Source organism: Algoriphagus winogradskyi, from assembly GCF_900182815.1.
GTDB lineage: Bacteria > Bacteroidota > Bacteroidia > Cytophagales > Cyclobacteriaceae > Algoriphagus > Algoriphagus winogradskyi.
Genome location: NZ_FXUA01000007.1, coordinates 1 through 115,343 on the forward strand (window position 1 = coordinate 1; position 115,343 = coordinate 115,343).

The following is a 115,343-nucleotide window of genomic DNA, read 5'->3' on the forward strand; positions in this document are numbered from 1 at the left end:
CAACCTTATTGAAACCACTTTCAATAAGGTTGTCACAAAAGACAGTAAATCAATAGTTTACACAGCTTTTACCAACTATTTTTGACCATTAAATCGCTATTTAATAAATCAAATTCTGACGTATTGAATTGGCCTACGAAATACTGGGTAAATTCCTTTTTAGAATTGACAATAAAATTAATTCTTTGAAAGGAACCTCTATAGCCTTCTAGATCTAAAAATGTAATGTGTTCTTTTTTACATTTCAACTTGGAAAAAGTGTTAAATATCTGATAAGTGACTTCAATATTACTCTTTAAATCTGAGATTCTTTGAACGGATATTTTGCTTACAAAAATAGATCTTATAAAAGCAACTAAGACAAGAGGTAAAATAAAATACAAAGAATAAACCGGCAATGATTTTTCTACCATTAGAATTGAGATTGTAGCCAAAATAGAAAGGAAGAAGAATTTATCTTGACTATAAGCCAGGATGCATCTCATTAGAAATGGCTTTGGTTCTTTTTCGAAAATAATCATATGTCTTAATTTCTGTTTCTATTTATAAAATACCTCATCTGATTCCCATTTCCCTTAGCCAAAATTAGATTTGATTCTACTGCTTTTTTTAGATCCCTGCTGGCAGTAGCAGAAGAAATAGATTTGAATACATCCATGTAAGCTTTACGAGTGAATTCATTTTTGCCCAAAGAAAGGAAATAAGTGATCCGTTGATCTGAAGTCAAGGTTTGACTATTGGTGTTTAATAGATTTCCAAGAGAACTGTCTATGATAGCTAGCATGTATTCGATGAAAAAAGTTGACTTTCCAGCCTTATCACATTTAGAGAGGACTTGGTAATACTCATCTTGAGTTTGGGTAATAAGCGTTTCAAAAGGAAGGAATTCAAAAAGGGGATACCTCTCTTTTAGAATTACTGTTTGCCATAGCCTTCCCATCCTCCCGTTTCCGTCAAGAAATGGATGGATAAATTCCATTTCGTAGTGAAAGACACAGCTTTTGATCAAAGCAAGTTCGTCGTCATTCTTTAGATACTGAAATAGTTCTTTCATGAGTCCAGGCACATTTGAAGCTGGCGGGGCTAAATGTGCAACTTGCGAACCTTTAACTACTCCTACTCCTCGAGTTCGGTAGCTGCCAGGTTGATCAATCAATTCTTTCATCAATGTCGCGTGCGCTGATAAGAATGATTTCTCAGATGAGGGTTTATAGAAACTTAGATTTTCATAAACTTCTATTGCATTAATCACTTCCGTAATGTCTTTTTGAGGGCCAATGATTCGTTTATTTTCAATCAAAGCCGTAATCTGCTCTTCAGAAAGTGTATTGCCTTCTATCTGGAGAGATGAGTGAATGGTTTTTATCTTGTTTTGCTTGCGAAGTTGAGGAGATTGCTTTTCTAGAAAAAGTGCGTTTGCCTCCCCAATTTTTTCTGAAATCGAACTGACCAATTGCAAGATGGTTGGCGTGATATCGTAAGGAGGTTTCATAGTGATAGTATCATTTGATACTATCAAAGATATTATTATTGAGATTACCTAAGGTATTATCGGATGATTAAAGCCGAGAAATAGTGATTATCCTACTTTGCGAATTCAACAAACAACATCAAACCTGCTTATTTGTAGGTGAAAACTAGCATTTGGGCTACTTCGGTCTCCCGTCTTCCCACTTCCTGCTTACCCTCTACTTCTTCCTCTCAATCGTATAACTCACCAGTCCTTCAAGTGAAGTTTTATATTCCGATTCAGGAAAGGTTTTCAGGATATCCAATGCTTCCTGATAAAATCTATCCATGATGGTTTTGGCGTATTCCAGTCCACCACTTTTCTTCACGAAATCGATTACCTGATTGACTGCTTTTTTATCTTCACTTCGATTTCGGATCAAATTAATGATCTTCTTTTTCTCAAACCAATCCGCCTTTTGCAACGCAAAAATTAAAGGCAGCGTCATTTTCTTTTCTTTGATATCTATTCCGACAGGCTTGCCGATTTCATCTTCACCGTAGTCAAAAAGATCGTCTTTGATCTGGAAGGCCATCCCAACTTTCTCTCCAAATTCCCGCATTTTGGAGATGGTTTCATCGCTGCTGTCTGTACTGGAAGCACCTACGGCGCAACAAGAGGCTAATAAACTGGCTGTCTTTTGACGAATAATGTCGTAATAAACTTCCTCGGTGATGTCGAGTTTTCTGGCTTTGGCGATTTGTAGCAATTCGCCTTCAGACATCTCTTTTACTGCGTTTGATACGATCTTAAGCAGTTTGAAATCATTGTTTTCTACACTCAAAAGTAGCCCTCGGGAAAGCAGGTAATCACCAACTAAAACTGAGATTTTGTTTTTCCAAAGTGCATTTACAGAGAAAAATCCACGACGGTAATTCGCATCATCTACCACATCATCGTGAACCAGCGTTGCAGTGTGCAGTAATTCAATTAGCGCAGCGCCTCTATGCGTAGAGTCATTTATTCCACCACAAACTCCCGCAGTCAAAAAAACGAACATTGGGCGCATCTGCTTGCCTTTGCGCTTGACAATGTAATTAGTGATGTGGTCGAGGAGCTTGACCTTAGATTTCATAGAGGCCCGAAATTTCAGCTCAAATTGAGCCATTTCATTCTCTATTGGTATCTGTATTTGCTTAAGGTCTGGTTTCATCCGGTCTTTGATGCCGTAAAAATAATACCCTTTCGCTCATGGACAAGGTTTTGATAGGCTAGGACCAGCAATCAATTGAAAATGACGTTGATTTTGATAAATTAGGTATTTTGTAACTACGTTTTTGCACCTAAAACCCTACAGACTATGAAAAATATTAAAATTGAAATCAAATGGGCATTGATATTTGTAGCCATGATGTTGGCCTGGATGTTTTTGGAAAAGTCTCTGGGATATCATGATGAGAAGATAGAAGACCATCCATTCTTCACAAATTTTGTGGCCATTCCTTCCATTGCGATTTACATTTTTGCTTTGCTTGATAAGCGAAGGAATTTTTATCATGGTGTGATGAGCTACAAGCAAGGCTTTATTTCAGGTCTTATTATTTCGGTGATTGTGGCGGCCCTTAGCCCACTTTCACAATACATTACCATTGAATTTATCACGCCTGAATATTTTCCGAACGTTATAAATTATGCTGTGAGTTCTGGTAATATGACACAAGCAGAAGCAGAAGGATATTTCAATTTGAAAAGTTATATATTCCAATCCGTAATAGGGGCGTTAGTGATGGGACTGCTCACTTCTGCTATTGTAGCTATTTTTGTTAAGTCAAAGTCTCAAACATGAGCATTACTTCACAGGGATCATTCATATAAGAAAGGGCTTTTCACTATCTTTGGATTGATTTTTAATAAAAACCAGCCACTTGGAGGAGAAATACATCAAGCATAAGTACGAGCCGATTCACCCTAGTAAAGAGGAATGGCCAGTAGTGAAATTGGCGAGAGAGCGGAAGGAATTTGTAAAAAAAGTTGCTGACCTGTCGGAGGATAGGATTCTCAATCTCACTGGCAACAATCCTGATATTCTCAAAGAAGAATTGGAAACGACATTATACCGGGAGAAACTTCGAATCAAGCAAAATCCTTGGGTTGTAGATCCTGATGATGATTCGTCTTTTTGGAGTGGAGTAAAGTCTTCTTTGGTACAAATAAGTACTGAAACAGTAAAAAGTAAGGTCAAAAAACTGCAGGCTTACAAGGTGGTTTTGAATCAAATCACAGCTCGCTACGCAGAGGAAATTGCCAGTAATTTCAAAACTACCCATTATAAGTTTACCCGATCAGTGGTTACTTATGGGTTTTCGAGATTGCTGAATGCAGCTCGTGTGAAGGGTTTCAAGTCTATTTTCAGCAATCAATACACCTTACAGGATAAAATACAGATCACTGGCGAAACTGATCAATTGCGTGACCTGGCTACTAAAGGCACCGTGGTGATGGTTCCCACTCACTTCAGTAATCTTGATAGTATCTTGATCGGATGGGTGATTTCTGTTTTAGGCTTACCGCCTTTTATTTATGGAGCAGGATTGAATCTTTTCAATATTTCCATTTTTGCCTACTTCATGAATTCTCTCGGAGCCTACAAGGTAGATAGAAGGAAAAAGAATCTGATGTATCTGGAGACGCTCAAAACCTATTCTAAGGAAGCTATTCAATTTGGATGTCATTCCTTGTTTTTTCCTGGAGGAACTAGATCCCGCAGTGGGATGATCGAGTCAAAGCTCAAGCTTGGCCTTTTAAGTACTGCGATCGAGGCACAGCGGGCAAATTTCGAAAATGGATTGAATGATATCTCAGGTAAGATTTTCATCGTTCCGGTTACGATTAATTATCACTTTGTATTGGAAGCGCCGAGTTTGATCCGAGATCACTTGAGCATCACCGGACAGGAGCGTTATTATAAGGAGAATGATGAGTTCTCCAATTCGTACAAGATATCCAAGTTCCTAATCAAGTTTTTCACCAAAGGATCTGATATCTCAGTGTCTGTAGGTAAGGCAATGGATGTGTTAGGGAACTACGTGGATGTGGATGGCAGAAGCTTGGATAAACATGGTCGGGTGATTGATACGAGGGATTATTTTATTTCTGACGGGAAAGTCTCAGTGGATAATCAGCGGGAGGAAGAATACACGAATATGCTTGGAAAGCGAATTGTGGAGGAATTTCACAAAATCAACCGGGTGTTTAATTCTCATTTGGTGGCTTTTGTGGCTTTTGAGCTGATCAAAAAGCAAAACAGAAAACTTGATTTGTTTGACTTACTAAGATTGCCAGAGGAAGATATCGCTATTCCTTATGAGGAGTTTAAGGCAAATTGTCAGCTTGTGCTAGACAAAATCAAGGAATTGAAGTCACAGGGATTGATCAATACTGCGCCCCATCTTTCGCTTGATTTGGATGAAATAATCAGTCGAGGGATGGAAAATGTGGGTATGTACCATGCTAAACGCCCTATTATCCGTGACAAAAATGGGAATATAGGAACTGATGACATGAGCCTACTTTATTTTTATCATAACAGATTAACCGGATATGGACTCGAAAAACTCTACTGAAGCTAAGTATATCGGAGTGGTAGGAGTGGGAAGCTTTGGCGCAGCCATCGCAAATATTCTAGCGGCTAAAAACCCTGTGATGGTCTATGCCCGAAAGCAGGAAGTAGTCGATGAAATTAATTCGTCTCATTCTGCTCAAGGAAAAGCATTGGCAAAAAATATAATTGCTTCTAATGATCCTGCACAACTTTGCAAAAGCTGTGATGTGCTTTTTTTTATGATTCCATCTTCAGGCTTTCAGGAAGTAGTGAAGACTTTTTCGCCCTATTTGTTTCCTTATCACTTGATTATTCATGGTACCAAAGGGCTCTGTTTGAATCTCAAGTCTGGAGAAACACTGGAAACAGTTAAGAAGATCAAACGTAGTCAAATACTGACGATGAGCGAAGTAATCCTGCAAGAAACTGTGGCTGTAAGAGTCGGATGTCTAGCAGGGCCAAATCTATCCAAGGAACTGGCTCAAGGTCAACCTGCAGCTACTGTGATAGCCAGTAAATACAATGAAGTGATCTTAGAAGGTCAGAGTTTGTTGAGGTCTGAGAAATTTCAGGTTTATGGAAATTCCGATATTATCGGCGTGGAGATAAGTGGAGTATTGAAAAATATTATTGCTATCGCCTCAGGTGCATTAGCAGGTCTAGGTTTAGGCGAAAATGCTAAAGGATTGCTGGTCAGCCGGGGTATGGTGGAAATGATTCACCTGGGAAATGCACTGGGAGGGAGTATTAAATCCGTGATGGGTTTGGCAGGAATTGGCGATTTGGTTACGACCTGCAATTCTATACATTCAAGGAATTTTACTGTAGGTTACCGACTTGCGAAAGGAGAGACCCTTGATTCGATTCTTGCAGATATGGAAGAAGTGGCAGAAGGTATAAATACGGTTAGAATAATTAAAGCATTCCTGGAAACTGCTGATCTCCGGGCGCCGATCACAGAAAATTTATATCGTGTGCTTTTTGATGATTTAGAAATAGAAGATGCGCTACAGTTTTTGATGAAATACCCATTCAATGTGGATGTAGATTTTGTGTAGACTTTTGGCTGCAATGGACACAGAGTTTTATACAGTGAGCACAGATTTAACTTGCTTCCCTTGAAGTAGGATTTCAAGCACTACTACATGCCAACTAGTGATCTGTCAGAATTTTTAGAGATGTGTGAGGTCTAGTAGAATTAGAAAAGCCACTTCTGAATGATCAAAAGTGGCTTTTCTAATTCTGTTATTATTTCTTATCTAATCGGAATCAACTTTACCATTAAGCCTGTACCTTCAGTAATAGCATAAATATAGCCATCTGGACTTTGAGAAACCTGTCGTACTCGTCCGATATCCTGAAGCATAATTTCTTGCTCTCCGGCGGTAGATCCATTCATGTCTACACGGTTGATGTGCATTTTCTTTAATGCACCGATAAGAATATCGCCTTTCCAAGCCGGATATTTATCTGAAGTGACCATTGTCATACCCGCAGTAGCGATGGATGGTACATAATAAGTTAATGGTTGTTCCATTCCTTCTTTTTCCTGAATGTCAGAAACTGGCTTGTCATCATATCCAATACCCCAAGTAATCACTGGCCAACCGTAATTTTTGCCTTTTTCCAACAAATTCAACTCGTCACCACCTTGAGGACCGTGCTCAGTTTCATAAAGTCTATTATTTTCTTTGTCGAAATACAAGCCTTGAGGGTTTCTGTTACCATAAGTCCAGATTGAAGCTACGGCACCTTCAGTGTCTACAAATGGATTGTCAGTCGGGATTCTGCCATCGTCATGAATTCGGTGAATTTTCCCATGAGAATTGGTCAAATCCTGTGCATTTGTAGGAGTGTTTTGACGTTCTCCGCTAGAATAGTAAAGGTATCCGTCGTTATCGAATACAATTCGGCTACCGTAATGCGCATTGCTTTTCCAAGCTGGAAGCGATTGAATCAGCTCTTCTTGATTGACGGCATTATTGCCTTCTAACTTAAATCTTGTGATCGTTGTAGCAGATGTGCTATCTGGCATTAGCTTGCCATAGGAAATATAGATCCAGCCATTCTCATCAAATTTTGGATGAGCTGTAACGTCCAACAAACCAGATTGACCTTTTGTCCAAAACTCAGGAAGTCCCTGTACTTTCTCTCCTGTGAATTTATCGTCTTTGAAAATAAGGATTTCTCCTTTTTTCTCAGTAACAAGCATTCTACCATCAGATAGCCATGTCATGCCCCAAGGATTTTCAAATCCAGTATAAAGGGTGTCAACATTGATTAATAGCTGTTCAGTTTGAACAGCGTAGGTCTCATCGATAGGTTCGACTACAGCTTCTTGCTCTTTAGGTGAGCAAGATGTTGCTAAGGCGATGCCAGATGCTACGAGAGCGATAGGCAGGTATAGTTTGTTTTTTGTCATGTGTTTATATTGTTTTCCAAAGGTCAGTTGGAATCTCGCATGCATTACAGTAAAACCTCTATGCAAGGGGTTCTTACTCATGCTCGATTTCATAGCGTTGTAAATAAGCTGCAAGATAAAATACATCTTTGAAATCTTGCAGCTTATTTACATGACCTGCTTAGGAAGTCGGCTTTTCTGCCGGGCAATTCATGAATGCTTCTGCTTCCTGTACCATTTCTGATGAACCAATCAGCAGTGGTGTTCTTTGATGAAGCGTGGTCGGTTGGATCTCCAAAATCCTGTTGCATCCATCTGTTGCCATTGCACCAGCTTGCTCCGCTATAAGTGCCAGGGCATTTGCTTCATATAACAATCGTAATTTCCCGGATGGGTTCTTATGTGTAGCAGGATAAAGGTAAATCCCACCTTTTAGCAAGTTTCTATGGAAGTCTGCTACCAAGGAGCCAATGTATCTGGCAGAGTATCTTCTATCCTTGCATTGGTCTACATAAGCCTTCATTCCTTCTTCCCATTCTTTCTGAGAGCCTTCATTTACGGAATAAATTTCTCCGTTTTTTGGAGCTTGAATATTGGGGTGGGAAAGGAAAAATTCACCCAAAGATTGTTCGTAAGTAAAGCCATTTACTCCGCATCCAGTGGTGTAAACTAACATTGTCGAAGAGCCATAGAGCACATAACCCGCAGCGACTTGCTCTGTACCTGCTTGCATGATATCTTCTCTTTGAATAGGGCTTCCAGCCGGAGTCTTTCTGCGGTAAATCGAAAATATTGTTCCTATGGAAATATTTACATCGATATTGGAGCTGCCATCGAGCGGATCTATAGCAACTACATACTTTCCAGAGCTATTTTGTAAATCAATCACAGAATCCTCTTCTTCAGAAACTATGGCACAGACTTCGCCACCTTTACTCAGGGCACGCATAAATCGGATATTAGCAATGACGTCCAGCTTTTGTTGCTCTTCTCCTTGTACATTGACTTGACCGAAGGCTCCACCGATATTTGATAGTCCGGCACGAGTGGTTTCGCGATTTACTATCTTGGCTGCAAGTGCGATATCTCGCAGAAGTTGAGAAAGTTCACCTGAAGCAAAAGGGAAATCGCTTTGCTTGAGTTTAATAAATCTGTCTAAGGTAGTGCCGACAGAGTAGGCTAGTCCGCTTTGGTCAGGTTGGTAAGGAAGAATTTTCATATATTGGAATAGTTCAATTGGTGGTTTAATCTTATTGAAAAGTAAGCAAATATTTTAATGACAAAAACTCAGATTTATAAATTTGGCGGAGCTTCTGTAAAAGATGCCCCTGCAGTTAAAAACTTGGCTAATATTCTCCGTAATCGATTGCGAAATAATTTTGTGATTGTGGTTTCAGCCATGGGAAAAACTACAAATCATCTTGAAACTATTCTCTCTCTTAAATTAACAAATCAGGATTATTCTTGGAATAGTTCAAATTTGAAGTCTTACCACCTGGATATTTGCACAGCGTTATTTCCCGAGGGACATGTAATTTTCCCTAAAATCGAGAACTACTTCATCCTGCTCCATCATGAACTCAACAAACCTGTTTCCAAGGAGAATTACGATGAATATTATGATCGGGTAATTGGTTTTGGAGAAATGCTTTCTTCCAGAATTGTCATGGAGTATTTATGCTCGCAGGCATTACTCGTCCTGTGGCAAGATGCACGGGAACTGATCTGTACAAATAGTGATTTTCGATTTGCTAAGGTAGATTGGGAGAAAACGCGCAGAAATTGCCAATCACAATTGAGACCGAAATTGGAGCAGTTTCCTGTTTTGACTCAAGGATTTATTGGTGCTGATTCATCTGGAAGACCGACAACGTTAGGTCGAGAAGGGTCTGATTTTACTGCGTCAATTCTAGCCACTAGCCTTGATGCCGGATCGGTCACGATCTGGAAGGATGTGCCTGGTGTGCTCAATGCTGATCCAAAATTATTCAAGGATACGAAGCTTTTTAGTGAGCTGGAATATCAGCAAGCAGCACAAATGACCTATTACGGAGCTTCTGTGATTCATCCTAAGACTATTAAGCCATTGGCGAATGCAGGAATTCCACTCTTCGTCAAATCTTTTCTCCATCCGGAAGAGAATGGGACAAAAATCCATAAGACAGCAAAGGTTGAAACAGTACCGACTATTATTTTGAAAAAGGATCAAATTCTAGTGTCTTTTAAAGTGACGGATTTCACTTTTATTGAAGAGAAGCACATCCATCAAGTTTATGAACAGTTGCAAATGTTAAAGCTCAGGGCAAACATGTTGCAAACCTCAGCGATAACTATCTCCATCGTGGTAGACTCCCAACTGTTCAAATTGGAGCAATTGTTGGCCAAACTTAAAAATGATTTTATAATACGATACAATGAAGGCTTAGACTTGTTGACGGTATTACATCCAAAGCCGGATTCAATCCCGTCTCTATTGGATGGGTACGAGGTACTGCTGGAGCAAAGCACCAGAAATATGGTGCAGGTAGTGAGACGGTTAAACTAGACTTTCGATAAAAGTCATTTCCTGAAACCACTGGTATTTCATCAAAAATCAATAGTTTCAGGATATAAACTCGATAACCTAACCTTACCCTATGAAAACTAGAAGAGTATTTTTACAAAGAGCCAGTCTTTCTGCTATGGCATTGACTGTGCCCGTTTTAAACCCATTTTCTGTTATGGCTGATCAAATTTCTGAATATGCTAAAGATTCAAAAACCTTGCGTGTTGCAATCATGGGCCTTGGTAGCTACGGCACCCGAGTTGCGGAAGCGATTCAAAGTTGCCAGCGAACCAAATTGGTTGGAGTAATCAGTGGAACTCCCTCAAAAGTGGTTGCTTGGAGAGAGAAGTATGGTATTCCTGAGAAAAATTGCTATAACTATGAGAATTTCGATGCAATCAAGGATAACCCTGACATTGACGCCGTCTATGTGATCACTCCAAATGCTCTACATAAGGATCAGGTAATCCGAGTAGCCAAAGCTGGAAAGCATGCTATCTGTGAAAAGCCGATGGCTGTGAATGCAGCTGATGGTCAAGCGATGGTTGAGGCCTGCAAAGCAGCAGGGGTTCATCTTTTGATTGGATACAGAATGCATTTTGAGCCAAATACATTAGAAGTGATTCGAATGAGAAAGGCAGGAGAATTTGGTGACATTCGATTTTTTCAGGGACTAAGTGGTTTTACCATTGGAGATCCAACTCAATGGAGACTAGATCCGAAACTTTCAGGCGGTGGCGCCATGATGGATATCGGTATTTATTCGATTAATGGTGCCCGGTATATGATTGGAGAGGAACCAATTTGGGTGACCGCTCAGGAGGTCAAAACCAATCCTGAAAAATTTAAAGAGGGAATTGATGAGACGATCACATTCCAACTTGGCTTCCCAAGTGGGGTAATTGCTTCTTGCTTATCTACCTACAATATGAATAATCTAGATAGGTTTTATCTGAATGGAAGCAAAGGCTGGGCAGAAATGCAGCCTTCGACAGGCTATGGTCCTATAAAAGGAGAAACCAATAAAGGACCTTTAACTGAGCCAATCGTCACGCATCAGACAGTTCAAATGGATGAAATGGCAGCTATAATTTTTGATGGGAAAAAGCCTGAAGTACCCGTAGATGGAGAAGAAGGAGTGAAGGATATGAAGATAATAGATGCTATTTTCAAAGCTGTAGAAACTGGAGAAAAAGTACTTCTGAATTTAAGTTGAAATCTTTACAATGGGGTAGCCTATTTAACAAATCGGTTGATGATCCGCTCGATCCCTGGAAGATAGGCTACGCCAAAAAGATTCAAATGAACCAGTAGTGGATACAGATTATATAATCCCATTCTGTCTTCAAAACCTGGCTCTAATGGTAAAACAGATTCATAAGAGGCATAAAATTTCGAGTCAAATCCCCCAAATAGGCGACTGAAGGCTATATCCATTTCTCGGTGTCCAAAATAGACGGCAGGATCTATAAAGCATGGCTCTCCATCAGGTGTGGCAATCACATTTCCAGACCATAAATCGCCATGCACCAAAGAAGGTTTTTCCTTGGGGAAATTGCTTTCCAGCTTAGGGTAGATTTCTTGAAATTTCTTTAAGAATTCCAAAGGAATCAGGCGATCAAAATAGGCTTTCCCAATTAGAGGTTCCAATCGCTGCTCAATGTAGAAGTCTACCCAATTGGATGTTTGTAGGTTTTTTTGATGAATAGATGCAATGTAATTGTCCTTTTCTAACCCGAATTCATTTCGAGATGTCAAATGAAGATGAGCTAAGCCAAGTCCCAAGTTTTCCCAATAGTCAAGTTTGGCCTTACCTTCAGGGATGAATTCAGACAGCAAAAAATTATAATCCTCCACTCTTCCACAACCATAAGTTTCTGGAACTTTGAGAAAAGTGGATTGACGTAGAAGATTTAGCCCTTCTTCCTCTTTGTGAAGAATATCCCTTTCATGATCGAAGTTTAGTTTTAGAAAAAATACGCCTGAATTGCTTTCTATTCGGATACCTTGATTATGATTTCCCGCTGCTACAAGAGATGCTGATTTTAATTCAGCCATAGTACCTAGGCTTTCAAAAAGTATTTGTTCGTAGATCTCGTGCTGGTCAAGCATAGAGATGATGGGTCGCTTTAACCTGTATTAGAAAACGATCAAGGGCCTCATCCAATATTTGGTATATTTCCTCAAAACCCTCTTCTCCTCCATAATATGGATCTGGAACTGACATTCCCTGCGTTTCAGCCACAAAGTCACGCATGAGGTAAATTCCTTTGTCCTTAAAACCATACCTTGCTTTTAAGTTATTAAGATTTCGAAGGTTGTTGTCATCCATTGCAAGGATGTAATCAAAATCCCTGAAATCTGTACGATTTACTTGTCTGCCGCGATGATTAAGAGGTAAATTATATTTATTGGCACATTTTATTGTTCTTTCATCAGGCAGTTCTCCAATGTGAAAATCTGAAGTACCGGCACTATCAGCTTTAAATTGTGATTTCATGCCGGCTTGCTCTACTTTATAATTAAAAATAGCTTCTGCAAGAGGTGATCTACATATATTACCTAAACAAACAAATAAAACTCTAATCATATTATTAGCTGAACTTAATTAGCTACTTGAAAAACAAAGGCTTTGAAAGTAGCTATTTTTAGGGGGAAATGCACGGCGAGATTCGTCTTTTTTGTATGAATATTCAAATCCATGCTTTCAAAGAGCCTTTTAGCCTGAATAAATCATTAATAATAGTATTTCATGTCAAATAACTACTTTTGATAAATGAAATGGATTTATCGAATCGGGATATTTTTTGCCAGAATACTTTTATTGATAAGCGGACTCTTTATACCCAAAATTAGACATTTCTCTTCTAGCAGAAAAAATCTATTTCAAAGACTGATAGTATTTAGGTCTAAAAACAAAGGTGAGCTAGCGTGGTTTCACGTAGCATCCTTAGGGGAATATGAACAGGCTAGGCCGGTTATTGCTGAGTTAAAACGCTTACAGCCAGATCAATTGGTTGTTGTTAGTTTCTTCAGCCCATCTGGCTATGACAATGTGATTAAAAAATCTCAGCCTAATGTAGATTTTATTACATATCTGCCGCTGGATAGTAAAAAGCTGGCAGATAATTTTGTGAATACCCTGAACCCTAGCATGGCATTTTTTGTCAAGTATGATCTTTGGTATCATCATATTGCTGCAGTAAAATCCCGCAATACCCCACTTTTTCTATTCTCAGCATCTTTTCGACCTAATCAAATCTATTTCAGAAGTGATGGATTTTTTAGAAAAATCTTGTTCCAATTCGATTACATTTTTACCCAAAATAAAAACACATTCGATCTACTTAAGTCTATAGGTTACCAACATACAAGCGTTACTGGGGATACTAGATTTGATAGAGTTGCGGAAACTGCACGTAATCAAAAGGACTATCCAGAGATGGCTAAATGGGTTGGGGATAAACCAACTTTAGTGGCTGGTTCTGTTTGGCAGGAGGATATGGATCTGCTAATTCCGCTGATGAATTCAAAGCCAGGTTATCGGTGGATAATAGCGCCGCATGATTTGAGTCCTGAGCCAATGAATCGTTGGTCGGATCAGTTATCTTTGTCTGCCGTCAGGTATTCCCTTTGGGATTCGGACGATTCTCCAGATGTGCTTTTTATAGATAATATTGGAATGCTAAGCTCTTTGTATCAATTTGCTAGGATAGCTTATGTAGGCGGTGCATTTGGAAAAGGGCTCCACAATATATTAGAGCCGATTGGATTCAAAGTCCCGGTGATATTCGGCAAATTGTCGAAGGTGGATAAATTTCCTGAAGCAGCAGAAAGCCAGGCCAAGGGGTGCGGATTTGAAGTAAGTGATGCAGAGAGTTTGAGTCTGGTATTTGAGAAATTGGAGCAACCTGAATTTTATCAGGAAAGTGTGAAATCTGCTCAGCAATGGCTTGATATGAATATTGGAGCAGCAGCAAAAATTATAGAAAAGGTGGAAAAACTAGTTTCAAAGAAATGAGGGGAAGAGTTATAAAATCTACAGGGAGCTGGTATCTTGTTCAGACTGAAAGAGAGGTGGTCGCTTCTAGATTAAAGGGGAAATTCAAACAGGACGAGCTAAAGTTGACTAATCCTATTGCAGTGGGAGACTGGGTAGAATTGGAAAAAGAAGACAATCAGGAGACGGCGGTGATTTCTGATATTTTGCCTCGAGAAAACTACGTAATTCGAAAGTCTACTCGGAAGCAACATTTTTCTCATATCATTGCGAGCAATCTCGACCAGGCAATTTTGGTCATCACCATGAAAAGCCCAAGAACATCTCTGGGTTTTATTGATAGGTTTTTGGTGAGTACAGAGAGCTTTAGGATTCCAGCAATTCTGGTAGTAAATAAGATGGATCAAATGTCCGGCGAAAAAGCAGAAGACTGGCTCTTGGATATTCATGAGATTTATGAGCCATTAGGCTATAAGGTACTTGAAGTTTCGGCTTTGAAAGAAGAAAATCTTAAAGAAAAGTTTGATTCAGTACTCTCAGGAAAATCAACTTTAATCTCAGGACATTCAGGTGTAGGGAAATCGACTTTGCTCAATGCTTTGGTGCCGGAAGCTACCCAGCATACAAAAGAAGTTTCTGGATTCACTTCTAAAGGTGTACATACGACTACTTTTGCGGAGCTTTTTAGGCTGGAAAATGGTGGGGATCTGATCGATACTCCGGGTATTAAGGAGTTTGGGATTCTGGATATCGAGGATAATGAGCTTTCACATTATTTTCCAGAAATGAGAAAGTATCTTGGGCAATGCAAGTACAATAACTGCCAACATGTGAATGAGCCAGGTTGTGTCGTGCTTGAGAAAGTGGAAGCGGGTCATATTCATCCTTACCGATACGAAAGCTATTTGAATATCCTGAATGAGAAGGATGACTATAGATAAGCTGCCTGCTTGATTTTGAATCCAAGTAGAATTGGCCTAATTTTCATTTTTATAAAATACCATGAGCGAAGTACTCAATCACCAACAGATAAAGAAGAAAATCACCCGAATGGCGTATGAGATTTATGAGCGAAATCTCAACTCAAAAGCCGTTGTGTTTGCTGGGATCTCTGGAATGGGAAGGTTTCTTTCTGATCTTCTAGCTACAGAACTTAAAGCGATTTCCCCGCTGATTATTGAAAAGACAGAAATCATTTTGGACAAGGCACATGTAGCTTCAGAGGAAGTTCAGCTTTCCAATGAGATAGATTTGCAGGGGAAAACATTGATTCTAGTAGATGATGTTCTCAATACAGGCAAAACATTAGTCTATGCAATGAAGCCTTTTTTGGATGAGGAATTGTATCGAATGGAAATCGCGGTACTTGTCAACCGAAGTCATGGACTTTTTCCGATTCGTCCTGATTACACAGGTTTCGAGCTTTCCACTACACTCAACGAACATATCAAAGTAGATTTCTCCGGAGAAAATTACTTCGTCTATCTACATTAAAATTATGTCAGTACACTCCTCCGCAAACGTAAAACGTATCACTACGCACATCCTTCAGGAAATGAAAGATCGTGGTGAGAAGATCTCCATGCTCACAGCCTACGATTATTCCATGGCAAAAATTGTGGATGCTGCTGGGATCGATATTATTCTTGTCGGTGACTCGGCCTCCAATGTGATGGCAGGTCATGAGACTACTTTGCCGATTACTTTGGATCAGATGATCTATCATGCTTCTTCAGTCGTAAGAGCAGTGAGCAGGTCTTTTGTGGTGGTGGATATTCCTTTTGGAAGTTATCAGGGAAATAGCTCTGAAGCATTGCGATCTACGATTCGGATCATGAAGGAATCCGGTGCTCATGCTGTGAAAGTAGAAGGTGGATCTGAAATCAAGGAATCTATTGCGAGAATATTAAGTGCTGGAGTTCCGGTAATGGGGCATTTGGGCCTTACTCCGCAGTCCATTTATAAATTCGGCACATATACAGTAAGAGCAAAAGAGGAAGCTGAGGCAAGAAAGCTAGTGGAGGATGCTAAGCTTCTGGAAGAGCTAGGCTGTTTTGCTATCGTTGTGGAAAAAATTCCTGCGGACCTTGCTAAGAAAGTGGCCGAGTCAGTTTCTATTCCAATTATCGGTATAGGTGCAGGTGGAGGAGTAGATGGGCAAGTTTTGGTTGTACACGATATGCTCGGGATCACTCAGGAGTTCAAACCAAGATTCTTGAGGCAATATGCAGACCTCGAGGGCATCATGATGGAGGCCTTCGGCCAATACATCAAAGACGTAAAGAGCCAGGACTTTCCGAATGAGAAGGAAAGTTATTAGAAATGCTAATTCATAAAAAAAGGGCATATCATCTTTAAATGATACGCCCTTTTTTAATGTGTAGTGGTTTATTTAATCTTTTACAAGCTCCTTGAAATTGCTAATTCCGCTTCCTATCATTTCCATAATGGAACCTTTTGCAGAGGCGATGTACTTTTCATGATCACATGCTACATAATGCGAAGCAAGAGTCATTTCCCCTCCAGATACCATGACCAATTGTGGATAAGCTGTTTTAGAAAAGGTAGCTACTTCAGCAGAAGTAACTTCTACCAATTTGTCTTCGGCAAAGATTTCTCCAAAGTATACATCTCTTTTCAGGGCAGTGGAAGAGTCAAAAAGTGGTGAGCTCGCCATATGGCCTGCTACAAATCGTACTTTGGATGCTAATAGAGACTGAGTAGGCGAGGTAGTAAACCCTTTTGCAAACTTACCTAAACTCATTTGCTCATTGTCCATAGATCCTACACTTGCGGCCATTCTCAAATTAATGTCAGCCTTTACTTTAGAAGAAGCATAGTTTGCAAAGCTGGTTGAGCTTGCATCCAAATTCACAAATGGGAATATGAAAGTGGCTTCCGCAACATAGGCGTCACCCAGATCTTTAGATAATTTGGAACTAGTATCTGTGAATGTTCCTTTCTCACGGCCGCTGCTAGAGACGTCTTTTACCCAGTAGTCATATCCTGTAGGAGTCACCATGACGTATCCTGTAGCTTGATCAGTAGAGGAGGCACCACCTTTCATTTTTGTATAACCTGAATAGTAATCAGTTTTTCCAGCCTCATCAGCAGAAATGATTTCATACCCTTCAGCTTCCAGCTGTGCTACAAAATCGGCATATGCCTCATCAACTATTTTCTGGAAATCAGGGATATCCACACCGCTCAATTGTACTCCCATTCTGGTTTTAGTGCCTGATACAGTGGTAGTACGATTCGCACGGTCATTTTTAGATGCTGCTGTACTTGCAGAAGCTTCCTCATACACTTCAAATAGGGCTCTGAATTTTTGGATATAAACCCGCTTTGGAGATTTTGATGATTGCTTGCCACGGTGAAAAGTACTGACATCATAATCCTTTGATGAAATATAAGGATCAGCTGGCTGTAGAATTCCTGTCAGAAACAGAAGAATTGTTAGTAGTGTAATTTTCATAATTAGAGTTATTAATGCGAGACGTTTTTGTGATTCTGATAACTCTAAATTAGATGATAGACGTGGGATTTTTAAATGCGAAGCGGCTTGTTAGTTTACTTGTTATTTGCTTAAAATGTTGTTAAACGTCTGTAAATCAGGTTAGTGAAAGGGGATCTCTCCATATACTAACAATTAGTTGATCTATTAAATAGGGCATTTGTCGTATGAAAAAGTATGCGTCACAAACCCTTTTGCTCATCAAAATCTATCAGAATCGTTAGATACTCTTACCTCTGGAATTGAAAATTTCAGGATTAATCAACCAGAAGATTAGTAAGCTATTTTATTCAAAACTTAGAAAGTGCCTTAAAAATTTGCCTAGGTTTGATGCAAATTTTGACATAAAAAAAGACCGAAGCTAATCGGTCTAATTGTTTTTATCTATACATCTGAAACCTTGGCTTCCTTTTCACTGAGTTTTTCTTTCACCCTTATCATAAAGTCACTGAGGACATTCATGTAATTAATAAATGCTTCATATGGCGAATCATATGGGCTGAAATATGCATGAATATCTCCGTCTGAAAAGAACTTAGTACACATGTAATAGAAGTGATCACTGGTTTGCAGATATGCCCAGTCGCGCTGAATATCATCGTCATCAATTCCTTTTACCAACTTCTCCATTTCAAAAAGTCGATCAAATGCCTCGTCTTGTAGGTCATTACCTAACCATGCTGTCAAATCACGCTCCTCATCTGCCCAAGAAATAGGAATTGGAACATGGATTTTACCAACTGGAGAAATCTTATCGGCAACTTCTGATGGGGTAGAAAATGTAAAGTTAGTCTTACTGAAAACTGCGTCTGGAAGAGCCCTCATGAATTCGAAAATTCCCGTTTCAGCCCATTGATGTTCCCCGAAAGTCTCATAATCCATGAATAGATTAATTGTCTCTTCTTCTTGAGGAACGTTGTTTATCCATTTTACGAACTTGTCCGTAGTTAGCGGATAGTCATCCCAGCCTTTGTTTCCAAATCTAAATGCGATATCATCCGAAAGCTGAAAGTTTTTCAGCAATACTTTTAGCTTAGGATCAATGCTGTTTACGTAAACATAATTTGGGCTTTTCCATCCAAGCACGTGCTTTGCTCCTTCCGTTAAAATGGCATCAAAACCCATTTCTGCGACCATAGCGCCGATTTGATCTGAGTAAATAAGCTCCGTATTTCTAAATACTTTTGGCTTGTACCCATTGAAAAGTTTCTTGATTTTTTCCTGATGCTTTTTCACCATACTTTGAAACTCATCCTTGCTTTTCAAAGCTGCTAATGTGTGGGCATAAGTTTCATTGAGCAATTCACAATGACCAGTTGCCACTAGTTTTTGAAAACTTTCCAAAACATCAGGGGCGTAAGTCTCTAACTGATCTAAAAATACGCCTGACATAGAGAAACTCACTTTGAATGCGCCATTATACTTGTTGATCATTTCCAACAATAAAGCATTCATAGGTAAATAGCATTTCTGAGCTACCTTTCGCATGACACTACGATTCAGGAAATCGTCCCAGTAATGATGATCGTCTCCGATGTCAAAAAAACGATAAGGCTTCAGACGGTATGGCTGATGAACCTGGAAGTAAAAGCAGATGGTTCTCATGATTTCTTCGATAATGTTTTTCGGTACACTGTGATCAATTTTTCAGCCACATGCTCCCATTTTAATTTTTTCAATTCTTCTGTTCCAAGCTCTTTGAACATTTTAGATATACCATCATAATGTAGCAAAGCAAAAATGGCATCTGCCATGGAGTCAATGTCCCAAAAGTCGATTTTGATGGCATTATTTAGGACCTCGGCCACACCAGATTGTTTGGAGATAATTACAGGAGTATTATGTCTAACTGCTTCTAAAGGAGAGATGCCAAAGGGCTCAGATACTGATGGCATTACATATACGTCTGAAATGGCATACATGTGGTCCACATCGTCACCTTTGAGAAATCCTGTAAAATGAAACTTTGTCCCCATTCGAAGTTCCGCCACTCGATCAATCATTCGATTGAGCAAATCCCCATTACCCGCCATTACAAAACGTACGTTAGGATCTCGCTCAATGACCTTTTTTGCTGCTTCTACAAAGTATTCAGGGCCTTTTTGGAAGGTGATTCTTCCAAGGAAAGTAACAATCTTTTCTGGTACCTTCTTTTGATAACTAGACTTGATAATACTGGCGTCAAGGACAGCATTATGAAGGACCGTTACTTTTTCAGCAGGGATGCCATATTTTTTTATGATAATGTTTTTGGTTAGCTGACTTACTGCAACCACATGGTCCGCAGCTTCCATGCCTGCGCGCTCTATATCATAAACCACCTGGTTTACAGATTCGCCTGATCGGTCAAATTCAGTCGCATGCACATGGGCTACCATAGGCTTTCCACTGATTTCTTTGGCAGCGATCCCGGCAGGAAAAGAAAGCCAGTCATGGGCATGAATGATATCGTGCTCCTTATTTTTGGAGATATGAGCTGCTACTAAAGCATAGCGTGAAACCTCCATCATTAAGTCCTTCCCATACTTTCCGCTGAATTCAAATTTGTTTGAGAATACACTTTCATCAACATCAGTCCTGTCATGGATGGCATAATCAGTATATTTCTTAAATTCATCAGGTCCTAAGTAGGGGACCAAAAAGCTACTTACTTCTAAATAAGTGAGGTTTTTCCAGAATTTTTTGAATCGTTTTTCACGGTAGTCTATCGTAACATCACTTGCATTGACAAAATCTGCCAATGGTTCCTCGTCTCCCCAAAGTTTAGGTACTACAAATATGATGTCTTGGTTATGGTGAGCCATCCCTTTCACCAAGCCATAACACGCCGTCCCAAGACCTCCAGAAATATGTGGTGGAAATTCCCACCCAAACATTAGCACCTTCATAAAAAGTCTATTATATCTTTTTGACCAAATCCATCATTCTAAGCAATTCTGATACGCTCCACGCTTGTGATATTGCGCCTTTAGGGCGATGCGGTGGATCACCATCATAAATTTCTGCCACAGCTCCCACTCCATATTGAGTCATTACGCCATCAAAACCCTTTACAATTTTTTGAATAAAATTCGCACCAGACTTACCATGTAGCCTAATGTATGCTTCTACAAAGTGACCTAGGGGCCAAACCCAAACTGTTCCATTGTGATAAGCTTCATCTCTACTAATTTGATCACCGAAATAGTAGCCTTTGTAAGCTGGGTCGTCAGGAGAAAGAGATCTCATGCCTCTGGTTGTGAGAAGTTTTGATTTGGCAGTTTCCAACACTTGATCACATTTTTCATCACTCAGCATGACATAAGGGAGAGAGGTAGCAAAAATCATATTTGGACGAATTGCCCAGTCTTTTTCTTCCCCGTCAATGTAATCTGCCAGATAACCATGCTCATCAGACCAAAACTCTTTTTCAAAGGTATGGCCGATTTTTGTTGCATGATCTGCTATTTCTTCATCTCCAGTTAATTCATGATAGAAACACAAAGCGTTATACCATAAGGCTTGGATTTCAACTGGGCACCCCATCCGTGGAGTAACAGGACCATCTGGGGTTACGGCGTCCATCCAGGTAAGTGCTTTACCCTCCTCTCCACCATACACTAGGCCATTCTCTAAAACGTGAATATTGAAATCAGTACCATTGAGGTACCCATCAATAATACCTTTCATTTTACCCAAATAGCGTTCTTTAACTGTTTTGCTATCGCCTGTATACTTGATGTATTGTTGTAGTGCCCAGAAGTACCATAATGGTGCGTCAATGGAATTCATATTAGTTGTGACTCCGCTTCCGACATTAGGAAAAAGTGGGCCTTTCAAATCGCGGGACATGGTGTCCATGATATCAAGAAAAGTCTTATTATCTCCTGTGGTGAGTGTAAGTCCTGGAGCGGCTACAAAAGTATCTCTACCCCACCAGCCAAACCATGGATACCCAGCAATTACCCTGGTGTCTCCGTCTCGCTGACGTAAAAATTGGCCTGCTGAATTCTTCAGGCAGTTTACAAAATTACTTCTAGGTATTCGCCTCGCGATTTCTTTCTCGAAGGCATTTTGACGTGTTTTTGGATCTGCTTCTGTCAGTCCTGCTGAAAATATGACAGACTCACCTTTTTCTATTTCAAATTCAAAATACCCGGGGACGTATAAGTCTTCCTGATAGTCATACCCTCGCTCGCGTTCTAAAATATACTCTACATTGTAATACCAATCAGGTGCAGGAACAAACTCTACCTTCTTTGATACCTGCAGATAAAGTGGGTCATACTTGTCATATAAGTGGAAAATTGCTCCATTTAGAGCTTTTTTATATTTTTTGTTTATGTATGTATTGGCCTTGCAGAGGTCGTGGTAACCTCTAAATGCCAAGAAGGGTTGTATACGTATTTTAGTCGGCGAATGTGCGTCTAGCAAGGTGTAGCGTATCATCAAGCGATCTCTGTTGGTGTCCAGTATCAACTCCTTTTGCAAAAGAACTCCACCTACACGATAGGTTAGTTTAGGGATGGGTTCAGAATCGAAATCCTCGAGGTATTTATGGCCTCGTGGGGAGTAATTTCCCGGGAATTTGCTTATCCCTAAATTAAAACTGGCTCCATGTTGGATTACCGTTTCATGAACGGTAGATAACATTACGTGGCTTTGTGAGTCGATTTTTGGTTGAGGCACTACGAGTAGCCCATGGTATTTACGGGTGTTGCAGCAAATTATTGAAGTGCTGGTATAGGCGCCGGAACGATTGGATCTGATGATCTCTCTCTCAAGAGAATAATTCAGATTGATTAGTTGTGTTTTATCGAAATGGATATAACTCATGCGGGGAAAATTCTATGTTGTTAAAAATAGAGTTTTGCACCGACAAGAAAAATGAAATGGTAAAAAATAAAGGTTATGTTTCCATAACCTTTTGTCTTTGTTGAAATAATTAAGAATGAATCGCCTCTTTTTGGACTTCTTCGAAATTTTTTAGCGATTCTTCGAATTTCATCAGGTAACTTTTTGCCATTCTGATATTGATAGGTTTTACCTGTGGGAATTTTGGCGAAGTTTTGAACAAAGTGAACATCTGAAGTTGGTTTAGTTCTGGCAGGATTTATCAAATGCTGTGCCAATAGAGGCTCTATTAATAAGAAAAGCCCCTCAAAATGAGGGGCTTTTGGGTGAAAGACCGGGTTCGAACCGGCGACCTCTGGATCCACAAACCAGCGCTCTAACCAGCTGAGCTACAATCACCATGTATACGTTTGAACTGGTTTCTTCCAAACGGTCTGCAAAAGTAATGATTAAGCTGAATCAGCGCAATAGGATTATCAAAAATTTATAGAAAAAATAAGTCTGTCACCTTTCTTCTCTTCATGAAATGTACCGTTTTCGTACGCTAAATGTCCAGAAACGACTGTGTGTGTGACTTTTGACTGAAATGTGTGTCCTTCGAATGGCGACCAGCCACACTTCGATAAAATGTTTTCTTTGGATACCTTCCATGGATTATTTAAGTCTACCAGTACCAAATCAGCATAATATCCTTCCCGGATGAATCCTCTTTCTTTAATATTAAATAGTGTGGCTACGTTGTGACACATTTTAAGAGCAATTTTCTCTAAGCTGATTTTACCCTGATGGTAGAAGTCAAGCATAGCGACTAAACTGTGCTGATTCAATGGGCCTCCGGAAGGAGCTTTGGTATACAGCAGTGCTTTTTCTTCTAAGGTATGAGGAGCGTGATCAGTGGCGATCACATCGATAGTTCCGTCAAGCATTGCATTGAAGATTGCATCTCTATCTTTTGCAGTCTTTACCGCTGGGTTCCATTTGATCAAGGTACCTTTTGAATCATAATCTTCCTCAGCAAACCACATGTGGTGGATACAAGCCTCCGCGGTTACTTTTTTCTGTTCCAAAGGAATTGTATTTGTGAATAACTCCAATTCCTTTGCTGTGCTAATATGTAATATGTGAAGTCGGGTTCCATGTTTTTTTGCCATGGCGACTGCCCGGCTCGAAGCATCATAGCAAGCTTCCTCTGATCTGATCTTTGGGTGAAATTTGACAGGGATATCATCCCCGTAGATAGCTTTGTATTTATCGAAATTTGCTTTGATGATGTCATCGTTTTCGCTGTGGATAGCGATTATTGCTTTACACTCCTTAAATATTCCTTCCAGAGACTCAATGTTATCCACGACCATATTTCCGGTAGACGAGCCCTGAAAAATCTTCAATCCGCAAACTTTTTCAAAATCCACTTTCATGATCTCATCCAAATTGCTGTTAGTAGCTCCCATGAAAAATGAATAGTTCGCTAATGAAACTTCTGCAGCTCTGGAGTATTTCTGTTCGAGCAATTCCACCGTCGTGGCTTGGGGAATGGTATTCGGCATTTCCATGTAGGAAGTGGTACCACCAGCGACTCCCGCCTTAGCTTCGGTATAGATCTCAGCTTTGTGTGTAAGTCCCGGCTCTCTGAAGTGTACCTGATCATCAATTAGCCCTGGGAAAAGATGTTTTCCAGTTCCGTCTATATGGATATCTGCCTGCTCAGCACTGAGGTTGTCACCCAGTTTTGAAATTCTTCCATTTTCTACTAACACATCGCCAAGACTTATCCGGCCTTCATTGACTATATTTGCACCGGTGATCAGAATACTTTTCATCTTTATTCCTTTTTGGATTTTACTATTTCAACCAAAATTAACGAATCATGAGCAATGAGGCCTCAACATTTGAAGCATTTAAGCTAAATAGACAGCTATTGAATGCCGTGGCGGACGCCGGATATGTTCATCCTACCCCAATTCAGGAAAAAGCAATTCCTCTTGCTCTTGCTGGTCACGATGTATTAGGTATCGCTCAGACAGGTACTGGTAAGACTGCTGCCTATGTGTTGCCGGTTCTAATGAAGGTGAAATATGCCCAAGGGGATCATGCCAGAGCAGTAATTTTGGCACCTACTCGTGAGCTAGTAATGCAGATCGAAGAAGTGGTGGTTCAAATGTCAGCGAATACGGACCTGAGAATGGTTGCGCTTTATGGCGGTTTGGGACCAAAAACTCAGATAGAAATCCTAGAAAAAGGCGTGGATATCATCGTTTCTACCCCGGGGAGATTTCTGGATATTTATAGAAAAGGAAAAATCCTGACCAAAGAAATAAAAACCATGGTGCTGGATGAGGCTGACAAAATGATGGACATGGGCTTTATGCCTCAGATCCGATCGATTTTGGAAATCATTCCTAGAAAGCGACAGAACCTACTTTTCTCCGCGACTTTTGGAGAACGAATCGATCGCTTTGCAGCGGAGTTTTTGGAATTTCCGGAAAGAGTAGAAGTTACTCCTCAGGCTACTACGGCTGAGACTATTGGTCAGGTGAAATACTTGGTTCCAAATATTAAGACCAAACTTAGTCTTCTTGCTCATCTCTTTAAAAATGAAGAGATCAATAGAGCCATCATTTTTACCAGATCAAGAAGAAATGCAGAAGAGGTTTTCGCCTTTTTGAGTCATAGAAGTTATGGCGAAGTTCGGGTGATCCATGCCAATAAAGGACAGAATACAAGAATCAATTCCATTGAGGATTTCAAAGGCGGAGATGTTCGGATTTTGGTGGCGACAGACGTTGCTTCCAGAGGATTGGATGTAACAATGGTATCTCACGTGGTAAATTTTGATGTGCCGTTGATCTATGAGGATTATGTGCATAGAATAGGGAGGACAGGAAGAGCGACGAATGAAGGAAAAGCAATCAGTTTCGTGAATCCTGCCGAGGAATATCACTTTGACAAGATCGAGGAGATCATCAGAATGAAAGTTGAAGAGGCTGAAATTCCTTCTGAAGTGGACATAACGCCGACTCCCTATGAAGAAAAACAAGCCTATGCGCGTGAATTGGATCGTTTACTCCAACGCGATAATCCTGATTACAAAGGAGCTTTTCATGAGAAAAAGGAACATAAAAAGCCGAACCCGCATCTAGAGGCACAGGAGAAAGAGAAAAAGCGTGGCAATAAAAATTCCAAAGCCAAGACCAATAGAAATCAGCTGAAGACCAAGCATCAGAAAAATAAGGGGAAATAGCCTATAACTAAGAAAGGTTAATTTTCTCTAAAACTAATCTCCATCTGTTTGAAGTTTTATTTGTAATGATAAAATTTGAGATGTGAGATTAGTTTTATTTTTTGTTTTTGTCAGTGCTTCCCTTCAGGCACAATCTTTTTTGGTTCCATACAACCATCAGCTACCCGATTCAAGGAAAATCGAAATTCAGGTTGAGTTCTTAAATGAGTTTGATGCAGAAAAGGAAACGGTATTTCTATTAGAGGATGCTTTCGATGAACTTTATATGCCTTTTCATGAATTGCTGGATTTCTCTGAGTCCAATAATTTTGTTTTGATCAAGGGGAGAAAGGATAATGAGGAGCTAAAAAGAGGCGTGATGCTTTCTGGAAGTCTAGATTATCAATTGGCTTACACCCTTTATAATCAAGATCAAGTAGCTCGTGATATAGAGGTAATTAGGCAGGAATTACTCGGGGAAGAGCAAGTGATTTTGTTGGGATATTCATCTTCAGCCATGGTGTTGCAGCATTACCTTTCCTTGTTTCCTCAGCATGTAAGCACAATGATCAGTGTTAATCCCTTGGTTTTTGACGTTCAAAAGAACATGAGTTTTCCTTCCTCAGGATTAACCTTTCAAGGTTTGACACTTAATGATGAGTAGAACTTTGATTTCAGTTATTATGCAAATTTCTACAATGTAAATTTGGGGCGAAAGGCCGCTGCGAAGCACAATCTGATTGAGTTTATGATTTTTCAGGATGTGCTGAAGGGGTTGGCTTCTACCCAAGATTCTGCAACAAATATCCCATTACTTGTGCGGGCATTTGAACATGCTATAGCCGTCTCGGGAATGCAAGATTCTTCTCAAAAGATCAATCCAAACTTAGAAGTACTGAAAACATTGAGTAATCCACTTTGGATCACCTATCAAAATGACAACTTCGATTTCTATGGAACCAACTACGATCGATTGTTGGGATTTGAGGGGAAGATGATTCTGATTGGAGGAGCTTTTGACCATTTGATTTACTCCAAATCATACGATGTGCTCGCAGAGTATTATACTAATTGCACGTTGCTCTTACTCAGAGATGGTCATGGATTTCAGCAAGCTTTAGGGCTTTCTGCCTTCAATGACTTAATAAATGCCTTCATTAGCAATGATACTTCAGGAAAGATTGCAGCTTATAAAAAGTTGTCTGATGATACCTTCATCTTCGAAAAATATTATGAGGGTGACTTTAAAGTGCCACCTCTTTTTTGATCTATAATATGATTTCCTAAAAAAGAAAAACCAGTTCAAATAGAACTGGTTTTTCTTGAAATTTGCCGGCTTTTATACAGTAATTTAAATCCTACTATCGCTATAATTAAACACAAAGGAGAAAAGAATAAGGTGTCTGTTTTCGCAAATTCTGATGATTTAATTTGCTTGAAAAAACCAATGTATTTGAAATCACCCAAAGCTCTCAACCCAAAAATTAGTGGGACAGCCCAAAGCCCAATTATTCTAACCCAAAACGGTAATTTGCGATTTGCCGAAATGAAGGTTATCCAGTAAAATGCTGCGAATAGAGTTAGTCCAGACCCAACAATTATGCTGTCAAATGTCTGCGGACTCAGCATTTGCTGCCCTTGTTCATTTGTAGGTATGACACTTTCAAATCCCCAAACCCCTCCACTTGCCCAGTAAAAATGAATTAAAGCAAGAATAGAAAAGATTACAATTAAAAGTATGGCTAGAGTTGATTTCATAATCATGAGCTATTATTCTACTCATTTATTCTTTTCCATATAATCCACAACGAAATAACTCAAGGTTCGCATTCCTAGCACAAATCCACCTTCGTCGATATAGAATCCAGGCGTATGATGCGAAGGTGTAGTCAATGGGTCACCACCTTTTTTCATGCCTCCTAGAAAGATAAACACACCCGGCTTTTCCCTCTGGAAAAAGCTAAAATCTTCTGCACCTGTCACCGGGTTCAAATAAATTAAATTCTCTGCTCCTGCTGCAGCTTCCAACGATGGAAGCATTTCCTTTGTCAAATCTGGATGATTGACCGTGGAAGGATATAGTTTCTCGAGCTTCAAGTCAACGGTAGCGCCTGCGCTTTCAGCAATATTAGTTACGATCTCATTGATCCGCTTATGTACCAGCTTTTGCTGCTCATCGCCAAATGTTCTTACGGTACCTATCAATTTGACTTCCTCTGGGATAATATTATGACGAATACCGCCGTGGATCGCTCCGATTGTGACTACAGCAGGATTTTGGGTGACGTTTACACTTCTGGAAAGTATAGTCTGAAGTCCCATGATGATCTGTGAACTAGTGACTATTGGATCCACACTTGACCAAGGATAAGCGCCATGTGCTTGTACACCTTTGACGGTGATTTCCAGATTGTCTACTGCTGCCATGATCGGTCCAGATCTATAACCGATTTTTCCTACTTCGGTTTGGGAATTGATATGCAAGCCGAAAACGGCATCCACGTCATCCATCACGCCTTCTTTTACCATTAGCTCAGCACCAGCTATATCTGCATCAAAAACTCCTTCTTCTGCTGGTTGGAAAAGAAATTTCACTGTGCCTTGTAGTTCGCCTTTCATGCTGGCCAACACTTCTGCCACTCCCATCAATATGGCGACGTGAGAATCATGGCCACAGGCATGCATTACTCCGGTTTCCTGACCATTGTAAGTTGCTGTATTTACAGATTTAAAAGGCAAATCATTGCGTTCGGTGACTGGGAGCCCATCCATATCTGCCCGAAGCGCGACTGTAGGTCCAGGCTTTCCACCTTCCAACACACCAACTACTCCAGTTACAGCTACATTTTCAGTCACCTCAATTCCAAGAGAGCGAAGATGGTCTGCTATTTTCTTTGCAGTGCGAAACTCCTGATTTCCCAGCTCAGGGTGCATGTGAATATCCCTGCGCCACTCGATCACTTTGGCTTCAATTGCGTTTGCTTTTGTGTCGATAGTTGAGCGGAGTGCTGTTTGTGCCAAAAGCGTTTCTGTTCCTACGAACATTGACACAAAAAACAGTGAGTATAAAAGGTATTTCATGGTTGGTGCTATGTATTGGTATTTATCAAATTTAGAAAAATGTGCTAATGCTCAAGCTTTTTCAAAGCCAAATGCTTAAAAGTCTTATTGAAAAGAACTATTTCAATTCAAATGACTTTGTATAGAACAATCATATAATAAGAATCTATGCAACTCAATAATCAAATAGCTGTAGTAACTGGCGTAAGTAAAGGTATAGGACTGGAGTTAGTAAAATTACTGCTTGAAAAAGGAACTGTAGTCGCTGGCTGGGGGAGAAATGCACCAGACTTTCAGCATGAAAATTTCCATTTTTTTAGCTGTGATGTGGCAAAAGAAGAGTCAGTCGAAAATGCGTTTCAAGCAACTACTGGAAAACTTGGAAAAGATATTAGAATCCTTGTAAACAATGCTGGATTTGGGGTAGCTGGGGATACAGAAACTTTCTCCTCAGAGGACTGGAAAGCCATGTTTGACACCAATGTTCACGGGATTTTCTATACCACCAAGCGCTTGATTCCTGGTATGAAAGCTGCAGATGAAGGACATATTTTGAATGTGGCATCTATCGCAGGATTGAATGGAGTGAATAAGTTTGCTGGATACGTAGGTACCAAGCATGCAGTGAGAGGGATTTCCCATTCACTTTATATGGAGCTAAGAGATTTTGGTATTAAAGTATCCACGATTTATCCTGGCTCAATTCAAACCAATTTTTTCGACGATATACAGGGTGTAGACGCTAATGAAAATATGATGAGGCCAATCGATGTGGCGACCACTATGGTACAGACTTTAGAAACTCATCCGAACTACTTTGTGGCTGATGTGGAATGCAGACCTTTGAGGCCAAAAGGCAAGAAATAAGAATATACTGTAAAAATAATTCAAACACCGATGAGTATTTTAAAGAGGCTCATCGGTGTTTTTTATGAGATTTATTGTGGTTTTAGAAGCCAGAAAATAGCCATTTGGCATGCTTTAAAATTGTTTTGAGCTAGTTATGTGTTTATTTTGAAAAATATCTTTTGAGCTATGAAAAAAACAAATCTGATAATTCTACTGATAGTCCTTTTAGGTGGTGCATCCTACATGGGGTATTTGTCTCAACTAGGAACTTCCGCTGAAGCTGCTATTCTCACTGCTCCAAGCGAACTGCCAGACTTTACCTTGAATGATATCAATGGAAAGGCTACCTCAATTCACGGAGTGGCGGGGGCAAAGCCGACACTATTCATTTACTACAACTCCACCTGCCATCTTTGCCAAGAGGAACTCGGGAATATTTCCAAAAGAATTGAAGAGTTTAAGGACTACAACTTAATTCTAACAACGGTGCAGCCTATGGAGGAAATGATAGGTTTTGCAGATGGTCTAGGAATTAAGGACAAGAGCAACGTTCATTTTTTACTTGATTCTGAAATGAAAGTAGCTAGTTTCTATCAAGTAAGAAGTGTGCCTTCAATTTACGTTTATGATGGTAAAAAGCAATTGGTTGCCGAATATGTAGGGATCACCAAGATTGAGCTTTTACTTGAGAAATTGAGCGCTGGTAAATAATTCGGGGTGGTAATTCTGATTTTGGCTAGATTATCAAAATCAGAATTGCCCCTTTTTTTCGTTAAGTAAGTCAATCAAGTCTTTGCAAATGAAAGCTACATTTTTTCCCTACTTTTGAATGACTAAAAAAGCCCAATGTCTCTAGAAGTACGCCAGCTCACCAAACTTTACGGAACACAAAAAGCACTTGATGAAGTGTCATTTTCGGCTACACCGGGAAGGATACTTGGTTTTTTGGGACCAAATGGAGCAGGGAAATCAACCACCATGAAGGTGATTACTGGTTACATTTCTGCCAACTCTGGCGGAGTTACTGTGATGGGAAAGGATGCTGTGAATTCACCGAAGGAAGTGAGTAGACTCATTGGCTACCTGCCTGAGCATAACCCCTTATATCTTGATATGTATGTGCGGGAATTTCTGGAATTCTCCGGAGGCTTATATGGAATGTCTGGTCAAATCTTAAAATCCCGAACCAAGGAATTGCTTCATCGCACCGGACTAGAGCCGGAGCAGCACAAGAAAATAGGACAACTTTCCAAAGGTTATCGGCAGCGGGTAGGACTTGCGCGAGCTTTGATCCATGATCCTCAAGTGATCATTTTGGATGAGCCGACGACTGGTCTCGATCCAAATCAATTGGTAGAAATAAGAAGTCTGATTCAAGAAGTGGCAAAGGACAAAACGCTTATTCTTTCCACGCACATCATGCAGGAAGTAGAAGCTATTTGCCATGATGTGGTGATCATTAATAAAGGGAAAATCCTTGCTTCAGATTCACTTAGTAGGTTGAAATCTGGAACGAATGAAGTTCAATTGATTCTGGAGACAGAGGAGGAGTTACAGCTGGAGTGGTTTGAGAATGTTGGCACTGTGATCTTTGGTTCCAAAGGAACCTCAGAGCTGATGATTTCTTGTCAAGATGCAGCTTTAGGAAGGAAAGCTGTGATGAACATCGTGCAGGAGCGCTCCTTGAACCTGATTAGTTTGAATCAGAGTAAAAAGAATTTGGAACAGATTTTTAGAGAGATCACTAGATGAGCAGCCTTTTTCTAAAAGAATTCAATTCATTTTTTGGTAGCCTGTTAGGTTACCTAGTGCTATCCTTATTCTTGGTGGCTTTAGGGTTGATCGTCTGGGTTTTTCCGGAAACAAGCGTATTGGAATATGGATATGCAGATCTTGAGGCACTTTTCACTTATACTCCCTATGTATTTACCTTTCTGGTTCCGGCCCTCTCTATGCGAGCTATCGCTGATGAGCTCAAAACCGGAACTTGGGAGCTTTTAAGAACTTCACCACTGTCGTTGGTGCAGATTATTTTGGCCAAATACCTAGCCTTGCTTTGTCTGGTTCTGGTAGCGCTTGTACCAACTTTGCTTTATTTCTATAGCATTATACAACTTGGTGATCCTGTAGGAAACCTTGATCAAGCTGGTTTTTTTGGCTCTTGGATAGGTTTGATTATGATAGGAGCGGTTTTCGCTGCAGTTGGCTTATTCGCGAGTGCTCTTACTTCACAGCAAGTAGTTGCTTTCGTGTTGGGTGTGTTTTTATGTTTTGTCTTGTATTTTGGATTCTCGGCATTGGCGGATATGCAGCTTGGAAATATTTCCTATTGGGCAGATGAAGTGAGCTTAAGTTTTCATTACATCAATTTGAGTAGAGGGGTGGTTGATTCGGCAGATCTATTCTTTTTGTTCGGGATGATCTGGTTGTTTTTGGGCGGTGCAGTATTGGCTTTGAGAAATAAATGAAAAACGCCGCTTTACATATTGCTAAGCCTTGGTTGATACTTTTCGGAGGTGTTTTGTTGTTTGTCTTATTGGCTCAATTCCTGAATTTCAGAATTGATCTTACTGAGGAAAACCGTTATTCTCTGCATCCTGCTACAGAAGAAGTGCTTTCGCAAATCACCGAACCGCTTCACGTGGATATTCTTTTGGTGAGTGAAGACCTTCCCGGCGGCATGCGGAGATTGCAAAAATCTATTGAGGAAACGGTTCGCACCTTTAATGCTTACAGTCCTGAGAAAATCACTTTTTCTTATTTTGATCCATTAAGCATAGAAGCTGATCTGCAGGAGGAATTTATACTTTCCTTAACTCAGTACGGAATTAACCCTACCAATCTCTCTGTCAATAAGCCTACTGGTTTGCAGACGCAACTTATTTTCCCGGGTATTCTTGTCAGCAATGAAGAATATGAAACGGGAGCATTAATTCTCAAAGGAGAGCGCGGAATGAGTCCAGATCAAACTCTAAATCAATCCATTGAGAATTTGGAGTTCGAGTTAAGCAATGCGATCCGGCAATTGATTTCCCCTGAGTCTTCCTCGATTGCCATGATTATGGGCCATGGAGAAATGGGTTCGGATGAAGGCTACGGCATGGTAGAGGCTTTGGATGGTGATTTTGAGTTATTCAAGGTGCCGCTTGAGCAAGCGAAAACACCAGCAGATTTAGCTGGGTTTGAGATGATTTTTATCCAAGGACCTAAGGAAGCATTTACCGAACGTGAGATTTACCTGCTTGATCAATACGTGATGGGAGGCGGAAATCTCGTGGTATTGCTAGACGGCGTGGCTGTCGATATTGAGAATGCTGGAGGTGAAGGCACATTAGGAATGCCTGTAGATGTAGGTTTGGATCAGCTTCTTTTCCGCTATGGAATACGTGTGAATAAAGATTTGATTCAGGACTTGAACTTTGGCTACATTCCTGTGATGGGAGGGAATTTCGGAGATCAGCAGCAGATGGTTTCTTTGCCTTGGCCATTTTATATTTTGGCTGGTAGGATGCAGGAGCATGCGATTACCAAAGGCTTGGATGTGGTTGAGTTTCGATTTGCTAGTAGCCTTGATACTGTGAAAGCTGATGGAGTAACTAAAACACCTTTGATCTTTAGTTCTGATTTGTCACGTATTTTGCAAGCGCCCGTGCGTGTGGCTTTTGCAGATATGGAGCAGGAGCCTGATGTGAAGCAATTTGGGCTAAGAAATTTACCACTTGCCTATTTATTGGAAGGGGAATTCACTTCCTTGTACAAAAACCGTTTCCTACCAGAAGGCTTTGCGAAAGCAGATTTTAAGGAAAGTGGTAAAGGAAAAGTGGTCGTAGTAGGTGATGGTGATGTTTTTCAAGCATTAACAAATCTGGAGGATGGAACGCCTTTGGCCTTGGGCGAAGATCCCTTTAGTCAGACGACTTTTGCAAATAAGCTTTTCCTGAAAAACCTAGCACAATATCTTGCTGATCCGGAAGGAATTATTGCCTCCCGTACCCGATCTTTTCAGATTCGTCCTTTGAATAAGGCTAAGATTGCGCAGCAAAAGGCATTCTGGCAAGGATTGAATGTGCTAGCACCGGTGATTGTTTTGGTGATTTTTGGAGGATTGGTGTGGTGGATTAGAAAGAATAAGTATAGCCGCAGAATAAACTGAGTCAAAAAAATAGGTTCTATTTCATTATTTTGTCAGAGATTCATTTATACGACGGTTCGAATTAGAATTTATTTATAAATTTACCCCCATTCAAAAGTAAAAATATATTAAGCCCTACGATATGAAATCGAGCATGACTAAACTTCTCAGATTGGGATGTTCATAATCTATGCGAGATTCCATATGACCTTCAATAGAAAAATTATAATCATATGAAATTTATTGTTTCCTCTTCTGCATTATTAAAGCAGCTTTCGGCTATCAATGGTGTGGTGACAACCAATCCCGTAGTGCCAATTTTGGAAAATTTTCTTTTTGAGATCAAAGAGAGTCTATTGACCATTACCGCATCTGATTTGCAGACTTCTATGATTACTGAAATCAACGTGGAGGCTAAGGAAGATGGAAATATCGCGGTGCCTGCAAAGATTTTGATCGAGACGTTGAAAAACCTACCAGAGCAGCCGGTTACTTTCAGCATTGATCATGATACTTACGCGGTTGAGATCAGTTCTGACAATGGTCGATATAGATTGGCTGGTGAGAATGCAACTGACTTCCCGAAAATCCCAACTGTAAGCAACGCTACTTCTGTAGACATGTCTACTGAGGTGCTTTCTTCAGCTGTTTCTAACACGATCTTCGCAACTAGTTCAGATGAACTTCGTCCTGCAATGACTGGTGTTTACATCAATCTAAGCCCAACAAATACTACCTTCGTAGCAACTGACGGACATAGACTGGTAAGATACAGAAGAGTAGATATCGCTTCACAGGATGCTGCTACGTTGATTATTCCTCGTAAAGCATTGAACCTTTTGAAGTCAACTTTGCCTTCAGAAAATCTTCCGGTAACTGTAGAGTTTAATCAGTCAAACGCCTATTTCAACTTCAATAACATCAAGATGATTTGTCGTTTGATCGACGAGCGTTTCCCTGATTACGAAAATGTAATTCCTGCGGAAAACCCGAACGTGATGACTATTGACCGTTCAGAATTGTTAAGTTCACTTCGTCGTATCGCGATTTATGCAAATAAAACAACCCATCAGGTAAGACTGAAATTGACGGGTAGCGAATTGATGATTTCTGCTGAAGATCTTGATTTCTCTAACGAGGCGAACGAAAGACTTTCCTGTGAGCACGATGGAGAGGATATCGAAATTGGATTCAACGCGAAATTCCTGGTGGAAATGTTGAATAACCTTTCTTGCAAAGAAGTTAGCTTGAAGTTCTCTGCGCCTAACCGTGCAGGTTTGATCCTTCCGGCTGAGCAGGATGAAAACGAAGACATCCTAATGCTAGTAATGCCTGTGATGTTGAATAACTACGTATAATAACCACAAACCATAAAACGAAAAGCCCGAAGATTCCTTCGGGTTTTTTTATGACCTTTGAGGTTTGGAATACCTCGAAGGTCTTGATTAGTTGAACCACAATGCGCAGGGAGGTTTTCGCAGAGAGCACAAATGCGATTCAATGATCCTTTCTGGCGCAATTCTTTAGCTTGTGCCCTATGAAATTTAGTATTCTGACCCTCCTATATGCTTCACTTAATAGAAGTCTGAAGACTTGATTTTGGTAGGTCCAAGTCATGAGATTTGAACCAATTTACTAAATCCACTATTCAATCAAAACCTTTGAGGTCTTGAAGACCTCAAAGGTTACAATTAACCTTTCTTCGCATCACGCAAAGACTTCAAATACAAACCTTCCACTCTCTCTCTAGCCCATGGAGTTTTGCGAAGAAATTTCAAACTAGAATTAACCGAGGGATCATGTGTGAAGCACCGAATAGTTATCCGCTCACCAAGTTCCTCCCATCCATAGAACTCTACCAGATGCTCGACCATATCTGCAAGCTTTACGCCGTGAAGTGGATTGTTGGGTTGTGACTCAGGAATAGGATTGTCAGACATTTATTTTCGAATTATTTCTTAAAAATAGTCTTTCCTTCCTTAATGGTCTCCATTACTTGAATGTCTTTCAATAACATTGGGTCAACCTTTAAGGGGTTCTGGTCCAAAATAACCAGGTCAGCTAATTTCCCCGACACCAGACTGCCCTTTCTATTTTCTTCAAAATGCTGGAAAGCGCCCCAGATCGTAATAGATTTTAAGGCCTCGTAAGGAGTTAATCGCTCTTCTTTACCAATAATTTCACCGCTTCGGGAAACCCGATTGACAGTGGTCCATAAGATCATCATCAAATTTGGAAATGCAACTGGAGCATCGGTGTGAGAAGTAACTTTCATCCCTCGATCCAAAGCCGAGCGAAGTGGAGAAATCTGATCAGCTTTTTCCTGACCTATGATTTCCCTATGCCAATCTCCCCAGTAAAAAGTATGCATTGGGAAAAGTGAAGCAATCACGTCCATATCAGCAAGGCTATCCAATTGATCCAGACGAATGTATTGACCATGGATTAGCACATTTCGACGATCCTGGTTTCCATATTTTGTAATAGCAGGTCGGAGAGTTCGAATCAATTGGTCCATTGCGGCATCCCCATTCGCGTGCGTAAGTAGTTGCCATTCATTTTCAAAAGCCATGTTGACTATTCGTTGTACTTCGGCGTCTTGAGCGATTGCAGGATATCCTTTATAGTCTTTATTTTGTCCATCTGGCGGGATTAAATAGGGTTCTGTCCGCCAAGCAGTTCTTCCTTGAGGTGATCCATCAAGCGTCATTTTTATTCCACCTATTCTGTAGCGATTGGTATAATCCTTTCCATACCATTTGGTGTCAAAATACTGAGGAGCTGTATAGTCGATGTAGGAAACTACGTCTAGATAAAATTTACCCTTCTCCGCATAGCTTGCCATCAACTCATGATTTGCCATTGCTCTTCCTTCTTGGGCAGTGGTGTAGCCAAATTTGGCTGCCATTTCCTGAGATTTATCTAAATAATAAAAAGCTAACTCAGGATCAGAAGGACCAATAATTGGAAAAAATAAAGGGATAGCTGCAAGTTCTTCGAGAACTCCATTCGGCTCTTGGCTTCCTTGCATTCTTCGGATTACTCCACCTGCAGGATCCTTTGATTCTGCAGTGATATTACTCATTTCGAGACCTTTTGAGTTCATCACGGCAAAGTGACCGGAAATATGAATGATACAAATTGGGACTTCAGTGGAAACCTGATCCAAATCTTCTTTGGTAGGGAAGCGATTTTCAACTAGAACAGCATCGTCAAATCCTAAACCAACGATCCATCCCTGAGTTTTATCAGTTCCATTTTCTGAGTGCCAAGACTTCAATTCGGCGACTAATTCGGGGATGGAATTGACCTCACCATCAGGGCTGGCCAATAAATTAGCTGCGATAGCCTGTGCTCCAAATCCTCCAAAATGTGCATGGCCATCTATAAATCCTGGCACCAAGGTCTTCCCTTCTAGATTTTTCAGCTGATGATCTTCCCCGGCGATTTCTTTGGCTTTGTTTATAGTGCCGACAAAAAGAATTTCCCCTTCTTTTTCTACCAAAGCTTCAGCGTACGCTGGTTCATCCCCTTCCATCGTGATGATATCTCCACCAACATAAATAGTGGTGGGTATATCAGAACCAACTTGAGTTTCGCAGGAGAAAAGAATCAAACAGAACCAACTAAGTAGGATGAGGTTTTTCATATTTCGTCTAGTTGAAAAATTAGAATTGTAACAAATTAGTGATTTTTTCAAAAGTATTGAAAATCACTTATTTACTGGGTTGGCTCTATGAAATCCCAAAGGTTTCCATACAAATCCTTAAAGACTGCCACTGTTCCAAAGGCTTCTTCGGAAGGTTCTCTGATGAACTCAACTCCTTTAGCAGTGTAATTATGATAATCCCGGTAGAAATTGTCAGTATATAAAAATAGAAATACCCTACCTCCAGACTGAAAGCCAATTTGATTTCTCTGAAGTTCGTTGGCAGCTTTCGCCAGTAGCAAATGGCAAGTAGATCCAGGAGGAGCAACCCTCACCCAGCGCTTTACATCACTGATATGGGTGTCTTCGATTAATTCAAAACCTAAAATATTTGTATAGTACTCTATTGCCTCATCGTAATCCCTTACCAAAATGGCTATTTGTCCTAGTTGTTGTTTCATTGGTGCAAGTAGTGAAAAGCAAAAGGTATTTGAAACCTTAGTCACTAATTCATGAAGTTTTTTCAGCAGAGGATTCAATGTCTTCGACAATGAAAATTGCATTATTATTCAAATCATACAAGCCAAATTCATGGGTTCCCCAAGCAGTATTTTTAATCAGTTTTTCAGATTTTAAAATGCCTTTGATCACCAAAGCTTCAAAATAGGGCTCAATGTTTTTTACGAAAATCCTCACCACCGAACCTCCCAAAAGAGGATCTTCAGGTGTATCTGCATGCCATTGTAAATGAAGCTCAATCTCTTCTAGGCGCATGCCAGCATACATATGGTCTCCGAAGGTTTTCACAAACCCTAAATTGTTAGAATACCAATCTAAATCTCTAGCAATGTCTTGAGAGGGTAGGACTGGAATAGTACATATGAAATCAGTTTTCATGGATGAAATAGTTGCGATTGCAGGACTGGTCGATTTCACATTAAGATACTAAAGCTGCAGATGACTCCAAAGAGCTATAATGTCAACGGCGAACATGTAAAATGTTCCTCGTCTTTATTTTGAGTGCATGATCATAAAATTTTAATTCCTATGCTAAATAGAATTGCCTGAAATGGATAAGCCCTCCAATCACCTCAAGGCCTAGTCTTGAAAGTTTCAACTTAGACAATTGAGATACTTTTAGTCTATCATACCACCTAAGCTCTACCTAGCTGGCGCAGCATGTAAACATGATCTCTAAGTGCACCTAGAAAGGTGGCTTTCACAAAGTAAGGAACATTAAACTCCTCAGCTGTTTTCGACACGATCCCTGAAAGCTCACGGTAGTGAATGTGTGAAATATTCGGAAATAAATGGTGCTCTACCTGAAAATTCAGACCGCCAATCAGCCAAGAAAAGAACCTGCTTTTTGGCGCATAATTGCTGGTAGTTGCCAGTTGGTGAACTGTCCAATTGCCTTCCATTTGACCTTCAGAATCTGGCTGGGGAAAAGAGGCATCTGATACAATATGAGCGGTCTGAAACACCGCGCTGATGCATATCCCAGTAACAAAATGCATACTCAAAAATGCTAGAATGATTATATAGGTTGGCAGAGGCACCATAAGTAGAGGAATTACTAAGGCGTAAGAGTAATAGAATATTTTCCATCCGAGAATCTTTAAGATCTCCTTTTTGAATTCTATTCCTTTTTTGAAAAAGCCCATTTCTTTATAGCGGTTGACCCGCACAAAATCTTTGGTGGTGATCCAGGAGATCGTAGAGAGTCCATAAAAAAACCAAATGTATAAGTATTGAAATCGGTGTATCCAATACAGCTTCGCATTAGGGGAAAATCTCAAGAAAAATGGCGCATTGATATCATCATCCGCATGCTCAATATTGGTGTACGTATGGTGAAGAACATTGTGCTGCACCTTCCAAACATTGGCATTTGCACCTATGAGATTCATAGTATAGCCCAAATATTTATTTACGGTTGGGTTTTTAGAATAAGACCCGTGAATGGCGTCATGCATTACTCCCATGCCAACTCCAGCCATTCCGAGCCCACTGGTAACATATAGCGCAAAAAGTAAATATGGACTAGCTACTATCCCTGTGCAAATAATGATGATGGGGATAAGAAAAACTGACAGCATAACAATAGTCTTGAAGACCATGTTTCCATTTCCATAAATATTCTTGTTGTTCTTTTTGAAGTGATCATTAACCCTAATTCGTAATATTTTTGAGAATTCAGCATTAACTGTTTTATCGAATTTTAATTTTTTCATTTTTATTTGTTGCTGTAGTATCTCTTTTCTTATTGTAAGAGTTTGGGTTTTGCTATCATTACATCTACCGAGGTGGATTTGTTTAGAACTAATTAGTGCTCTTTTAGGAGTTTTTTAGATGAAGATATTCCATCAAGTAAAGGATTTTTGATTCAATACACGTTATAAATCCAATACTATGAATTATTCATTTTTAGGTACGCTAGGAAAAGCTTACATATTAAGCCGTTAAGTCCTATATACTAGATACTTGAGTTGGGAGGGGACTATAAAGTTTATTTTTCAAATCCTTAGTATCAAAAGTTTACAATGCCAAGCTAGTATGTACTTGATTTGTAGTTTGATAGGTTTTAGGATATAAAATAAGAAGCATGAAAGTTCGGGGAATCTCAATTTTGTACCTGCCATTTCCAATTCGAAGATCCTATTCCTAATTTGAGAAAATCAATTTTGTGCAGGTTTAATAGCTTTTCTTTTTTTTACTTTCCAATAAATGGAGCCTGCTATGGCACCCAGTGCAATACCACCTGGACCCGTAATAAGAATACCAAGTAAAGGACCTTGGTTGGCTTCAGGGGTAAAAATCAAAGGGCCAAAAAATCCTAGTACGAAGCCTACTACACCTAGCCCGAGTGCTCCACCGAGTATGTAAGATCCTAGACGTGGCATCTTGTTGGTTTGTTTATTCCAAACACTATATGCTAGATAGCCTGCTGTAATAAAACTTGCAATGCTCGAAATTACCATTGCCCATTTCGGAGGATCTGAATCGAAAAAAATTGAGATAATAGCGCCGTAAATCCAAAAAGTAAAATAGAATACAGCGACAAATGTGGCAAAGGCGATAATAATCTGAGCTGCTTTTTTCATGTTCGTGAGGAACGGGTTGATTGAAAGTATTTAATATACTCAAGTTATATGGATTGCCGGCTTGAGGTCTGAGCTATTCATTTTACTAGGAGCTATGTTTCGCTTTTGAGGTATTTGTTTGGATCTGAGGTGCGGTCTTTTACACTAAGTATGGGATTTGGTTTAGCGTTGTTCTTTAAATTTAATTCCATTGAAATGCCAGATACCTCGTTTGCTCATTTCCAGTATTTCGAATCGCATGTGGCACGGATGAGCCTAGGAAATATACATCTCCAGCTTTTCCCAGGTATTTCTGATTACCAATTTCCATTTCTGTCTCGCCTTCTATCATGATGACTATTTCTGTGGCTAGGTGGGTATGAGGTTCATGGCTTTTTATACCAGGATTCAGATTTGTCATGTGCATTTCGTAGTACGGACACATGGAAGTTTCTCGGTGAAAGTAATCCCTAATTCCCCCGCGATCATGTTCTTTAAATTCTAGTTCGCTGTAATCAAATATCTCTGATCCGGCCTTTTTTCCACGCTTCATATCAATACCCTTTGAAGTATATGCCATCTGGAAATATGCCGCGCCTTCCGATGTGCTTGTAAACTTCGCTTGGTCGCCAGGCATAAGGACTACCACACTGTTTGCGCCGAGTGTTTTGGATTTGCCATCCAAAGTTGCTTTTACTTCTCCTTCCTTGATTATCAAAATTTGCTCTTTCTTGGCGTTTAAGAAGGTTTTCTGTGCTGATGGCTTAATGAAATTCACTGAAAAAACCATATCGTCAAGATGCATGGTTTCTCCTTCCATAAGAAGCGTGTCAGTATTCCCTGAAGGATAAGAATATACCTGAGAAACGACTCTTTTTGGCACCACATCACTCCAGAGCCAAGCTAGTGATTCCGGTAAAATCGAACCGGAATGATTCCCGTTATGACCTCCTGTGCCTCCAACGAACTCATACTCATAGTCTTTGAATTTTAGTGCTGATTCCATTTGTAGGTTGGCTAGCCACCAGTTTCCATAGTGATTGTTTAAATCGGATGAGCCGTCTTGCATGAAAACCTTTAGGTCTTTCTTATCGGTTTTGCGGATCATCGGCGGATAATTATGTCCTCCTCGGATGTCTGTGAAACTTCCATAGTGACTGAGTACCTTATGAAAAGATTCCGGATGAAACCAAGCTGCACTGAAGGCGCAGATTGCCCCAGAAGAAAGTCCCGCAATAGCTCGCATTTTTGGATCATCTGCGATATTATAACTCATCTTTAATTCAGGAATTATTTCGTTCAACAAGAAATCACTGTATGTCGAGGACATGTCATCGTACTCCAAACTCCTATTACTTGCTCTCCAAGGGTTTTCGGGTTCTGGTAGACTTTTATTGTGGCCAGGATTGATGAAAAGTCCAATGGTAACTGGCATCTTTCCTTGAGCAATGAGGTTGTCAAAAACGGTAGGAACTTTGAAATCTCCTTCTGAATTGACATAAGCATGTCCGTCCTGAAAAATCATCAACGCAGCGGGCTGGGAAGCTTCATATTGCGCCGGAATGTAGATGTAGTAATCCCGGATTGTGTTTGGAAATGTGGTGCTTTCCCAAGAATGTTTTGTTACAGTTCCTTTAGGAATAGTCTCATAGACTTCTGAGTTTGGGCCGTATTTATAGCCATCCTGAGCTTCTACTCTGAGGATAATTAGGAGTAAAAAAAGTAGTATAAATATTTTCGCCTTCATGGGTTATTGGGTTGGGATACTGTGTCTTGATATCTTGTAAAAAGTAATATAGCAAGAAAATACAAATACGTATTTGCTAAAGGTCAAGACATTAGGGAAGCAATTCCCCAAAAATGATTTGTATCTACAAGCCTGTTTTCCTACAAACTACCCATGTCAGATTAACTTTCCGGAAGGTAAATATCAAATGTAGCTCCCTGGTCAGGCTTGCCGTGTGCGGCTATGTATCCATTGTGATTTTCAACGATTTTTTTCACTATCGCCAAGCCTATTCCAGTTCCTTGGTATTTATCCTTTCCATTTAGTCTCTGAAACAATTCAAATATCCTCTCTTTATATTGATCTTCAAACCCAATTCCGTTATCGGATATACGGATGTGGCAATAGTTAATATCTGGCGAAAGAAATTCAGCTTCAATTTCTCTGCCTTTTCTTTTTTCGCTCTTGATGCTGATGATAGGGGCCCGATTCTTTACCGCAAACTTCAAGGAGTTGCTGATGAGGTTTTGAAGTAACTGCCGAAACTGAAAAGGGATGATATCCAGGGTACAAAGTTCATCTGACTCTACAGTGGCATTATGCGCAGCTAATTCCTCCTTCAAATCCATCTTAACCTCCACTATTAATTTGTTTAGATCCGTAGGTTCATACTTACGTTCGGAAATGCTCGTTCTGGAGTAGGCAAGTAAATCACTAATTAAGTTTTGCATTCGCTGAGCAGCGCTTTGCATTCGTTTGAAAAATTCTTTCCCTTGCTCAGTGAGGTTTTCATATTCTTGTTCAAGGAGGAGAGTAGAGAAAGTCTGGATTTTACGAAGCGGCTCCTGTAAATCATGACTAGAAATGTAGGCAAAAGATTGAAGCTCTTTATTCATACTTGCTAGATCTTTTACCTTCTTGGCGAGTTCGTCTGTGCGTTCGACAACTAGTTTTTCCAGTTCATTCATGAATTCTTTTTGATCATGAATATCAGTGCTTGAACCTACCCACATTTGAATTTCTCCATCTTCATTCAGTTGAGGTTTAGCTCTGCTAAGCTGCCATCTGTAAGTGCCGTCATATTTGCGGAACCTATGCTCAAATAAAAAGTCTTTTCCTGTGGATATTGAATCTGACCAAGCTTTTATATTTCCTGCTCTATCATCTGGATGCACGATAGCTATCCACCCTTCTTCCTCAAGTCGCTCGGGAGAATATCCTGAGAAATCATAAACAGATTTGTTAAAATAATTTATGTTGCCTTCGTTATCAGCAGTCCAAATATGCTGAGGAAGTGAGTTTGCCAAAAGCCTGAATTTCTGCTCACTCTCCTCGAGTTTTTGGATATTTAATTTTTCTGCAGTGATGTCTCTTACCGTTCCTATTACTTTTTCCGGGTTATTTTTTTTGTCGAAATGGACCCTTCCTTTTACCTCGATCCATTTAATTTGGTTTCCATTTGTGATGACCCGACTAGTATACTCTAAATTTCCACTAATGAATGCTCTTTCAAAAGCAGCTTGTCTAACCTTCAGATCCTTTGGGTGGATATTACTCACAAAGTCTTCATGGTGAATATTTGAACCAGGGGCGAGTCCAAAAATCTCATGAAGTCTGTCTGAACCATCCAGGATTTTATTTTTAACATTAAAGTCGAAGGTCCCGAGCTCTGAAGCATCAATGACCATAGTGAGTTTCTCTTCACTCGCTTCTATTTTCTTATGAGCAATGACTTGCTCAGTCACATCATGTCCAATACTGATGATCCCATTTATTTCACCACTTTCATCATAAAGGGCTTCATAGCTAAAGCTGATATAGCTAGTTTTTAATTCCCCATCCCGCAAAAGTTTAACTGGTAGTTCAGATGCAGCAAAACGATTTCCGGTTTTGTATACCTCATCCAATAGTCCCTTTATTCCCTGTTTTTCGAGTTCAGGTAAAATTTCAAGAATCGGCTTATTCATGACCTCTTCCGCTTTTCTTCCCCACATGTTAAGCGCGTTGGTATTAGCGATATCAGTATGGTATTCTGGCCCCATAAAAGTCGCAATGGATGCAGGTGCCTGCTGAATAATTAGCCTGAGTTTACGTTCACTACTTTCCAGTTTTCGTTTCAAAAAAACCTCTTGGGTAGTTTCAGCGCAGGTGACTATTACGCCACATATTATCCCACTATCATCCCACGCAGGGCTATAACTAAACGTCCAGTATGCATCTTCCATATGACCATTTCGATGAATCGGGACTAGTAGATTCTCAAAATATAGGGATTCTCCCCCTTCCAGCACTTGATCCATGAGTGGCTTGATAGTTTCCCAGATCTCCGGCCAGGCTTCTTCCCCAGGCATGCCAAGAATTGAAGGGTGCTTTCCATCTCTGCCTAAGCTTGGTCTGTAAGCATCGTTATAGAAACAAAGTAATTCTGGTCCCCACCAAAGAAACTTTGGGAATTTAGAATATAGGAGGATGTTAAGTGTCGTTTTTAAACTTTGTTGCCAAAAGCTGGAGTCACCTAGAGAGGTTTTACTCCAATCCTTTTCACGGATCAATTGACCCATTTCACCGCCTCCTATTGGAAATGAAGCGATAGCTGAACCTTGCTCAATCATAGCTTATTAATGAGATTGGATTACAAAATTGTCTTTGGTGGGTTTCTCGGATTTGTTAGCCAAAGAGGTAAGTCCCTTACATATCACATCTTTCAGTTTAGAATATTCGGCAGGTTTCCTGATATAACGAAATGCGCCAATATCATATAGAGAGTTCACTATTGGCTCATCCATTGAAGTGGAATATATTATAATAGGCAAATTTCGGAATTTTTCATCCGCCATTAGTTCGCCGAGGCATTCAAAACCTGATTTCAAGGGCATATTCAAATCAAGAAAAACCACATCAGGCAACTTGTCCTCGGAAGTCATAAGCAGGGTCATTAACTCTACGCCGTTTGTGACTGTAGTAAGATTCGTTTCGATAGGTAACCTTGAGAGAGAATCTTCAAAAAAGAATCGATCATCTACGTCATCATCAGCGAGTAAAAGATTAATGGGGCCTAAGCTCATTGAAAATAGTATTGCCTATTAGGATTTTATATGTCACTATTTTCAAATATAGCATAAATCAATGTGTTTAATAGTGGTTTTTGAAAGGGGTACAAACTTTGGTGTGCCCTCTTCGATCCACATTTTATAGATTCTCCGCATTTTAAGGAAATTCCAATTGAAGTATATGCGCTACAGGAGCTCCTGAAATATTCTTTTTGTTCCATACACTCAGATCCGGCTTCCTCACTGGCAGCCTCATCCAAATGACTATAAAAAGTAGGTTCGAGGGCGATGATGAAATTTACCTTCAACTCTATTGCTTTCGGGATCACCATTCGCATCGCCCACCTAGTAGGGGTTATACCTGCCACTTTTTGTTCATTGGAACAAGACTTCATCGTACCCAGCACTTGAAGAAAAGGAGCCTTTAATACTTTTCCGATGAAGCTATTTACACTTTAGCCAACAATTATCTTTTAGTCTGCTTTGAATAAGCCGCCAACGGATTGCTTTTCAATTTGCACTCAAAAGGAATCTGCGATTTTTGAGGCGGGTTCTTTTACTCGGCTATTAGGAGAATGGACGAAAAGTTTGAGTTGTAATTTATTACAATCAGGAAAAGCCATAAAAAAGCCGTTTGCTTGATACAAACGGCTAGGTAATAAGATCTTTATTAGAATTAATTCACAGAGATATTTGTGAACCAAATAAACCGATTACCATCTGGTCCCATATGGTCTTTGACAAGTGTAATTGGGCCGAATTTTTCCTCGTTTTCCCACGTCCAGGTTCTTCCTTCTGCTCCATTCCCTCTTCTAAAAGTCCATTCTAAAATTTTATGGTTTTCATCTAAATACAAATCATAGGCATCTCCCGGTGTATATCCCATTCCCGGAGATTTGGCTTCGCCAGAACCATAGCGTATGGTCAGTTTAGTAGAATTTGTCCCTTTTATCGGAGTCGGAATATTTTCCTCTGTTTCATAAGTATAACCTGTGTCCCAAGCCAGTTGGAATGGCATCATGAACCAATACTTATCATTCACAAATCCAGAATCCTTATCAGGTAAAGAATCAGATGCTAGGCTATAGGTAAATGTGGTATCCGTGCCTGAATAATAGACCGTATTGTCCTTGATATTCCATTTCCAATCACGGGAAAGTACATTCACCGAGTCACGCTGTACATTCCAGGTATAGGCGATGGAGTTGACCTCATCAAACTTGTCGAAACCATACGCCATCGCCACTTTCATAGGCAAGGTGTCTGGTATTGTTTCTTTAGGTTGGCATGCCTGCAGTGCGCAGACCACTAGAAGAGCACAAAGAAAATTTTTCATGGCGTTGGTTTTTTATAAAGTTAACAGACTTAAGTTTCAGATTGTTTTTTTAGCCACTTTTTATACTTCTGGTATTCAAAGCGTTGATATAGGGTTCTGATGAATCTGAAAAATCGATTTAAAACCAGCATATTGAGAAAAAGAGGAGAGGGGAAGATTCTTCGCTTTCCCTTAGCTGTTCCTCTCAGAATCACCGTAGCTACCCAGCTGGGGGATTGTATGGGGTAAGCCATTGGAATATCCTTGCCAGCAGATTCAAAGAACTGGGTTTTAGTTGCAATGGGAAAAACTAAGGTGAGCCAGTGTCCTTTTTTCTCCAGCCATACGGTTCGTGCCCATTGTAGTAAAGCGGATTTAGTGGCCGCATACAAACTGTATCCTGGAATAGTCCAGAATGACATGGCCGAAGCGGTAATGATTAGACGAAATTTTGCGCCAGGGAAAAGCTCTCGAATTGCCATTCCAATTTGAATCGGACTGTGGACATTGAGTTGGAAAAGGCGATCCATTTCTTTCCAGTTTTGATTCTCTGCTGGAGCAAACTGAGCTTTTCCGGCATTTGCAAAGAAAAAATCCACTCGTTCCCACCTAGAGGAGACCCATTCTAAAATCTTTTCATTGCCAGATTTGTCAGCAAGGTCAGCTTGTAAAATATGGAGCTTTGGAAGTTCACGTTTCAATTTCTCCAAACCTGCCAAGTCAAAATCGACTGCCAGAATCTCAGGATTAGAAGGTGTTAACTGCCTTACGAGTGATTTCCCTATCCCAGAAGCAGCACCAGTGACAATAATATGAGCTTCTGTAAATGGTTTATACAGCATACTTCGCTTTAGGGAATTCGATATGAAAAGGGCTGATTTTTACTGCGAACAATGGTTTCTTAGAAGTAAGATCAGGAAAGTAATCTGGGTCGCTATTTATATTTTTAACTTTGGCAAGCTTTCCCCATCCATGACCGGAAGGCTTCGTAAAGAAATCTACCCCATCCCAACGCTGATGTAGATCTATTGGCAAAAAACTTGTTGAAAGTGGAAAAGGAATTCCACCAAAATTCACTTCGCAGGAGAAAGCAATTTTGTCACCGTCCGTTACCTGAATCAGTTCTTTACCCTTATTTTTCTCCCAAGAAATTGCTAAAGTCTGCTTTGGGATTCCCCAATTTGACCGGCCATTTTGAGTACTTACTTCTGTACTCACATAGATTTTGGTAATTGACTGCTTATTATAAAGTGAAAATTTCCCTGGTATGAAAAGCAGTTCCTTGTATAGTCCTACTGGGGAGGATTTATAATTAACTAACATCAGGTAACCCAAACCTCCTTTAAAGTTGCCTTTCAAATGATCGGGTAAATCTCCGTGATTCTCCAACCATTTTTCTGAAAATTTATAAACCAAAATAATTCCCTCACCCTCTAATTTCCATGGTGCAGACGCTTTTTTATAAAGTTTCTGATTCTTTAAAGATATTTGGTGATTTTCAGGCATAGGGCGATGGGCTTACACTTGTCCAGCCACCGTCAATAATGAGTGTTTGTCCAGTGATATGATTTGCTTCGTCTGAAACCAAAAACGCTGCTGCACTGGCAATATCTTGTGCCAGAGCCGGCCTACCTAGTGGAGTGATTTCTGACCAAGTGTTTTCGTAGTCTGGGTCGAGTTTTGTCCGGTTAGTAACTGTCGCCCCTGGAGCGATAGTGTTTACTCGGATTTTAAATGGAGCAAGCTCGAGTACTAAGTTCTTGGCGAGCATTTCTATCGCCGCCTTACTCATTGCATAGGCAGCGAGATTTTCATGGCTTTGATGTGCTGTGACCGAAGAGGTGAAAAGCAAAACTCCACCATTTACCTGCTCTTTCATCACCTTGGCAGCAGCCTGAGCTAGGAAGAAAGTGCCTAGTTGATTTACTCTAGTCACTTCCATAAAATCTGCTCTGGAATACTCCAAGAAGGGTCCAAATAATGTGATCCCTGAATTAGCTATTACAATATCAACCGAACCGAAATTGGTTATGGCTGTCTGTATCAATTCTTCTATCACTTCCTCAGCACTAGAATCTCCGGCAATAGCAATGGCTGGTACCCCGTGAGCACTACTAATTCTCTTGCAGGCTTCAGCAATGAGTCCTTCTTCAAGGTCATTAATAATGATATTCACGCTTTGGGAAGCAAGTTTTTCGGCAATTGCTAATCCAATTCCCTGACCTGCTCCGGTGATTATAGCGGTTTTTCTGGGTTTCATTTTAATGAGAATCCCGTTTCACTTCTGAGCCTGAACTGCCTTGGAGGAAGTCAAAATCTACACCTTCATGAGCTTGGTTGACTTTATCTAAAAATAGATTGACATAACCACGCTCATATGGCAAATTAAGTGGTTTAAATTCTGCTTTTCTCTTTGCAAATTCTTCATCAGAAATCATCAGGTTTAAGGTTCTAGCAGGGACATTTAGCTCAATCATATCTCCAGTTTGGACTAATGCCAATGGTCCGCCGATAGCTGACTCAGGCGATACATGGAGTACTACGGTACCATAACCTGTTCCACTCATTCTTCCATCTGAAATGCGGACCATATCTTTGACACCCTTGGCAAGGAGCTTTTGAGGTAATCCCATATTGCCAACTTCCGGCATTCCAGGATAGCCTTTTGGTCCAACGTTTTTCATTACCATGATGCAGTTTTCATCTATATCCAGCTCCGGAGTATCAATTCTAGCTTTGTAATCATCAATATCATTAAAAACAACAGCTCGACCTGTATGGGTCAATAGGCTAGGAGTGGCTGCCGAGGGCTTGATGACAGCACCATTTGGACAAAGATTTCCTTTCAGCACTGCGATTCCTGAGTCTGGTTTAATTGGATTTTCGAAAGTCCCAATTAGATTTCTATCGTAGCATTGAGCTTTAGAAAAGTTTTCTCCGATAGATTTACCATTTGCTGTGATTTCTCCGAGATGCAAATGTTTTTCTATTTCTTTCATTACTGCCGGGAGGCCTCCAGCATAAAATAGGTCTTCTACCCAGTGCTCGCCGGATGGCTGCACATTAGCAATCAGCGGAATCATCGACGAAAATTTATCAAAATCAGTCAAGTCAACATCTACTCCGATTCTCTTGGCGATCGCAGTGAGGTGCAAGATGAAATTGGTTGATCCCCCCAAAGCTGCATTCACCATAATGGAATTTTCAAAAGCTTTGCGAGTGAGGATTTTGCTCATTTTCAAGTCCTCATTCACCATTTCAACGATCCGCATACCGGTCATGTGAGCAAGGACTTTTCGTCTGGAATCCGCCGCTGGGATCGTTGCATTATCTGGAAGTGAGAGGCCAAGTGATTCGACCATGGCAGCCATAGTAGATGCTGTGCCCATAGGTGCGCAATGCCCCACTGAGCGAGACATAGATGCTTCAGCTTCTATCATATCATCTTGGGTCATTTTTCCGAGTTTGAACTCTTCGGCAAATCGCCAGATATCTGATGTTCCGATTTTTTTTCCTTTATAACGACCGACTAACATCGGTCCTCCAGAAAGAACAATAGAAGGAATATCAACGGATGCCGCTCCCATAACTAGGGATGGAGTGGTTTTATCACATCCACACATGAGAACCACGCCGTCCATAGGATTTGCTCGGATACTTTCTTCCACATCCATGCTGGCCAGATTCCTGAAAAGCATAGCAGTAGGTTTGACAGAACACTCACCTAATGACATAACGGGGAATTCAAGTGGAAACCCACCGGCTTCCCAGATGCCGCGCTTCAGCGCTTCTGCTAGATCTCTAAAATGTGCGTTGCAGGGAGTAAGCTCGGACCAAGTATTGCATATTCCGATTACAGGCTTGTCTCCTTCAAAAAGGTGGTGAGGAAATCCTTGGTTTTTCATCCAGGAACGATAGATAATTCCGTCTTTTCCTGTGCGTCCGTACCAATCTTGGCTCCGGAGTTTTTTCTTTGACATATAGGTTGTTTTGGCTTTTCGAGCCAGAATTTACCAAAAATTTTGCAAAGGAAAGAAATGAAAGAAGATTGTAAGGTAATTAATCTGGCATCTGAGAAATAACTTCTTGTAAAGCAATAAGATCTATTTTGAAATCAGTCATAATAGTATCTTCTGAATCACCTTGATTTAGGGTGTAATAATACCTTAGCCTTAAGGCATTTGCTAAATTAAAATAACACTGAGTAGTATCGTCTCCTTGATTTCTAAGCTCAACAACACTACTATGCTCTGGCATGAAAAGCATATTGGTCAAAGCTGCTCCATGAAGTGATACGAGAAGTATTGAATTACTTAATCTTCAGTACGAAGATTAAGGGGAGGATTTCTGTTGACGATAACTTCTTGTAGCAAGGCTTAACAAAACTAAGTTTAGTATAAAAAATCCATCCGACTATGAAGTCGGATGGTATGTATTAGATTCTTTCGATATCTGCTCCTAGAGCTCTTAATCTGTCATCGATATTTTGATACCCTCTGTCAATCTGCTCGATGTTATCAATGATGGATGTCCCATTTGCAGAAAGAGCAGCAATAAGCAATGCCACGCCCGCTCGGATATCTGGCGAAGTCATTCTGATACCGCGAAGTTCAGTTTTTCTGTCGAGACCAATTACAGTGGCTCTATGTGGATCACAAAGAATGATCTGCGCACCCATGTCGATCAATTTATCCACAAAGAATAAGCGAGATTCAAACATCTTCTGATGTACAAGTACAGTGCCTTTTGCCTGAGTAGCTGTAACCAAAACTATACTCAACAAATCCGGAGTGAATCCGGGCCAGATAGCATCTGCTACTGTTAGGATAGATCCGTCAATGAACGTCTCAATCTCGTAATGCTTCTGAGCAGGAACGAAAATATCGTCTCCCCGGAATTCCAATTGGATTCCCATTCTACGGAAAGTCTCCGGAATGATTCCAAGTCTAGGGATTTGGCAGTCTTTGATCGTAATCTCAGATTGAGTCATGGCAGCTAGACCAATGAAAGATCCAATTTCGATCATATCAGGAAGCATCTTATGCGTGGTGCCTCCCAATTTTTTCACTCCTTCAATAGTAAGAAGGTTAGATCCAACACCAGAAATTTTTGCCCCCATGCGATTTAGCATGTCACAAAGCTGTTGCAAATATGGCTCGCAAGCTGCGTTATAAATTGTAGTAGTACCTTCAGCCATAGCGGCAGCCATCACGATATTGGCTGTACCGGTTACCGATGCTTCGTCCAGAAGCATGTAGCAGCCTTTTAGTTTTTTTCCATCTATGTGGAAAATCTCGTTTTTGGCGTCGTAGTTGAATTTTGCCCCAAGCTTTTGGAAACCTGTGAAGTGCGTATCCATTCTTCTTCGACCGATTTTGTCTCCACCTGGCTTGGATAGTTTTCCAGTCCCGAATCGAGCCAGCAAAGGTCCCAAAAGCATCACAGAGCCCCTCAAAGCAGATGCTTTTTTGAGGTATTCTTCTGTTTCCATGAAGTCAAGGTTGACTTCGTTAGCTTGAAAAGTATAAGTTTCTGCGCCTTCTTTGGTTACCTTCACGCCCATATCGCTCAGTAAATCAATGAGCTTATTGACATCTACGATATTTGGGATTTTTTCAATAGTAACTTTCTCCGGTGTGAGGAGAACTGCGCAAAGAATTTGAAGTGCTTCGTTTTTTGCTCCCTGAGGAATTATTTCTCCTTTGAGTTTAATTCCACCATTGACCCGAAATGACCCCATTAATTTCTACGTTTTTTGTTGTGTCCGTTATTTGAGCGACGCTTATTATTATGATTAGATCGCTTGTTTTTATTGTTTGAGCGCTCTTCCTGACGAGGTGGCTTGAAGTCCCTATGTGTGTTGGACTCAAACAAACCGTTTTCTCGTACCTTCTCAAGGTCGATGTGCAATTTACCTTTGGATAACGTCTTAATGTCATCTAAGATTATAGCATCGTCAAAATTTTCCCTGTTCCAAGTAGAGTGAAAGCTTCTCATCAATTGGCCGATGAAAATAACAGCAGCTTCCTGCTCCTCATCATCTTCGAGTTTGATTGCGCCTTCGATGAGTTTTTCGATGTTTCGTCCGTAGTGTTTAAACCTTACCTCCCCTTTTGGATAGCCTATTGGTAATGGTTTTTTTCCCAATAATTCCTTTTCCGGCATAGGGAAAGGAGCATCGACTTCCAGTTTGAAATCAGACATGATGTACAAGTCGTCCCAAAGCTTCTGGTCATTTTCCTGCTTCAAAGATGGGTTCAATTGCTTGATGATTTCAATTGCTGTATATGCGCTTTGGGTACGCTTATCACGATCTTCAATCGCCGTGATATGATCAACGAGGCGTTGAATATTTTTGCCGTATTCTTTCAAAATTAGTTTTTGTTTGTCAAGTTCTAGTGGCTCCATGTTGCATCCCGTTTTGCGCTAATTAAGGTAATGAAAAAATTACCAAAAGGCAGGGGAGCAGGTGATTAGTCTATAATTCTGAGCTTCGCAAAGCTAAGTAATAATGTTTTCTCGCCAAAATGCTCGAATTGAATCGTTGCTTTTCGGTTAATTCCTTCTGTTTCAATCTTTTGAACTTTTCCAAAGCCAAACTTTGGATGTTCTACCAATTGCTCAGCCTGAAGATTGTTCGTGTTGGAAGGCTTGAAATCAGGACTTGGTGTGTGCAGTTTCATTGCCGTAGGCATTCTGGTTTCTGGCTTCTTCTTGATTCCTATATAACCTGAGGAAGACTCCGATGCCCCTGGTACTCCCTCTTTTCGGAATGCGCCTGGCATTTCTTTCGAAGATACCTTTTTACTAACCTTTATGCAATCAGGGGATACTTCTTCTAGGAATCTGCTTGGTTCACAATTCAGCAACCTGCCGTAGCGATACCGCGTGAGCGCATAGGTGAAATATAATTTGTCCATCGCCCTGGTCGTGGCCACATAGAACAACCTTCGTTCCTCTTCGAGATCTTCGCGGCTTTGCATCATCATCTGTGAGGGGAACAAATCCTCCTCCATTCCTACCACGAAAACCTGCTTAAATTCCAATCCTTTTGAAGAGTGAATTGTCATCAAGGTGATGGCGTCTGTGGTGTCTTTGTCACGGTCATTATCCGTCAGTAAAGCGATTTCCTGAAGGAAAGCACCAAGGCTCTTGTCCTCATTCTCTTCATTGTCCACATATTCTTTGATGGCATTGAGCAATTCCTGGACGTTTTCATAGCGGTTCAGACCTTCTATGGTTTTGTCTTCATAGAGCTCACGCAGCAGGCCACTTTGCTTTGCTATGCTACTTGCTGCTTCGAAAGCATCCTTGCGTTCTACTTCGATCTTGAAAGCTTTGATCATCGTTGCAAAGTCATCCAGCTGACTGGCGGCTCTACCTCCGATGAAGCTGTGTGCATTTTGCACTACTTCCCAAAGCTGCATATCGTGATCAAATGCTGCGACTAGAATCTTGTCCACCGATGTATCTCCAATTCCGCGCTTTGGATAATTTACAATCCTTTTGAAAGCTTCTTCATCCACGGGGTTCACTGTGAATCTCATGTAGGCCATCAGATCCTTAATTTCCTTTCTTTGGTAGAAAGAAAGTCCACCTACGATTTTATACGTCAGGTTCAATTTGCGAAGGGCTTCCTCTATAGCTCGGGATTGGGAGTTGGTTCTATAGAGGATCGCGAAATCACTGTTGTTGAGTTTTTTGGTATTTCGCTCTTCAAAAATCGTGGAGGCGACAATTCTCCCTTCCTCACTGTCGGTACTAGCCTTGACTAATTCAATTTGATCTCCGTCACCGTTTGAAGTCCAGACGTTCTTCTTAAGCTGGGCTTTATTTTTTTCAATGATAGAGTTCGCAGCATCTACGATCATTTTGGTAGATCGGTAGTTTTGCTCCAGTTTTACCACAAATAGATCAGGATAATCTTTCTCAAAATTGAGGATGTTCTGGATATCCGCTCCACGGAAAGCATAGATACTTTGTGCATCATCACCTACCACACAGATGTTTTGGTGGACAGCCGCCAGCTTTTTAGTGATGAGATATTGGGAAAGGTTTGTATCCTGAAACTCATCCACCATGACATACCTAAAGCGTTGCTGATATTTATTCAATACATCCAGATGATCACGGAAAAGGATGTTTGTATTGAAAAGCAAATCATCAAAATCCATCGCTCCGGCTTTGAAAAGCCTATCCTGATACCGCTGGTAGATTTCTCCCATTTTCGGTTTCATGGCAGCTTCATCGTCTGCTTTCACAAAGGGATCATCCTGATATACTTTCCAAGTGATCAGGCGGTTTTTGGCTCCCGAAATTCGAGAGAGTACTGCGTTTGCTTTATAAACTTTGTCGTCAAGACGCATTTCTTTCACAATCGTACGGATCAGTGACTTGGAGTCGTCTGAATCGTAAATCGTGAAGTTGGAAGGGTAGCCGATTTTTGGAGCTTCCACACGAAGAATCTTTGCAAATACGGAGTGAAATGTTCCCATCCATGTATTTCTAGCTTCCAGTCCTGCAACTGTCTCAATTCGATGGCGCATCTCAGCCGCTGCCTTATTGGTAAAGGTCAATGACAAAATATTGAAGGCATCTACTCCTTTGGCAAATATCAGGTGGGCGATTCGGTAAGTAAGTACACGGGTTTTGCCCGAACCAGCACCAGCGATGATCATAACGGGTCCATCCGTATGCTCTACAGCGAGTCGTTGCTCTGGGTTTAAACTATCGAGGTAATCCATTTTGTTTTGAAGCAAGAAACTAGATACAAGAATCATGAGTGAGTATCAAGTAGCTAGTATCAAGATTTGAGATTAAAGTTAGTGTTTGGGAATTTTCCAATCTTTCAATTTTTCAATCCGCCACGGCGGAAAAGTCCTTGCAATTCAGAAATTAAATTTTCCATCGCTTGTGACTCCAGAGATAAAGATCCGGCTGAAGTCTAATGTTTTCTTCCAACATGTCACAGAACTGATCGGTGATCCTGTGTTCGTAGATCTTATCAAATGGTGGCTCAGCTAATTTGATCATTTCGTAGCGATAATGCCCCCTTTTGATTTTGGTCATTTTACCATAGACGACGTGGAGGTTCATTTTCTTTGCGAGAAACTCTGCGCCCTCAAAAAAGACAGCAGGTCTATGTAAGAAGTTCCTTTTGTATCTTTTTTCCGAACTCGGCGGACGCTGATCCGAACCAAGTAATACTATTCTTGGTGATTTTGCTAAGGTAAGCATGGTCCTCCGAAAAGCCTTTTTTTCTGTAACTATTCCGCCAAAATGTGTCCGAATAGTATTGATGAGGTTACCAAAGAACCGATTATTGACTTTCAGGTAAACTGTTTCAACGGGTGCCTGAACGGCCTGGTTGATACCAATTACGCCCATTTCCCAGTTAAATAAGTGACCTGAAACCAGTAAGGCAGATGTGCCGGAATTGACCACTTCATCTAGGTAATGTGTATTGACCATCTGAAATCTTTTTTCAAACTCTCGTTCAGAGATTGTCAGCAGTTTGATAGTCTCTGCCAAGGAATCGGTGAAATTACGGTAAAATCGATTTCTGATTTTAATCCGCTCTTTTTCTGACTTTTCCGCAAAAGCAAATTTCAAATTTTCATCAATTACTTGCTTTCTGTAACGAAGAATAAATCTTGCTACCAAATAAAGTAAATCAGAGATGAGGTATAGAAAGGAAAGAGGTAAGAAAGAAATTAGCCTTATTACAAAGGTCATTTGGGTTTAGGGATATCAAGCTGATGAGTTCTTTACAAAGAAAAGGAAATCAACCGATTTCTTCTTCTAAAACTTTGTCAGCATAAGTAATCCATCTGCCTTCAGTTCTTCATAATGAAACTTTGCTGACCATTACAATTTCCAGCGCTTATGACTCCACAGATATAGGTCTGGTTGCAAGACGATGTTTTCTTGAAGTCTTCTGCTAAACTCATCTGTTATGCTATGTGGGGCATGATCATCATAGGGCGGTTTTGCAAGTTCTGAGAATTCGAAACGGTAATGACCTCGCTTTATTTTGGTCATTTGACCATAGAATACCGGTAGATTCATTTTTTTTGCAAGTACTTCTCCACCTTCAAAAAACAATGCATTTCGATTCATGAATTTCTTAGTATAGCGACTGTCCGACACGGGAGGTCGCTGATCGGCAGCGAGATGGACAATTCTTGGGGTGTTTCTCATGGTAATCATGCTGCGCCTGAAGGCCGTTTTCTCGGTCATGATACCTCCGAAATGAGTCCTGATCGCCAACATTAGTTTGTTGAAGAAGGGGTTGTTAAGCTTTAAATATACTGTTTCAGCAGTCACTTCGGTATTTAATGCAACTCCTAGAATTGCCATCTCCCAATTAAAGACATGGCCTGCCATCATGAGGGAGCTTTTACCATTTTTTACTGGTTCATCCACCAAGTGCTGATTAACTACTTGAAATCTTTTCCTAAGCTCTTTTTCGGAAATCGTCAGCATCTTGAATGTCTCAGCAAAAAAAGCATCGGTAAAATTTCTGTAGAACTTGTTTCGGATCAACTTCCTTTCAGCAGGAGTTTTTTCAGGAAATGCATAAAGAAGGTTTTCGTCGATGACTTTTTTGCGGTAGGCAATTACATATCGAGCTATTAAGTAAAGGATGTCTGAAAAAATATATAGTACCGATAAAGGCAATCTGGAGAGGAGTCTAAGTATAAACATCTCGGCTAAGACTAAAGTTAGTGCGTGTATTTAGAAGATTTGTGAACGCTTTTTAAAACGAATGCGTTCGATTTATTCTCATTTTCTAGTTATAAATTGACCCAATTGTTACTTTTGGAGCTTATGTCGGAAGTTCAGCGCAGAAAATATTCTCAGGAAGAGAAAAATGCCATCTTCGATGGTGAGTTTATGCCACACATAGACTCCATGTACAATTTTGGCTACAGGCTCACCTTCGATGAAGATGATGCCAAAGATCTTGTGCAGGATACTTACCTGAAAGCCTATCGGTTTATCAACTCATTTGAGCAAGGTACGAATGCCAAAGCCTGGCTTTTCAGAATCCTGAAAAACAGCTTTATTAATGAGTACCGGAAAAAATCAAAGCAGCCCACGAAGGTAGATTATCAGGAAGTTGAAACTTATTACAACTCGGATGACGTTCACTACCAAAGTACTAGTGATCTCAGGGCAGAATCTGTCAAAGATATGCTTGGTGATGAGATCTCTAATGCATTGAATAGTTTGGCGGTAGATTTTCGTACGGTAATTATCCTGTGTGATTTGGAAGGTTTTACCTACGAAGAGATGGCCAAGATTCTGGATATCCCTATTGGGACAGTGAGATCCAGACTGCACCGCGCAAGAAATCTATTGAAAGAGAAGCTTCAAGGATATGCCCATAATATGGGATATAATACGGACGAGGAGGAATAATTAAAAAATTACCCATGGAAATGAATGACAACCCATCTGGAGAGCGAAAGATGCAATGCAGTGACGAGAGCAAATGCTTCGAACTGCTAGAAAGTATTTTGGACGGTGAGCTGCAAGATTCTGGCAAGGAAGTCTTGAAGGAAAAGCTGGCCAAATGTCAACCGTGTTTTGAACATTACCACCTGGAGCAGGCTATCCGCGATGTATTGAAGACAAAATGCACTAAACACGCTGTACCTACTGAACTTGCGGATCGTATTCGCAAAGAGATTCAGGATATTAAATAGTCATGACCCAAGGAAAGGCCATTATTTTTTCCGCCCCATCTGGATCAGGCAAAACTTCGTTAGTCAAGCATTTGATCCAAAATATCCCAAATTTGGGATTTTCTATTTCCGCCTGTACACGCGACAAGCGGGGAAGACATGAGGTTCATGGCAAAGATTACTACTTCCTCTCTCAGGAGGAATTCATCAAGAAAATAGACGAAGACGCATTTATAGAATGGGAAGAAGTCTATGCCGGTAACTTCTACGGTACACTGAAAGAAGAGATCCAACGTATCTGGGATTCAGGTAAAGCAGTTATTTTCGATGTGGATGTGAAAGGTGGATTAGCCTTGAAAAAATATTTCGGAGAGCAGGCGTTGGCGATTTTTGTGAAAGTACCTAGCTTGGAAGTGCTCAAAACCCGACTCAGTGATAGAGGAACGGAATCCGAAGAATCACTTTCCCGCCGCTTATTCAAAGCGGAATTCGAATCCAAGTTTGAACCCCAGTTTGATGTCACTGTAGTAAATGACGAATTCTCAAAGTCAAGCGCAGAAGCTGAGTATTTGGTCAGCGAATTTTTAGCTAGGTAAGTTTTGAAGATCGGTCTATACTTCGGTTCTTTCAATCCCATCCATATCGGTCATCTGATCATCGCAGATACGCTTCACGACCGCACAGATTTAGATCAGGTTTGGTTTGTGGTGAGTCCGCAGAATCCGCTAAAAAAACGTCAGTCTTTGATTCATGAGTTTGATAGACTGCGAATGGTGGAGTTGGCGATCGAGGACAATTACCAGTTTCGGGCTTCAGATGTGGAGTTCTCCATGCCCAAGCCTAGCTACACCATAGATACCCTCGCTTACCTGACTGACCAATACCCACAGCATCAGTTTTGCTTATTTTTAGGTTCGGATAATCTGACTCAGCTGAAGCGCTGGAAGAATTACCAGACCATTCTGGACAACTATGAGATCTTCGTCTATCCACGACCAGGCGACGCGATCTCCTTTGAGCATCCGAATATCAAGCTGATCGACGCACCACTTTTAGATATCTCAGCCACCTTTATCCGCAAGTCTATCTTGGCTGGCAATTCTGTCAAGTACCTCTTACCTGATGGAGTGGCGGATTATATCCGGGATAAGAAGTTGTATTTGTAGGGGTAATCATTTGAATTCAAGCTATTTGCATTTTACATCTAGTTTTACGTTGTGTAAACTATGTATAAGTTATTTTCAAACTAATCTTTGCGATCAAAAAAAAAAAAATAGTAAACTTATACCGAAGTCTTAAGTGAGACCTGATTCCGGCCGGGATTTTTTGAATCAATCTTTAACTATTTTCAATCATGAAAAAATTATTATTTGGGATGATCCTTTTTGGGGCATTAGTTATTACTAATTCATCATTAGCAGACGATAGAGGGTCAGAAAAAAGGTACTATGGGGAGGTCGAATGTCCAGATGGATCTATAATACCTGTTACAGGTAAATGCTGTGAACCGGGAGGCGTTTTTATGTGTAATTATGTATCATGTTCAAATTATACGCCACTTACTCCAATATGTCCATCAATAGGAGGTTCAATATGAGATTTTTAATGATTTTCGGATTGGTAATAATTCTAATTTCGTGTCAGAATCGACAAAAAACTCTAGGGGAAATTGAAGTTCCCCTAGAGCACGAAAAAATACTTACATCAACCATATTTGAAAAACCTTCTATCCTGAGACTCAAGTTTAATGATCGGATATATCCTTCTAAAATTGATCAAATTAATTTTTTGGATAATCATATATATGTTTTGGATAAAAATTTTGGTATTATTTTTAAATTTTCAAAAGAAGGTGATCTATTAACAACTTTAGAAAAACGAGGAGAAGGACCTGAAGAATATCAGTATTTACATAGGTTTAGAGTTGATACTGAAAATAAAACTATAGAAGTTTATGATAAGGTTGGTCAAAAAATCATTATCTATGATTCAAATTTTAAATTTAAAGAATCGATAAAGATCGGTTTGTTTTTTGAGAATTTTGAAAAAATAAGTGATAAAAAGTATCTTATATATTTAGCTCAAGAAAATATTTTTAATGGTAAAAATGTATCTAATAATTTGATTATTTGGGATAACGGTGAAATCACATTCTCTGATATTTTGCAAAGACCTACTGATATAAAATTTCAAGATAATTCTATTTATTTTAATAGGATGAGTAAAAGTATCTATTTTACACAAGCATTTAATGATACTATTTACAAATTTGATGTGAATGTAAATAGAATTGTTGAAAAAAGCATAGTTAACTTTCCTAATAAGTTGTTCGGAAGTTTTTCTTCTATTGATGAAATTGATAGGGTTTTTAATGATAAGACTTATTCTACTAATATAGATTATTTAGTGTTAAATGATAAAGTGATATCATTTAATTATATCAAGTCAGACAATGGTGCATTATCATTTATGAGGTATTTTTATTTTCCACACTCAAATTTTGTTTTTCAAGGAACAAGTTTGTACAATGATTTTGATGGGATCTTTTTATTTAGACATATTTATTTTAGGGACAATATTTTTACATATGTTGTTTCGCCAGAGTCTTTGTCCAATTTAGATTTAGAAAAAGTAAGTGAAGATCTGAGGGGTTCGATTGATGAATCTATTTCTTTCGAAGATCAATTTTTACTATTGTCATTCAAAATTAAAGATAATTTGTAGTTTAAATTTAAGCTGTTTAAAAAGGGTGATTTTAACGTTGTAAATACAAACATAATTTTATTTCAACCTAACTCTTGCGATTAAAAAAAAATAGTAAACTTATACCGAAGTCTTAAGTGAGACCTTATTCTTGGCCGAGTTTTTTTAATTAGTTCAATATTAAAGTTTTATGAAAAAGTTATTATTTGGAATGGCCTTCTTTTTTGGGGCTATGATGTTTAGCAGTGTTAGTGTCCAGGCAACGGACCCTGTACCAAAATGGGTTTGTTGTCAAACTTGGAAAATAAGTGAATGTGTTGATAGATTTGGATGGCCATTTAATGGAACAGAAAAGGTTGAGGCAGATTTTTGTTCTTAATCTAATATATAAAAGCTGAGATTCATCTCAGCTTTTCTTTAAACCATGCAAATAAATATTTGATGAAAAGAATATTACTTATTATCCTTATTTTGAGTTCGTGCAGTCCAAGTCCAAGTTCAGACAAACTCGAGAATCAAAATACTTTTGAAGTAGGATCATTTGGACGGAGTGAAAAACTGAAATCCCAAAAGTACACTTATAATGAAATTTTGACTCCCTTTAAAATTTATCTGAAGGGAAAATTTATAATAATTGGTAGCCAATCGGATAAGCGACTAATGCATCTACTTGATAAATCTACATTAGGATATGTGACTGGAAAAGGAGTAAAAGGAGAGGGGCCTGGAGAATTTGTAAATGTTAGGGGAATAGATTCAGGTTTTAATGACAGCACTATTTGGGCATATTCAAATATGGGTAAAGCATTTTATGAGTTCACCTTATATGATACATTATCACTGGCTAAATCAGTAGTTGTTCAAAATCAGAAGTGGTTTCAGGCTATGTCTATGAACTGGAAACAATCAGGCGAAATTATTTCTTATATGAATTTTGGCCCTTCTAAGTTAAAAGTTTTTGATATTCAGGGAAATACGATAGATAGCGCTGGTCTTTGGGTGACAAATAAAGAGTTGTCTGAGGATGCTAATTTTATATTGAGCGATTTGCATCAAGGAGCAAAGTATTACAATAAAGATAATCAGGTCTATGTTTTATCGAAGTTGAAATTTGACCAATTCGAAATATTTAATTTTAACAATAAAAAGCATATTGAAGTTAATGGACCTTTTAATGAGGATACTAAATATGATGTTGGAAATGATGGTGATGTTAAATTCGCGGTTCTTGATGAAAACACTAAATATGGATATAGTGACGTCTGTGTGACGAAGAACTTCATCTTCCTTGTTTTTATTGGAAAAACTTTAGCTGAAGGTAGAGCTCTCGGTGAAACTTCACGGGATATATTTCAGTTTGATTTGGCGGGAAGGCCTATAGCGCACTTCCAGACTGATGTGCCAATTATATCTATTGCTGTGGATGAAGAGGAATCAAAAATCTACGCGTTAACAGAAGATCAAAATCCAGGTATTGCAGTTTTTAAATATTAGGGTATGTGAGTTTTTTTTGCCTTCATGAAGCAGTGTCAGAATATATCTAGGAAAGAAGTTGTTTAAGAAAGCAGTCTCAGTTATGCAGCTGCATAACAGATGAAGTAACTTTCATTGTAAAAAATGAGGTTAATACACAGGTATTTGCTGTGTAAATAAGTTTCTAGTTATTTTCAAACTAATCCTTGCGATTAAAAAAATAATAAACTTATACCGAAGTCTTAAGTGAGACCTGATTCCTGCCGTGATTTTTTAAACAATTTAATTATTCAATTTTATGAAAAAGTTATTATTTGGAATGGCCTTTATTGGGGCTATGATGAGCACAGGAGTATCTTTCCACGCTAAAGCAGACGTTCCTGTAAAACCTTGCTATCAATGAATGTATTGGTGCTCTGGGGAAGTTGTAGTCTATAACTGTGAAAACTATCAAACTGGGCATTTATGCTCTGCAGCTTATGAAGCATGCTATAAGTGTTCTCTATAAATAGGTGATAATTAGCGGCTCGTTTGCCTCTAATTGTTATATTGTTTTTTTTGAGTTAAAAAACTGATTATATGTACTTTCGCTTATCCCTGATTTTTATTTTAATAACCTTTTTTTCCTGCAAAACTAATTCTGAAAAAGTTTCTGACGAAAGTATTCTTCACGTTGAACTTGAGGAATCAGAACTAATGAACATAGAAAAGTTTGAAATTCTGGAACTCATCCCATTAGAAACCAATCAATTTAACTTGATGGGGCTCGATTTGAGGGTGCGCCAAAATGAAGAGAGTTATTATGTGATGGACATTGGGACAAGAGATGCAGTGCATCAATTTTCTTCTGATGGGAAATATCTAGGTGCCGCAGCCTCGATAGGTGAAGGGCCAGGTCAACTGCTGGGTTTGCAGGATTTTCAAATTGATAATGAAGGCAACCTGCTGGTTTTGTCTTCATTGGGCGATAAGTCCACTATCATTAAAATTGAAGACGCCGCTGAGCTCACTACAGTTTTTGAAACCGATTATTTGGCAGGATCATTTACCATTCCATCTTCTGGTAATTTTCTTTTGGCTGGTGGATATAACCTCCCAATTGTAGCTGACCGGGTTGTTTTGACAGATTCAATTGGGATCATTCAATCTACTTTTTTGCCTAATGATTATGAGAATGAAATGCTACCAATGGGGGAGCGAAATTTCTATGAATCAGGTGAAAACCTGCTCTATTCCGAAATTTTCAACAACCGAGTTTATGAATATTCTGAGGCAGGATTAATGCCTATTTTGGAAATTGATATGGGAAAGTATTCACTTCCAGATAACTTTTGGGATGTAGATCTCATGGTAGGATTTAGTCGACTACAGGAAAACGGATTTGCAACGATAAAATCAGTCTTTGAAGATGATAGCAATTACTTGGTTAACATCCATATTCAAAGTAAGGCAGGTTCTTTCAAGAAATTACTTCTCATCAATAAGGAGACTGGGGATTCAAACTATTGGGATGGCACATCCTCTGAAGAAGAGGTGTACAGTGACCCTATTGCAATGGAAAATGGAGAAATTACGTTTTTGACCTATCACTCGGTATTGAAAAAGAAATTGGAAGGGGATTTACCACCTAACCTCCAAGAAATGAACTATGACTATCCAATATTACTCACAACTAAGATTAATGATTAAAAGAAAAAGTTATCTCTCGCTTTGCCTTTTTCTAACTATCACTTTACTAAGTTCATGCAGAGATCATCCTACTACAATAAAATTTCCAGAAGGCTTAGAAGAATTGCGAATTGGTGAAAACTCTAAGCCACTTTGTCTGGAATGTCCTAAGAAATTCGTGGGTTATTTGGATTTAACTCAAAGGGATCTTTTTTTCTTGGAGATGAACTCTAAAGGATGGATTGATCTAAAATTCAATTACCCTGAACTGGAGGTGATCTGGGTGTTTGCGGGTAAAAATCAAAGAATTGATAAAAGTGATCTAGTTCGAATGTTGGATGATATGGGATATCCCTATTCTGTGCTTTATGATAAAAAGAATAAATTCTATGAAATGAATCAGCTTGATCAAATACCTTATGAAGTCAAGGCGATCCAGTCTTATTTTGTAGATGGCGAGGATGTAATAATCAATGCAGAATCAGGAATTCCCAGTTTGTTTAAAAAGCAGGTAATTGATTTTCTTGAATATGAGAAGAGTGAGTGATGTTTTATTTTAATCCTTACAGGAGGCTAGTCATATTTATAAAGGAGCAATGCTAAAATCCCCGTATTTTTTGGATTAAGCACTCTTTTTCCCTTTCTTGAACCTTGACCCAAAAGCCTGACTTTTCAACTTCAAACCTGACCTTAATGCAAAAACATACCTATGGAAGTGGGGTGATCGGCAATTGTGCCTTTATCGCCCATGTGGAACTGGACACGAATATCAGTTGGATGTGTCTGCCAAGATTTGATTCAGATTTTATTTTTGGGGGAATGCTAGACAGGGAGAAGGGTGGAGAATTCACCATTCATCCGGAGTCTGGAAATTTTAAGTCCTCTCAGGAGTATTTGGAAAACACCAATGTCCTGAAGACAACGGTCAAATCCGAAGAGGGAAGCTATGCTGTCACTGACTTTGCTCCCAGATTCAAAAACTTCGATCGCTACTACAAGCCACTGATGCTGATTCGCAAGATCGAAGCGATAGCTGGTTCGCCTAAAATTCTGATCAAATGCCAGCCTTCGGCTGAGCACGGAGCTAGACTTTTGAAATCCAGCATGGGATCTAATCATATCCGCTTTATGGATACCGATCAGGAACTGAGACTATCTACTAATGCTCCTCTGAGCTACATTATGGACGGGAAGGCTTTTGCCTTAAATAAGCCGGTTTATTTGGTGCTAACCTACGGAAGGCCTTTGGAAGCTCCAATAGAAACTACCTCGGAGCGGTTTTTACATGCCACTACAGCTTATTGGCAAGAATGGGTGAAGTCCACCAGTATTTCGAATTTTCATCAGAAGCTAGTACTACGCTCGGCTTTGATCCTGAAAATCCACCAGTACGAAGATACGGGAGCAATCATCGCTGCCTCTACCACCAGTTTGCCAGAATCTCCCGGATCTACCAGAAACTGGGATTACCGCTATTGCTGGATTCGGGATAGCTATTATACGCTGACTTGTTTCAATAGCTTAGGCCACTTTGAGGAATTAGAAAAGTACTTCGAGTTTATACATAACCTACGACCTGGACCTGATGGACGTTACCAGCCGTTGTATTCCATCACTGGAGATTCGCTTTTGATAGAGGAGATTTCAGATTTGGATGGGTATATGGGTGAGAGGCCAGTTCGCTTCGGTAATCAAGCTTATACCCACATTCAGAATGATCTTTACGGTCAGGTGTTGGTTTCCTTGCTGCCACTTTATTCAGATCAGCGTTTTACAGAAGAGGAGAGAAGTAGCTCCAAGCCGATGATCATGAATCTGCTGAATAAGATCGAAGCCACGATGAATGAGAAAGATGCGGGGCTCTGGGAGTTTAGAAATCTAGCTCAGGAGCACTGCTATACCTTCTTGTTTCACTGGGCAGGAGCCTGTGCTGCCGCAAAAATTGGTATTCGTCTGAAGGATGACAGCATGTATCAAAAAGCAATAGTTCTTCGGGATATGGCAGTTAAGAAAATAGAGGAGTGTTATCTCCCGGATCGTAAGGCGTATGGCCAGGCAATTGGGTCCACTTATATGGACGCTTCCACGTTACAGTTGATCACTATGGGATATTTTGGAGAAGATCTGGAGCGGGCAAATGATCATCTGAAAGCTTTGGAAGATGAGTTGTTGGCAAAGGATTTCCTATTCTATCGTTACAAGCACATGGATGATTTTGGTGTGCCAGAGACTACGTTCTTGATTTGTGCATTCTGGTACATTGAGGCACTAGCTTGCGTAGGAAGATTGAATGAGGCTGTAGAGGGCTTCGAAACCTTAGTGAAATACTGTAATCATTTGCAGTTATTCTCCGAAGATGTAGATCAGAAGACAGGAAGCCAATGGGGTAATTTTCCTCAGGCGTATTCTCATGTAGGATTAATGAATGCTGCTTTCCGTATTGGCAAAAAGCTGGACAGACCAAATTTCTTATAATTCGTTTTTAACCTTTGAGGTGTAATCCCGAATGTCGTCAGACTTCGGGATTTCCTCGAAGATTTAATTTTTTTGAACAAAAATCCTTTGAGGCCCAAAAAAGACCTCAAAGGTTATTCTTATAACCCATCAATTTTCTACAGTTGGTTTTCAGACTTAGTACAATCCTTGTAGTTTCCCGTTCTAATTAACTAGTACTACTTATGAGTTTCCAAAGATTTACAGCTGCCTTCTTATTGATCTGCCTTTCACTAGCCTTTTTTTCTTGTTCCAAAGACATTTACCGTAAGAATAATAAAGCGCATAAAAAGGCCGTCAAAGAAGCCACGGCTACCATTCAAGAAATTCCGAAAACAAAGGCTGAGCTGGATTACGATACCCTCAGCATTACTGATGAATGGGTTGGGACTACAAACTTCAGCATTAGAAAGCCAAATTATGTGATCATCCACCACACAGCTCAAGACTCATTGAAGCAAACGATTAATACATTCACATTAAGCAGAACTCAGGTAAGTTCTCATTATGTCGTAGGTAGAGATGGTGAGATCGTTCAGATGCTGAATGATTATTTGCGCTCTTGGCATGCTGGAAGAGGGAGATGGGGGAATGACACTGATCTTAATTCAGCTTCTATCGGAATAGAGTTAGATAATAATGGAAGTGAACCATTTACTGTGGCTCAGATTGAAAGTTTATTGGTTTTGCTCAAGCGATTGAAGTGGAAGTATGGAATTCCATCTGCCAATTTTATCGGTCATTCGGATATTGCTCCATCTAGAAAAGTTGACCCGAGTACCTATTTCCCTTGGAAAATGCTGGCTGAGGAAGGGTATGGCTTATGGTATGATGAGGATGTAGTTTTCCCGGTTCTATCTTCTCAGGATAGTTCACCTATCGCTATAGAAAGGTCAGACTCATTGCCACAGACTATGTTAGATCCAGTTTTGGCATTACGAATTATTGGCTATGACGTAAGTGATCCACAAGCTGCGATTAAATCATTTAAATTGCATTTTATTCAGCGGGATATAGATTCCGCATTGACTGAAACTGATAAGAGAATCTTGGATAATCTGTATAAAAAATACCTTTAGGGTAGTCAGCCACAGTGGGTACGGAGTGTGACGCAAAGGCCACAAAAGTAGGGGCGAAAAATCTTTCGCCCCTACATCATTTTTGATAATTAATACGGATATCAAGAAGTCAACTTCTGAAGCAATTGCCTCACTTGCTTAACTGATTTAATATTGAAATTTGCTTGGGTAAATGCATAGCCCACCCGGATGGAATAGGCATTTTTTGGCATCGCCTTGAACGTATCTTCATCGGTCCAGTCATCTCCAATCGCTAAGATAAAGTCGTATTCTGCGCCTTTCATCATTGCTGTGGCTGCTCGGCCTTTATTGATATCTGGGCGTTTGATTTCCAAGACCATATTTCCTTCCAAAACCTGCAAGTTGTGACCTCTGGCCATATATTTAAGATGACTGAAAAGTTCTCGCATCCTGAGATCTCCCAGACCACTTTCTACTTTTCTATAGTGCCAAACGAGTGAGTGGTGTTTTTCTTCGATGAAGGCTCCTGGAGTTCTTAGAACGTAATATTCCATGATCTGTCGGATATCATCTTTCCATCCGTCCTCTACTTCTGCATACAGTTCCCAATCTCCCTTGTTTTCCTTCTTTTTGACCCACACACCATGCTCAGCAATCATGTCTATATGTTGACCTTCAAACCATCTTCCAAGTGTGTCCTTATCTCTTCCTGAGATAACAACTACTTGAGCCAATTTGCTAAGGTCTTTTACTATCCCTTTCAATTCTGCATCTGGTATAGCCTTCTGAGGATCCGAGTGAAATCCAGTTAGCGTACCATCATAGTCTAGGAACAAAACAGCATTTTTTGCCTTTTTGAAGCTTGCCTGAATCTCGTTCATTACTTTAGCATCTACATCTTTGGAGGTAAGCTCTTCCTGCTTTCTCTTAACATGATCCAGACGATCCATGAACACTTTCACCCACTGGAATACATCGTATTTCTTCAAGCTTTCCTGCATGCTATTTATTCTGAATTTTTGCTCGTCCAGTGGCATGGACAGCGCATTGAATATGGCATCGACTACGCCTTGACGATCGTTAGGATTGACGAGAATAGCATCTTGAAGCTCTTTGGATGCACCAGCCATCTCAGAGAGAATCAATACACCGGTCTGGTCAGTTTTGCTGGCCACGAATTCCTTGCAAACCAAGTTCATACCATCACGCAGCGGAGTTACTAGCGCGATGTCTGACATGTTGTAAAAAGCACTGAGTTCTTCGAATGGAAAACTTCTGTAGAAATAGTGTACTGGTACCCAATTCAAAGTTGAGTACTCACTATTGATCCGGCCCACCAATAGGTCAATCTCCTCTTTGAGCTCTTTATAGGATTGCACTTTGTCCCGACTTGGTACCACGATCATGATCATGGATACTTTGCCATGAAGTTCTTTGTGCTGCTCTAGTAACTGATTAAAAGCTTGAATTCGCTGCGGAATTCCTTTGGAATAATCCAAGCGATCAATGGTAAGCAGCAATTTTTGATCTTCTACCTGCTTACCAAATTCCTCTACAAAGCGTAGCGTTCGCTTGCTTTTTGCTTGCTTCGCAAATTTATCGTAGTCAATTCCCATGGGGAATGAGTCCACATTGATGATTCTATTTTCAGCTTGGATGTAGCCGCTTTCGCTAGACAATCCTGTAATCCTACCGACTGCACTTAGAAAGTGACGCATGTCATCATAGGTGTGGAAACCAATTAAGTCAGCTCCACAAACTCCCTCCAACAATTCCTTTCTCCAAGGTATCATCCGGATAATCTCATAAGATGGGAATGGGATATGTTGGAAAAAGGCGATGGTGGCATTAGGCAGTACTTCACGCAGCATCTGTGGAAGTAAAAGCAACTGATAATCATGAATCCAGATGGTGTCGTCTGGACCTGCTTTTTTCAATATAGCATCACAAAACTTCTGGTTTACACGAACATAAGCCTCCCAATGCTCTGGGTTGTAAACCATGTATTGTGTGAAATAATGAAAAGCTGGCCAGAGCGTTTCGTTACTGAATCCTTCATAAAATTCTTCCACGTCTTCCTTGGATAAGAATACTGGAGCCATTTTGAGATCGTGAAGTTCGAGGATGATCTCCGCTCTTTGCTCGGGGTCGTCAACGGTATTTCCCGGCCATCCGATCCAAATATTCTCTCCTTCTTTATAGATAGATCCCAGTCCAGTTGCTAATCCTCCTGCACTTGGTTTGAACTCGAATCGGCCGTTGCGATGTCTTAAGCTGATAGGAAGGCGATTTGAAACGATAATGGTTTTTGACATATATAAGTAGTTTAAAAACGAGAAATGGAAAAGTCCAATTCAAAAAGGTGAGGAGTTAAGATAGAGAATATCTCCATGAATATAAACAAGATGAGCTCTGATGAGTTCATTCACTAGCCTTATTTCATGATTTGGTAACAAAAAAGCATCCGTTGCGTCGGATGCTTTTTTGTTAGTTACTAGCTACACTTTTGGGCTTTGTGTCTACTTTGGTCCAGATGAATTCTGCTAATTCTCTTCCCTGGGTGATTCCGTATTCGATCGCTGGTCTATAGTGAATCCCTCCATAAAACCTGCTCAATGCAGCTTCTTCTGCGGCTTGAGAAAAAGAGTCATATTCCCTAACTGGTAAGCCGTAGGCTACTTCAGAACTATCAACAATGTGAAACTCATCACCAAATAAATGAGCTAAGGTATAAGCAGCCGCTGCCGATGCTACACTATGGCCGCTGGTATGCTCCGGGAATGGTGGTGTTTGCAAAAGCGGTACCCATTGTTCATCTATATGTTGATTGATGTAGGTCTCTGGTCTGATCAAATTGCTTCTGTATTTTTCATCCCAGCAGGAAATAAAAGCTTCATTTAGTGAAATAGCAGTCAGTGCTAGTGCTTCTGCTGTCTCTTTCCAATCTTTCTTTGCAGCTTTAGAGACAATTGCAGCGATGCTCATCCAGTGACCACCCGGTGTGATTTTCTTTTCTGCAAACATCACATGACCTTTTACATTCATTTTGTAGGGATTGCAATCCCAAAATAGGGCAATGTTTTTTTGTTCTTGAGTAGCACCTTTATCCATGTCATATACTTCTTTGGCTACTCTGAAAAATTCACTTTCAGGATCTGTAGAAAAAGGAGGAGGGGGTAAGGGGCTGAATTGGGAAGCTGAGTCCAAGACGAAGGTTCTGATTTTATTCCAATGCGGTTCAATCGCCTCCATGTATGCAGGGGGAGTTGGCTGCCAAGTTCCTTCTTCTTCCGTTACGGTGAATTTTGGGAAAGATCGACTTTGGTGGTAATTGTCTTTTGATGAATATGCTTTAATTACGTCTCCCACTTCTTTGCCGTAGGCAATAGATGCTTCAAAAACATCCTCTGGGATACCCTTTGCTTTCAGGGTTTTATAGGTTGCATCCCTGTGCTCATTCATTAATTCTTCGGAAAAGATCAAGCCCGTTCCAACATAATAATAAGCTGCAAGCGAAGCTAGTGGTGGGTACACCTTTTCAGATGGTGTGAAAGTTACTTTCTCCGAACCATTTAATTGCCCAAGAAGGGACTCAGAATTGGGATCAACTGATGCGGCTACTTCATAAGCCGCCAAAGAGGCATAGCTGTAGATTCTTGCTGCCACTGGTGGAGAGAAAATATCATGAATAATCACTTCTGTGATTTTTTCCTGAGCTTCACTTATATAGTGTCCATCAGTGATGGCTTGGGAGTAATCGGCTTGTTCTGCGCATGAAGCTGCAATCAGGAGTAAGCCTGAAAAGAGCATGAATTTAACGGTACGCATATTTTAGGATTTAATTTTGTGGTTTTATTGGGATGGAAATCCTTGCTCTCTTTGGTTTTACGGATTTCTTTTTGACCTGTTCGGGCGTCAAAGCTATTGGAAATTAAGTAACTATCAAAAGGTTTCAGTCCAGAGCTATCCAATAGAGAGGCCCCGAATTACTTGCGGCAAGGCCAAAATGACTCGTTCCTACTTTGATTTTTTTAATAATTCGAATTTCGGACTTCAACAGAATATCATTTTGAAATAAGGTCTCATTCCAGCCATTTGGAGACCATTGGAAGGATATGAAGGGGGCTGCGGTGTTCCTACCCAGGTCTACTCTAAAATCTACAAAGTTACCACCAAGTAGGATTGCCTTCTCAGACTCTGACCAAGAAACAGAGAAAATAGGGGAAAGTTGGGCTTGATCTGGAAAGGGATCAAATATAAAACTTCCATCAGTTTGCTGAAGGTAGGCTCCTGAGCGAAATTCATATACAGCATGTTTCGAGGACTTTTCCAGCACTTCCTCTGAGAAAAGATCTCCTGGGCTTGACAACGCTGCATATTGTTGGTAGGAGCTATGTTTTTTCTTTATTCCTGGAATCTGCTTCATCAAATCGTCCCGGGTAGCAAAAGGCACCAGGCGATCTCCCATGTAGTGAAAGATTAAAGGATCAGCCTGACCATTTTCGTCAAAATCTCCATGATATAGCCAAAGCGGTTTCTCAACACTGGCTTTCAATTTGGAATTCAATCCAAGATTCCCTGTCAGAATATCCAAAGTTCCATCTCCATTTATATCAGCAACAGAAAGACTTTGAATCCAACCGGCAGAATATTCTAGCCCATTGACCTTTCTTTCCTTAAGGGATTTACCATCATTATTTTCGAAAACCCGTATTCCTTGCCAGTCTCCTGTGAGGATCAATTCTCCTTCTCCGTTTGCATTGAGATCAGCCCATACAGCTGAGTTAATCATTCCTAATTCAGTAGATGCGCCAAACCATTCTTTGGTCTTATCTATGAACATTCCGTTGCCTTGGTTGATCAGCAATGCGCTTTTGGGCGTAGCTCCATAATCTCCACTAACCACAGAACTGCCTACGAAAATATCCAGATCTCCATCTGCGTCTACATCGTGAATAGCTATGGTGGAGGTATTTTCTCCAATTTTAGGAAGTGCCATCGGATTAAACTGAAAGTCTCCTTTGCCATTTCCATAAAATATGCGATCAAAGTTGAATAGCGCACCGCCTTTATATTCATTTCCACCACTTCCTACATATAAGTCAAGATTCTCATCACCATTCAAGTCTGCAAACTCTGCAACAATATCTTCTGCCTTAGCTAGCTGCTCGAAGACAATGTTTTCCTTTTCAACAAATTCTCCATCGGGAAGTTGGAGGAAAAGCGCACCTGGCTGATCCAAGGCTCCGCCTACGTAGAAATCATCCAAACCATCATTATTAACATCACCAACAGCTAAAGAAGGCCCCATGCTTGCAAAGCTTTTTGGAGTCAGATACTCTCGTTTAGTTTCATCGATATTATTTTTTTCCTGGTGTACCCATCGCACTTCAGGGAATGAGTTTTCTTGGAGATTCTTGCTTTCTGGGATGATGTATGGTTTTCCAGTGCCTTGGGTTAGGGTATAAGTTTGGTCGATTGAGTCTACTTGAAAAATCTCACTAGCGCCACTTGGCCAAGCTACGGAAAGGGAATCTATAGATTGAGCTTTTCCCAAGCCAAAAACCAACGTGGAGGAAGTACCTGACATGAATCCTCGGCTTCCAGAATATTGTTGGAAAATAGAATTGCCATTATAATAAACTCCAACTTTGGCTCCCATACCTAGAGGGTTATTTCCTTTGCCTGCTAGATTGATTCGGAGAAAAGAATTGCCTGATTTTTCAGCGTGATTTTGATAGATAAATGGAGGTTGATTTAGGTTATTGATGATCAAATCCAGATCGCCATCATTGTCCAAATCAGCATAAGTTGAGCCATTTGAGTAACTAGGTTGATCCAAGCCCCATATCCTGAATTGATCTTCAAATTTCAATCCTCCTTTATTTCTAAAACTGAGATTTGGGAGTTTTACAGTTGGAAGCATCTCAATTTGCTTTCGGCGAAGCTCAGTCATGCTCAAATTTGGCTCTGCTTGCTGACTGTATTGAATAAAATCAAGATCATTTGGGCGCTTTTCAATTCCATTAGTGATATAAATATCAGGTAATCCGTCATTATCCATGTCAAAAATCAAGGGAGACCAACTCCAGTCTGAAGCATGTACCCCAGAAAAAAGTGCGATCTCACTGAAGCCTTCACTGCCTTGGTTGAGTTGAAGATGGTTACGGACGTATTGATCGGAATACCCAAATTTCTTTTTAATCTGATACACTTCTTGCTTGTCTTCCCCCACGGATTTCATCCAAATCGCTGGATCTATCGGCAACATATCAGTTGTGAAAATTTCGGGTAATCCATCTCCATTTATATCAGCCAGATCATTACCCATGCTGTACCTGCTGGTGCTTGAAATGAGGGTTTGTGCAGATTCTCTGAATGTACCATCCTGCTGGTTCAGGTAGAGGTAATCATTTTCGGTAAAGTCGTTAGAAACATAAATATCTTGCCAGCCATCTCCATTGATATCTTCTGTGCCGACTCCAAGTCCAAAACCCAGAATACTGGAATATATTCCTGAAGCTTTCGTGACATCTTCGAATCCAATTTCTCCTTCGGAAGTCAAATTTTTAAATAGCTTATCACCCAAAGCATCAGGAATGTTTCTTTGATCAGCTTTCGCAAAAACCTCAGGAGATTTTACAGAATGAGTTAAGAGATACAGGTCCAAGTCTCCATCCCTATCGAAATCTAAAAATGCAGCTTGGGTGCCAAAGCCAATAAAATCGACTCCATATTCCTCCGCTTTCTCTTCGAATTTGCTGTTGCCTAGATTGAGATAAAGCCTGTTTCTGCCCAATAATCCTTTGTAATTCCCAATTTGGGAGACATAGATATCCAGCAAGCCATCGCCATTCACATCAGCCATACTTACTCCGGTAGACCAGCCACCATTTCCACTTACTCCGGCAGACTCAGTAATGTCTTCAAACTGAAAATTGCCTTTGTTGAGGTAGAGGCGATTTGAAACTTGATTCCCTGCAAAATACAAATCCACCAATCCATCATTGTTGATGTCTCCAGCAGCCACTCCGCCTCCATTATAGAAATACAAGTATTCAAGAATGTTCAGTGAGTCGGTTGAGGTGAGTGAGTTTTCAAACGTTATTCCGATCTGCTCATTCTCCATCAACTCAAAAAGTGTCTCTGTTTTTTTCTCCTGGCAAGAAAAAACAACTCCAAATCCAACCAGAAAGACAATTGATAATCTCCTCATTTCTACACGCTCAATACTTCCAAATCTCAGCTTTAGCATTGTTTTTTACCACCAATATTTTGCCGTCTCCGAGTGATGAAAAAGCTCTGACGTCTCCCGCTAGTTTCAGTCCATTTTTAAAGTTTGGCCAATAATCAAACGTGCCATCTCCCTTACCTATCAGTACATCTCCATAGCTGGCATCGTATTTACCTACCTCAGGTTTAGCATTGAAAAGATTTCCACCAAGTATCAAATCTTGGATTCCATCTCCATCGAGGTCAGAGACATGAATTGCAAATACATAGGACCTCTGAGCCATTCTTGGAAAAGGCTTCCAGGAGAATTTGCCAGTTCCATTGTTCATCAAAACGCCTGACTCCAAGCTATTCAGTTCGTTTATGATGGACCTATCCAAAACTTCCTGAGGGAAAATGTCAGTGAGCGTCTGGTTATTGTAATTGCTGTATCGCATGTACCGCTTTTTCACTGAAGGAATTTGTCGTTCAAGCTCATGCTTTAACGTGTAAGGAACTTGCACTTCCCCTTCCTGACGCGTGAAAATGTGTTCTATGGACCCATTTTGATCAAAGTCATTCAGATACATTCGGACAGGTGTACTATCAGAAACCTTGAAACGTGAGTTCAATCCGTTATTTCCCAAAATCAAATCCGGAAGTCCATTGCCGTCCAAGTCTGCCACTTCCAGAGTTCTATACCAACCTTTGAGGTTTTCTAGCTCTGGCATCTCTATTTTTTGCAGTTTACCACCTGTATTTTTGAAGAAAATAGGAGCTGTCCACTCCCCAACAAGAACAAGATCTTTCAAACCGTCATTGTCCCAATCTACTACTTTGGCATCAGTAATCATTCCTATTTCTTTCAATTCGGGAGCGAACGTGGCTGTTTGGTCGCTGAAGTTTCCAACTCCATCATTAATCCAAACGCTACTGTTTGCAGGTGCTCCATAGACAAAAGGGACAAGTCGACCGCCGACAAATAAATCGGGGGCTCCATCTTCATTGATATCAAGAACTTGTACTACGGAGCTACTTACACGGTTTAAATTGAAACTTGATTGTTGACTTTTGGTGAAGTTACCTTTTCCGTCATTTAAGTATAATCTATCTGTAAGTTCAGGTGCTCCTAGTCCAGATTCGTTACCTCCAGATGCGACCAGCAAATCAAGCGTCCCATCTGCATTTGCATCAAAGAAAACAGCATCCATGTCTTCAGAAACAGCATCTTCTTCAAAAGTTGCTTGATTTGAGAACGTGTAATTTCCATCGCTAGATCCTATAAATAACTTCGCTGCAAATCCTTTTGCTCCACCAAAAAACAAATCATCAACGCCGTCTCCATTCACATCAGCTTTCGCAAAAGCTGGCCCTTCTGTAGAATACATATGAAATGTGAGACGATCCCGATCAAAATCCACCATGGGATTTTCCTTGTGTGTGAAATCAATATTTACCTTGTCCTCCTGATGAAAAAAAGGTTCAGTCGGTTGCTCAAAGAAATACTCACCTTCTGCAAGAGGTTTGGATTCAATCCATTTGAGTGTAAGTAATTGATCCGCTAGGACGTTTTCAACGTGTGTGTAAGTTCCATCAGGCCATAAAACTTTGACTTGATCTACTTTTTTAATTTTGCCAAGACCAATCGTCAATTTTGGATCTACAGAAGATTCAAAACCCCGGTTAGGCATTTGCTCTATATAGAAAATCTGATCGCCAGCAAGGAGCTTCACTTGTGCTCCAATAGCTTGCGAGTTTTTATCTTTTCCGATCAGTTGTAGTTGCAGGGAATGGTTTTCAGGGAATAATTCTCTTCCTATGTTTTTGAATAAGGAAGGAGAATTGTTGACGTTGTTCACAATTAAATCAAGTGTACCGTCATTATTCAAATCCCCATAGGCTCCTCCATTCGAGTGAATGGCTTTTCCGAGCCCCCAAGCATCAGCTATATTTTCAAACTTTAAGTCCCCTAGATTTCTAAACGCGTAATTAGGGACAGGATTAATCGGGATTGGATCAATCAGTGCTTTATAATTAACGCCTTCCTGAGAGATGATTTTGCTTTTGGTTGCGTCATCATCGATGAAATTAAGGTAATCTAAATCAGTAATGTCTTGATAGATTCCATTAGCGACAAACAAATCTCGCCTGCCATCATTGTCCATGTCAAAAATCAAGGCTCCCCAGCTCCAGTCGGTAGCTTCCATATTGGCAAGCCTGCCCATTTCACTGAAAGTTCCATCTCCATTATTGATGTGGAGCATGTTTCGGGAAAATTGGTAGTGGTATCCGTGAGTTTTGTTGAATTTAAATTTATCCCAGTTTTCAAAAGTGGTTATTTGCTTCAGGCGTTGTTGTGGCTCGGGAAGCATATCTGTGACAAAAATATCCAGCATTCCATCCCCATTGATGTCAGCTATATCTGCACCCATAGAAGCAGCAGAAATGGAGCGCATGGCTGTTTCCAATGATTCGGTAAAAGTACCGTCTTGATTGTTGATGTAGAGGTAATCCTTCTCAAAGAAGTCATTGGAAATGAAAATATCAGGCCAAGAATCCTGATTAACGTCTCCTATGGTTATCCCGAGTCCAAAACCTATTAGGGAACCATAGATTCCCGCTTCTTCGCTTACATCTATGAATTTGCCATTATCATTCCTGAACAGCTTATCACCTCCAACTGCATCCCTTTTTGGTCGCTCATTTTGCATTTTATTGAAGCTACCGATAGCTTGATAGCTGTTGTTTAGCAAGTAAACATCCAGGTCACCATCTTTATCATAATCGAAAAAAACGGCGTGAGTAGAAAAGCCCTGATCTGCTAAACCATAGATTTCAGCTTCTTCGGTGAAGGTGCCATCTCCTTGGTTGATAAATAGTTCATTCTGTTTATTGTCTCCGGCGATATCTCCGGAGTTACACACATATATATCCAGTTGGCCATCTCCATTTACATCTGCCATGGCTACCCCTGTACTCCAAGCTCTAGTCCCGGCAGTTCCTGATGCTTCCGTGACATCCTCAAATTTAAAATCGCCTTTATTGAGGTAAAGTTTGTTAGAGCCTAAATTACCTGTGAAGTAGATGTCCAGTAATCCATCGTTATTTACATCTCCTAGTGCTACGCCGCCTCCATTATAGAAATTTCGGTAGGTGAAAATATTGAACTCTTCATCAAATGGAAGGTCATTTCGAAAAGATATTCCAGCAGAAATAGGGTCTATGGACTGGAATAAAGTGGGAGATTCTTCTATTTTCTCGGCGCAAGAAGTAGCCAAAATAAAAATGAGGAATGTTAGTGTTTTACTGTTCATGATGGATACTCTTCAAGCTGCTTTTGAATCTTCAGATCCACGATTTCTGCTCTCACTGTGGAAAGATTCTTCTTATAAATCCTAACTCGCCTGTTCCCGTCCATTTTTACAAAGACCACCTGCGAACCATCCTCGCTATTGACTTCTATAAAACCATCTCCATACCACTGCTCATACAATGCGACAACGTCTGCTCTGAGTTTTTCTACAGCTAAGTCTTCATTCCAGGGAGCCCATCCATCGTAGGAATAATCTGCGGGCATCAAGTAAATTTTGTCTTGATCAAATTTAGGGTAAAAACGCATTTTTGTTGGAAGCCCTGATGGCATTTCCACCTTGTATTCTATAGAAAGTTCAGTTGGACCATTGAGCAAGATGCCTTCTTGATTCATTTTCCAGCACTTTTCATAAAAGGTCTTTTTTTCCATTCCCAGCTCTAATCCTAAAAATAGTTCGTTGAAGGTTTCGCCTGAAGCCAGTTCATTATCTTCCATTCTTTGATAATCAGATTTGCATGAAATACAGCTTAGAAGTGCTACAATAAGAATGTGAGAGAAAAGGTACAGTTGTTTATGGATGGTCTTCATGATTCGTAATATATCGTTTGATAGATGAATTAGTAAATACCTAACGAATGGGGCTAAATAATTGAATTTGGGATATCCGGAGATTTCAATCTTTAAACCAGTAAGAATTTGCTTGGCAATTTAAGTGAAAAAAGGAAGTGCAGTAGTTGCACTTCCTTTTAATACTATCAAATAAGGGTTATTTAATAACCTGGGTTCTGTACAAGATTAGGGTTGGCATTGATCTGCTGAAGTGGAATAGGGAAGATATTTCTGAAAGATTCAGAAGCTCCTTTTTCCCACCATGCTTGGCCAAACTTACCAAATCGTATCATATCTGTTCTTCTGCTCGCTTCAGCAAACATTTCGAATCCTCTTTCATCATAGATCGCATCTAAAGTAATTTCTGTTAATGGGTCAAGACCTGCTCTTGTTCTTACTTGGTTCAATGCATCCAATGATTCAGCAACTTTTCCTTGTCTAAAAGCAGCTTCTGATTTAATCAAAATCATATCAGCCAAACGGAATAGTGGATAATCATTACTCAATTCCTGTCCTGCTCCAGGAGCGAATTCAAATTTCCCTACTCTAACACCAGCTTGTCTTAAAGCATTTGGAGCAAGCATGTTGATTTGAGGAGTGAAGGTTAATGGTGCTCCATCAGGATCCGTAGCTTCAAAAGAAAGATCCTCTAAACGAGATCCATCAGAAGAGAATTGAGGACCAGCTATGAAACTTTGCTTTCTAACATCATTGTCATCGAAGTTATTGTAGAATTCTTCGAGAGAAGCATAACCATTCCAAGGCTGTGCGCTTAGATCAAATGTGTTTTGATTCAAATAGTGCAAGGTCATCATAGCCAGGTTAAATCCTGCAGCATTATTCTCATCGTACGGAAGGGTGAGAATGTTTTCAGTGGAACCGCTATTTCTTGTCGCAAAGTTTGAAAAGAAGTTAGAGGTAAGAGAATATGGACCAGAAATAACTTCATTTGCAGCTTTTTCAGCATCAGCCCATCTCGCCGTTCCTGTGTATATTTCTGCATTCAAGTACAGCTTAGCAAGCATCGCATTGGCAGAATAATAATTCAAGGTAGTTCTCGTGTCTTCCTTAGGAAGTAGCGCGATGTTATCCAAAATTGATTTCTCAATAAAATCAAATACCTCTTGACGAGAATTATTAGTCGGGTTTCCGCCAGTTGACTCCTCTGTGATGATAGGGACATTACCAAACGAATCTAATAACCACAGGTATGGAAGTGCTCTCAATACCTTAAGTTCAGCTACCAGAAGTTCAACATCTGGAAATGAAATAATCAAGTTGTTGATTTCTCCAATCGCCGTGAAGCAATAATTCCAGGAGTTATTGAATGCGTCTTCTGAAGTACCCCACGTATGTCTGTGCATTCTCAACCAAATACCACCATCCTCCCAATCCGGACCTTTTTGAGGAATAGCCATTTCATCAGAAGCGACTTCATTGATAGACCAAATACTATTATGACCACCCCAGCTCCCCACAATTCTGGAGTAAGCAGAAGCTTTAAGTACCTCTATTAGCTGAGGATTGTTGCTGTTTGCTACATCTTCTGGAGTCACACCGTCAAGTACTTCTTGCTCTAGTTCCCAGCATGATCCCAGCAAGAAAAGCGCTGGAACCAATAGACAGATTTTACTTATATATTTTAACATGTCTCTGTTTTTAAATTAATTATTTGAAATTAAGAGATACACCTAAAGTGAATGACCTCGTCTGGAAGTAGGTGTTTCTACGCTCCAGACCTGGAGATAATGAAGTGGTAAAGCCATCGCCATTTTCAGAGTCAGTGATCCTAACTTCAGGATCTATACCTGTATAACCCGTAATTGTGAATAAATTTTGCGCCGCAAAATACACTCGGAATGAATTCAGGTTTTGTGAAGGTGTTTTGAAATTGTATCCCAATTCCATGTTGTCCAAACGGATGAAGGATGCATTTTCAATGTATGAACTGTTGAACGTAGGTGTGGAAGTCACCACTGGAGTTTTATCAGTAATTACAGAGTTCCAAGTGTTAGAAGATGCATCTTGGTTTTCATAGAAACCTCTGTAAGAATTATAAAGATCATGACCCCATGCTCCTCTTAAGAAGAAACTCAAGTTCCAACCTCCATATACGAAATTGTTTGCTACACCGAACTCACCCTTAGGTAGTCCATTTCCAAGTTTTTGGAATTCATTTGGGTCTGTAGTTGAAAGGATATATTGACCATCTTCAGTTAAACCTTCCAATACAGGACCGTAGAAATCCCCTAAAGTTTGTCCTACTCTGTTGTAAACGATTGGGTTGTTATTCTGTCCTGGTGCACCTGGAGTAGCGAATCTAAGCTCGTCAAAACCTAGGTCGCCTGCAGATAAACTTTCAATTGTTGTTTTGTCATAAAGTGTAAAGTTTACACTTGGTTGCCATTTGATAGCTCCTAAGGAAACATCATTTGCGCTTAATGCAAATTCAAATCCTGCGGCTCTTAAATCGGCAAGATTCACCCATGTCGAAGATGCAGTATTGAATCTTCCTGGATCAAATGGGTTAGGAGCCCCTGTTGCTACTGGTACATTAAATAGTAGGTCAGAAATATTCCTGATGTAATAATCCATACTACCTGTCAACTTATTATTCCATATTCCGAAGTCCAAACCAAAGTTTAATTCTTGTTTAGTCTCCCACTTCAAATCCTTGTTTGGATTTGAGTTTTGTACGATTCCTACAAACACATCATTTTGAGTCAATGGATCTCCATCTAGGTCAACTCTGTTACCGTTGCCATAAACACCCAAGGCCAAAGTAGGAGAAGGGGGAAGATTACCCGTGATCCCGAAGGAAGCTCTAGGCTTAAACTGGCTGAAAACTCCCATGTCAAATACTTGGGTAAAATCAGATCCTAAGCTGACCGCAGGAAAAACACCTGTCTGATTATTTGCTCCAAATCCAGAATATGTTTCAGCTCTTACAGAAGCAGAAAGAAAGAACTGGTTGTTCAAATTGAAATTAGCTCTACCAAAAAGAGAATTTAACTGATCTTCATTGGCGTAAGAGGCAATCTCAGTGCTATTGCCAAGACGAATAGAGCCAGCTCCTAAGTTGTCCCACCCTAAATCAAATAGATACTGCTTAACTCTTGCATTGAAACCTTGATTTTTGGTGGACTGAGTCGCTACGCCGCCTAATAATGTCATGTTAAGACCATCCATAAGGTCAAGTTCATAACGAAGGGTAGATTCAAAGATTTTTTGCACTCTATCATTTGTTCTTCTTTGAGCCGATCCACCGGTTCCAAGTCCTACGTTATAATCTAATCTTGACCAGAAATCACCAGAAAGCGTGTTGCTTCTATCCTGAGAGTATTGTGCAGAAATAGTTAGGTTCGTCAAAATGTCGAATTCAGCTCTGTATGAAACGAGTGCCGACTTTGTCTCACTTACGAACTTCTGCTGATTTGCTAAAGCTACAGGGTTGAAGAAATCAAATAAATCTCTTTGGAAATAACCACCAAATCGCTCTTCAGCATCTTGCGTATTTTCGAAAATTGGCGCAGTAGGATTATACAGTGTTGCATATCTGAAAGCGGCATCATTGATTGACTCCCTGTCTACGTTAGTAAAAGACAAGTTGGCATTCAATCTTAGCCTGTTATCTAGCGCACCTTGTGAGAGGTTGAGACGTGTGTTTAGTCTCTTATTTGCTACGCCATTTACGATTCCTTGATTATCTCGGTAATTGACAGCAGCCATATAGTTGGTGTTATTGAAGCCACCTGATACACTTGCATTGGTAGTGTAAGAGTAAGCATTGTCAATTAATTCATTTCTCCAATCTGTATTACTTCCGAAATCTGTCCCACCTCTAGCTACGAATTCCTCTGCTGAGAGAACTGGGATAAGGTTTGTCGCCTGATCCATAGTGCCAAAAGCGTTGATAGCAACATTTACTCTTCCGTCTTTAGGATTCTTTTTTGTGGTTGTAATCAAAATTACCCCCGAAGAACCTCTAGCTCCATAGATTGCCGCTGCTGAACCGTCCTTCAATACATCGATTGATTGGATGTCATTAGGATCCACATTGTCCAATGAAGCACCGATAACACCATCCAATACAATTAATGGAGATGAGTTAGCTCCGAATGTTGACAAACCACGTAGACGCACATTGAAACCAGAATTTGGGTTTCCACCTGGTCTGGTGATTGATAATCCAGCTACTTTACCTTGGAGTAGTTGGGCTGGGTTTGATACGTTTCCTTTGTTGAAGTCCTCAGGCTTCACAGCTACTACTGCCGAAGTGATTTCTTTTTTGTCTTGAGTACCGTACCCGATTACTACCGCTTCTTCAAGGCTTTGAATATCCTCTTCTAAGTTGATAATAATGTTAGTCCGATTTCCAATTTCTACTTCTTGCGGTGTATAACCTATGAAAGAAATAACTAGAATTTGATCTCCTGCTTGCAGGTCCAGGGAAAATTTCCCGTCTAAATCAGTAGCTGTTCCACGAGTAGTACCTTTAATCAGTACAGTCGCCCCAGGAATAGACTCTCCAAGTAGCGGATCCATGACAGTTCCTGTCACAGTTCTGCTCTGGGCGTTTGCTACTAGAGTAGCGCAGAAGACTAGCGCTATAGCAAGTAGAAACGTCTTTTGTTTTAGTAAATAGTTTCTCATACGGTTTGGTTGTTAATTGATCTAGAAATAAAAAGGGCATTTTATATTTCAGTCCGAAAGTGTGGTAATAATTTTAAATTTGCAATTTTTGAATTTTTTCGAATTCTAGATCTGTAAAACATGATTTAACGGAATATTGTTTTAATTATTGATTTTATAGAAATAATAAAATCCGCCTATCATATTTTCAATGGAAATCGTTTTCCTTTTTCGAATTGTCATGATTTTGAGTTTTTTTTAAAAAAATGAAATAAAATTTCTGTGCCCCAATCCGGGATTTTTTTTCAGCCTGACTTAACTAAAAAAATTAAGAAACCTGGTTTTTGCAGTTAAAAAATTAGGGTTAGTTTAAAGCTGTTGAGTGCTTTATGAACTCGAGAACTTGGCAATCGGTGTAGTATGGTCCTGCTAATTCATCTTAAAAGAATTGCCATAAAAATGCAGTGTTTGAAAAGCTGATTATCTTTAGCTATAAACCAACTTTTATGAGGAAACAATTTCAATTCATTCTTTCCTTGGGAATGTCTCTTTCAGCGTTACTGTTTTGCGCTAGCTCTCTGGCCCAAGGTATCAAAGGAAAAGTGCGGACTTCAGATGGAGAACCACTCGCTTATGCATCAGTCTATATTCGAAATTTGGGTGACGGCGTACCCACCAATGAAGAGGGTAGCTACGAATACAAACTTCCAAAAGGAGTTTACGATGTACTGGTCCAATACCTTGGGTACAAATCTCAATTGGAGACTATCATCGTGACCGATGAATGGATTACAAAAGACTTTGTAATGGAGCCCCAGGAATATACGCTAGCTGAAGTAGAAGTAAGGGCCGGAGCGGAAGATCCAGCTTTGACTATTATGCGAAAAGCAATCGCAAAAGCGAAGTACCATCGGTTACAAATTCAAAAATATAGCATGACGGTCTATCTCAAAGGTACAGGGAAGCTGACCGATGCTCCTTTTTTCCTGAGAAAAACCATTGAAAAAGAGGGATTCAAACTCAATGAGGCATATACCTCAGAGTCAGTTTCTAGAATCACCTTCACTCAGCCAAACAAAGTAGAAGAAAAGGTAATCTCTATTCGAACTAACGGAGATAATCAATCCACTTCTCCTGCACCATACATTCAAACTACGTTCTATCAGGAGAAAATAAATGGGATCATTTCACCTCTTTCCCGGTCTGCATTTGTCTATTACAAGTTTCGTTATGAAGGAAGTTTTTTTGATCAAGACGTATTGGTAAGTAAGATTAAAGTCACTCCAAGGTCAAGAGGAGAGCAAGTATTCGAAGGCTACATTTATATTATTGAAGATTTATGGGCGATTCACAGTTTGAATCTGCAAACTTCCTTATTGGGCTTTCAGATTACGGCAAAGCAACAGTATGCTCCTGTTGCTGAGAATGTTTGGATGCCTTTGACACATACCTATGATTTTGGAGGTAAAATTTTTGGTTTCGAAGGGAATTTCAAATACCTAGCTTCCACTCGGGAATATGAGATAGAATTGAATCCTGATCTGGAAGTAGTCCCCGAAATCATAGATGAAAAAGTGCAGGAAGTGCCAGAGGAAGCAGTTGGGTTTAAAAAGTCTGTTTCTGCGTTGGAGCAATTAGCGAAGGAGGAGCCTAAAACGCGGAAGGAATATAGAAAGCTACTAAATGAATATGAAAAAGAATCCCTGAAAGAGCAGGATGAGCCTCAGGTGATCGAGGAGAGTTATTACGAAGTAGACTCTATGGCCAAAAAGTATAATCAGGCCTACTGGGATAGTATACGCCCTGTTCCGCTGACTGAAAGTGAGATCCAAGGCTATCAGCGGGATGATAGCTTGGCCACCGTGGAGGTAGCCAAAATGAGTGACGTGGATTCGGTCGCTAAAAAAGCTAGGAGTAAATATAAACCACTAGACTTTATGAATGGGGCCACCTATAATTTAGGGAAGGGAGCTTCGATTGGATTTAAGCAAAATTGGACTAAGATTTCTTTTAATACAGTGGAAGGAGCGAAGCTTGGTATGGGACTATTTTACAGAAAAGAGAAAATTACCAAGGCGGCAGATAGTGTGAGTATCCTAAGAAAGAGCTTTAATATTGAGCCTGAACTCCGCTATGGTTTTTCCAGCAATCGTTTCTATGGAAAAGTAGATTTTCGATGGTCAAGTACCCTGAATTTATCTGGCACCACCTTCGGGCTGAAGGGGGGAAGGTATATCTATCAGTTTAACGGTGGTGAACCTATCAACGAACAAGTAAACGCTGTATATTCTCTGCTTTTCAGGCAAAATTACATGAAATTATATGAGCAGGATTTTGCCCAGGTTTATTGGGCGCATCGGGTCAATGGTGGGATTACCTATCGTGTAAATATGACTTATGCTCATCGTACCGAACTGTTCAATACAAACAATTATAGTTTTTACAACAAGCCAGAACGAGCTTATTCGCCAAATCAGCCAGAAAATGTAGAGACAAACTCGGGTTCATTTTCCGATCATGATATTTTGAAACTGAACGCTGAAATGGAATGGTATCCAGGCGTAAAATATGGTATAAGGAATGGCCGAAAGTATAGGATCACCAATCGATCCCCATTGATAAAATTAACTTATAATAAAGCGTTTGGTGGCATAAATAGTGAGGGGACTGCAGCTGATTTTGATCACGTGGAGGTCGGAATTCAACATGATTACACTTTTGGAGTGAGTGGTAAGCTGGATTTCAATCTTTCTGCAGGAGTCTTTTTGTCAAATGATCAAGTTTACTTCCCTGATTTTCAGCATTTCGGAGGCAACCGTACTATATTTTCCAATTTTGGACCTGCTTCTAATTATCGTTTTATGGATTATTATAAGTACAGTACCAATTCTAAGTACTTTTCAGGCATAGTTCATTACCAATTCAGGAAATTTATTTTCACCCAATTGCCAATGCTTAGGTTCTCTGGAGTGAGAGAAAACATCTTCTTCAATTATTTAAAGACAGACAACTCTCCGAATTACTGGGAAGTAGGATATTCCTTGGATAATCTATTCAGGATATTCCGTGTGGAATTGGGAGCAGGCTTTGAAGATGCGAAATTCCTGCGTGGTGGAGTGAGACTTGGAGTGGCAACGTTTATCAATATAAACTAGAATATAAAGTGGTTTGAAACAGAAAAAGCCCGGATTCCCGGGCTTTTTCTGTTGATGATTTGAAGCATCAGACTTTCATAATGTCTACTTCTTTTTTAGCTAGAAGCTCATCTATTTTAGCAGAATATTGATCAGTTAGCTTTTGAACTACATCTTCAGCTCTTTTGATTTCATCCTCAGCTGCACCATCTTTTTGAAGTTTTTTCAACTCATCATTGATATCTTTTCGAACAGTTCTAAGAGAGATTTTTCCTCCTTCACATTCGTGCTTTGCCTGCTTGACAAGAGAAATACGTCTTTCCTCAGTAAGCGCGGGAATAGTCAAAATGATCACTTCTCCATTGTTTTGAGGAGCTAGCCCAAGGTCCGAGTTGATAATTGCCTTTTCAATTTCTGAAATCATCGAGCGCTCAAATGGCTTGATGGATAACGTACGAGCATCAGGTGTATTGACTGAGGATACTTGATTCAAAGGAGTATTTGCTCCATAATATTGAACCATGATCCCATCCAATAGATTAGGCATGGCTTTGCCTGCACGTATTTTTAAAAGTTCAGCAGCAGTATGATCCACCGCTTTCTGCATTAATTCTTTTGCTTCGTCTAAGTATAATTCGATTTCTTCCATGATTGTTAGCTTATAGAGAAGTGATCAAAGTACCAATTTCTTCGCCTTGTACCAATTTGCTGAGGTTTCCTGCCACATTCATGTCAAAAACAATAATTGGTAAGTTGTTTTCCTGACAAAGTGTAAAGGCAGTCATATCCATGACGTTAAGGTTCTTTTCGTACACTTCGTGAAACGAAATAGTTTTATATTTTGTGGCTGTTGAATCTTTTTCTGGATCAGCTGTATACACACCATCTACTCGGGTTCCTTTCAATACAATGTCTGCTTCTACTTCAATCGCTCTTAAACTAGCAGTAGAATCAGTTGTGAAATAAGGGTTACCAATACCGGCACCAAAAATTACAATACGGCCTTTTTCCAAATGGCGAATTGCTCTCCTACGGATAAATGGTTCGCAGACGCTTTCTATTTTGATACCAGACATAAGTCGAGTGTACATTCCACCTTGCTCAAGAGCACTTTGTAGTGCCATAGCATTGATCAATGTAGCAAGCATGCCCATGTAATCACCCTGAACTCTATCTATTCCCGATTTTTCGGCTTGCACGCCCCTAAAAATATTTCCACCTCCGATTACAATAGCTACTTCTACCCCCATGTCATGGACTTTTTTGATCTCCTGAGTGTATTGTTGAAGTCTAACTGGATCTATGCCGTAACTCTTATCACCCATTAGCGCTTCTCCACTGAGTTTGAGCAGTATTCTCTTGTATTTCATCGGTTTATAATTGGTTTTATATGACCATCCCAATAGCTATCGGGAGAATCTCACATGTTTTTTTAAATCTCCCCAGTTAGTAATTCCTGAGTCATGCTTGATTCCATTTGATTGGTGTTGATTTTTAGAAGTTTGTTTTCGCTAAAGTCGCGATTATTTGAGGCTCTTTATTTTTCAGGGAAGGGCTAAAAAGCTTTAGCAAATACACTGAAAAGGAATCGGGCATAACTCGATTTGCACAAAATAATCCGACAAATATAATTTCTTCAATTCATTATGCTAGGCTTAAAAGCTAAAATTGAATCAAGACTTGCTTTTTTTCTACACTTTGGTTGAGTGAGACTTTAACAGCCTTCACAATCCCGTCTCCAGGTGATTTTAGGATGTTTTCCATTTTCATTGCCTCCAGAATCAAAACAACGTCACCTTTTTTGACTTCATCTCCGGGCTTTACTTTTAGATCCAAGATAAGGCCAGGCATAGGAGCTGTTATTTCCTTCAATGCCTGTGAAGCTAAGTTGTTCATACCCATTTGTTCCAAAAGCAGATCAAATCTGTCCTTGAGCTGAATACTCGAGATCTTATTTCCTAGTTTGATTTGGATAGTTTTTGTTGCCTTCTCAATAGAGATCAATTCAGCTTCAATAGATTTGTTTTCAGAAATCAAGTGAATCTTTCGCTCTGAGATCCTCTGAAGATCCCATGGTATTGATTTGCCATTTACTTGAATGGCCGCATCGGTTTTTTCAACCGAATAGGTTTTATTTTGGATTGTAACTGTAAACATTCATGTTAATTTGAAGTCGAATATACAATTTCCCCTAAAACCGACTCTTTTTCCTAGCTTAAAATATGAATCATTCCCAAGAAATAGAGCAAAGCCCAGCTTGGTATTCGGCTAGCCTGCAAATATTTTTTTTTCTCTTTTTAACCATATCCTGTAAATCAGTTGATGTCTCTAATCTTGACAGCAATGAAATCCAAGTAGCGGAATCAGACAGCATTGATTTTAGATCGCTTATTGAAGCAAAAGAACTCGCTATCGAATCCTATCAGCCTTCGACAACAACCACTTTCGATATCCTACACACTGAATTGGACTTGTCATTTGATTATCAAAAGCAAACCGTTTCAGGTAAGGCTTTGCTTACGATGAAACCTTATTTCTATCCGACAAAAGAACTATTTCTTGATGCCCAGGATTTTGAAATTGAGGAATTGTTTTTTTTAGAGGATGGTAAGCGGCAGTCGTTAGACTACGGATATGATGAGGAAAAAATTCAAATTCATCTGCCAAGAGAACTAGCTAATACAGATACTTTTCAAATAGCAATTAAGTATACTGCTTTTCCTGAACGAAATGCAGGAGGTGGTAGTGAGGCAATTACGGATACTAAAGGTTTATATTTCATTGATCCTCTAGATACCATTCCAAACACACCCACTATGATTTGGACCCAGGGGGAGACGGCACATAACTCGAAGTGGTTTCCTACCATAGATTCTCCTAATGATAAATTTACTCAGTTGATAAAGTTAACAGTTGCAGATTCGTTGGTTTCGGTAGGCAATGGTGAATTGATCAGGCAGGACAACTTGGGGAATGGGTTGAGGAAGGATTATTGGGAAATGAAACTTCCGCATTCAGCCTATTTGTCGGCATTTGCTATAGGTGATTTTGGTAAGATTGAAGCTAATTGGGAGAATGTCCCTTTGGGTTACTTCGTAGAAAAAGGGTATGAAAAGGGAGCTGAAAAGGTATTTAAAAATACCCCTGAAATGATTGATTTCTTTTCGGAATTACTTGGAGTGAGGTATCCATGGCCTAAATACGATCAGGTAGTTGTCCGTGACTTTGTGTCAGGCGCAATGGAAAACACTACGGTGTCTATTTTTATGGAGGAACTAAGGCTAACCGCACGGGAGGCGATTGATTCTGAGATGGATTACATCATCGCTCATGAGTTGTTTCATCAATGGTTTGGGGATTATGTGACTATGGAATCCTGGGCAAATCTTACCCTGAATGAAGGCTTTGCTAATTACAGTGAGTTCCTGTGGAACGAGTATAAATATGGTGCAGATGAAGCAAAACTTAAGCTGATAGCAGAAACAGAAAGTTATTTCACGGAAGCCTTGATTAAGCAAGTTCCGCTGATACGATTTGAATACCAGGAAGCAGAAGATATGTTTGATTCTCATAGCTATTCAAAAGGTGGAGCTATTCTCCATATGCTTCGGGAATACCTAGGGAAGGAAGCTTTCTATGCAGGGTTGAATTATTATCTGACTAAGCACGCTTTTGGTAATGTGGAGGTCAATGATCTTCGAATGGCCTTTGAGAAAATATGTGGAGAAGACTTGAATTGGTTTTTCAACCAATGGTTTCTAGCAAAAGGCCATCCAGAGCTTCATTTTGAAGTGGATTATTCTGATCCAAAAAATATTTCATTTACAGTCTCGCAGCTTCAAAATTTGAATGAAACACCGCTTTATCAGATTCCTCTTGAGGTGAGTTGGTATTTAGATGGACAAAGGAATAGCAAACGTGTCATGATTACGAAAGCTTCTCAACAATTTTCATTGGAGAATAAGGCGCCAATACATTTGCTATTCATTGATGAAGAGAAAAACATACTTGCTGCCAAATCCATGGAATTAAATGCCAATCAGATGCGAGAGCAGTTTCAAACTTCAAAATTTGGTATAGCTCGATATGAGGCGCTTGATAGTTTAGCTAGATGGGAGGCAGTTACAGAATTAGAATCTATAATCCCTGTTGCACTTGAAGATGAATTTTGGTCTGTGAGGGAATCAGCTTTATCCATAATACAAGGATATCCTGAATGGCTAGAGGATACACCAGAGCTGGCTAGAAAGGTGTTGCAAATTGCGAAAAATGATTCGAGAAATTCTGTGAGAGCAGGTGCACTAGATGCTCTATCGGCATTTTCACCGGATGAGTATTACGACACTTTTGTAGAGCTTGCCAAGGATTCTTCTTATTTGGTAGCAGGCTCTGCCTTGATGGGGCTTGTAACAATGGAGTCGCAGGCTATAGATTCATCGGTAATTGAAGGATATGCAAGCGAAATCAACTATCGCATGGTGATTCCTGTAGCTGATTACTACATCACTAATTCTATTCCTGGAAAAGGGGATTGGTTTATCGACAAGGCAAACACTATCTCAGGAGAGGGATTGTATTATTTCCTTGGATATTTAGGAGAGTATTTCAGCCGGTTCCCTGAAGAGGGCGAGGATAATGCAGTCGATTTCTTATTACAGAGGATGGCTTCTGATTCGAGAAGCTATATTCGTTTGGGGGCTTTTCAGGGGTTGTTAGGCTTTTCTGATGACCCAGAGATTTTGAAAAAAATCAGTGAAGCAGCATCACTAGAAAAGGATACCGACTTGGTTCAGTATTACCAATATTTTTTAGAAGCTCTGAAAGATGAAAATTAATGCCTTGATTTATAATTGTTTGGAAATAATTTCAATAAAACCTCATCAAATTTGAAATGCATGTTTTGAATCTTTAATAAAAGCTTCTAATTTTGCCATCCGTTACGATAAGAAAGCCGGAGAAAAGGTTTGAAAAGTAGCGCTAGTTGGGGGAATACCAAAGCGGCCAACTGGGACGGACTGTAAATCCGTTGACTTAAGTCTTCATAGGTTCGAATCCTATTTCCCCCACACCATTGTCTGAATGCGAAATTTTTTTCTAATTTTGCAGGGCGAAAAAGTCTGGATAAGACCAGCTTAATATGGAAGTAGCTCTCCAGAGTACTAGCCGAAAGGTTAAATACTTAGAGGTAGAGCGGCAGAGATGTTTTCATCTCGAAAGATTACAAGCGGGAGTAGCTCAGTTGGTAGAGCGGCAGCCTTCCAAGCTGCAGGTCGCGGGTTCGAGCCTCGTCTCCCGCTCTTTGTTTCCCTGAGGGTTCTCGGGGGAGCATAAGAGTCTAAGCCGACGTAGCTCAGGGGTAGAGTACTTCCTTGGTAAGGAAGGGGTCAGGGGTTCAAATCCCCTCGTTGGCTCATTTCGATTAATAAGAAAAAAAATTAAATATATCTTTAAACTTAAACTGAGGATTTTCACGCATGGCAAAAGCACAATTCGACCGTTCCAAGCCGCACGTTAATATCGGTACGATTGGTCACGTAGATCATGGAAAGACCACTTTGACTGCTGCCATCACTACCGTACTGGCTAGTAAGGGTCTATCTGAATTAAGAGACTTTTCTTCTATCGATAACGCACCGGAAGAAAAAGAAAGAGGTATCACCATTAACACCTCTCACGTAGAATATCAAACTGAAAACAGACACTACGCTCACGTAGATTGTCCAGGTCACGCTGATTACGTTAAGAACATGGTAACGGGTGCTGCCCAAATGGACGGCGCTATCCTAGTAGTAGCAGCTACTGATGGACCAATGCCTCAAACTAGAGAGCACATCCTTCTAGCTCGTCAGGTAGGTGTACCTCAACTAGTAGTATTTATGAATAAAGTAGATATGGTGGATGATCCTGAGCTTCTTGAGCTTGTGGAGATGGAAATCAGAGAACTACTTTCTTTCTATGAATTCGACGGTGACAACATCCCAGTAATCGCAGGTTCAGCACTTGGTGCATTGAACGGTGAAGAAAAGTGGGTTGAAACTGTAATGGAATTGATGAATGCTGTCGATTCTTATATCCCTCTTCCTGAAAGAGCAATTGATAAGGACTTCTTGATGCCTGTAGAGGACGTATTCTCGATCACTGGTCGTGGTACTGTAGCTACTGGTAGAATTGAAAGAGGTGTTATCAACTCTGGTGAAGCTGTTGACATTATCGGTATGGGTGCTGAAGGACTTAAGTCTACAGTTACTGGTGTTGAGATGTTCCGTAAGATTCTTGACAGAGGTGAAGCAGGTGACAACGTTGGTCTATTGCTAAGAGGTATCGAAAAATCACAAATCAAACGTGGTATGATTATCTGTAAGCCAGGATCTGTTAAGCCTCACTCTCACTTCAACGCTGAAGTTTACGTTCTTTCTAAAGAAGAAGGTGGACGTCACACTCCATTCTTCAACAAATATCGTCCACAGTTCTACTTAAGAACTACAGATGTAACTGGTGAGATCAAACTTCCAGAGAACGTTGAAATGGTAATGCCAGGTGATAACGTGACTATCGAAGTAACTTTGCTTAATGCAGTTGCTCTTGAGAAAGGTCTTCGTTTTGCGATCCGTGAGGGTGGTAGAACTGTAGGAGCTGGTCAGGTTACTGAAATTCTTGACTAATTATCAATCTCTGATTGACTAGTATTACAATGCGATCTCAAATTATTTTGGGATCGCATTTGTTTCTTTAGTAATCAATACCTAATTTTGCGTTCCCATTAGCGGGGCGTTCATTTACACGGGCATAGTTCAACGGCAGAATAGCGGTCTCCAAAACCGTTGATGGGAGTTCGAATCTCTCTGCCCGTGCCAGTAAGTTAAGTACACTATGAATCTGAAAAACTTTGTTCTAGAATCTTATGATGAGATGGTAAATAAGGTCACATGGCCGAAATTTTCATTTCTTCAAAATAGTGCAGTATTGGTGTTAGTAGCATCTTTGATCTTCGCCCTATTTATAGGCGTGGTAGATCTTGGGTTCGAGAACATCATGAAATGGTTTTATGATTTATTCTAATTGAATTGACATTACAGAATGGCTGAACATAAATGGTACGTACTCAGAGTAGTAGCGGGACAGGAGAAAAAAACTAAAACCTATTTGGATAATGAAATTTCCAGACAGGCAATTGGAGATTTTATTCCTGAAGTCCTAATACCTTCGGAGAAAGTATATGAGATGCGTAACGGAAAAAAGCGAGTTAGAGAAAGAAATTTCTTCCCTGGCTACGTTTTAGTCAATGCGGATCTTTCCAATGGTGAGGCCAATCACGTAATTACAAGTATTCCGGGAGTAATCGGTTTCTTAGGATCAAACTCAGGCGGGGCTTCCAAAACCCCTGAGCCACTTCGTCAGTCAGAAATTAACCGTATTTTAGGTAAGGTTGAGGAGATTGACGAGTTCGCAGAGAAACTGGATACACCATTTATAGTCGGAGAGACTGTCAAAGTAATGGACGGTCCTTTCAGTGGATTTACCGGAACAATAGAGGAGATATTTGAGGAGAAGAAAAAACTTAATGTTATGGTTAAGATCTTCGGCCGAAATACTCCTGTCGAATTAAACTTTATACAAGTAGAAAAACAAGACTAAGCAATGGCTAAGGAAATCACTGGTTATTTAAAACTACAAGTGAAAGGTGGCCAGGCAAACCCGTCGCCTCCAGTAGGTCCAGCTCTTGGTTCCAAGGGTCTGAACATAATGGAGTTCTGTAAGCAGTACAATGCACGTACCCAAGATAAAATGGGTCAAGTGCTTCCTGTATTGATTACAATCTACTCAGATAAGTCTTTTGACTTCGTAGTAAAAACTCCTCCTGCAGCAAACATGTTGCTAGAGGCTGCGAAAATTAAAAGCGGATCTGCTGAACCAAACCGTAAGAAGGTAGGATCAGTAACCTGGGATCAGGTTAAGGAGATAGCGGAGGTAAAAATGCCTGACCTTAATGCTTTCAAAGTTGAGTCTGCTATGAAAATGGTAGCTGGTACAGCAAGAAGCATGGGAATCACAGTATCTGGAAAAGCCCCTTGGGAAGTATAAATAAAAAACAATGGCTAAGTTAACAAAAAAGCAAAAAGAAGCTCTTTCTAAGTACGACCCAAGCCAAGTGTACTCCCTGGAGGCAGCTTCTACTATCGTGAAGGATATTACTATGACGAAGTTTGATGCTTCTGTAGATCTTGACATCCGTTTGGGTGTAGATCCACGTAAAGCAGATCAAATGGTAAGAGGCGTTGTTGCGCTTCCTCATGGTACTGGCAAAGACATCAAAGTATTGGTTCTTTGTACTCCTGACAAAATAGCAGAGGCAACCGAAGCAGGTGCAGATTACGCAGGCTTGGACGACTATATAGCTAAAATTGAAGGCGGATGGACTGACATTGATGTCATCATCACTATGCCTAACGTAATGGCGAAAGTAGGTAGATTAGGTAGAGTATTAGGACCAAGAGGTCTTATGCCAAATCCTAAATCAGGAACTGTTACTCTGGATGTAGCTAAGGCAGTAAGAGAAGTAAAAGCTGGTAAAATTGATTTCAAAGTAGATAAATTTGGAATTATTCACGCTGGTATTGGTAAGGCATCCTTCACTGCGGAGCAGATTGAAGAAAATGTAAAAGAACTTATCCTTACTATTTCTAAGCTAAAGCCTTCATCCTCTAAAGGAACATATTTCAAGAGTATTCATTTATCCAGTACAATGTCTCCTGGGATAGCAGTGGACAAGGGTAGCATTCAAGGAATTTAATCATGACTAGAGACGAAAAGAAAGTAATAATCGACGGTCTTACTGAGAAATTTAAGGAAAACCCTTTCTTCTATATCACTGATGCTTCTGGTTTTACCGTAGCGCAAGTGAATGCTTTCAGAAGAGCTTGTTTTGACAAAGGTGTTGAGTACAAAGTGTACAAAAATACCTTGGTCACTAAAGCACTGGAAAATTTAGATGCTGACTTCTCTGAATTATCAGAAAAAGCATTGAAAGGATTCTCTGGGATTTTATTCTCAAAAGAGACGAGTAACCTTCCAGCAAATGTATTGCTGGATTTTAGAAAAAAATTAGGTAAAAAAGCAACTAAGCCAGCATTCAAAGGCGCTTCTATCGATGCAGATATTTTCATCGGAGAAGAGAACCTAGAAATGTTATCTAAGTTGAAGTCAAAGGAGGAATTGTTAGGCGATCTAATCAGCTTGCTACAGTCTCCAGCGATGAACCTTCTTTCAGCATTGCAAAGTGGCCAAAACAATATTACTGGTGTGCTTAGTACGCTTGCTGATAGAGAAGAAAAATAAGTTTAAAAAAATCATTCAAACAAATATTAAATTTCAAATACAATGGCAGATCTTACACAACTTGCAGATCAGTTGGTAAACTTGACTGTAAAAGAGGTTAAAGAATTGACAGATATCCTTAAGGATCAGTATGGCATCGAGCCAGCTGCTGCAGGTGCAGTAGTTGTTGCAGGTGGTGCTGGTGCTGGTGAAGCTGCAGCCGAAGAAGAGAAGTCAACTTTTGACGTGATCTTGAAAGCCGCTGGTGGATCAAAACTGGCAGTTGTTAAGCTTGTAAAAGAATTGACTGGTCTTGGTCTTAAAGAGGCAAAAGAACTAGTTGACGGAGCTCCTAAAGCGTTGAAAGAAGGCGTGGCTAAGGACGAAGCTGAAGGCTTGAAGAAGTCTTTGGAAGAAGCTGGTGCTGAAGTAGAGATCAAATAATTTGCTGAACCGCAACTATTAGGTTGGGGTTCAAGCCTAAGACCTGACTATTTTAGTCAGGTCTTTTCCTGTTTATGCACAGGTTCAAATTAGCATTATTCTAATCGGAAATATAATTTTTCCGATATAAACATTTCACCATAAACATACACTACCTTGGCTATCAAGAATCAAACCGAAAGGAAAAGTTTCTCCTCCATTAAGGTGGTCAAAACCTATCCGGATTTTCTAGATATTCAGTTGCAGTCTTTTAAAGACTTTTTTCAACTGGATACTCCTGCAGAAAAACGCCGGGCAGACGGTTTATTTAAAGTATTCGCAGAAAACTTCCCAATCAGTGATTCCAGAGAGAATTTCACTCTAGAATTTATTGATTATGCAGTAGATCCACCCAAATATTCCGTGGGCGAATGCATTGACCGTGGCTTGACCTACTCTGTACCGTTGAAAGCAAAGTTGAGATTACTTTGTCATGACGAGGATAATGAAGATTTCGAAACGATTGAGCAAGAAGTATTCTTAGGTAATCTTCCATACATGACCGAGAAGGGGTCATTTGTAATTAATGGTGCTGAAAGAGTTATTGTTTCACAACTTCACCGTTCCCCAGGTGTATTCTTTGCTCAAAGCAAGCATACAAATGGCACGAAACTTTACTCTGCCAGAATTATCCCTTTCAAAGGTTCTTGGATTGAATTTGCGACGGACATTAATAATGTCATGTATGCATACATAGACCGTAAGAAGAAGTTTCCAGTAACCACATTGCTAAGATCTATAGGATATGGCTCTGATAAAGATATCCTAGATCTATTCGGACTATCTGAGGAAGTCAACGCTACTAAGACAGCAATGAAAAAAGTAGCTGGGCGTAAGCTAGCTGCTAGGGTTCTAAGAACTTGGGTAGAAGATTTTGTTGATGAAGATACTGGTGAAGTAGTTTCTATCGACAGAAACGAGGTATTGCTGGAGCGTGATACTGTACTTACAGACGAAGACATTGAAATGATCTTGGATTCAGGCTCGAAGAGCATCATTCTCCATAGAGAAGATGTAAACGTGGCTGATTACTCTATCATCTATAATACATTACAAAAAGATAGCTCTAACTCAGAGAAGGAGGCAGTAGAAGTTATCTATCGTCAGTTGAGAAATACTGAAGCTCCTGATGAGTCAACCGCTCGTGAGGTAATTCATAGTTTGTTTTTCTCTGACAAACGTTATGATCTTGGTGAAGTTGGTCGTTATAGAATCAACAAAAAACTAGGTCTTGACATCGATTCTGAGAAAATCGTCCTTACTAAGGAGGATATTATCAATATCGTAAAATACCTAATTGGATTGATCAACTCTAAGGCTGTAGTCGATGATATTGATCACTTAAGCAATAGACGAGTAAGAACTGTAGGCGAGCAGCTTTACAGCCAATTCGGTGTAGGTTTGGCTAGAATGGCCAGAACGATCCGTGAAAGAATGAACGTTCGTGACAATGAAGACTTTAAACCAGTCGATTTGATCAATGCGCGTACACTTTCTTCTGTTATCAATTCATTCTTTGGTACAAACCAACTTTCTCAGTTTATGGATCAAACCAATCCATTGGCGGAGTTGACTCACAAGAGAAGACTTTCAGCTTTGGGTCCAGGGGGTCTATCCAGAGAAAGAGCAGGTTTCGAGGTTCGAGATGTTCACTACACGCACTACGGTCGTCTGTGTACTATTGAAACTCCAGAAGGTCCAAACATTGGATTGATTTCTTCCCTTTGTGTTCATGCTAAAGTGAATTCAATGGGCTTCCTTGAGACTCCTTACCGTAAGGTGAAGGATGGTAAGGCAAGTATGAAAGCTGAGGACGTATTATTCCTTACTGCTGAAGAAGAAGATGATCACAACATTGCCCAAGCAAATGCGCCGCTTGACGAAAACGGTAAGTTTATCAATGAGAAGGTAAAAGCAAGATTTGAAGGTGACTTCCCAGTATTGGAGCCTTCAGAAATTAGCTACATGGACGTTGCTCCTAACCAAATTGTATCTGTTGCGGCATCCTTGATTCCTTTCTTGGAGCATGATGATGCGAACCGTGCATTGATGGGATCCAACATGCAGCGTCAGGCAGTACCATTGTTAAAAGCTGAAGCGCCTATCGTAGGTACAGGTCTTGAGGCAAAAGCAGCTGTAGACTCTAGATCTCTCATCATTGCGGAAGCAAGTGGTGTTGTAGATTATGTGGATGCTAAGAAAATCGTTATCAAGTATGATCTCAGCGATGATGAGCTTCTGGTGAATTTCACGGATGAATATAAGTCATACGATCTAATTAAATTCAGAAGAACTAACCAAGATACTACTATCAACTTGACTCCTTTGGTGCTTAAAGGCCAAAAGGTGAAAAAAGGTCAGGTATTGGTAGAAGGTTACTCTACTAATAACGGTGAGCTAGCGCTTGGTAAAAACTTGAAAGTGGCTTACATGCCATGGCAAGGATATAACTTTGAGGATGCGATCGTAATCTCTGAGCGAGTAGTAAGAGAAGATATCTTTACTTCAATCCACGTAGAAGAATTCCAATTGGAAGTTCGAGATACCAAGAGAGGTGAGGAAGAATTGACTTCTGAAATCCCTAACGTATCTGAAGAAGCAGTTAAAAATCTTGATGAGCATGGTATCATCGCGATTGGAGCTGAAGTAAAAGAAGGCGATATCATCATAGGTAAGATCACTCCAAAAGGAGAAACTGACCCTACTCCGGAAGAGAAGTTGCTTAGAGCAATCTTCGGTGATAAAGCTGGTGACGTGAAAGATGCTTCCTTGAAAGCTTCACCATCATTGAATGGTGTGGTAATCGAGACTAAGCTTTTCGCAAGACCTAAAAAAGATAAAGACGTAAGAGCTAAGGCTAAAGCTGAGGTTGAAAAACTGAAAGCACGCTATTCTAAAGATCTTTTGGGTATCAGAGCTCGAATGATCAATAAGATGGTGACTATCCTTGATGGCAAAACTTCTCAAGGTGTTAAGCATAAGTTCGGTGATGAGATTATCACTAAAGGACAGAAGTTCAACCAAAAGAATATTGAGAATAATCTTTTCCCTGCTAAGAACCCTTACAGAGATGAGAGTAATTACAATGTTCCTGAAGAGGCTAACCTTATTTCTGACATCGTTCTTGACGATTGGACCAATGATCCTCATACCAATGAGTTGATTGCTCAATTGGTGAAAAACTTCATTAATTCGAGAAATGAAATTGCAGGTACATTCAAGCGTGAAAGATTTACACTTGAAGTAGGTGACGAACTTCCTGCAGGTATCGTACAGCTTGCCAAAGTTTACATCGCTAAAAAGCGCAAGCTTAAAGTTGGTGATAAGATGGCGGGGCGTCACGGTAACAAAGGTATAGTAGCAAGAATCGTAAGAGACGAGGATATGCCGTTCCTTGAGGATGGAACTCCAATGGATATCGTATTGAATCCACTGGGTGTACCTTCTCGTATGAACATCGGGCAGATCTTCGAAACTGTATTGGCTTGGGCTGGTCAGAAACTGGATAAGAAATATGCTACTCCAATCTTTGATGGTGCTTCCATGGAAGAAGTATCTCACGAATTGGAATTGGCAGGGCTGCCAGCTTATGGTCGTACCTACTTATACGATGGACTTTCTGGTGTGAAATTCGATCAGCCAATTACAGTAGGTATCGCATACATGCTGAAGCTTGGTCACTTAGTAGATGATAAGATGCACGCACGTTCAATCGGTCCATACTCATTGATCACGCAGCAACCATTGGGTGGTAAAGCCCAGTTTGGTGGTCAGCGTTTCGGAGAAATGGAAGTTTGGGCACTTGAGGCATTCGGTGCATCACACGTACTTCAGGAAATCCTGACAGTGAAGTCTGATGACGTAATTGGTAGAGCAAAAGCTTACGAAGCGATTGTGAAAGGTGAAAACCTTCCTAAGCCTAATATTCCTGAATCATTCAACGTATTGGTTCATGAATTAAGAGGTTTGGCTCTTGAAATTACCCTAGATTAATAAAGCGAATGGGCTCGCAAGAGCCCTTTACATATCTTTCAAAAAACTATGGCGTTCAGAAAAAATAAAAAACTTAACAATGATTTTTCCAGAGTCACCATCAGTTTGGCTTCCCCAGAATCAATTCTGGATAGCTCAAACGGTGAAGTGACCCAGCCAGAGACCATCAATTATAGAACCTACAAGCCTGAAATGGGCGGTTTGTTCTGTGAGAGAATCTTTGGTCCTGTAAAGGATTGGGAGTGTCATTGTGGCAAGTACAAGCGCATCAGGTATAAAGGTATTATCTGTGATCGCTGCGGTGTAGAGGTTACAGAGAAGAAAGTAAGAAGAGAGAGAATGGGGCACATCGAGCTGGTAGTACCAGTTGCCCACATTTGGTATTTCAAATCTCTTCCTAATAAAATCGGTTATCTACTTGGTCTTCCGACTAAGAAACTTGATCAGATTGTCTATTACGAGCGTTATGCGGTTGTTCAGCCAGGCATCAAAGCAGAAGAGGGAGTTCAATATTTGGACTTCCTGACTGAAGATGAATACCTGGATATCATGGACAAGCTTCCTAAGGAAAACCATATGCTTGACGATGAGGATCCAAATAAATTCATCGCCAAAATGGGTGCTGAAGCGTTGGAGATGCTATTGGCAAGAATTGATCTGGATGACCTTTCTTATGCACTTCGTCACCAAGCTGCTACTGATACTTCTCAACAGAGAAAAGCAGAAGCACTGAAAAGACTTAAAGTGGTAGAAGCATTCCGTGATGCTAGAACAAGAATCGAAAACCGTCCTGAGTGGATGGTTGTTCGTATGGTTCCAGTTATTCCACCGGAATTGCGTCCATTGGTTCCTTTGGATGGCGGTCGTTTTGCGACTTCCGATTTGAATGACCTTTATAGAAGAGTTATCATCAGAAACAACCGTCTGAAGAGATTGATCGATATCAAAGCTCCAGAGGTAATTTTGAGAAACGAAAAAAGAATGCTTCAGGAAGCTGTAGATTCTCTATTCGATAACTCTAGAAAAGTAAATGCAGTAAGATCTGATGGAAACCGTGCTTTGAAATCCCTTTCCGATATGTTGAAAGGTAAGCAAGGTCGATTCCGTCAAAACTTGCTCGGTAAGCGTGTGGATTACTCCGGTCGTTCTGTGATCGTGGTAGGTCCTGAGTTGAAGCTTCACGAGTGTGGTCTTCCTAAAAATATGGCGGCTGAACTTTTCAAGCCTTTCATCATCAGAAAACTGATCGAAAGAGGTATTGTGAAGACAGTTAAGTCGGCCAAGAAAATTGTTGATCGTAAAGATCCTGTGGTTTGGGATATTTTGGAAAACGTATTGAAGGGACACCCTGTGCTCCTTAACCGTGCCCCTACTCTTCACAGACTAGGTATCCAAGCTTTCCAGCCAAAGCTTATAGAAGGAAAAGCTATCCAGCTTCACCCATTGGTATGTACTGCATTCAACGCCGATTTTGACGGTGATCAGATGGCAGTTCACGTACCGCTTGGACATGAAGCGATCTTGGAAGCTTCTACGTTGATGCTTTCTTCGCACAATATTCTTAACCCTGCCAACGGAGCTCCAATTACTGTACCTTCTCAGGATATGGTATTGGGTCTATACTACGTGACCAAGGGTAAGAGATCTACTCCAGAGGAGAAGGTTCCTGGTGAAGGAATGACATTCTACAGCACTGAAGAAGTGATCATCGCATTGAATGAGGAGCAAATCTCCAAGCATGCGAATATCAAATGTAAAGTACAGGTAAGAACCGAAGATGGAGGTTACAAGGATGAGATTATTGAAACCGTAGCCGGTAGATTGATTTTCAACCAGTTTGTACCAAAAGAAGTAGGTTATGTAAATGAGCTTTTGACCAAGAAAAAACTTCAGCAGATTATTGCTAAAGTGGTTAAGGTATGTGGAATGGCACGTACAGCTCAATTCTTGGATGATATCAAAAACCTTGGATTCCAGATGGCCTACAAAGGTGGTCTATCTATGGGTCTGAATGATGTAATCATCCCAGAAGAAAAAGAGCCGATGATTACTAAGGCCAAAGACGAAGTTGACCAAGTATGGAACAACTACCTAATGGGTCTAATCACGGATAACGAACGATACAATCAAGTAATTGATATTTGGACTCGTACCAACTCTCATTTGACTAATAATCTGATGAAGCAGATGGAAGAGGATAAGCAAGGATTCAATGCTATCTACATGATGATGCACTCAGGAGCCCGTGGTTCCAGAGAACAAATTCGTCAGCTGGGTGGTATGAGAGGCTTGATGGCTAAGCCACAGAAAAACCTTCAAGGTTCTGTAGGTGAGATCATCGAAAACCCAATCCTTTCAAACTTCAAAGAAGGACTGGATGTATTGGAATACTTTATCTCTACGCACGGTGCACGTAAAGGCCTCGCCGATACTGCATTGAAAACTGCCGATGCTGGTTACCTAACCAGACGTCTAGTGGATGTGGCGCAGGATATGATTGTGACTGAAGACGATTGTGGTAGTTTGAGAGGATTGATGGTTCAGCCATTGAGAGATAATGACGATATCGTCGAGCCACTTTCTGAGAGAGTTGTAGGTAGAGTTTCTGTCCATGATATATACCATCCAGAAACGGATGAGTTGATCATTGAATCAGGAGTTATGATCAGCGATGAGGTTGCTCAGTTGATTGACGAATCTGGTATTGACGAGGTTGAGATCAGATCTGTATTGACGTGTGAGACTCGTAGAGGTGTATGTGGGAAATGCTACGGAAGAAATCTAACCTCATCTGGCCATATGGTACAGACAGGTGAATCTGTAGGTGTTATCGCTGCACAATCAATCGGTGAGCCTGGTACTCAGCTTACATTGAGAACTTTCCACGTAGGTGGTACTGCATCAAACATGGCTGTAGAAGCGAGTGTGATAGCTAAGTTCGACGGTGTTGTAGAATTTGACGATGAATTGAGATTAATCGAGACTACCAATAAGGATGGCGAACCAGTAACGGTGGTCATGGGTAGATCTGGTGAGATCAAAGTGAATGATCCTAAGACAGGTAAGACATTAGTGTCTAATCATGCACCATATGGTTCAATTGTCAATGTGAAGGATAAGGAGAAAGTTACTAAGGGTCAGACTCTATGTAAGTGGGATCCATATAATGCAGTTATCCTATCTGAATTCGATGGTAAAATTGAATTCGAAGCAATCGTAGAAGGCGTTACTTTCAAAGAAGTGTCCGATGATCAGACAGGCTTCCGTGAGAAAGTAATTATCGATACAAAAGATAGAACTAAGAACCCTGCAATCATTGTCAACTATGGTGAAGAGTCTAAAGGATATAACATTCCTGTAGGAGCTCACTTGGCAATTGAGGCTGGAGACAAAGTTAAATCAGGTCAAATCTTGGTAAAAATCCCAAGATCTGTTGGTAAAACAAGAGATATTACTGGTGGTCTTCCACGAGTTACAGAGCTATTCGAAGCAAGAAATCCATCCAATCCGGCTGTAGTTTCTGAAATCGATGGTGTGGTATCTTACGGTGGTATCAAGAGAGGTAACAGAGAAATCATCATTGAGTCCAAAGATGGAGTAATTAAGAAATACATGGTATCTCTTTCTAAGCATATCTTGGTTCAGGAGAATGACTTTATCAGAGCTGGTGAACCACTTTCTGATGGAGCGATCACTCCAAATGATATCTTGTCTATCAAAGGCCCAACTGCTGTTCAAGAATACTTAGTAAATGAAATCCAGGAAGTCTATCGTCTTCAAGGTGTGAAAATCAACGATAAGCACATCGAGGTGATCGTATCTCAAATGATGCAGAAAGTTGAAATCCTTGATGCTGGTGATACTGGATTCCTGCAGAACCAAGTAGTGGATAAGTGGGCATTCAGAGAAGAGAATGATAATATTCTTGACCGTAAGGTGGTTATGGATGCTGGTGATTCTTCTACATTGAAGCCAGGTATGATTATCTCTGCAAGAAGATTGAGAGATGAGAATTCTAGCTTGAAGCGTAAGGATCTTAAGTTGGTGCAAGTACGTGATGCTGAAACTGCGGTTTCTAAGCCTACTCTACAGGGTATCACTGCCGCATCTTTGGGTACTGAGTCATTTATCTCTGCAGCTTCCTTCCAGGAGACTACTAAGGTGCTTTCCGAAGCAGCTATCAGAGGTAAGCGAGATGAGCTGAAAGGTTTGAAAGAGAACGTAATCGTTGGTCACTTGATTCCTGCCGGTACTGGTCAGAGAAGATTGCAGCCTATCATCGTAGGTTCTCAGGAAGAATATGAGAAGCTTTCAGAAAACATGGAGCGCAACACTAAAAGATCTAGCGAAGCAATCCTGTAAAAGTTTAATAAATTAATTCAAAAGGCCTGTTTCACGACAGGCCTTTTTTTTCTAAATGACGTATTTAACCGCGGTGGACGCGAAGGTTTGCGCAGAGAACGCAGTTTAGATATCTTATGATGAACCAGAGTTGCCAACTGGATAAATAAGCTAGTTAATTGGTTATAGGTAATTTAGTCTTCATTAGTCTCCTTGTTAATAGTTAAGAGACTTATGAATTACAGAATTGGATCAACAATGGCATTGAGGCTACTTCGGTCACCTGTCATCGGTCATCCAGCCTAATAAACAAAGAAAATAGCGGTACTGGCATCATTAGGGATAATTATATAAATAACATCAACCATGCAAGACGACAACGGACAAAAAAAAGGAGATCAGCAGATCAATGTAGAACTTTCTGAAGAAGTTGCTGAAGGTGTTTATTCCAATTTGGCGATGATTGCGCATTCTAATTCTGAATTTGTGATTGACTTTATCCGCCTAATGCCGGGTGTGCCAAAGGCCAAAGTGAAGTCACGAATCATCGTGACTCCGGATCATGCGAAGAGGTTGCTTTCAGCTTTAAAAGATAATATCGAGAAGTATGAAGCAGCCTTTGGAAAGATAAGCCAGTCAGGAGGAGCACCCCAGTTTCCGATAAGTTTCGGAACACCGGGAGAAGCCTAGTAAAAATATAACTGCTTAGCTTTGTTACTCTTATTACTTTGTTTACCTTTGCAGTCCAAAATTTAACAGTTTACGGGAAAACTAAATTTTATCAGTTAATGCCTACTATTCAACAGTTAGTACGAAAAGGTAGAACTACACTGGAGACCAAATCAAAATCAAGAGCTTTGGATGCATGTCCACAGCGAAGAGGAGTTTGTACCAGAGTATACACTACAACCCCTAAGAAGCCAAACTCTGCAATGAGAAAAGTGGCGAGGGTGAGATTGACAAACGGAAAAGAAGTGAATGCTTACATTCCTGGAGAAGGTCACAATCTACAAGAACACTCGATCGTCTTGATCAGAGGTGGTCGTGTGAAAGATCTTCCAGGTGTGAGATATCACATCATCCGAGGTGCACTAGATACCGCAGGAGTTAAAGACCGTAAGCAAGGTCGCTCTAAGTATGGTGCTAAAAGACCGAAGGCTGGAAAAGGCGCTCCGGCAAAGAAATAATACTTTATAACATTTAGAAAAAATGAGAAAAGCGAAACCAAAGAAGAGATATATTCTTCCTGATCCGAAGTTCAACGATACGCTAGTGACTAGATTCGTGAACAACCTAATGGTAGACGGGAAGAAGAGTATTGCTTACAGAATTTTCTACGATGCAGTAGAAAAAGTTGAAGAAAAAGTAGGTGAGAATGGTCTTGAAGTTTGGAAAAAAGCGCTAAACAATATTTCTCCATCCGTTGAGGTGAAGAGTCGTAGAGTTGGTGGTGCTACATTCCAGGTTCCAATGGAAGTCCGTCCTGACAGAAAGGTTGCATTGGGAATGAAATGGATGATCAGCTACGCCAGAAGAAGAGGTGAGAAGACAATGATGGACAGACTAGCTGGCGAAATTATCGCTGCTTCCAAAGGCGAAGGTGCCGGAGTGAAGAAGAAAGATGATACGCACAGAATGGCTGAAGCCAACAAAGCATTCTCCCACTTTAGATTCTAATCAATATGGCTAAAAGAGATTTAACACTTACCAGAAATATTGGTATTGCCGCGCACATTGATGCGGGTAAAACTACAACGACAGAACGAATTCTTTTTTATTCGGGCGTATCTCACAAAATAGGTGAGGTTCACGACGGTGCAGCTACCATGGACTGGATGGCTCAGGAGCAGGAAAGAGGTATTACTATTACTTCTGCTGCGACTACCGTTTTTTGGAATTACAGAGAGAAAAAATACCAGATCAACATCATCGATACTCCCGGTCACGTTGATTTTACTGTTGAAGTAAACAGATCACTTCGTGTTCTCGATGGATTGGTATTCCTATTCAGTGCTGTAGATGGCGTAGAGCCACAGTCCGAGACTAACTGGAGACTTGCGGATAACTATAAAGTTGCCCGTATTGGATTCGTAAACAAAATGGACCGTGCCGGCGCAAACTTCCTTGAGGTTTGTAAGCAGGTGAAGGAAATGCTAGGCAGCTACGCTGTTCCTTTGCAACTTCCTATCGGTGCTGAAGATAGATTCCGCGGTGTAGTAGATTTGATCAATAACAGAGCTATCGTTTGGAATGAGGAAGATTTCGGAATGACTTTCGAAGAAGTTCCGATTCCTGAAGATATGCTAGACGAAGTAGCGGAATACAGGGAGTACTTGCTTGAAGCAGTTGCTGATTACGATGAGTCTTTAATGGAGAAATTCTTCGAAGATTCTGATTCAATCACTGAAGAAGAAATCCTAACAGCTTTAAGAAAAGCAGTAATTGATATGAAGATTGTGCCAATGGTATGTGGATCTTCTTTCAAGAATAAAGGTGTTCAGACTATGCTAGATCTAGTAATGGAATTGCTTCCTTCTCCTATGGACAAGGACGATATCATTGCTCATGATTTGGAGGATGAGGATAAAGATGTAAGAATCTCTCCTGATGAGAATGAACCATTTGCAGGACTTGCTTTCAAAATTGCTACAGATCCATTTGTAGGCCGTCTTTGTTTCGTAAGAGCATATTCAGGAATTCTGAATTCAGGTTCTTATGTTTTCAATAGCCGTTCTGGAAATAAAGAGCGTATCTCTAGAGTGTTCCAAATGCATGCTAACAAGCAAAACCAAATCGATGCTCTAAGAGCTGGTGATATTGGTGCAGTGGTAGGCTTTAAAGATATCAAAACTGGAGATACTCTTTGCGACGAAAAGCGTAAGGTTGTATTGGAATCAATGGTATTCCCTGAGCCAGTAATTGGATATGCTATCGAGCCTAAGACGCAGGCAGATGTAGATAAGCTAGGTATGGCGATCGCTAAACTAGTAGAAGAAGATCCTACACTTCAAGTGAACACTGATCACGAAACTGGCCAGACTATCTTGAGAGGAATGGGTGAACTTCACTTGGATATTATCATCGATCGTTTGAAGAGAGAATTCAAGGTTGAAATCAACCAAGGAGCTCCTCAAGTGGCTTACAAAGAAGCATTATTTGGTTCGGTTGAACATAAAGAAGTTTACAAGAAGCAGACAGGTGGTAAAGGTAAATTCGCTGATATTTCATTCGAACTTAGCCCGAGAGATCCAGATCCTGAAACTGGAGAAATCAAGCCAGGTCTTGAATTTGTAAACGCTATCGTAGGTGGTGTAATCCCTAAAGAATTTATTCCTTCCATACAGAAAGGATTTGCTGAGTCCATGAAAAATGGTCCTTTGGCAGGTTATCCTATCGAGTCTATGAAAGTGAGATTGTTCCACGGATCATTCCACGATGTCGATTCAGATGCTCTTTCTTTTGAATTAGCAGCTAGACTTGGCTTCAAAGATGCCGCTAAGAGATGTAAGCCTCAATTGCTTGAGCCAATCATGGCAGTAGATGTGGTTTCTCCTGATGAGTACACTGGTCCAATCACTGGTGACTTGAATAGAAGAAGAGGTTTGATGAAGGGAATGGACACTAAAGGTACTTCTTCCGTAATCAAAGCATCTGTACCATTGTCTGAGTTGTTCGGTTACATTACTGATCTAAGAACTATCACATCTGGTAGAGCTACAGCTTCATTGACATTCTCTCACTATGAGTCAGTGCCTAACAACATTGCCGAAGGTGTAATTGCTACAGTAAAAGGTCAGAAGGACTAAATAATATTTGCGATGAATCAGAAAATCAGAATAAAACTAAAATCATACGATCACAGCCTGGTGGATAAGTCATCAGAGAAGATTGTAAAGGCAGTGAAAGCCACTGGCGCAGTAGTAGTAGGGCCAATTCCATTGCCTACAAAGAAGGAGAAATTCACCGTATTGAAATCTCCACACGTGTCTAAGAAAGCTAGAGATCAATACCAACTTTGTACTTACAAGAGATTGGTGGATATCTACTCTAACTCTTCCAAAACGGTAGATGCTTTGATGAAAATCGAGCTTCCAAGTGGAGTTGATGTAGAGATCAAAGTTTGATCGGACTGGATTAATATACTAAAGACCTGCTTTTCGGAGCAGGTCTTTTTTGCTTTAGAGGCTTGCTGTTGTGATTGTAGGGCTATAAATGCCTGAGGCACAACGGAAATATTTTGCAATACAGTTAAAATTTAGGATTTCGGATTTGTTACAGAATTTTATTTCAGTAACTTTGCAGTCCTTTAAAAGGAACCCCGGCAGACAAATGCCTGTGGGTTATTATATTATCTTATAAAAGATGTCTGGTATAATAGGTAGAAAAGTAGGAATGACTAGCATTTTCAGTGCCGATGGACGTAACGTCGCATGCACGCTAATAGAAGCTGGTCCTTGTGTAGTGACGCAAGTAAAAAACGTTGAAACAGACGGGTACAACGCAGTGCAGTTGGCTTATGGTGAGCGTAAAGAGAAAAATACGCCAAAACCATTGATCGGTCATTTTAAAAAGGCTGGTACAACACCAAAGCACAAAGTTGTTGAGTTCAGAGAGTTCCGGGTCGAGTTTGAAGGCCAGGTAAATCTAGGAGCTACTGTGAAGGCTGGTGAAGTATTTATCGAAGGTGACTTCGTAGATGCTATCGGAACTTCAAAAGGTAAAGGATTCCAGGGTGTAGTAAAACGTCATGGTTTTGCTGGTGTGGGTGGACAAACTCACGGTCAGCACAACAGAGGTAGACACCCAGGTTCAATTGGTGCATGTTCTTGGCCATCCAGAGTATTCAAAGGAATGAGAATGGCTGGTAGAACGGGCGGAGACAGAGTGAAGGTTGTCAACCTTAGAGTGTTGAAAATCTATGCTGACAAAAACCTACTATTGGTTTCTGGTTCTGTACCTGGTCCTAAAAATTCTTTCGTTATTCTAGAGAAGTAAGCCATGGAATTAGCAGTAATTAATCAAAAAGGAGAAGACACAGGTAGAAAAATCAGCTTGTCTGATGAGATTTTCGCAATCGAACCAAACGATCATGCGATCTACCTTGATGTAAAGCAGTACTTGGCTAACCAAAGACAAGGTACGCACAAGTCTAAAGAGAGAAATGAGATAGCTGGCTCTACTCGTAAGATCAAAAAGCAAAAGGGCACTGGTAGTGCACGTGCTGGATCTATCAAGTCGCCGCTATTCCGAGGAGGAGGAAGAGTATTTGGCCCACAGCCAAGAGACTATTCTTTCAAATTGAATAAAAAGGTAAAACAACTAGCCAGAAAATCTGCACTTACTTATAAAGTGAAAGATAACAGCTTGTCAGTATTGGAAAGCATTTCATTTGACTCTCCAAAAACTAAGAGTTACTTGGCATTGCTTAACGGTTTGTCTCTTGGAGATAAGAAGACGCTACTAGTACTTCCTGAGGAAAATGCTAACGTGTTCCTTTCCAGCAGAAACTTGCCAAAGGCGAAAGTTGTGACTGTAAATGATGTAAATACTTACCAGGTTCTTAACGCTGATCACCTAGTGATCTGTGAAGGTTCTTTAAGTAAGTTGGAAACCATTTTATCGAAATAAGACAATGGATATTCTAAAGCAGCCTTTAATTACAGAAAAGATTTCTGCCATGAACGAAAGAGGCGTTTATGGATTCATCGTGGAAAAAACTGCGAAGAAACCGGAAATCAAACTTGCTGTAGAAAAAACGTTTGGTGTGAAAGTGGTTTCTATCAGAACCATCAGATATGCAGCAAAGCATAAATCTAGATACACCAAAGCTAAAGTGGTTTCAGGCTTTACCAATGCTTTCAAGAAAGCAATCGTGCAAGTAGCCGACGGTGAAGTGATTGATTTTTACGGAGAAATTTAATTGAATCTATATCATGGCAATTAAAAAGTTGAAGCCTGTAACTCCAGGGACAAGATTCAGAGTAGCTCCAGCATTTGACGAGATTACAACGTCAAAGCCGGAAAAATCTCTTCTTGCTCCTATCAAGAAGTCAGGTGGACGAAATAATGAAGGCAAAATGACTGTCCGTAATATTGGCGGTGGTCATAAGAGAAGACTACGTATTGTAGACTTCAAAAGAAACAAGTTCGGCGTACCTGCGGTAGTTAAATCTATCGAGTATGATCCAAACAGAACAGCACGTCTTGCCCTACTATATTATGCAGATGGTGCGAAGGCCTACATTATCGCCCCGGAAGGTTTGTCAGTGGGACAAACAGTGATTTCCGGTGAGCAAGTTGCTCCAGAAGTGGGCAACGCGATGCCAGTGGTGAACATTCCAATGGGTACGATTGTACACTGCTTGGAATTGAAGCCAGGAAAAGGTGCCGCAATGGTAAGAAGTGCCGGAGGTTATGCACAGATCGTAGCCCGTGACGGGAAATACGTGACAGTGAAACTTCCATCTGGTGAGATGAGACTTGTTCTTAATACATGTATGGCTACTATTGGAACTGTTTCCAATGGTGATCACATGAACGTAGTATTGGGTAAAGCCGGTCGTAAGAGATGGCTCGGAGCTCGTCCTCGTGTAAGAGGTGTAGCAATGAACCCAGTAGATCACCCAATGGGTGGTGGTGAAGGTCGTTCTTCTGGAGGACACCCTAGATCTAGAAAAGGTCTATTGTCTAAAGGTAAGAAAACAAGATCTCCTAAGAAGTATTCAAACAAGTTCATCGTAAGCAAAAGATCTAAATAATTATGGCACGTTCATTAAAAAAAGGTCCTTATATCGAGCACCATCTTGTGAAAAAAGTGGATGCTCAGAACGAATCAGGCAAGAAATCGGTAATCAAGACTTGGTCAAGAAAATCAATGATTTCTCCAGATTTCGTAGGACATACCTTCGCTGTGCATAATGGGAATAAATTCATTCCAGTATTTGTAACAGACAACATGGTAGGTCATAAGCTAGGTGAATTTGCTCCTACCAGAAATTTCAGAGGCCACATTGCCAAAAAAGATAAAGGAAAGAGATAATCATGGAAGCATTAGCAAAATTAAATAATGTCCCTACATCTCCGCGTAAGATGCGCCTTGTGGCTGACCTTGTCAGAGGCAAGAGAGTAGGATTGGCACTTAGCATATTGAAGTTTACTCCTAATCATGGAGCTGCTCGACTTGAGAAGTTGTTGCTTTCCGCTGTAGCCAACTGGCAAGCGAAAAACCCTGATGCCAAATTGGAAGAAGCTGACCTTTTCATCAAAACTGTAATGGTAGATGAAGGTAGAATGCTTAAGAGATTAAGACCAGCTCCTCAAGGTAGAGGTCATAGAATCCGCAAGAGATCAAATCATGTAACGCTTATTGTTGATTCATTCGACACGCAAGAAGTTACCGCTGATGTAGTAGAAACAAACGAAAAGGCAAATTAAGAACAGACTATGGGACAAAAGATCAACCCAATAGGATTTAGACTTGGTGTAGTCAAAGGCTGGGATTCCAACTGGTATGGTGGGAAAGACTTCGCTGAGAAGCTATATGAAGATCAGAAAATCCGTAAGTACGTCCTTGCCAGAATTCCTAAGGGAGGTATTTCTAAAGTGATTATTGAGCGCACGCTTAAAAGAATCACTCTTACGATTCATACTGCCCGTCCAGGTGTTGTAATTGGTAAAGGTGGAGCCGAAGTAGATAAACTGAAAGAAGAACTTAAGAATATCACCAACAAGGATATTCAGATTAATATCTTCGAGATCAAGCGTCCTGAATTGGATGCGAAATTGGTAGGTGAATCAATCGCTCAGCAGCTTCAAGCAAGAATTTCTTTCAGAAGAGCAATGAAGCAAGCTATTGCAGCATCCATGAGAGTGGGAGCGGAAGGAATTAAAGTTAAACTTTCTGGACGTCTAGGCGGAGCCGAAATGGCCCGTTCTGAAATGTACAAAGAAGGAAGAATTCCTCTTCACACATTGAGAGCAGATATTGATTACGCCTTGTCAGAAGCCCTTACGGTATATGGCTTGATCGGAATCAAAGTTTGGATCTTCAAAGGTGAAGTGTACGGTAAGAGAGATCTTTCTCCTAATCAGGGAGCAGCTAATGAGCCTAAAGGTGCTCGTAATGCAGGTCCTAAGAGAAATGATGGTCCAAGACGAAGAAAAAGAAATAACTAATTTTCGCCCATAAGTGAGAACTCATGTTACAGCCAAAAAGAACTAAATATAGGAAAATGCAAAAGGGCCGTGTCAAAGGCATTGCACAAAGAGGGCATACGCTTTCTTTTGGCAACTTTGGCATCAAGTCCCTTGAAGCAGGATGGATCACCTCCCGTCAGATCGAGGCAGCTCGTATCGCGATGACGAGAGCAATGAAAAGAGAAGGACAGGTTTGGATCAGAATATTCCCTGACAAACCTATCACTAAAAAGCCCGCAGAGGTTCGTATGGGTAAAGGTAAAGGTGCTCCAGAATATTGGGTAGCCGTTATCAAACCAGGAACGATCCTTTTCGAAGCTACTGGCGTGAGCCAGGAGACAGCTAAAGAGGCGTTGAGACTTGCACAGCAAAAGCTACCTGTAAGCACTAGATTTGTTGTTCGTAGAGATTACGCTGAATAATAAGCACTATGAAAAATACTGAAATCAAATCACTGTCTAACAGTGAAATCGCCGAGCGACTAGTCGCTGAGCAGGAGAATCTAACCAAACTTAGGTTTGCGCACTCGATATCTCCTATAGAGAATCCTAACAGAATCCGCGAGACCAAGCGCTTTATCGCAAGATTAAAGACTGCATTGGCTGCCAAATAATAGCTAACAAAAAGAATATGGCTACGACAGAGAGAAATCTTCGAAAAGAAAGAATTGGTAAGGTGGTAAGTAACAAGATGGATAAGTCCATTACCGTATTGATCGAGCGTCGCGTAAAGCACGCCATCTATGGTAAGTTTGTTACCAAAACAACCAAATTTATGGCTCATGACGAGACAAATGATTGTAACCCAGGTGACTTGGTGAAAATCAGCGAAACTCGTCCGCTGAGTAAGAACAAGCGTTGGAGAGTAGTTGAAATTATTGAAAGGGCTAAGTAATTATGATCCAGCAAGAATCAAGACTAAGCGTAGCGGACAACTCTGGTGCCAAAGAGGTATTGGTAATCCGCGTATTGGGAGGAACAAAAAAGCGATATGCTTCCATCGGCGATAAAGTCGTTGTGACAGTAAAATCTGCGCTTTCTTCCAGCAGCATGAAAAAAGGTACCGTTTCAAGAGCGGTAATCGTGCGTACTCGTAAAGAAATAAGAAGAAAAGACGGTTCTTATATCCGTTTCGAGGACAACGCAGCTGTGTTATTGAACAACAACGACGAGCCAAGAGGCACGCGTATCTTCGGCCCAGTGGCTAGAGAGTTGAGAGAGAAGCAGTTTATGAAAATCGTTTCATTGGCTCCTGAAGTATTGTAATCATGGAAAGAAAAATGAACAAGCAAACAAAGCTTCATATCAAAACTGGTGACACTGTAAAGGTGATTGCAGGTGATGACAATGGCAAAACAGGAAAAGTACTTTCTGTAGATAAGCAAAAGAATAGAGCAATCGTGGAAGGTCTTAATATGATCACTAAACACGTGAAGCCTACAGCAGCTAAGCCTCAGGGCGGTATCGATAAGAAAGAAGCTTCTATCCATATTAGTAACCTGAAACTTGTAGATCCTAAGACTGGTGAAGCCACTAGAACAGGTCGCAAAGAAGGTGAAAATGGTAAATTAGTAAGATACTCTAAGAAAACTGGGGAGGTGATCAATGGCTAATCCAAGAATCAAACAAAAGTACGTGGACGAGATCGTTCCTGCTTTGAAAGAGAAATTCCAATACTCTTCAGTAATGCAAGTACCTAAGTTGGAGAAAATTGTTCTCAACAAAGGTATCGGTGCAGCTGTAGCAGATAAAAAATTGGTAGACCAAGGTGTAGAAGAGCTTTCTTTGATCACTGGTCAGAGAGCTGTTTCGACTATCGCAAAGACTTCTGTTTCCAACTTTAAGTTGAGAGAAGGAATGCCTATCGGAGCTAAAGTTACTTTGAGAGGTCAGACGATGTATGAGTTCCTTGATCGTTTGATCACTATTGCACTACCACGTGTAAGAGATTTCAAAGGTATTTCTGATAAAGGATTTGACGGAAGAGGCAATTACACACTAGGTGTGCAAGAGCAAATAATCTTCCCTGAGATCAGCATTGAGAAAGTCAATAGAATCTCAGGTATGGATATTACATTCGTTACTTCTGCTAATACAGATGAGGAAAGCTTAGAATTATTCAAAGCTTTTGGAATGCCTTTCGTTAAAAAAACTAAAGAAGAATAATCATGGCAAAAGAGTCAATCAAAGCTCGTGAGAGAAAAAGAGAGCGTCTGGTAGCCAAGTATGCAGATAAAAGAGCCGCGCTTAAAGCTGCTGGCGATTATGAAGCACTTGATAAATTGCCAAAGAACGCGTCTCCAGTTAGACTTCACAACAGATGTAAACTAACTGGTCGTCCTAAGGGCTACATGAGAAAGTTTGGTATCAACAGGGTAACCTTCAGAGAAATGGCCTCAGCAGGCAAGATCCCTGGAGTGACAAAGTCCAGCTGGTAAAATAACGACAGTAGTTTTTATTATAAAAATCAATTCGTAACTTTGCACGCCCAAATCGGGTGTAGCTAGACTATAAAATACAATGACTGATCCAATAGCTGATTATTTGACTAGGTTGAGAAATGCCATCAAGGCATCTCACCGAATCGTTGAAATACCTGCTTCTAATATCAAGAAAGA

105 protein-coding genes and 5 tRNA genes (1 of these 110 running past the window's edge) are annotated in these 115,343 nt (G+C 40.3%); 65 read left to right on the forward strand and 45 right to left on the reverse strand.

Annotated elements, in window-relative coordinates; genetic code table 11:
* Positions 1–68: 68 nt before the first annotated feature.
* The 3 genes from QOL76_RS16315 to QOL76_RS16325 all read right to left on the reverse strand — a co-directional run bounded on the left by QOL76_RS16315 (position 69) and on the right by QOL76_RS16325 (position 2,663).
* Entirely contained in the window at positions 69–413 is a 345-nt protein-coding gene (locus QOL76_RS16315) for a hypothetical protein (RefSeq protein WP_283414049.1), read from the reverse strand.
* 113 nt (positions 414–526) lie between these two features.
* On the reverse strand, positions 527–1,492 hold the full coding sequence (locus tag QOL76_RS16320) for a Fic family protein (RefSeq protein ID WP_283414050.1): 966 nt from the start codon (positions 1,490–1,492) through the stop codon (positions 527–529).
* Positions 1,493–1,688: 196 nt separating this feature from the next.
* The gene (locus tag QOL76_RS16325) at positions 1,689–2,663 is read right to left on the reverse strand and encodes a polyprenyl synthetase family protein (protein WP_283414051.1); all 975 of its coding nucleotides are present in this window, start codon (positions 2,661–2,663) and stop codon (positions 1,689–1,691) included.
* A gap of 147 nt (positions 2,664–2,810) precedes the next feature.
* Here QOL76_RS16325 and QOL76_RS16330 point away from each other — a divergent pair, with 147 nt between their 5' ends.
* From QOL76_RS16330 to QOL76_RS16340, 3 genes are all read left to right on the forward strand, one after another.
* Positions 2,811–3,296, forward strand: a complete 486-nt coding sequence (locus tag QOL76_RS16330) for a DUF4199 domain-containing protein (RefSeq protein ID WP_283414052.1) — start codon at positions 2,811–2,813, stop codon at positions 3,294–3,296.
* Positions 3,297–3,375: 79 nt separating this feature from the next.
* Positions 3,376–5,073, forward strand: coding sequence for a 1-acyl-sn-glycerol-3-phosphate acyltransferase (locus QOL76_RS16335; protein WP_283414053.1), 1,698 nt, complete (start codon positions 3,376–3,378; stop codon positions 5,071–5,073).
* Positions 5,051–6,109: an NAD(P)H-dependent glycerol-3-phosphate dehydrogenase gene (locus tag QOL76_RS16340; RefSeq protein WP_283414054.1), complete on the forward strand. Its 1,059-nt coding sequence runs from the start codon at positions 5,051–5,053 to the stop codon at positions 6,107–6,109. The genes QOL76_RS16335 and QOL76_RS16340 overlap by 23 nt, the downstream gene beginning before the upstream one ends.
* A 197-nt stretch (positions 6,110–6,306) precedes the next feature.
* Here the strand turns inward: QOL76_RS16340 and QOL76_RS16345 are convergent, their stop codons facing one another.
* Positions 6,307–7,473 (reverse strand): PQQ-dependent sugar dehydrogenase, encoded by a 1,167-nt coding sequence (locus QOL76_RS16345; protein WP_283414055.1) that lies wholly within the window; start codon positions 7,471–7,473, stop codon positions 6,307–6,309.
* Between the two features lie 160 nt (positions 7,474–7,633).
* Complete coding sequence (gene fbp / locus QOL76_RS16350; RefSeq protein ID WP_283414056.1) at positions 7,634–8,671, reverse strand: class 1 fructose-bisphosphatase; 1,038 nt, start codon at positions 8,669–8,671, stop codon at positions 7,634–7,636.
* A 57-nt stretch (positions 8,672–8,728) separates the two neighbouring features.
* Here fbp and QOL76_RS16355 point away from each other — a divergent pair, with 57 nt between their 5' ends.
* Positions 8,729–9,997: an aspartate kinase gene (locus QOL76_RS16355; protein WP_283414057.1), complete on the forward strand. Its 1,269-nt coding sequence runs from the start codon at positions 8,729–8,731 to the stop codon at positions 9,995–9,997.
* 91 nt (positions 9,998–10,088) lie between these two features.
* Entirely contained in the window at positions 10,089–11,213 is a 1,125-nt protein-coding gene (locus QOL76_RS16360; RefSeq protein ID WP_283414058.1) for a Gfo/Idh/MocA family protein, read from the forward strand.
* A 20-nt stretch (positions 11,214–11,233) separates the two neighbouring features.
* Here the strand turns inward: QOL76_RS16360 and QOL76_RS16365 are convergent, their stop codons facing one another.
* Together QOL76_RS16365 and QOL76_RS16370 are read right to left on the reverse strand one after the other, a co-directional pair.
* On the reverse strand, positions 11,234–12,109 hold the full coding sequence (locus QOL76_RS16365) for a fructosamine kinase family protein (RefSeq protein WP_283414059.1): 876 nt from the start codon (positions 12,107–12,109) through the stop codon (positions 11,234–11,236).
* Complete coding sequence (locus QOL76_RS16370; RefSeq protein ID WP_283414060.1) at positions 12,102–12,587, reverse strand: low molecular weight protein-tyrosine-phosphatase; 486 nt, start codon at positions 12,585–12,587, stop codon at positions 12,102–12,104. The genes QOL76_RS16365 and QOL76_RS16370 overlap by 8 nt, the downstream gene beginning before the upstream one ends.
* Before the next feature lie 186 nt (positions 12,588–12,773).
* Here QOL76_RS16370 and QOL76_RS16375 point away from each other — a divergent pair, with 186 nt between their 5' ends.
* The 4 genes from QOL76_RS16375 to panB all read left to right on the forward strand — a co-directional run bounded on the left by QOL76_RS16375 (position 12,774) and on the right by panB (position 16,317).
* Positions 12,774–14,018, forward strand: a complete 1,245-nt coding sequence (locus QOL76_RS16375; protein WP_283414061.1) for a 3-deoxy-D-manno-octulosonic acid transferase — start codon at positions 12,774–12,776, stop codon at positions 14,016–14,018.
* Positions 14,015–14,938: a ribosome small subunit-dependent GTPase A gene (gene rsgA, locus QOL76_RS16380; protein WP_283414062.1), complete on the forward strand. Its 924-nt coding sequence runs from the start codon at positions 14,015–14,017 to the stop codon at positions 14,936–14,938. The genes QOL76_RS16375 and rsgA overlap by 4 nt, the downstream gene beginning before the upstream one ends.
* Before the next feature lie 61 nt (positions 14,939–14,999).
* On the forward strand, positions 15,000–15,491 hold the full coding sequence (locus QOL76_RS16385) for a phosphoribosyltransferase family protein (protein WP_283414063.1): 492 nt from the start codon (positions 15,000–15,002) through the stop codon (positions 15,489–15,491).
* Between the two features lie 4 nt (positions 15,492–15,495).
* Entirely contained in the window at positions 15,496–16,317 is an 822-nt protein-coding gene (gene panB, locus QOL76_RS16390; RefSeq protein ID WP_283414064.1) for a 3-methyl-2-oxobutanoate hydroxymethyltransferase, read from the forward strand.
* Between the two features lie 72 nt (positions 16,318–16,389).
* Here the strand turns inward: panB and QOL76_RS16395 are convergent, their stop codons facing one another.
* The 6 genes from QOL76_RS16395 to QOL76_RS16420 all read right to left on the reverse strand — a co-directional run bounded on the left by QOL76_RS16395 (position 16,390) and on the right by QOL76_RS16420 (position 24,167).
* On the reverse strand, positions 16,390–17,475 hold the full coding sequence (locus QOL76_RS16395) for a hypothetical protein (RefSeq protein WP_283414065.1): 1,086 nt from the start codon (positions 17,473–17,475) through the stop codon (positions 16,390–16,392).
* A gap of 423 nt (positions 17,476–17,898) precedes the next feature.
* The gene (locus tag QOL76_RS16400; protein WP_283414066.1) at positions 17,899–19,119 is read right to left on the reverse strand and encodes a glycoside hydrolase family 57 protein; all 1,221 of its coding nucleotides are present in this window, start codon (positions 19,117–19,119) and stop codon (positions 17,899–17,901) included.
* A complete protein-coding gene (locus QOL76_RS16405; protein ID WP_283414067.1) occupies positions 19,116–20,402 on the reverse strand; it encodes a glycosyltransferase family 4 protein in 1,287 nt (428 codons plus the stop codon). Before QOL76_RS16405 ends, QOL76_RS16400 begins: the two co-directional genes overlap by 4 nt.
* Before the next feature lie 10 nt (positions 20,403–20,412).
* Entirely contained in the window at positions 20,413–22,329 is a 1,917-nt protein-coding gene (locus QOL76_RS16410; protein WP_283414068.1) for an amylo-alpha-1,6-glucosidase, read from the reverse strand.
* Positions 22,330–22,671: 342 nt separating this feature from the next.
* Positions 22,672–22,747: transfer RNA gene (locus QOL76_RS16415), tRNA-His, on the reverse strand.
* A 76-nt stretch (positions 22,748–22,823) separates the two neighbouring features.
* Positions 22,824–24,167, reverse strand: coding sequence for a dihydroorotase (locus QOL76_RS16420; protein WP_283414069.1), 1,344 nt, complete (start codon positions 24,165–24,167; stop codon positions 22,824–22,826).
* Between the two features lie 47 nt (positions 24,168–24,214).
* On the opposite strand from QOL76_RS16420, the gene QOL76_RS16425 reads away from it, so the two are divergent.
* From QOL76_RS16425 to QOL76_RS16435, 3 genes are all read left to right on the forward strand, one after another.
* The gene (locus QOL76_RS16425; protein ID WP_283414070.1) at positions 24,215–25,588 is read left to right on the forward strand and encodes a DEAD/DEAH box helicase; all 1,374 of its coding nucleotides are present in this window, start codon (positions 24,215–24,217) and stop codon (positions 25,586–25,588) included.
* An 82-nt stretch (positions 25,589–25,670) separates the two neighbouring features.
* Positions 25,671–26,231 (forward strand): alpha/beta fold hydrolase, encoded by a 561-nt coding sequence (locus tag QOL76_RS16430; protein ID WP_283414071.1) that lies wholly within the window; start codon positions 25,671–25,673, stop codon positions 26,229–26,231.
* Between the two features lie 42 nt (positions 26,232–26,273).
* Positions 26,274–26,834, forward strand: coding sequence for a hypothetical protein (locus QOL76_RS16435; RefSeq protein WP_283414072.1), 561 nt, complete (start codon positions 26,274–26,276; stop codon positions 26,832–26,834).
* A gap of 35 nt (positions 26,835–26,869) precedes the next feature.
* Here the strand turns inward: QOL76_RS16435 and QOL76_RS16440 are convergent, their stop codons facing one another.
* Both QOL76_RS16440 and QOL76_RS16445 read right to left on the reverse strand, forming a co-directional pair.
* Positions 26,870–27,325 (reverse strand): DUF3995 domain-containing protein, encoded by a 456-nt coding sequence (locus QOL76_RS16440; protein ID WP_283414073.1) that lies wholly within the window; start codon positions 27,323–27,325, stop codon positions 26,870–26,872.
* Between the two features lie 21 nt (positions 27,326–27,346).
* Entirely contained in the window at positions 27,347–28,648 is a 1,302-nt protein-coding gene (locus QOL76_RS16445; RefSeq protein ID WP_377919237.1) for an amidohydrolase, read from the reverse strand.
* A 147-nt stretch (positions 28,649–28,795) separates the two neighbouring features.
* On the opposite strand from QOL76_RS16445, the gene QOL76_RS16450 reads away from it, so the two are divergent.
* The 6 genes from QOL76_RS16450 (at position 28,796) to dnaN (ending at position 34,966) form a co-directional block, all read left to right on the forward strand.
* Positions 28,796–29,494 carry an SDR family oxidoreductase gene (locus QOL76_RS16450; protein ID WP_283414074.1) on the forward strand — a complete coding sequence of 233 codons (699 nt, stop codon included), beginning with the start codon at positions 28,796–28,798 and terminating at the stop codon, positions 29,492–29,494.
* A gap of 168 nt (positions 29,495–29,662) precedes the next feature.
* The gene (locus tag QOL76_RS16455) at positions 29,663–30,187 is read left to right on the forward strand and encodes a peroxiredoxin family protein (RefSeq protein WP_283414075.1); all 525 of its coding nucleotides are present in this window, start codon (positions 29,663–29,665) and stop codon (positions 30,185–30,187) included.
* A 135-nt stretch (positions 30,188–30,322) separates the two neighbouring features.
* Positions 30,323–31,228 carry a gliding motility-associated ABC transporter ATP-binding subunit GldA gene (gene gldA, locus QOL76_RS16460; RefSeq protein ID WP_283414076.1) on the forward strand — a complete coding sequence of 302 codons (906 nt, stop codon included), beginning with the start codon at positions 30,323–30,325 and terminating at the stop codon, positions 31,226–31,228.
* A complete protein-coding gene (gene gldF, locus QOL76_RS16465; protein ID WP_283414077.1) occupies positions 31,225–31,944 on the forward strand; it encodes a gliding motility-associated ABC transporter permease subunit GldF in 720 nt (239 codons plus the stop codon). Before gldA ends, gldF begins: the two co-directional genes overlap by 4 nt.
* On the forward strand, positions 31,941–33,629 hold the full coding sequence (gene gldG / locus QOL76_RS16470) for a gliding motility-associated ABC transporter substrate-binding protein GldG (protein ID WP_283414078.1): 1,689 nt from the start codon (positions 31,941–31,943) through the stop codon (positions 33,627–33,629). The genes gldF and gldG overlap by 4 nt, the downstream gene beginning before the upstream one ends.
* Before the next feature lie 212 nt (positions 33,630–33,841).
* Positions 33,842–34,966, forward strand: coding sequence for a DNA polymerase III subunit beta (gene dnaN, locus QOL76_RS16475; protein ID WP_283414079.1), 1,125 nt, complete (start codon positions 33,842–33,844; stop codon positions 34,964–34,966).
* Positions 34,967–35,299: 333 nt separating this feature from the next.
* Here the strand turns inward: dnaN and QOL76_RS16480 are convergent, their stop codons facing one another.
* The 20 genes from QOL76_RS16480 to QOL76_RS16575 all read right to left on the reverse strand — a co-directional run bounded on the left by QOL76_RS16480 (position 35,300) and on the right by QOL76_RS16575 (position 57,138).
* On the reverse strand, positions 35,300–35,548 hold the full coding sequence (locus tag QOL76_RS16480) for a VF530 family protein (RefSeq protein WP_283414080.1): 249 nt from the start codon (positions 35,546–35,548) through the stop codon (positions 35,300–35,302).
* An 11-nt stretch (positions 35,549–35,559) separates the two neighbouring features.
* On the reverse strand, positions 35,560–37,257 hold the full coding sequence (locus QOL76_RS16485) for an amidohydrolase (RefSeq protein WP_283414081.1): 1,698 nt from the start codon (positions 37,255–37,257) through the stop codon (positions 35,560–35,562).
* A gap of 71 nt (positions 37,258–37,328) precedes the next feature.
* Entirely contained in the window at positions 37,329–37,718 is a 390-nt protein-coding gene (locus tag QOL76_RS16490; RefSeq protein WP_283414082.1) for a VOC family protein, read from the reverse strand.
* 49 nt (positions 37,719–37,767) lie between these two features.
* Positions 37,768–38,154, reverse strand: coding sequence for a VOC family protein (locus tag QOL76_RS16495; protein WP_283414083.1), 387 nt, complete (start codon positions 38,152–38,154; stop codon positions 37,768–37,770).
* A 257-nt stretch (positions 38,155–38,411) separates the two neighbouring features.
* On the reverse strand, positions 38,412–39,491 hold the full coding sequence (locus QOL76_RS16500; protein ID WP_283414084.1) for a fatty acid desaturase family protein: 1,080 nt from the start codon (positions 39,489–39,491) through the stop codon (positions 38,412–38,414).
* A gap of 444 nt (positions 39,492–39,935) precedes the next feature.
* A complete protein-coding gene (locus QOL76_RS16505; protein ID WP_283414085.1) occupies positions 39,936–40,361 on the reverse strand; it encodes a hypothetical protein in 426 nt (141 codons plus the stop codon).
* Between the two features lie 181 nt (positions 40,362–40,542).
* Positions 40,543–42,087 carry a cupin domain-containing protein gene (locus QOL76_RS16510; RefSeq protein ID WP_283414086.1) on the reverse strand — a complete coding sequence of 515 codons (1,545 nt, stop codon included), beginning with the start codon at positions 42,085–42,087 and terminating at the stop codon, positions 40,543–40,545.
* A gap of 161 nt (positions 42,088–42,248) precedes the next feature.
* Positions 42,249–44,678 (reverse strand): PAS domain S-box protein, encoded by a 2,430-nt coding sequence (locus QOL76_RS16515; protein WP_283414087.1) that lies wholly within the window; start codon positions 44,676–44,678, stop codon positions 42,249–42,251.
* 6 nt (positions 44,679–44,684) lie between these two features.
* Entirely contained in the window at positions 44,685–45,131 is a 447-nt protein-coding gene (locus QOL76_RS16520; protein WP_283414088.1) for a response regulator, read from the reverse strand.
* A 661-nt stretch (positions 45,132–45,792) separates the two neighbouring features.
* Complete coding sequence (locus QOL76_RS16525; protein ID WP_283414089.1) at positions 45,793–46,452, reverse strand: hypothetical protein; 660 nt, start codon at positions 46,450–46,452, stop codon at positions 45,793–45,795.
* A 29-nt stretch (positions 46,453–46,481) separates the two neighbouring features.
* On the reverse strand, positions 46,482–47,273 hold the full coding sequence (locus tag QOL76_RS16530) for an SDR family NAD(P)-dependent oxidoreductase (RefSeq protein WP_283414090.1): 792 nt from the start codon (positions 47,271–47,273) through the stop codon (positions 46,482–46,484).
* Positions 47,263–47,937, reverse strand: a complete 675-nt coding sequence (locus QOL76_RS16535) for a hypothetical protein (protein ID WP_283414091.1) — start codon at positions 47,935–47,937, stop codon at positions 47,263–47,265. Before QOL76_RS16535 ends, QOL76_RS16530 begins: the two co-directional genes overlap by 11 nt.
* Complete coding sequence (locus QOL76_RS16540) at positions 47,930–48,691, reverse strand: SDR family NAD(P)-dependent oxidoreductase (RefSeq protein WP_283414092.1); 762 nt, start codon at positions 48,689–48,691, stop codon at positions 47,930–47,932. The genes QOL76_RS16535 and QOL76_RS16540 overlap by 8 nt, the downstream gene beginning before the upstream one ends.
* 1 nt (position 48,692) lies before the next feature.
* On the reverse strand, positions 48,693–50,411 hold the full coding sequence (locus tag QOL76_RS16545; RefSeq protein ID WP_283414093.1) for an IlvD/Edd family dehydratase: 1,719 nt from the start codon (positions 50,409–50,411) through the stop codon (positions 48,693–48,695).
* A 79-nt stretch (positions 50,412–50,490) separates the two neighbouring features.
* The gene (locus tag QOL76_RS16550) at positions 50,491–50,688 is read right to left on the reverse strand and encodes a glycosyltransferase family 61 protein (protein WP_283414094.1); all 198 of its coding nucleotides are present in this window, start codon (positions 50,686–50,688) and stop codon (positions 50,491–50,493) included.
* Positions 50,689–50,866: 178 nt separating this feature from the next.
* A complete protein-coding gene (murA, locus tag QOL76_RS16555) occupies positions 50,867–52,171 on the reverse strand; it encodes a UDP-N-acetylglucosamine 1-carboxyvinyltransferase (protein ID WP_283414095.1) in 1,305 nt (434 codons plus the stop codon).
* A complete protein-coding gene (locus QOL76_RS16560; protein ID WP_283414096.1) occupies positions 52,171–52,839 on the reverse strand; it encodes a DUF4290 domain-containing protein in 669 nt (222 codons plus the stop codon). The genes murA and QOL76_RS16560 overlap by 1 nt, the downstream gene beginning before the upstream one ends.
* A gap of 65 nt (positions 52,840–52,904) precedes the next feature.
* A complete protein-coding gene (locus QOL76_RS16565; RefSeq protein WP_283414267.1) occupies positions 52,905–55,175 on the reverse strand; it encodes an ATP-dependent helicase in 2,271 nt (756 codons plus the stop codon).
* 151 nt (positions 55,176–55,326) lie between these two features.
* Positions 55,327–56,166: a lysophospholipid acyltransferase family protein gene (locus tag QOL76_RS16570; RefSeq protein WP_283414097.1), complete on the reverse strand. Its 840-nt coding sequence runs from the start codon at positions 56,164–56,166 to the stop codon at positions 55,327–55,329.
* Between the two features lie 132 nt (positions 56,167–56,298).
* Positions 56,299–57,138 (reverse strand): lysophospholipid acyltransferase family protein, encoded by an 840-nt coding sequence (locus QOL76_RS16575; RefSeq protein ID WP_283414098.1) that lies wholly within the window; start codon positions 57,136–57,138, stop codon positions 56,299–56,301.
* Positions 57,139–57,261: 123 nt separating this feature from the next.
* On the opposite strand from QOL76_RS16575, the gene QOL76_RS16580 reads away from it, so the two are divergent.
* From QOL76_RS16580 to QOL76_RS16635, 12 genes are all read left to right on the forward strand, one after another.
* Positions 57,262–57,855: a sigma-70 family RNA polymerase sigma factor gene (locus QOL76_RS16580; protein WP_283414099.1), complete on the forward strand. Its 594-nt coding sequence runs from the start codon at positions 57,262–57,264 to the stop codon at positions 57,853–57,855.
* A gap of 14 nt (positions 57,856–57,869) precedes the next feature.
* Positions 57,870–58,142, forward strand: coding sequence for an anti-sigma factor (locus tag QOL76_RS16585; RefSeq protein WP_283414100.1), 273 nt, complete (start codon positions 57,870–57,872; stop codon positions 58,140–58,142).
* 2 nt (positions 58,143–58,144) lie between these two features.
* Positions 58,145–58,717, forward strand: coding sequence for a guanylate kinase (gene gmk, locus QOL76_RS16590; protein WP_283414101.1), 573 nt, complete (start codon positions 58,145–58,147; stop codon positions 58,715–58,717).
* A gap of 3 nt (positions 58,718–58,720) precedes the next feature.
* Positions 58,721–59,287, forward strand: a complete 567-nt coding sequence (gene nadD, locus QOL76_RS16595; RefSeq protein WP_283414102.1) for a nicotinate (nicotinamide) nucleotide adenylyltransferase — start codon at positions 58,721–58,723, stop codon at positions 59,285–59,287.
* Positions 59,288–59,475: 188 nt separating this feature from the next.
* Positions 59,476–59,718, forward strand: coding sequence for a hypothetical protein (locus QOL76_RS16600; protein WP_283414103.1), 243 nt, complete (start codon positions 59,476–59,478; stop codon positions 59,716–59,718).
* Positions 59,719–59,726: 8 nt separating this feature from the next.
* Entirely contained in the window at positions 59,727–60,845 is a 1,119-nt protein-coding gene (locus QOL76_RS16605; protein ID WP_283414104.1) for a DUF4934 domain-containing protein, read from the forward strand.
* 169 nt (positions 60,846–61,014) lie between these two features.
* A complete protein-coding gene (locus QOL76_RS16610; RefSeq protein ID WP_283414105.1) occupies positions 61,015–61,203 on the forward strand; it encodes a hypothetical protein in 189 nt (62 codons plus the stop codon).
* Positions 61,204–61,265: 62 nt separating this feature from the next.
* Entirely contained in the window at positions 61,266–62,318 is a 1,053-nt protein-coding gene (locus QOL76_RS16615) for a BF3164 family lipoprotein (RefSeq protein WP_283414106.1), read from the forward strand.
* Positions 62,319–62,876: 558 nt separating this feature from the next.
* Positions 62,877–63,986, forward strand: a complete 1,110-nt coding sequence (locus QOL76_RS16620; protein ID WP_283414107.1) for a DUF4934 domain-containing protein — start codon at positions 62,877–62,879, stop codon at positions 63,984–63,986.
* Positions 63,979–64,512, forward strand: a complete 534-nt coding sequence (locus tag QOL76_RS16625; protein ID WP_283414108.1) for a hypothetical protein — start codon at positions 63,979–63,981, stop codon at positions 64,510–64,512. The genes QOL76_RS16620 and QOL76_RS16625 overlap by 8 nt, the downstream gene beginning before the upstream one ends.
* Before the next feature lie 146 nt (positions 64,513–64,658).
* Positions 64,659–66,440: a glycoside hydrolase family 15 protein gene (locus tag QOL76_RS16630; RefSeq protein ID WP_283414109.1), complete on the forward strand. Its 1,782-nt coding sequence runs from the start codon at positions 64,659–64,661 to the stop codon at positions 66,438–66,440.
* Positions 66,441–66,643: 203 nt separating this feature from the next.
* Positions 66,644–67,537 carry an N-acetylmuramoyl-L-alanine amidase gene (locus QOL76_RS16635; protein WP_283414110.1) on the forward strand — a complete coding sequence of 298 codons (894 nt, stop codon included), beginning with the start codon at positions 66,644–66,646 and terminating at the stop codon, positions 67,535–67,537.
* A 101-nt stretch (positions 67,538–67,638) separates the two neighbouring features.
* Here QOL76_RS16635 and QOL76_RS16640 read toward each other — a convergent pair whose 3' ends face one another.
* The 7 genes from QOL76_RS16640 to QOL76_RS16670 form a co-directional block, all read right to left on the reverse strand.
* On the reverse strand, positions 67,639–69,813 hold the full coding sequence (locus QOL76_RS16640) for a bifunctional alpha,alpha-trehalose-phosphate synthase (UDP-forming)/trehalose-phosphatase (RefSeq protein ID WP_283414111.1): 2,175 nt from the start codon (positions 69,811–69,813) through the stop codon (positions 67,639–67,641).
* Between the two features lie 172 nt (positions 69,814–69,985).
* A complete protein-coding gene (locus QOL76_RS16645) occupies positions 69,986–71,326 on the reverse strand; it encodes a vanadium-dependent haloperoxidase (RefSeq protein WP_283414112.1) in 1,341 nt (446 codons plus the stop codon).
* A 124-nt stretch (positions 71,327–71,450) separates the two neighbouring features.
* On the reverse strand, positions 71,451–74,753 hold the full coding sequence (locus tag QOL76_RS16650; RefSeq protein ID WP_283414113.1) for a VCBS repeat-containing protein: 3,303 nt from the start codon (positions 74,751–74,753) through the stop codon (positions 71,451–71,453).
* Positions 74,725–78,024, reverse strand: coding sequence for a VCBS repeat-containing protein (locus QOL76_RS16655; RefSeq protein WP_283414114.1), 3,300 nt, complete (start codon positions 78,022–78,024; stop codon positions 74,725–74,727). The genes QOL76_RS16650 and QOL76_RS16655 overlap by 29 nt, the downstream gene beginning before the upstream one ends.
* Positions 78,021–78,611 carry a hypothetical protein gene (locus tag QOL76_RS16660; RefSeq protein WP_283414115.1) on the reverse strand — a complete coding sequence of 197 codons (591 nt, stop codon included), beginning with the start codon at positions 78,609–78,611 and terminating at the stop codon, positions 78,021–78,023. Before QOL76_RS16660 ends, QOL76_RS16655 begins: the two co-directional genes overlap by 4 nt.
* A 182-nt stretch (positions 78,612–78,793) precedes the next feature.
* A complete protein-coding gene (locus QOL76_RS16665) occupies positions 78,794–80,281 on the reverse strand; it encodes a RagB/SusD family nutrient uptake outer membrane protein (protein WP_283414116.1) in 1,488 nt (495 codons plus the stop codon).
* 19 nt (positions 80,282–80,300) lie between these two features.
* Positions 80,301–83,285 carry a TonB-dependent receptor domain-containing protein gene (locus QOL76_RS16670; RefSeq protein ID WP_283414117.1) on the reverse strand — a complete coding sequence of 995 codons (2,985 nt, stop codon included), beginning with the start codon at positions 83,283–83,285 and terminating at the stop codon, positions 80,301–80,303.
* A 485-nt stretch (positions 83,286–83,770) separates the two neighbouring features.
* On the opposite strand from QOL76_RS16670, the gene QOL76_RS16675 reads away from it, so the two are divergent.
* Positions 83,771–86,419: a DUF5686 and carboxypeptidase regulatory-like domain-containing protein gene (locus tag QOL76_RS16675; RefSeq protein WP_283414118.1), complete on the forward strand. Its 2,649-nt coding sequence runs from the start codon at positions 83,771–83,773 to the stop codon at positions 86,417–86,419.
* 67 nt (positions 86,420–86,486) lie between these two features.
* Here QOL76_RS16675 and frr read toward each other — a convergent pair whose 3' ends face one another.
* From frr to QOL76_RS16690, 3 genes are all read right to left on the reverse strand, one after another.
* The gene (gene frr / locus QOL76_RS16680) at positions 86,487–87,047 is read right to left on the reverse strand and encodes a ribosome recycling factor (protein WP_283414119.1); all 561 of its coding nucleotides are present in this window, start codon (positions 87,045–87,047) and stop codon (positions 86,487–86,489) included.
* 10 nt (positions 87,048–87,057) lie between these two features.
* The gene (gene pyrH / locus QOL76_RS16685; protein WP_283414120.1) at positions 87,058–87,768 is read right to left on the reverse strand and encodes a UMP kinase; all 711 of its coding nucleotides are present in this window, start codon (positions 87,766–87,768) and stop codon (positions 87,058–87,060) included.
* A 292-nt stretch (positions 87,769–88,060) separates the two neighbouring features.
* Complete coding sequence (locus QOL76_RS16690) at positions 88,061–88,555, reverse strand: acyl-CoA carboxylase biotin carboxyl carrier protein subunit (RefSeq protein WP_283414121.1); 495 nt, start codon at positions 88,553–88,555, stop codon at positions 88,061–88,063.
* A 65-nt stretch (positions 88,556–88,620) separates the two neighbouring features.
* Here QOL76_RS16690 and QOL76_RS16695 point away from each other — a divergent pair, with 65 nt between their 5' ends.
* The 34 genes from QOL76_RS16695 to rpsH all read left to right on the forward strand — a co-directional run.
* The gene (locus tag QOL76_RS16695; protein WP_283414122.1) at positions 88,621–91,233 is read left to right on the forward strand and encodes a M1 family aminopeptidase; all 2,613 of its coding nucleotides are present in this window, start codon (positions 88,621–88,623) and stop codon (positions 91,231–91,233) included.
* A 148-nt stretch (positions 91,234–91,381) separates the two neighbouring features.
* A tRNA-Tyr gene (locus tag QOL76_RS16700) sits at positions 91,382–91,464 on the forward strand.
* Between the two features lie 158 nt (positions 91,465–91,622).
* Positions 91,623–91,695 (forward strand) — tRNA-Gly (locus QOL76_RS16705).
* 42 nt (positions 91,696–91,737) lie between these two features.
* Positions 91,738–91,809, forward strand: a tRNA-Thr gene (locus tag QOL76_RS16710).
* A 63-nt stretch (positions 91,810–91,872) separates the two neighbouring features.
* Complete coding sequence (gene tuf / locus QOL76_RS16715; RefSeq protein ID WP_091692129.1) at positions 91,873–93,060, forward strand: elongation factor Tu; 1,188 nt, start codon at positions 91,873–91,875, stop codon at positions 93,058–93,060.
* Positions 93,061–93,178: 118 nt separating this feature from the next.
* Positions 93,179–93,252, forward strand: a tRNA-Trp gene (locus QOL76_RS16720).
* A gap of 16 nt (positions 93,253–93,268) precedes the next feature.
* Positions 93,269–93,457, forward strand: a complete 189-nt coding sequence (gene secE, locus QOL76_RS16725) for a preprotein translocase subunit SecE (RefSeq protein ID WP_086543367.1) — start codon at positions 93,269–93,271, stop codon at positions 93,455–93,457.
* Between the two features lie 18 nt (positions 93,458–93,475).
* A complete protein-coding gene (nusG, locus tag QOL76_RS16730) occupies positions 93,476–94,033 on the forward strand; it encodes a transcription termination/antitermination protein NusG (RefSeq protein WP_283414123.1) in 558 nt (185 codons plus the stop codon).
* A 3-nt stretch (positions 94,034–94,036) separates the two neighbouring features.
* Entirely contained in the window at positions 94,037–94,480 is a 444-nt protein-coding gene (rplK, locus tag QOL76_RS16735) for a 50S ribosomal protein L11 (protein WP_091692127.1), read from the forward strand.
* Between the two features lie 10 nt (positions 94,481–94,490).
* Positions 94,491–95,189, forward strand: a complete 699-nt coding sequence (gene rplA / locus QOL76_RS16740; protein WP_283414124.1) for a 50S ribosomal protein L1 — start codon at positions 94,491–94,493, stop codon at positions 95,187–95,189.
* A 2-nt stretch (positions 95,190–95,191) separates the two neighbouring features.
* Entirely contained in the window at positions 95,192–95,734 is a 543-nt protein-coding gene (gene rplJ / locus QOL76_RS16745; RefSeq protein ID WP_283414125.1) for a 50S ribosomal protein L10, read from the forward strand.
* Positions 95,735–95,776: 42 nt separating this feature from the next.
* Positions 95,777–96,157: a 50S ribosomal protein L7/L12 gene (gene rplL / locus QOL76_RS16750; protein ID WP_057939465.1), complete on the forward strand. Its 381-nt coding sequence runs from the start codon at positions 95,777–95,779 to the stop codon at positions 96,155–96,157.
* Positions 96,158–96,313: 156 nt separating this feature from the next.
* Entirely contained in the window at positions 96,314–100,189 is a 3,876-nt protein-coding gene (gene rpoB / locus QOL76_RS16755; RefSeq protein ID WP_283414126.1) for a DNA-directed RNA polymerase subunit beta, read from the forward strand.
* Positions 100,190–100,237: 48 nt separating this feature from the next.
* Positions 100,238–104,551 (forward strand): DNA-directed RNA polymerase subunit beta', encoded by a 4,314-nt coding sequence (gene rpoC, locus QOL76_RS16760; protein WP_283414127.1) that lies wholly within the window; start codon positions 100,238–100,240, stop codon positions 104,549–104,551.
* Positions 104,552–104,896: 345 nt separating this feature from the next.
* Entirely contained in the window at positions 104,897–105,220 is a 324-nt protein-coding gene (locus QOL76_RS16765) for a DUF3467 domain-containing protein (RefSeq protein ID WP_283414128.1), read from the forward strand.
* A 98-nt stretch (positions 105,221–105,318) separates the two neighbouring features.
* Complete coding sequence (rpsL, locus tag QOL76_RS16770; RefSeq protein ID WP_057939461.1) at positions 105,319–105,717, forward strand: 30S ribosomal protein S12; 399 nt, start codon at positions 105,319–105,321, stop codon at positions 105,715–105,717.
* 22 nt (positions 105,718–105,739) lie between these two features.
* Positions 105,740–106,207 (forward strand): 30S ribosomal protein S7, encoded by a 468-nt coding sequence (rpsG, locus tag QOL76_RS16775; protein ID WP_283414129.1) that lies wholly within the window; start codon positions 105,740–105,742, stop codon positions 106,205–106,207.
* A gap of 5 nt (positions 106,208–106,212) precedes the next feature.
* Positions 106,213–108,336, forward strand: a complete 2,124-nt coding sequence (fusA, locus tag QOL76_RS16780; RefSeq protein WP_283414130.1) for an elongation factor G — start codon at positions 106,213–106,215, stop codon at positions 108,334–108,336.
* 12 nt (positions 108,337–108,348) lie between these two features.
* On the forward strand, positions 108,349–108,654 hold the full coding sequence (rpsJ, locus tag QOL76_RS16785) for a 30S ribosomal protein S10 (RefSeq protein ID WP_008203035.1): 306 nt from the start codon (positions 108,349–108,351) through the stop codon (positions 108,652–108,654).
* 238 nt (positions 108,655–108,892) lie between these two features.
* Positions 108,893–109,525, forward strand: coding sequence for a 50S ribosomal protein L3 (rplC, locus tag QOL76_RS16790; protein ID WP_091692120.1), 633 nt, complete (start codon positions 108,893–108,895; stop codon positions 109,523–109,525).
* A gap of 3 nt (positions 109,526–109,528) precedes the next feature.
* Positions 109,529–110,158 (forward strand): 50S ribosomal protein L4, encoded by a 630-nt coding sequence (gene rplD / locus QOL76_RS16795; RefSeq protein WP_283414131.1) that lies wholly within the window; start codon positions 109,529–109,531, stop codon positions 110,156–110,158.
* 4 nt (positions 110,159–110,162) lie between these two features.
* Complete coding sequence (gene rplW / locus QOL76_RS16800; protein ID WP_111611451.1) at positions 110,163–110,450, forward strand: 50S ribosomal protein L23; 288 nt, start codon at positions 110,163–110,165, stop codon at positions 110,448–110,450.
* Positions 110,451–110,463: 13 nt separating this feature from the next.
* Positions 110,464–111,288, forward strand: coding sequence for a 50S ribosomal protein L2 (gene rplB / locus QOL76_RS16805; RefSeq protein ID WP_283414132.1), 825 nt, complete (start codon positions 110,464–110,466; stop codon positions 111,286–111,288).
* Positions 111,289–111,290: 2 nt separating this feature from the next.
* Positions 111,291–111,569: a 30S ribosomal protein S19 gene (rpsS, locus tag QOL76_RS16810; RefSeq protein WP_057939455.1), complete on the forward strand. Its 279-nt coding sequence runs from the start codon at positions 111,291–111,293 to the stop codon at positions 111,567–111,569.
* Positions 111,570–111,571: 2 nt separating this feature from the next.
* The gene (gene rplV, locus QOL76_RS16815) at positions 111,572–111,964 is read left to right on the forward strand and encodes a 50S ribosomal protein L22 (protein WP_283414133.1); all 393 of its coding nucleotides are present in this window, start codon (positions 111,572–111,574) and stop codon (positions 111,962–111,964) included.
* A gap of 9 nt (positions 111,965–111,973) precedes the next feature.
* Complete coding sequence (rpsC, locus tag QOL76_RS16820) at positions 111,974–112,705, forward strand: 30S ribosomal protein S3 (protein WP_086500275.1); 732 nt, start codon at positions 111,974–111,976, stop codon at positions 112,703–112,705.
* 23 nt (positions 112,706–112,728) lie between these two features.
* Complete coding sequence (rplP, locus tag QOL76_RS16825; protein ID WP_283414134.1) at positions 112,729–113,148, forward strand: 50S ribosomal protein L16; 420 nt, start codon at positions 112,729–112,731, stop codon at positions 113,146–113,148.
* A gap of 8 nt (positions 113,149–113,156) precedes the next feature.
* The gene (gene rpmC / locus QOL76_RS16830) at positions 113,157–113,339 is read left to right on the forward strand and encodes a 50S ribosomal protein L29 (protein ID WP_283414135.1); all 183 of its coding nucleotides are present in this window, start codon (positions 113,157–113,159) and stop codon (positions 113,337–113,339) included.
* A 17-nt stretch (positions 113,340–113,356) separates the two neighbouring features.
* Positions 113,357–113,620: a 30S ribosomal protein S17 gene (gene rpsQ / locus QOL76_RS16835; protein WP_283414136.1), complete on the forward strand. Its 264-nt coding sequence runs from the start codon at positions 113,357–113,359 to the stop codon at positions 113,618–113,620.
* 2 nt (positions 113,621–113,622) lie between these two features.
* Positions 113,623–113,991 (forward strand): 50S ribosomal protein L14, encoded by a 369-nt coding sequence (gene rplN / locus QOL76_RS16840; RefSeq protein ID WP_086500285.1) that lies wholly within the window; start codon positions 113,623–113,625, stop codon positions 113,989–113,991.
* Between the two features lie 2 nt (positions 113,992–113,993).
* Entirely contained in the window at positions 113,994–114,338 is a 345-nt protein-coding gene (rplX, locus tag QOL76_RS16845; RefSeq protein WP_283414137.1) for a 50S ribosomal protein L24, read from the forward strand.
* Positions 114,331–114,891, forward strand: coding sequence for a 50S ribosomal protein L5 (gene rplE, locus QOL76_RS16850; protein WP_283414138.1), 561 nt, complete (start codon positions 114,331–114,333; stop codon positions 114,889–114,891). The genes rplX and rplE overlap by 8 nt, the downstream gene beginning before the upstream one ends.
* A gap of 2 nt (positions 114,892–114,893) precedes the next feature.
* Complete coding sequence (gene rpsN, locus QOL76_RS16855; RefSeq protein ID WP_086539683.1) at positions 114,894–115,163, forward strand: 30S ribosomal protein S14; 270 nt, start codon at positions 114,894–114,896, stop codon at positions 115,161–115,163.
* A gap of 82 nt (positions 115,164–115,245) precedes the next feature.
* Positions 115,246–115,343, forward strand: the 5' end (the start) of a protein-coding gene (gene rpsH / locus QOL76_RS16860; RefSeq protein WP_283414139.1) for a 30S ribosomal protein S8. Its footprint extends 298 nt past the window's final position; the window shows 98 of its 396 coding nt (coding positions 1–98); its start codon is at positions 115,246–115,248; the stop codon falls past the right edge of the window.

What these genes read in the sequence shown, in the direction of transcription:
- QOL76_RS16315 (WP_283414049.1), bottom strand. Translation starts at nt 413, where the DNA reads ATGGTAGAAAAATCATTGCCGGTTTATTCTTTGTATTTTATTTTACCT.
- QOL76_RS16320 (WP_283414050.1), bottom strand. Translation starts at nt 1,492, where the DNA reads ATGAAACCTCCTTACGATATCACGCCAACCATCTTGCAATTGGTCAGT.
- QOL76_RS16325 (WP_283414051.1), bottom strand. Translation starts at nt 2,663, where the DNA reads ATGAAACCAGACCTTAAGCAAATACAGATACCAATAGAGAATGAAATG.
- QOL76_RS16330 (WP_283414052.1), top strand. Translation starts at nt 2,811, where the DNA reads ATGAAAAATATTAAAATTGAAATCAAATGGGCATTGATATTTGTAGCC.
- QOL76_RS16340 (WP_283414054.1), top strand. Translation starts at nt 5,051, where the DNA reads ATGGACTCGAAAAACTCTACTGAAGCTAAGTATATCGGAGTGGTAGGA.
- QOL76_RS16345 (WP_283414055.1), bottom strand. Translation starts at nt 7,473, where the DNA reads ATGACAAAAAACAAACTATACCTGCCTATCGCTCTCGTAGCATCTGGC.
- fbp (WP_283414056.1), bottom strand. Translation starts at nt 8,671, where the DNA reads ATGAAAATTCTTCCTTACCAACCTGACCAAAGCGGACTAGCCTACTCT.
- QOL76_RS16355 (WP_283414057.1), top strand. Translation starts at nt 8,729, where the DNA reads ATGACAAAAACTCAGATTTATAAATTTGGCGGAGCTTCTGTAAAAGAT.
- QOL76_RS16360 (WP_283414058.1), top strand. Translation starts at nt 10,089, where the DNA reads ATGAAAACTAGAAGAGTATTTTTACAAAGAGCCAGTCTTTCTGCTATG.
- QOL76_RS16365 (WP_283414059.1), bottom strand. Translation starts at nt 12,109, where the DNA reads ATGCTTGACCAGCACGAGATCTACGAACAAATACTTTTTGAAAGCCTA.
- QOL76_RS16370 (WP_283414060.1), bottom strand. Translation starts at nt 12,587, where the DNA reads ATGATTAGAGTTTTATTTGTTTGTTTAGGTAATATATGTAGATCACCT.
- QOL76_RS16375 (WP_283414061.1), top strand. Translation starts at nt 12,774, where the DNA reads ATGAAATGGATTTATCGAATCGGGATATTTTTTGCCAGAATACTTTTA.
- rsgA (WP_283414062.1), top strand. Translation starts at nt 14,015, where the DNA reads ATGAGGGGAAGAGTTATAAAATCTACAGGGAGCTGGTATCTTGTTCAG.
- QOL76_RS16385 (WP_283414063.1), top strand. Translation starts at nt 15,000, where the DNA reads ATGAGCGAAGTACTCAATCACCAACAGATAAAGAAGAAAATCACCCGA.
- panB (WP_283414064.1), top strand. Translation starts at nt 15,496, where the DNA reads ATGTCAGTACACTCCTCCGCAAACGTAAAACGTATCACTACGCACATC.
- QOL76_RS16395 (WP_283414065.1), bottom strand. Translation starts at nt 17,475, where the DNA reads ATGAAAATTACACTACTAACAATTCTTCTGTTTCTGACAGGAATTCTA.
- QOL76_RS16400 (WP_283414066.1), bottom strand. Translation starts at nt 19,119, where the DNA reads ATGAGAACCATCTGCTTTTACTTCCAGGTTCATCAGCCATACCGTCTG.
- QOL76_RS16405 (WP_283414067.1), bottom strand. Translation starts at nt 20,402, where the DNA reads ATGAAGGTGCTAATGTTTGGGTGGGAATTTCCACCACATATTTCTGGA.
- QOL76_RS16410 (WP_283414068.1), bottom strand. Translation starts at nt 22,329, where the DNA reads ATGAGTTATATCCATTTCGATAAAACACAACTAATCAATCTGAATTAT.
- QOL76_RS16420 (WP_283414069.1), bottom strand. Translation starts at nt 24,167, where the DNA reads ATGAAAAGTATTCTGATCACCGGTGCAAATATAGTCAATGAAGGCCGG.
- QOL76_RS16425 (WP_283414070.1), top strand. Translation starts at nt 24,215, where the DNA reads ATGAGCAATGAGGCCTCAACATTTGAAGCATTTAAGCTAAATAGACAG.
- QOL76_RS16440 (WP_283414073.1), bottom strand. Translation starts at nt 27,325, where the DNA reads ATGAAATCAACTCTAGCCATACTTTTAATTGTAATCTTTTCTATTCTT.
- QOL76_RS16445 (WP_377919237.1), bottom strand. Translation starts at nt 28,648, where the DNA reads ATGAAATACCTTTTATACTCACTGTTTTTTGTGTCAATGTTCGTAGGA.
- QOL76_RS16450 (WP_283414074.1), top strand. Translation starts at nt 28,796, where the DNA reads ATGCAACTCAATAATCAAATAGCTGTAGTAACTGGCGTAAGTAAAGGT.
- QOL76_RS16455 (WP_283414075.1), top strand. Translation starts at nt 29,663, where the DNA reads ATGAAAAAAACAAATCTGATAATTCTACTGATAGTCCTTTTAGGTGGT.
- gldA (WP_283414076.1), top strand. Translation starts at nt 30,323, where the DNA reads ATGTCTCTAGAAGTACGCCAGCTCACCAAACTTTACGGAACACAAAAA.
- gldF (WP_283414077.1), top strand. Translation starts at nt 31,225, where the DNA reads ATGAGCAGCCTTTTTCTAAAAGAATTCAATTCATTTTTTGGTAGCCTG.
- gldG (WP_283414078.1), top strand. Translation starts at nt 31,941, where the DNA reads ATGAAAAACGCCGCTTTACATATTGCTAAGCCTTGGTTGATACTTTTC.
- dnaN (WP_283414079.1), top strand. Translation starts at nt 33,842, where the DNA reads ATGAAATTTATTGTTTCCTCTTCTGCATTATTAAAGCAGCTTTCGGCT.
- QOL76_RS16480 (WP_283414080.1), bottom strand. Translation starts at nt 35,548, where the DNA reads ATGTCTGACAATCCTATTCCTGAGTCACAACCCAACAATCCACTTCAC.
- QOL76_RS16485 (WP_283414081.1), bottom strand. Translation starts at nt 37,257, where the DNA reads ATGAAAAACCTCATCCTACTTAGTTGGTTCTGTTTGATTCTTTTCTCC.
- QOL76_RS16490 (WP_283414082.1), bottom strand. Translation starts at nt 37,718, where the DNA reads ATGAAACAACAACTAGGACAAATAGCCATTTTGGTAAGGGATTACGAT.
- QOL76_RS16495 (WP_283414083.1), bottom strand. Translation starts at nt 38,154, where the DNA reads ATGAAAACTGATTTCATATGTACTATTCCAGTCCTACCCTCTCAAGAC.
- QOL76_RS16500 (WP_283414084.1), bottom strand. Translation starts at nt 39,491, where the DNA reads ATGAAAAAATTAAAATTCGATAAAACAGTTAATGCTGAATTCTCAAAA.
- QOL76_RS16505 (WP_283414085.1), bottom strand. Translation starts at nt 40,361, where the DNA reads ATGAAAAAAGCAGCTCAGATTATTATCGCCTTTGCCACATTTGTCGCT.
- QOL76_RS16510 (WP_283414086.1), bottom strand. Translation starts at nt 42,087, where the DNA reads ATGAAGGCGAAAATATTTATACTACTTTTTTTACTCCTAATTATCCTC.
- QOL76_RS16515 (WP_283414087.1), bottom strand. Translation starts at nt 44,678, where the DNA reads ATGATTGAGCAAGGTTCAGCTATCGCTTCATTTCCAATAGGAGGCGGT.
- QOL76_RS16520 (WP_283414088.1), bottom strand. Translation starts at nt 45,131, where the DNA reads ATGAGCTTAGGCCCCATTAATCTTTTACTCGCTGATGATGACGTAGAT.
- QOL76_RS16525 (WP_283414089.1), bottom strand. Translation starts at nt 46,452, where the DNA reads ATGAAAAATTTTCTTTGTGCTCTTCTAGTGGTCTGCGCACTGCAGGCA.
- QOL76_RS16530 (WP_283414090.1), bottom strand. Translation starts at nt 47,273, where the DNA reads ATGCTGTATAAACCATTTACAGAAGCTCATATTATTGTCACTGGTGCT.
- QOL76_RS16535 (WP_283414091.1), bottom strand. Translation starts at nt 47,937, where the DNA reads ATGCCTGAAAATCACCAAATATCTTTAAAGAATCAGAAACTTTATAAA.
- QOL76_RS16540 (WP_283414092.1), bottom strand. Translation starts at nt 48,691, where the DNA reads ATGAAACCCAGAAAAACCGCTATAATCACCGGAGCAGGTCAGGGAATT.
- QOL76_RS16545 (WP_283414093.1), bottom strand. Translation starts at nt 50,411, where the DNA reads ATGTCAAAGAAAAAACTCCGGAGCCAAGATTGGTACGGACGCACAGGA.
- QOL76_RS16550 (WP_283414094.1), bottom strand. Translation starts at nt 50,688, where the DNA reads ATGCCAGAGCATAGTAGTGTTGTTGAGCTTAGAAATCAAGGAGACGAT.
- murA (WP_283414095.1), bottom strand. Translation starts at nt 52,171, where the DNA reads ATGGGGTCATTTCGGGTCAATGGTGGAATTAAACTCAAAGGAGAAATA.
- QOL76_RS16560 (WP_283414096.1), bottom strand. Translation starts at nt 52,839, where the DNA reads ATGGAGCCACTAGAACTTGACAAACAAAAACTAATTTTGAAAGAATAC.
- QOL76_RS16565 (WP_283414267.1), bottom strand. Translation starts at nt 55,175, where the DNA reads ATGGATTACCTCGATAGTTTAAACCCAGAGCAACGACTCGCTGTAGAG.
- QOL76_RS16570 (WP_283414097.1), bottom strand. Translation starts at nt 56,166, where the DNA reads ATGACCTTTGTAATAAGGCTAATTTCTTTCTTACCTCTTTCCTTTCTA.
- QOL76_RS16575 (WP_283414098.1), bottom strand. Translation starts at nt 57,138, where the DNA reads ATGTTTATACTTAGACTCCTCTCCAGATTGCCTTTATCGGTACTATAT.
- QOL76_RS16580 (WP_283414099.1), top strand. Translation starts at nt 57,262, where the DNA reads ATGTCGGAAGTTCAGCGCAGAAAATATTCTCAGGAAGAGAAAAATGCC.
- QOL76_RS16585 (WP_283414100.1), top strand. Translation starts at nt 57,870, where the DNA reads ATGGAAATGAATGACAACCCATCTGGAGAGCGAAAGATGCAATGCAGT.
- gmk (WP_283414101.1), top strand. Translation starts at nt 58,145, where the DNA reads ATGACCCAAGGAAAGGCCATTATTTTTTCCGCCCCATCTGGATCAGGC.
- QOL76_RS16600 (WP_283414103.1), top strand. Translation starts at nt 59,476, where the DNA reads ATGAAAAAATTATTATTTGGGATGATCCTTTTTGGGGCATTAGTTATT.
- QOL76_RS16605 (WP_283414104.1), top strand. Translation starts at nt 59,727, where the DNA reads ATGATTTTCGGATTGGTAATAATTCTAATTTCGTGTCAGAATCGACAA.
- QOL76_RS16610 (WP_283414105.1), top strand. Translation starts at nt 61,015, where the DNA reads ATGAAAAAGTTATTATTTGGAATGGCCTTCTTTTTTGGGGCTATGATG.
- QOL76_RS16615 (WP_283414106.1), top strand. Translation starts at nt 61,266, where the DNA reads ATGAAAAGAATATTACTTATTATCCTTATTTTGAGTTCGTGCAGTCCA.
- QOL76_RS16620 (WP_283414107.1), top strand. Translation starts at nt 62,877, where the DNA reads ATGTACTTTCGCTTATCCCTGATTTTTATTTTAATAACCTTTTTTTCC.
- QOL76_RS16625 (WP_283414108.1), top strand. Translation starts at nt 63,979, where the DNA reads ATGATTAAAAGAAAAAGTTATCTCTCGCTTTGCCTTTTTCTAACTATC.
- QOL76_RS16630 (WP_283414109.1), top strand. Translation starts at nt 64,659, where the DNA reads ATGCAAAAACATACCTATGGAAGTGGGGTGATCGGCAATTGTGCCTTT.
- QOL76_RS16635 (WP_283414110.1), top strand. Translation starts at nt 66,644, where the DNA reads ATGAGTTTCCAAAGATTTACAGCTGCCTTCTTATTGATCTGCCTTTCA.
- QOL76_RS16640 (WP_283414111.1), bottom strand. Translation starts at nt 69,813, where the DNA reads ATGTCAAAAACCATTATCGTTTCAAATCGCCTTCCTATCAGCTTAAGA.
- QOL76_RS16645 (WP_283414112.1), bottom strand. Translation starts at nt 71,326, where the DNA reads ATGCGTACCGTTAAATTCATGCTCTTTTCAGGCTTACTCCTGATTGCA.
- QOL76_RS16650 (WP_283414113.1), bottom strand. Translation starts at nt 74,753, where the DNA reads ATGCTAAAGCTGAGATTTGGAAGTATTGAGCGTGTAGAAATGAGGAGA.
- QOL76_RS16655 (WP_283414114.1), bottom strand. Translation starts at nt 78,024, where the DNA reads ATGAACAGTAAAACACTAACATTCCTCATTTTTATTTTGGCTACTTCT.
- QOL76_RS16660 (WP_283414115.1), bottom strand. Translation starts at nt 78,611, where the DNA reads ATGAAGACCATCCATAAACAACTGTACCTTTTCTCTCACATTCTTATT.
- QOL76_RS16665 (WP_283414116.1), bottom strand. Translation starts at nt 80,281, where the DNA reads ATGTTAAAATATATAAGTAAAATCTGTCTATTGGTTCCAGCGCTTTTC.
- QOL76_RS16670 (WP_283414117.1), bottom strand. Translation starts at nt 83,285, where the DNA reads ATGAGAAACTATTTACTAAAACAAAAGACGTTTCTACTTGCTATAGCG.
- QOL76_RS16675 (WP_283414118.1), top strand. Translation starts at nt 83,771, where the DNA reads ATGAGGAAACAATTTCAATTCATTCTTTCCTTGGGAATGTCTCTTTCA.
- frr (WP_283414119.1), bottom strand. Translation starts at nt 87,047, where the DNA reads ATGGAAGAAATCGAATTATACTTAGACGAAGCAAAAGAATTAATGCAG.
- pyrH (WP_283414120.1), bottom strand. Translation starts at nt 87,768, where the DNA reads ATGAAATACAAGAGAATACTGCTCAAACTCAGTGGAGAAGCGCTAATG.
- QOL76_RS16690 (WP_283414121.1), bottom strand. Translation starts at nt 88,555, where the DNA reads ATGTTTACAGTTACAATCCAAAATAAAACCTATTCGGTTGAAAAAACC.
- QOL76_RS16695 (WP_283414122.1), top strand. Translation starts at nt 88,621, where the DNA reads ATGAATCATTCCCAAGAAATAGAGCAAAGCCCAGCTTGGTATTCGGCT.
- tuf (WP_091692129.1), top strand. Translation starts at nt 91,873, where the DNA reads ATGGCAAAAGCACAATTCGACCGTTCCAAGCCGCACGTTAATATCGGT.
- secE (WP_086543367.1), top strand. Translation starts at nt 93,269, where the DNA reads ATGAATCTGAAAAACTTTGTTCTAGAATCTTATGATGAGATGGTAAAT.
- nusG (WP_283414123.1), top strand. Translation starts at nt 93,476, where the DNA reads ATGGCTGAACATAAATGGTACGTACTCAGAGTAGTAGCGGGACAGGAG.
- rplK (WP_091692127.1), top strand. Translation starts at nt 94,037, where the DNA reads ATGGCTAAGGAAATCACTGGTTATTTAAAACTACAAGTGAAAGGTGGC.
- rplA (WP_283414124.1), top strand. Translation starts at nt 94,491, where the DNA reads ATGGCTAAGTTAACAAAAAAGCAAAAAGAAGCTCTTTCTAAGTACGAC.
- rplJ (WP_283414125.1), top strand. Translation starts at nt 95,192, where the DNA reads ATGACTAGAGACGAAAAGAAAGTAATAATCGACGGTCTTACTGAGAAA.
- rplL (WP_057939465.1), top strand. Translation starts at nt 95,777, where the DNA reads ATGGCAGATCTTACACAACTTGCAGATCAGTTGGTAAACTTGACTGTA.
- rpoC (WP_283414127.1), top strand. Translation starts at nt 100,238, where the DNA reads ATGGCGTTCAGAAAAAATAAAAAACTTAACAATGATTTTTCCAGAGTC.
- QOL76_RS16765 (WP_283414128.1), top strand. Translation starts at nt 104,897, where the DNA reads ATGCAAGACGACAACGGACAAAAAAAAGGAGATCAGCAGATCAATGTA.
- rpsL (WP_057939461.1), top strand. Translation starts at nt 105,319, where the DNA reads ATGCCTACTATTCAACAGTTAGTACGAAAAGGTAGAACTACACTGGAG.
- rpsG (WP_283414129.1), top strand. Translation starts at nt 105,740, where the DNA reads ATGAGAAAAGCGAAACCAAAGAAGAGATATATTCTTCCTGATCCGAAG.
- fusA (WP_283414130.1), top strand. Translation starts at nt 106,213, where the DNA reads ATGGCTAAAAGAGATTTAACACTTACCAGAAATATTGGTATTGCCGCG.
- rpsJ (WP_008203035.1), top strand. Translation starts at nt 108,349, where the DNA reads ATGAATCAGAAAATCAGAATAAAACTAAAATCATACGATCACAGCCTG.
- rplC (WP_091692120.1), top strand. Translation starts at nt 108,893, where the DNA reads ATGTCTGGTATAATAGGTAGAAAAGTAGGAATGACTAGCATTTTCAGT.
- rplD (WP_283414131.1), top strand. Translation starts at nt 109,529, where the DNA reads ATGGAATTAGCAGTAATTAATCAAAAAGGAGAAGACACAGGTAGAAAA.
- rplW (WP_111611451.1), top strand. Translation starts at nt 110,163, where the DNA reads ATGGATATTCTAAAGCAGCCTTTAATTACAGAAAAGATTTCTGCCATG.
- rplB (WP_283414132.1), top strand. Translation starts at nt 110,464, where the DNA reads ATGGCAATTAAAAAGTTGAAGCCTGTAACTCCAGGGACAAGATTCAGA.
- rpsS (WP_057939455.1), top strand. Translation starts at nt 111,291, where the DNA reads ATGGCACGTTCATTAAAAAAAGGTCCTTATATCGAGCACCATCTTGTG.
- rplV (WP_283414133.1), top strand. Translation starts at nt 111,572, where the DNA reads ATGGAAGCATTAGCAAAATTAAATAATGTCCCTACATCTCCGCGTAAG.
- rpsC (WP_086500275.1), top strand. Translation starts at nt 111,974, where the DNA reads ATGGGACAAAAGATCAACCCAATAGGATTTAGACTTGGTGTAGTCAAA.
- rplP (WP_283414134.1), top strand. Translation starts at nt 112,729, where the DNA reads ATGTTACAGCCAAAAAGAACTAAATATAGGAAAATGCAAAAGGGCCGT.
- rpmC (WP_283414135.1), top strand. Translation starts at nt 113,157, where the DNA reads ATGAAAAATACTGAAATCAAATCACTGTCTAACAGTGAAATCGCCGAG.
- rpsQ (WP_283414136.1), top strand. Translation starts at nt 113,357, where the DNA reads ATGGCTACGACAGAGAGAAATCTTCGAAAAGAAAGAATTGGTAAGGTG.
- rplN (WP_086500285.1), top strand. Translation starts at nt 113,623, where the DNA reads ATGATCCAGCAAGAATCAAGACTAAGCGTAGCGGACAACTCTGGTGCC.
- rplX (WP_283414137.1), top strand. Translation starts at nt 113,994, where the DNA reads ATGGAAAGAAAAATGAACAAGCAAACAAAGCTTCATATCAAAACTGGT.
- rplE (WP_283414138.1), top strand. Translation starts at nt 114,331, where the DNA reads ATGGCTAATCCAAGAATCAAACAAAAGTACGTGGACGAGATCGTTCCT.
- rpsN (WP_086539683.1), top strand. Translation starts at nt 114,894, where the DNA reads ATGGCAAAAGAGTCAATCAAAGCTCGTGAGAGAAAAAGAGAGCGTCTG.